96 protein-coding genes and 2 pseudogenes (1 of these 98 running past the window's edge) are annotated in these 113,690 nt (G+C 44.1%); 39 read left to right on the forward strand and 59 right to left on the reverse strand.

Features of this window, described 5'->3' with window-relative positions:
* Positions 1–225 carry the start of an iron-containing alcohol dehydrogenase gene (locus ASG85_RS03505; protein WP_060645357.1) on the reverse strand. It extends 945 nt beyond the left edge of the window, so the window shows 225 of its 1,170 coding nt (coding positions 1–225); the start codon lies at positions 223–225; the stop codon falls past the left edge of the window.
* A gap of 105 nt (positions 226–330) precedes the next feature.
* Here ASG85_RS03505 and ASG85_RS03510 point away from each other — a divergent pair, with 105 nt between their 5' ends.
* On the forward strand, positions 331–669 hold the full coding sequence (locus ASG85_RS03510) for a L,D-transpeptidase (protein ID WP_060645358.1): 339 nt from the start codon (positions 331–333) through the stop codon (positions 667–669).
* Positions 670–724: 55 nt separating this feature from the next.
* Here the strand turns inward: ASG85_RS03510 and ASG85_RS39795 are convergent, their stop codons facing one another.
* The 4 genes and pseudogenes from ASG85_RS39795 to ASG85_RS03525 all read right to left on the reverse strand — a co-directional run bounded on the left by ASG85_RS39795 (position 725) and on the right by ASG85_RS03525 (position 8,116).
* Complete coding sequence (locus ASG85_RS39795) at positions 725–1,177, reverse strand: sensor histidine kinase (protein WP_414858670.1); 453 nt, start codon at positions 1,175–1,177, stop codon at positions 725–727.
* A gap of 54 nt (positions 1,178–1,231) precedes the next feature.
* Positions 1,232–5,920: pseudogene (locus tag ASG85_RS03515) on the reverse strand (AAA family ATPase); the annotation flags it as partial.
* 35 nt (positions 5,921–5,955) lie between these two features.
* Positions 5,956–7,602 (reverse strand): FAD-dependent oxidoreductase, encoded by a 1,647-nt coding sequence (locus ASG85_RS03520; RefSeq protein WP_082587946.1) that lies wholly within the window; start codon positions 7,600–7,602, stop codon positions 5,956–5,958.
* Between the two features lie 106 nt (positions 7,603–7,708).
* Positions 7,709–8,116 (reverse strand): hypothetical protein, encoded by a 408-nt coding sequence (locus ASG85_RS03525; RefSeq protein WP_156396394.1) that lies wholly within the window; start codon positions 8,114–8,116, stop codon positions 7,709–7,711.
* A gap of 251 nt (positions 8,117–8,367) precedes the next feature.
* Here ASG85_RS03525 and ASG85_RS03530 point away from each other — a divergent pair, with 251 nt between their 5' ends.
* On the forward strand, positions 8,368–9,591 hold the full coding sequence (locus ASG85_RS03530) for a PASTA domain-containing protein (protein ID WP_060645361.1): 1,224 nt from the start codon (positions 8,368–8,370) through the stop codon (positions 9,589–9,591).
* Positions 9,592–10,377: 786 nt separating this feature from the next.
* Here the strand turns inward: ASG85_RS03530 and ASG85_RS03535 are convergent.
* The 5 genes from ASG85_RS03535 to ASG85_RS03555 all read right to left on the reverse strand — a co-directional run bounded on the left by ASG85_RS03535 (position 10,378) and on the right by ASG85_RS03555 (position 17,046).
* Positions 10,378–11,220, reverse strand: coding sequence for a carbohydrate ABC transporter permease (locus tag ASG85_RS03535; RefSeq protein ID WP_057305317.1), 843 nt, complete (start codon positions 11,218–11,220; stop codon positions 10,378–10,380).
* 12 nt (positions 11,221–11,232) lie between these two features.
* The gene (locus ASG85_RS03540) at positions 11,233–12,111 is read right to left on the reverse strand and encodes a carbohydrate ABC transporter permease (RefSeq protein WP_060645362.1); all 879 of its coding nucleotides are present in this window, start codon (positions 12,109–12,111) and stop codon (positions 11,233–11,235) included.
* An 83-nt stretch (positions 12,112–12,194) separates the two neighbouring features.
* Complete coding sequence (locus ASG85_RS03545) at positions 12,195–13,529, reverse strand: ABC transporter substrate-binding protein (RefSeq protein WP_057305319.1); 1,335 nt, start codon at positions 13,527–13,529, stop codon at positions 12,195–12,197.
* 121 nt (positions 13,530–13,650) lie between these two features.
* On the reverse strand, positions 13,651–15,240 hold the full coding sequence (locus ASG85_RS03550) for a response regulator (protein WP_060645363.1): 1,590 nt from the start codon (positions 15,238–15,240) through the stop codon (positions 13,651–13,653).
* 3 nt (positions 15,241–15,243) lie between these two features.
* A complete protein-coding gene (locus ASG85_RS03555) occupies positions 15,244–17,046 on the reverse strand; it encodes a sensor histidine kinase (RefSeq protein WP_057305321.1) in 1,803 nt (600 codons plus the stop codon).
* A gap of 474 nt (positions 17,047–17,520) precedes the next feature.
* Here ASG85_RS03555 and ASG85_RS03565 point away from each other — a divergent pair, with 474 nt between their 5' ends.
* On the forward strand, positions 17,521–18,039 hold the full coding sequence (locus ASG85_RS03565; protein WP_268796092.1) for a GNAT family N-acetyltransferase: 519 nt from the start codon (positions 17,521–17,523) through the stop codon (positions 18,037–18,039).
* A 90-nt stretch (positions 18,040–18,129) separates the two neighbouring features.
* On the opposite strand, the gene ASG85_RS03570 is transcribed toward ASG85_RS03565, so the two are convergent.
* The 9 genes from ASG85_RS03570 to ASG85_RS37570 all read right to left on the reverse strand — a co-directional run bounded on the left by ASG85_RS03570 (position 18,130) and on the right by ASG85_RS37570 (position 30,868).
* Positions 18,130–19,143, reverse strand: coding sequence for a LacI family DNA-binding transcriptional regulator (locus tag ASG85_RS03570; protein ID WP_060645366.1), 1,014 nt, complete (start codon positions 19,141–19,143; stop codon positions 18,130–18,132).
* A gap of 74 nt (positions 19,144–19,217) precedes the next feature.
* Positions 19,218–20,825, reverse strand: coding sequence for a DUF3502 domain-containing protein (locus ASG85_RS03575; RefSeq protein ID WP_057305325.1), 1,608 nt, complete (start codon positions 20,823–20,825; stop codon positions 19,218–19,220).
* Positions 20,826–20,867: 42 nt separating this feature from the next.
* The gene (locus ASG85_RS03580; protein ID WP_057305326.1) at positions 20,868–21,776 is read right to left on the reverse strand and encodes a carbohydrate ABC transporter permease; all 909 of its coding nucleotides are present in this window, start codon (positions 21,774–21,776) and stop codon (positions 20,868–20,870) included.
* Between the two features lie 48 nt (positions 21,777–21,824).
* A complete protein-coding gene (locus tag ASG85_RS03585; RefSeq protein WP_414858671.1) occupies positions 21,825–22,694 on the reverse strand; it encodes an ABC transporter permease in 870 nt (289 codons plus the stop codon).
* Between the two features lie 123 nt (positions 22,695–22,817).
* Entirely contained in the window at positions 22,818–25,610 is a 2,793-nt protein-coding gene (locus tag ASG85_RS03590) for a beta-galactosidase (RefSeq protein WP_057305328.1), read from the reverse strand.
* 275 nt (positions 25,611–25,885) lie between these two features.
* Positions 25,886–27,424, reverse strand: coding sequence for a response regulator transcription factor (locus tag ASG85_RS03595; RefSeq protein WP_060645367.1), 1,539 nt, complete (start codon positions 27,422–27,424; stop codon positions 25,886–25,888).
* On the reverse strand, positions 27,402–29,237 hold the full coding sequence (locus ASG85_RS03600) for a sensor histidine kinase (protein WP_060645368.1): 1,836 nt from the start codon (positions 29,235–29,237) through the stop codon (positions 27,402–27,404). Before ASG85_RS03600 ends, ASG85_RS03595 begins: the two co-directional genes overlap by 23 nt.
* 18 nt (positions 29,238–29,255) lie before the next feature.
* Positions 29,256–30,551: an ABC transporter substrate-binding protein gene (locus ASG85_RS03605; protein ID WP_057305331.1), complete on the reverse strand. Its 1,296-nt coding sequence runs from the start codon at positions 30,549–30,551 to the stop codon at positions 29,256–29,258.
* A 146-nt stretch (positions 30,552–30,697) separates the two neighbouring features.
* The gene (locus ASG85_RS37570) at positions 30,698–30,868 is read right to left on the reverse strand and encodes a hypothetical protein (protein WP_156390150.1); all 171 of its coding nucleotides are present in this window, start codon (positions 30,866–30,868) and stop codon (positions 30,698–30,700) included.
* Between the two features lie 281 nt (positions 30,869–31,149).
* Here ASG85_RS37570 and ASG85_RS03610 point away from each other — a divergent pair, with 281 nt between their 5' ends.
* Entirely contained in the window at positions 31,150–31,800 is a 651-nt protein-coding gene (locus ASG85_RS03610) for a response regulator transcription factor (protein ID WP_057305332.1), read from the forward strand.
* A 78-nt stretch (positions 31,801–31,878) separates the two neighbouring features.
* Here ASG85_RS03610 and ASG85_RS03615 read toward each other — a convergent pair whose 3' ends face one another.
* Both ASG85_RS03615 and ASG85_RS03620 read right to left on the reverse strand, forming a co-directional pair.
* Complete coding sequence (locus ASG85_RS03615; RefSeq protein ID WP_060645369.1) at positions 31,879–32,160, reverse strand: late competence development ComFB family protein; 282 nt, start codon at positions 32,158–32,160, stop codon at positions 31,879–31,881.
* A gap of 382 nt (positions 32,161–32,542) precedes the next feature.
* Positions 32,543–35,218 carry a family 78 glycoside hydrolase catalytic domain gene (locus ASG85_RS03620; RefSeq protein ID WP_060645370.1) on the reverse strand — a complete coding sequence of 892 codons (2,676 nt, stop codon included), beginning with the start codon at positions 35,216–35,218 and terminating at the stop codon, positions 32,543–32,545.
* A 230-nt stretch (positions 35,219–35,448) separates the two neighbouring features.
* On the opposite strand from ASG85_RS03620, the gene ASG85_RS03625 reads away from it, so the two are divergent.
* Complete coding sequence (locus ASG85_RS03625; RefSeq protein WP_057305335.1) at positions 35,449–35,973, forward strand: metal-dependent hydrolase; 525 nt, start codon at positions 35,449–35,451, stop codon at positions 35,971–35,973.
* Here ASG85_RS03625 and ASG85_RS03630 read toward each other — a convergent pair.
* Positions 35,970–36,455: a hypothetical protein gene (locus ASG85_RS03630; protein WP_060645371.1), complete on the reverse strand. Its 486-nt coding sequence runs from the start codon at positions 36,453–36,455 to the stop codon at positions 35,970–35,972. The genes ASG85_RS03625 and ASG85_RS03630 overlap by 4 nt on opposite strands.
* Positions 36,456–37,078: 623 nt before the next feature.
* On the reverse strand, positions 37,079–38,824 hold the full coding sequence (locus ASG85_RS03640; RefSeq protein WP_057305338.1) for a sensor histidine kinase: 1,746 nt from the start codon (positions 38,822–38,824) through the stop codon (positions 37,079–37,081).
* A gap of 206 nt (positions 38,825–39,030) precedes the next feature.
* Here ASG85_RS03640 and ASG85_RS03645 point away from each other — a divergent pair, with 206 nt between their 5' ends.
* Both ASG85_RS03645 and ASG85_RS03650 read left to right on the forward strand, forming a co-directional pair.
* Entirely contained in the window at positions 39,031–39,807 is a 777-nt protein-coding gene (locus tag ASG85_RS03645) for an SDR family NAD(P)-dependent oxidoreductase (RefSeq protein WP_057305339.1), read from the forward strand.
* 145 nt (positions 39,808–39,952) lie between these two features.
* Positions 39,953–43,210, forward strand: coding sequence for a DEAD/DEAH box helicase (locus tag ASG85_RS03650; protein ID WP_057305340.1), 3,258 nt, complete (start codon positions 39,953–39,955; stop codon positions 43,208–43,210).
* Between the two features lie 88 nt (positions 43,211–43,298).
* Here the strand turns inward: ASG85_RS03650 and ASG85_RS03655 are convergent, their stop codons facing one another.
* Positions 43,299–45,287, reverse strand: a complete 1,989-nt coding sequence (locus tag ASG85_RS03655; RefSeq protein WP_060645372.1) for a hypothetical protein — start codon at positions 45,285–45,287, stop codon at positions 43,299–43,301.
* A 205-nt stretch (positions 45,288–45,492) separates the two neighbouring features.
* Here ASG85_RS03655 and greA point away from each other — a divergent pair, with 205 nt between their 5' ends.
* On the forward strand, positions 45,493–45,963 hold the full coding sequence (greA, locus tag ASG85_RS03660) for a transcription elongation factor GreA (protein WP_057305342.1): 471 nt from the start codon (positions 45,493–45,495) through the stop codon (positions 45,961–45,963).
* A 183-nt stretch (positions 45,964–46,146) separates the two neighbouring features.
* Here greA and murI read toward each other — a convergent pair whose 3' ends face one another.
* The 8 genes from murI to ASG85_RS03700 form a co-directional block, all read right to left on the reverse strand.
* A complete protein-coding gene (gene murI, locus ASG85_RS03665; protein ID WP_057305343.1) occupies positions 46,147–46,923 on the reverse strand; it encodes a glutamate racemase in 777 nt (258 codons plus the stop codon).
* A 30-nt stretch (positions 46,924–46,953) separates the two neighbouring features.
* Positions 46,954–47,733, reverse strand: a complete 780-nt coding sequence (locus ASG85_RS03670; protein ID WP_082562473.1) for a Cof-type HAD-IIB family hydrolase — start codon at positions 47,731–47,733, stop codon at positions 46,954–46,956.
* Positions 47,734–47,850: 117 nt separating this feature from the next.
* Positions 47,851–48,381, reverse strand: coding sequence for an ATP-dependent Clp protease proteolytic subunit (locus tag ASG85_RS03675; protein WP_057305345.1), 531 nt, complete (start codon positions 48,379–48,381; stop codon positions 47,851–47,853).
* Between the two features lie 172 nt (positions 48,382–48,553).
* The gene (locus ASG85_RS03680; RefSeq protein ID WP_057305346.1) at positions 48,554–50,581 is read right to left on the reverse strand and encodes a methyl-accepting chemotaxis protein; all 2,028 of its coding nucleotides are present in this window, start codon (positions 50,579–50,581) and stop codon (positions 48,554–48,556) included.
* Between the two features lie 169 nt (positions 50,582–50,750).
* Positions 50,751–52,796, reverse strand: coding sequence for an ATP-binding protein (locus ASG85_RS03685; protein WP_060645373.1), 2,046 nt, complete (start codon positions 52,794–52,796; stop codon positions 50,751–50,753).
* Positions 52,797–52,869: 73 nt separating this feature from the next.
* Complete coding sequence (locus ASG85_RS03690; protein WP_060645374.1) at positions 52,870–53,187, reverse strand: MGMT family protein; 318 nt, start codon at positions 53,185–53,187, stop codon at positions 52,870–52,872.
* Complete coding sequence (locus ASG85_RS03695) at positions 53,184–54,263, reverse strand: lactonase family protein (RefSeq protein WP_060645375.1); 1,080 nt, start codon at positions 54,261–54,263, stop codon at positions 53,184–53,186. The genes ASG85_RS03690 and ASG85_RS03695 overlap by 4 nt, the downstream gene beginning before the upstream one ends.
* Before the next feature lie 79 nt (positions 54,264–54,342).
* Positions 54,343–54,954 carry a TetR/AcrR family transcriptional regulator gene (locus ASG85_RS03700; protein ID WP_060645376.1) on the reverse strand — a complete coding sequence of 204 codons (612 nt, stop codon included), beginning with the start codon at positions 54,952–54,954 and terminating at the stop codon, positions 54,343–54,345.
* Positions 54,955–55,101: 147 nt separating this feature from the next.
* On the opposite strand from ASG85_RS03700, the gene ASG85_RS03705 reads away from it, so the two are divergent.
* The 3 genes from ASG85_RS03705 to ASG85_RS03715 all read left to right on the forward strand — a co-directional run bounded on the left by ASG85_RS03705 (position 55,102) and on the right by ASG85_RS03715 (position 57,705).
* A complete protein-coding gene (locus ASG85_RS03705; protein WP_057305350.1) occupies positions 55,102–55,992 on the forward strand; it encodes an ATP-binding cassette domain-containing protein in 891 nt (296 codons plus the stop codon).
* Positions 55,989–56,801 carry an ABC transporter permease subunit gene (locus ASG85_RS03710; RefSeq protein ID WP_057305351.1) on the forward strand — a complete coding sequence of 271 codons (813 nt, stop codon included), beginning with the start codon at positions 55,989–55,991 and terminating at the stop codon, positions 56,799–56,801. The genes ASG85_RS03705 and ASG85_RS03710 overlap by 4 nt, the downstream gene beginning before the upstream one ends.
* Positions 56,802–57,060: 259 nt before the next feature.
* Positions 57,061–57,705, forward strand: a complete 645-nt coding sequence (locus ASG85_RS03715) for a hypothetical protein (protein WP_060645377.1) — start codon at positions 57,061–57,063, stop codon at positions 57,703–57,705.
* A gap of 425 nt (positions 57,706–58,130) precedes the next feature.
* Here the strand turns inward: ASG85_RS03715 and pruA are convergent, their stop codons facing one another.
* Positions 58,131–59,699, reverse strand: coding sequence for an L-glutamate gamma-semialdehyde dehydrogenase (gene pruA / locus ASG85_RS03720; protein ID WP_060645378.1), 1,569 nt, complete (start codon positions 59,697–59,699; stop codon positions 58,131–58,133).
* A gap of 34 nt (positions 59,700–59,733) precedes the next feature.
* Entirely contained in the window at positions 59,734–60,648 is a 915-nt protein-coding gene (locus ASG85_RS03725; protein WP_060645379.1) for a proline dehydrogenase family protein, read from the reverse strand.
* Positions 60,649–60,877: 229 nt separating this feature from the next.
* Between ASG85_RS03725 and ASG85_RS03730 the strand changes: the two genes are divergently transcribed.
* Together ASG85_RS03730 and chrA are read left to right on the forward strand one after the other, a co-directional pair.
* Complete coding sequence (locus ASG85_RS03730; protein WP_060645380.1) at positions 60,878–62,599, forward strand: sigma-54 interaction domain-containing protein; 1,722 nt, start codon at positions 60,878–60,880, stop codon at positions 62,597–62,599.
* A 173-nt stretch (positions 62,600–62,772) separates the two neighbouring features.
* Complete coding sequence (gene chrA, locus ASG85_RS03735; protein WP_057305356.1) at positions 62,773–64,005, forward strand: chromate efflux transporter; 1,233 nt, start codon at positions 62,773–62,775, stop codon at positions 64,003–64,005.
* A 9-nt stretch (positions 64,006–64,014) separates the two neighbouring features.
* On the opposite strand, the gene ASG85_RS03740 is transcribed toward chrA, so the two are convergent.
* Both ASG85_RS03740 and ASG85_RS03745 read right to left on the reverse strand, forming a co-directional pair.
* Positions 64,015–64,821, reverse strand: a complete 807-nt coding sequence (locus tag ASG85_RS03740) for an MBL fold metallo-hydrolase (protein ID WP_060645381.1) — start codon at positions 64,819–64,821, stop codon at positions 64,015–64,017.
* Between the two features lie 5 nt (positions 64,822–64,826).
* Positions 64,827–65,729, reverse strand: coding sequence for an SMP-30/gluconolactonase/LRE family protein (locus ASG85_RS03745; RefSeq protein ID WP_060645382.1), 903 nt, complete (start codon positions 65,727–65,729; stop codon positions 64,827–64,829).
* A 171-nt stretch (positions 65,730–65,900) separates the two neighbouring features.
* Here ASG85_RS03745 and ASG85_RS03750 point away from each other — a divergent pair, with 171 nt between their 5' ends.
* The gene (locus tag ASG85_RS03750; RefSeq protein WP_060645383.1) at positions 65,901–67,052 is read left to right on the forward strand and encodes an MFS transporter; all 1,152 of its coding nucleotides are present in this window, start codon (positions 65,901–65,903) and stop codon (positions 67,050–67,052) included.
* 48 nt (positions 67,053–67,100) lie between these two features.
* Positions 67,101–67,880 carry a 3'-5' exonuclease gene (locus ASG85_RS03755; RefSeq protein ID WP_060645384.1) on the forward strand — a complete coding sequence of 260 codons (780 nt, stop codon included), beginning with the start codon at positions 67,101–67,103 and terminating at the stop codon, positions 67,878–67,880.
* 84 nt (positions 67,881–67,964) lie between these two features.
* Here the strand turns inward: ASG85_RS03755 and ASG85_RS03760 are convergent, their stop codons facing one another.
* The 6 genes from ASG85_RS03760 to ASG85_RS03785 all read right to left on the reverse strand — a co-directional run bounded on the left by ASG85_RS03760 (position 67,965) and on the right by ASG85_RS03785 (position 73,703).
* A complete protein-coding gene (locus ASG85_RS03760) occupies positions 67,965–68,336 on the reverse strand; it encodes an IDEAL domain-containing protein (protein WP_063860124.1) in 372 nt (123 codons plus the stop codon).
* Between the two features lie 453 nt (positions 68,337–68,789).
* Entirely contained in the window at positions 68,790–68,987 is a 198-nt protein-coding gene (locus ASG85_RS03765; protein ID WP_057305361.1) for a hypothetical protein, read from the reverse strand.
* 42 nt (positions 68,988–69,029) lie between these two features.
* The gene (locus tag ASG85_RS03770) at positions 69,030–69,815 is read right to left on the reverse strand and encodes an SDR family oxidoreductase (protein WP_060645428.1); all 786 of its coding nucleotides are present in this window, start codon (positions 69,813–69,815) and stop codon (positions 69,030–69,032) included.
* Positions 69,816–70,404: 589 nt separating this feature from the next.
* Complete coding sequence (locus ASG85_RS03775; RefSeq protein ID WP_060645385.1) at positions 70,405–72,054, reverse strand: immunoglobulin-like domain-containing protein; 1,650 nt, start codon at positions 72,052–72,054, stop codon at positions 70,405–70,407.
* A gap of 255 nt (positions 72,055–72,309) precedes the next feature.
* Positions 72,310–72,855 (reverse strand): ubiquinol-cytochrome c reductase iron-sulfur subunit, encoded by a 546-nt coding sequence (locus ASG85_RS03780; RefSeq protein ID WP_060645386.1) that lies wholly within the window; start codon positions 72,853–72,855, stop codon positions 72,310–72,312.
* A gap of 29 nt (positions 72,856–72,884) precedes the next feature.
* Positions 72,885–73,703, reverse strand: a complete 819-nt coding sequence (locus tag ASG85_RS03785) for an MBL fold metallo-hydrolase (RefSeq protein ID WP_057305364.1) — start codon at positions 73,701–73,703, stop codon at positions 72,885–72,887.
* A 159-nt stretch (positions 73,704–73,862) separates the two neighbouring features.
* Between ASG85_RS03785 and ASG85_RS03790 the strand changes: the two genes are divergently transcribed.
* The 7 genes from ASG85_RS03790 to ASG85_RS03820 all read left to right on the forward strand — a co-directional run bounded on the left by ASG85_RS03790 (position 73,863) and on the right by ASG85_RS03820 (position 81,908).
* Positions 73,863–74,732: an SDR family oxidoreductase gene (locus ASG85_RS03790; RefSeq protein ID WP_060645387.1), complete on the forward strand. Its 870-nt coding sequence runs from the start codon at positions 73,863–73,865 to the stop codon at positions 74,730–74,732.
* A gap of 186 nt (positions 74,733–74,918) precedes the next feature.
* The gene (locus ASG85_RS03795; protein WP_057305366.1) at positions 74,919–76,058 is read left to right on the forward strand and encodes a PQQ-dependent sugar dehydrogenase; all 1,140 of its coding nucleotides are present in this window, start codon (positions 74,919–74,921) and stop codon (positions 76,056–76,058) included.
* Positions 76,059–76,641: 583 nt separating this feature from the next.
* Positions 76,642–78,201, forward strand: coding sequence for a spore germination protein (locus ASG85_RS03800; RefSeq protein WP_082562373.1), 1,560 nt, complete (start codon positions 76,642–76,644; stop codon positions 78,199–78,201).
* Positions 78,202–78,220: 19 nt separating this feature from the next.
* Positions 78,221–79,414: a Ger(x)C family spore germination protein gene (locus ASG85_RS03805; protein WP_060645388.1), complete on the forward strand. Its 1,194-nt coding sequence runs from the start codon at positions 78,221–78,223 to the stop codon at positions 79,412–79,414.
* A 5-nt stretch (positions 79,415–79,419) separates the two neighbouring features.
* Entirely contained in the window at positions 79,420–79,662 is a 243-nt protein-coding gene (locus tag ASG85_RS03810) for a hypothetical protein (RefSeq protein WP_057305368.1), read from the forward strand.
* A gap of 28 nt (positions 79,663–79,690) precedes the next feature.
* Complete coding sequence (locus tag ASG85_RS03815; RefSeq protein ID WP_057305369.1) at positions 79,691–80,788, forward strand: GerAB/ArcD/ProY family transporter; 1,098 nt, start codon at positions 79,691–79,693, stop codon at positions 80,786–80,788.
* A 22-nt stretch (positions 80,789–80,810) separates the two neighbouring features.
* Entirely contained in the window at positions 80,811–81,908 is a 1,098-nt protein-coding gene (locus ASG85_RS03820; RefSeq protein ID WP_057305370.1) for a GerAB/ArcD/ProY family transporter, read from the forward strand.
* A 9-nt stretch (positions 81,909–81,917) separates the two neighbouring features.
* Here ASG85_RS03820 and ASG85_RS03825 read toward each other — a convergent pair whose 3' ends face one another.
* The gene (locus ASG85_RS03825) at positions 81,918–82,307 is read right to left on the reverse strand and encodes a DUF2809 domain-containing protein (RefSeq protein ID WP_057305371.1); all 390 of its coding nucleotides are present in this window, start codon (positions 82,305–82,307) and stop codon (positions 81,918–81,920) included.
* 159 nt (positions 82,308–82,466) lie between these two features.
* On the opposite strand from ASG85_RS03825, the gene ASG85_RS03830 reads away from it, so the two are divergent.
* From ASG85_RS03830 to ASG85_RS03840, 4 genes are all read left to right on the forward strand, one after another.
* Positions 82,467–84,029 carry an SWIM zinc finger family protein gene (locus ASG85_RS03830; RefSeq protein ID WP_060645389.1) on the forward strand — a complete coding sequence of 521 codons (1,563 nt, stop codon included), beginning with the start codon at positions 82,467–82,469 and terminating at the stop codon, positions 84,027–84,029.
* A complete protein-coding gene (locus ASG85_RS03835) occupies positions 84,026–86,956 on the forward strand; it encodes a DEAD/DEAH box helicase (RefSeq protein ID WP_060645390.1) in 2,931 nt (976 codons plus the stop codon). The genes ASG85_RS03830 and ASG85_RS03835 overlap by 4 nt, the downstream gene beginning before the upstream one ends.
* A 146-nt stretch (positions 86,957–87,102) precedes the next feature.
* Complete coding sequence (locus ASG85_RS39695; protein WP_321166558.1) at positions 87,103–87,495, forward strand: CBO0543 family protein; 393 nt, start codon at positions 87,103–87,105, stop codon at positions 87,493–87,495.
* A complete protein-coding gene (locus tag ASG85_RS03840; protein WP_057305374.1) occupies positions 87,482–87,964 on the forward strand; it encodes a CBO0543 family protein in 483 nt (160 codons plus the stop codon). Before ASG85_RS39695 ends, ASG85_RS03840 begins: the two co-directional genes overlap by 14 nt.
* A gap of 91 nt (positions 87,965–88,055) precedes the next feature.
* On the opposite strand, the gene ASG85_RS03845 is transcribed toward ASG85_RS03840, so the two are convergent.
* The 3 genes from ASG85_RS03845 to ASG85_RS03855 are packed head-to-tail and all read right to left on the reverse strand — an operon-like array spanning position 88,056 to position 89,431.
* Entirely contained in the window at positions 88,056–88,613 is a 558-nt protein-coding gene (locus ASG85_RS03845; RefSeq protein WP_235550059.1) for an SRPBCC family protein, read from the reverse strand.
* Between the two features lie 43 nt (positions 88,614–88,656).
* Positions 88,657–89,118 (reverse strand): SRPBCC family protein, encoded by a 462-nt coding sequence (locus ASG85_RS03850; protein WP_060645391.1) that lies wholly within the window; start codon positions 89,116–89,118, stop codon positions 88,657–88,659.
* Entirely contained in the window at positions 89,096–89,431 is a 336-nt protein-coding gene (locus ASG85_RS03855; protein ID WP_063860126.1) for an ArsR/SmtB family transcription factor, read from the reverse strand. The genes ASG85_RS03850 and ASG85_RS03855 overlap by 23 nt, the downstream gene beginning before the upstream one ends.
* Before the next feature lie 173 nt (positions 89,432–89,604).
* Between ASG85_RS03855 and ASG85_RS03860 the strand changes: the two genes are divergently transcribed.
* Positions 89,605–89,991, forward strand: coding sequence for a TfoX/Sxy family protein (locus ASG85_RS03860; RefSeq protein ID WP_060645392.1), 387 nt, complete (start codon positions 89,605–89,607; stop codon positions 89,989–89,991).
* Between the two features lie 95 nt (positions 89,992–90,086).
* Here the strand turns inward: ASG85_RS03860 and ASG85_RS03865 are convergent, their stop codons facing one another.
* Both ASG85_RS03865 and ASG85_RS03870 read right to left on the reverse strand, forming a co-directional pair.
* On the reverse strand, positions 90,087–91,094 hold the full coding sequence (locus ASG85_RS03865; RefSeq protein WP_057305377.1) for a DUF3231 family protein: 1,008 nt from the start codon (positions 91,092–91,094) through the stop codon (positions 90,087–90,089).
* Between the two features lie 131 nt (positions 91,095–91,225).
* The gene (locus tag ASG85_RS03870) at positions 91,226–92,725 is read right to left on the reverse strand and encodes an MDR family MFS transporter (protein ID WP_060645393.1); all 1,500 of its coding nucleotides are present in this window, start codon (positions 92,723–92,725) and stop codon (positions 91,226–91,228) included.
* Between the two features lie 139 nt (positions 92,726–92,864).
* Here ASG85_RS03870 and ASG85_RS03875 point away from each other — a divergent pair, with 139 nt between their 5' ends.
* Positions 92,865–93,518 carry a TetR/AcrR family transcriptional regulator gene (locus tag ASG85_RS03875; RefSeq protein WP_060645394.1) on the forward strand — a complete coding sequence of 218 codons (654 nt, stop codon included), beginning with the start codon at positions 92,865–92,867 and terminating at the stop codon, positions 93,516–93,518.
* A 4-nt stretch (positions 93,519–93,522) separates the two neighbouring features.
* Positions 93,523–94,383 (forward strand): AraC family transcriptional regulator, encoded by an 861-nt coding sequence (locus tag ASG85_RS03880; protein ID WP_060645395.1) that lies wholly within the window; start codon positions 93,523–93,525, stop codon positions 94,381–94,383.
* A 72-nt stretch (positions 94,384–94,455) separates the two neighbouring features.
* Here the strand turns inward: ASG85_RS03880 and ASG85_RS03885 are convergent, their stop codons facing one another.
* A complete protein-coding gene (locus ASG85_RS03885; RefSeq protein ID WP_060645396.1) occupies positions 94,456–95,865 on the reverse strand; it encodes a HEAT repeat domain-containing protein in 1,410 nt (469 codons plus the stop codon).
* Positions 95,866–95,995: 130 nt separating this feature from the next.
* Complete coding sequence (locus ASG85_RS03890; protein ID WP_060645397.1) at positions 95,996–96,883, reverse strand: sugar phosphate isomerase/epimerase family protein; 888 nt, start codon at positions 96,881–96,883, stop codon at positions 95,996–95,998.
* Between the two features lie 132 nt (positions 96,884–97,015).
* On the opposite strand from ASG85_RS03890, the gene ASG85_RS03895 reads away from it, so the two are divergent.
* Both ASG85_RS03895 and ASG85_RS03900 read left to right on the forward strand, forming a co-directional pair.
* Positions 97,016–97,900 (forward strand): helix-turn-helix transcriptional regulator, encoded by an 885-nt coding sequence (locus ASG85_RS03895; RefSeq protein ID WP_060645398.1) that lies wholly within the window; start codon positions 97,016–97,018, stop codon positions 97,898–97,900.
* A gap of 207 nt (positions 97,901–98,107) precedes the next feature.
* Positions 98,108–98,481: pseudogene (locus ASG85_RS03900) on the forward strand (altronate dehydratase); the annotation flags it as partial.
* A 53-nt stretch (positions 98,482–98,534) separates the two neighbouring features.
* Here ASG85_RS03900 and trhA read toward each other — a convergent pair.
* The 4 genes from trhA to ASG85_RS03920 all read right to left on the reverse strand — a co-directional run bounded on the left by trhA (position 98,535) and on the right by ASG85_RS03920 (position 101,645).
* The gene (gene trhA / locus ASG85_RS03905) at positions 98,535–99,179 is read right to left on the reverse strand and encodes a PAQR family membrane homeostasis protein TrhA (protein ID WP_057305385.1); all 645 of its coding nucleotides are present in this window, start codon (positions 99,177–99,179) and stop codon (positions 98,535–98,537) included.
* Positions 99,180–99,395: 216 nt separating this feature from the next.
* Positions 99,396–99,995, reverse strand: a complete 600-nt coding sequence (locus tag ASG85_RS03910) for a glycerol-3-phosphate acyltransferase (protein WP_057305386.1) — start codon at positions 99,993–99,995, stop codon at positions 99,396–99,398.
* The gene (locus ASG85_RS03915; RefSeq protein WP_057305387.1) at positions 99,992–101,086 is read right to left on the reverse strand and encodes a glycosyltransferase family 2 protein; all 1,095 of its coding nucleotides are present in this window, start codon (positions 101,084–101,086) and stop codon (positions 99,992–99,994) included. The genes ASG85_RS03910 and ASG85_RS03915 overlap by 4 nt, the downstream gene beginning before the upstream one ends.
* A 235-nt stretch (positions 101,087–101,321) precedes the next feature.
* On the reverse strand, positions 101,322–101,645 hold the full coding sequence (locus ASG85_RS03920) for a hypothetical protein (RefSeq protein WP_057305388.1): 324 nt from the start codon (positions 101,643–101,645) through the stop codon (positions 101,322–101,324).
* A 222-nt stretch (positions 101,646–101,867) separates the two neighbouring features.
* On the opposite strand from ASG85_RS03920, the gene ASG85_RS38705 reads away from it, so the two are divergent.
* On the forward strand, positions 101,868–102,041 hold the full coding sequence (locus tag ASG85_RS38705) for a hypothetical protein (protein WP_164484144.1): 174 nt from the start codon (positions 101,868–101,870) through the stop codon (positions 102,039–102,041).
* A gap of 46 nt (positions 102,042–102,087) precedes the next feature.
* Positions 102,088–102,840: a hypothetical protein gene (locus tag ASG85_RS03925; protein ID WP_060645400.1), complete on the forward strand. Its 753-nt coding sequence runs from the start codon at positions 102,088–102,090 to the stop codon at positions 102,838–102,840.
* Between the two features lie 847 nt (positions 102,841–103,687).
* Here ASG85_RS03925 and ASG85_RS03935 read toward each other — a convergent pair.
* Entirely contained in the window at positions 103,688–104,563 is an 876-nt protein-coding gene (locus ASG85_RS03935) for an SDR family NAD(P)-dependent oxidoreductase (RefSeq protein ID WP_060645402.1), read from the reverse strand.
* Between the two features lie 126 nt (positions 104,564–104,689).
* Between ASG85_RS03935 and ASG85_RS03940 the strand changes: the two genes are divergently transcribed.
* The 4 genes from ASG85_RS03940 to cydS all read left to right on the forward strand — a co-directional run bounded on the left by ASG85_RS03940 (position 104,690) and on the right by cydS (position 108,312).
* Positions 104,690–105,160 (forward strand): MarR family winged helix-turn-helix transcriptional regulator, encoded by a 471-nt coding sequence (locus ASG85_RS03940; protein ID WP_057305392.1) that lies wholly within the window; start codon positions 104,690–104,692, stop codon positions 105,158–105,160.
* A 671-nt stretch (positions 105,161–105,831) separates the two neighbouring features.
* A complete protein-coding gene (locus ASG85_RS03945; RefSeq protein WP_057305393.1) occupies positions 105,832–107,181 on the forward strand; it encodes a cytochrome ubiquinol oxidase subunit I in 1,350 nt (449 codons plus the stop codon).
* On the forward strand, positions 107,178–108,206 hold the full coding sequence (locus ASG85_RS03950) for a cytochrome d ubiquinol oxidase subunit II (protein WP_057305394.1): 1,029 nt from the start codon (positions 107,178–107,180) through the stop codon (positions 108,204–108,206). The genes ASG85_RS03945 and ASG85_RS03950 overlap by 4 nt, the downstream gene beginning before the upstream one ends.
* 4 nt (positions 108,207–108,210) lie before the next feature.
* A complete protein-coding gene (gene cydS, locus ASG85_RS39800) occupies positions 108,211–108,312 on the forward strand; it encodes a cytochrome bd oxidase small subunit CydS (protein WP_414858666.1) in 102 nt (33 codons plus the stop codon).
* Between the two features lie 47 nt (positions 108,313–108,359).
* Here the strand turns inward: cydS and ASG85_RS03955 are convergent, their stop codons facing one another.
* The 4 genes from ASG85_RS03955 to ASG85_RS03970 all read right to left on the reverse strand — a co-directional run bounded on the left by ASG85_RS03955 (position 108,360) and on the right by ASG85_RS03970 (position 111,804).
* Positions 108,360–109,169 (reverse strand): transporter substrate-binding domain-containing protein, encoded by an 810-nt coding sequence (locus tag ASG85_RS03955; RefSeq protein ID WP_060645403.1) that lies wholly within the window; start codon positions 109,167–109,169, stop codon positions 108,360–108,362.
* 157 nt (positions 109,170–109,326) lie between these two features.
* Positions 109,327–109,506: a twin-arginine translocase TatA/TatE family subunit gene (locus ASG85_RS03960; protein ID WP_057305396.1), complete on the reverse strand. Its 180-nt coding sequence runs from the start codon at positions 109,504–109,506 to the stop codon at positions 109,327–109,329.
* 33 nt (positions 109,507–109,539) lie between these two features.
* On the reverse strand, positions 109,540–110,748 hold the full coding sequence (locus ASG85_RS03965) for a ZIP family metal transporter (protein WP_060645404.1): 1,209 nt from the start codon (positions 110,746–110,748) through the stop codon (positions 109,540–109,542).
* Between the two features lie 21 nt (positions 110,749–110,769).
* Positions 110,770–111,804 (reverse strand): multicopper oxidase domain-containing protein, encoded by a 1,035-nt coding sequence (locus ASG85_RS03970; RefSeq protein WP_060645405.1) that lies wholly within the window; start codon positions 111,802–111,804, stop codon positions 110,770–110,772.
* A gap of 560 nt (positions 111,805–112,364) precedes the next feature.
* On the opposite strand from ASG85_RS03970, the gene ASG85_RS03975 reads away from it, so the two are divergent.
* Entirely contained in the window at positions 112,365–112,685 is a 321-nt protein-coding gene (locus ASG85_RS03975; protein ID WP_060645406.1) for a transposase, read from the forward strand.
* A gap of 35 nt (positions 112,686–112,720) precedes the next feature.
* Positions 112,721–113,614 (forward strand): IS3 family transposase, encoded by an 894-nt coding sequence (locus ASG85_RS03980; protein WP_235550061.1) that lies wholly within the window; start codon positions 112,721–112,723, stop codon positions 113,612–113,614.
* The last annotated feature ends 76 nt before the right edge of the window (positions 113,615–113,690 follow it).

Raw genomic sequence — 113,690 nt, forward strand, 5'->3', positions numbered from 1 at the left:
GGTAAGCCGTGGATTAGGCTCTACATCGGACAATTCAAACACTTCTGCTTGCATATGTATAAGCTGTTCCATAACAGCATCGTATACGCCATTTTTCTTAATGCTTCCGCCGCCGTACACGAGCAATACTCGCTTGCCAAGCGTACTAAGTTCCTGTTGCAGCTGCTCAATTTGACCTTGTCCAAACCATAATTTCGTTGGATTAAACTGTAGAAATGATTGCATGTCTGTTTCTCCTTCGGTGACTGATATCTACAGCAGTATATCACATGTAAGTTTCAATATCTAAATCGTTCCATTTTACATAGTATAGATCGAGGTGACAATCCTATGCCCAATTACCGAATTATTGTTGATCTTTCTGACTTTCAATTATATCTTTTGGATGTAAACATTGTTGTACGTGGATTCCCAGTTGGTATTGGTAAAATGCTAACCAATACACCCACGGGTGAATTTTTCATTATCAATAAGCAGCCGCGTCCCGGCGGTCCTTTCGGCATCTTCTGGATGGGTTTAAGCAAACCTCATTATGGTATCCACGGCACGAATGATCCTTCTTCCGTAGGAAAGAGAACATCACACGGCTGTATCCGCATGTACAACGAAGATGTGCTTGAATTAGCCGCACTTGTGCCCATTCACACCAGAGTTACCATTCGACCTTAACCCAAAAAACCGTATACCGCACACTGAATCATGTGATGTATACGGTTCTCGGGGCTTAAATTCGATGCACTGGTAACGAGAATGAGATGCTGCATCCTTTTCCAAGGCGGCTTTCCGCCCAAATCTGGCCACCGTGATACTGTACAATCTCCTTAGCAATCGCAAGTCCTAGACCACTGCCGCCAGACGTGCTGCGTGATTTAGAGACTTTGTAGAACCGCTCAAAAATATGCGGAAGATCCTCTTCGCTAATCCCCACGCCGGTGTCGGTAACCCGGATCACTAACTCGCTCGGCTCATCCTTGATTGCCACGTGAACATCAATGAATCCGCCTCTAGTGGAAAATTTAATTGCATTGTACAAAATATTTGCATACACCTGTTCAATACGATCTGTATCTACCGTTAAAAGCAGTTCTTCGCCTTCCGAATGTGCCATGTCTAACGTATAGGTAATTCCAGCATTCGCTGCATCCAGCTCATACTTTGCAAAAAGCTGACGAACCATCGTTCCGCATGAGGTTGGGGCTAGCTGAAAATGGAACTGTTTCGTCTCAAGTCGACTTAACTGATACAGATCCGTAATGAGCCGCTGAATGCCGACAATCCGCATATGAACGACCGAAAGGTACTTTCTCTGTTCCTCAGGCTCTTGAATAACCCCATCCAGAATAGCCTCTACATAACCCTGAATGGACGTGAGTGGCGTGCCCAGATCATGGGAAATATTGGACAGCAAGTCTCGGCGGGACGTCTCCATCAAGATCAATTCGTTCGTCCGTTCTTTAACTTTGGCCTCCAAATCATTATAGAGTCTTGCATTCTCGATCGATATTGCCGCCTGTGCAGACAATAGCTTGATAATATCAAGACGGTCTGATGTAAAGGCATTGCGAATCAAATTATTTTCAAGATAAAAGACGCCGACTAGATTGCCCTGATGCAGGATCGGCTCGCAGAATATCGATTTACTCTCCGTTGCACGAATATACGGATCATGTGTAAAGAATCCCTTATTTTCGGCATCATCGAGAACTACGCCTTCCTTGGTTCTTGCAACGAATTGAATCACAGCCGTCGGGAGATCTTCTCTTGTTTCTAGCAGAACAGAGCTTACGGTACAAGAATCCTTGCCGTCGATGGCTAGCATCTCAGCCTCCACGAATAAGCTGTCACGTTCCTTTAAGACAAGGATGCTTCTCTCCGCGCCAGACGAATAAGTTACAATTTCCATTAACCGTTTAATCAATTGCTCCAAGTTAACTTCACTCGACAACGACCTAGACGTATTCATAATCGTCATAAAATCAAGCGCCTGCAGGGAATAGTCACTTATTTTGGTTGTGCCCCAATCCTTCGACTCCTTAAGTGATGTTAAATAGCCCGGATAACGCAGCATTAACTCCTCGGCCTTTGCCTTGGCACCCCAGCTTAGATAACCGTAATACGCATCGACGAAAAAGGTTTTGGCAATCTTTTCACGTCCCGCTTCCTTGTACATCTTCCCTGCTAGCTCACAGGCAATCGCCTCATGCTGGATAAACCCCTGCTCTCTTGCTTGCCGGATTGACGTTTCGTATTCTTGCTCCGCTTTCTGGAAATGGCCCGTAACACGGTTCCACTCTGCATGCATTAAAAGACTAATATGTAAAAAGTTTTCCGGACAATGGGCAGCCCATTTATCCATCTTGCGAAGCATCTTTCTCATCTGTTTGGCGAGCATCTTCTGCTCTAAGATCGCAGCATCTTTATATTTTGCAGCTATAGATAAAGCAAAGTAGAAATAGTTCTCAGGAATATGAAACAGACCGAACGAAACAGACTGCATAGGTTCCGCATCTTTACCAAACTTTAAAGCTTCGTCATATTGACCAAACAAATAATACAGCATCATTTTCTTTACCGTATACTCATGAATAATAACTTGGTTCGGGTGGACCTCCAGTTTACGGACAAATTGATTTTCTTCTTCCTCATCCTTGCCGATAATCAGGGGATTCTCAGACTTCCCTTCCAAATTATGAATGACCATACGGAGCATTTCTAACATGAGTAGGGTGTCATGATGATTGGTCTGTTCCAATATCCGATAGTTTTTAGCTAGATCTTCTTGCACTTCCGAAAGGACAACACCTTGAAAATCCTTTACTAAAACCTGATACGTTAGGGCATAACCTGCGAAAACCAAGTCGCCGTCTTCGATCCCGCTTCGGAACGATTCCTTCAAATGCTCTAAACACACCTGCAAAGGCTTTACCCAAGGCGTCACGAACAAACCAAATGAGAAATGGCTTTTGCTGCGGAATTGATGAGATTGAAATCTGGCATTCATGCGGTCGCCAAGCTGCCCATATTGGTAGCCCAGCTGATAATCCCCGAAGCCCGAACCCAGAATCAAGCCATAGGATCCATATACATAGGCCATCATAGGGGTATTGCCATACTTCAAGGCATGCTTCGTCATGATGAACATGAACAAAACGAATAAATTCGTATTCACGAAATAGGCGGAGATGGCAATACTCATCATTAAGTTCATTAATTTGGTTCTATATTCATTTTCCATAATCGGTAAATCGTACAGCTGAAGTGTATTCTTCCGCCCAATCATTACTTTCAGCTTCATATATTCGAAAAAAATGTTCACGCCCGTAGGTTCTTTAGATACACGGATGCCTTGTTCAGCTAATGCTTTCAATCCGACTTCCACACTTTTATGCTGCTTACCGACGTTCGTGTAAAGAATCACTTGTAAGTTATAAACTTCCAACTTAAGTTCGTTCGTACGGGCATCTACAAGCAGCTCTTCATATGATATCTCGGCTTCATCCGCCTGACCATTCAGATAAAGCACTTCTGACTTCTCCAGTCGAATGGAAAAGCTAAGGTCATTTAATTCCACACTCTCTACCAACTTCAGCAAAGCTAATGCTTTATTGTAGTACTGCAGTGCTGAACGATAAGCATTCGAGGATTTAGCCTTGCGGCCTGCACTGAAATTAAATTCTAGAAGCTGGATAAGTTCCTTCCGCTCCGTTAATAAGTTAGAGCCGATATTCATATGGTTGACGATATCGAACAACCGGGGCTCGGCCTGATCTTCAGTTAAATGCTCCAGCAGCTGATGCGCGATGTTCAAGTGCATTTCTGGCAGCATGGATTCCTCAATGGATCCATAGACGGCTTCTTGAATGGAATCATGCACGAACATAAAACGTATGTCCCGTGCAGTTGAGTTCCCTTGGATCTCGATAAAAAACTTATAATCTGTACCAACTGGTATCATCAATCCGTTTTGGATAGCAATTTCCAACTCATGCAGTATATCTGTAAAGGACATCTTAGCAATAATACCAAGCGCTTCCAGGTCAAAAGAGGCCCCCAAACAAGCCGCAAGTCGCAATAAGTATTGCGTTCTAGGTGGCATTCGCTGCAGCTTTTCAGCTAGGAGGAACATAAGATTATCGGTAATTCTAAGCTTCTGAATTTCACCAATATCCCATATCCAACGATTAATTTCATAATTAAAGGTGAGTAAATTTTGCTCGTGTAAAGCCGTTAAAAATTGTTTGACGAAAAAAGGATTCCCTCCGGTTTTTTGCAGAACGAGCTGAGCCAGCTCAACTACCTGCTGCTGTTCGGTTTTCAACGACTCCGCAATCAACTGCCCGACATCCGCAATTTCCAGTGGCTGCAAAATAATCCGTTCTGTAACAAGTCGCTCTGGGAGTTTGTCCAGCAATTGAACACGGGTTGATGATAACCAATTAGTGTCGTACTCACTTCGATAGGAACCTATGAAAAGGAAATACTTCATTTGTGAATCGTTCAAAAGCAGATCAAGAAACTGTAAGGATGCCGCATCTGCCCACTGCAAATCATCTAGAAACAACACGATGGGCCGGTCTTTCACACAGAAGATTAGCAGAAATTGCTGCAATAAGAAATGCAATCGATTCTGTGCTTCTTGCGGAGGTAACTGCTTCGCAACGGGCTGCTTACCGATTAGGAGCTCAAGGTCCGGAACGAGATCCGTCAGTACTTTCCCACTCGTTCCCAGTACCTTCAGCAATCGTCCGCGATACTCTTCGATTTGATGATCTTTCTCCGTCAGAAGCTGACGGACTAACTGACGCAGTGCCTTAGACAACGCATGATACGAGACATGCTGTTTGTTCGGTTCGAATCTGCCGGATAAGAACCAGCCATTGTCCTTCATGATCGTCTTCATCGTCTCGGCGATGAGAAACGATTTGCCGTACCCAGATTCCCCGGTTACCCAAACGGCCTCCAGCGATCCATGCACCGCACGTCCGTAAACATGCAGCAGATTTTCGATTTCCTGAGCTCGTCCGTACAACCCTTGAGGTATCTGGAACATGTCCGTCATGTCATAGAGCCCAACCGTAAATTCCGTCATTTCTTCTCCGGAATCGCTCAGCATCAAGATGTGCTCGAGATCCTGAATAATGCCGTAGGCGCTCTGATATCGATCTTCCGCATTTTTAGCAAGAAGCTTCATGACAATATCGGAAAGCGGCTTCGGTATACCCATCCGCAAGCTTTCGGGAGGAGTCGGAGTCACGGCAAAATGGCAATGAATCAGCTCCACCGGATCTTCCGTTTGAAACGGAAGACGTCCGGTGAGCATTTCATAGAACGTGACCCCTAAGGAATAGTAGTCCGTTCGGTAATCGATAATACGATTCATACGACCAGTCTGCTCAGGTGACATATAGCTTAGCGTTCCTTCTAGCATCAACGGGTCTAGCATTTCTTGACGCTCTCTCGTAAAAGAGGAAATGCTGAAATCAGCCAGCTTCATGATCTGCTTATCGGGATTAATAATAATATTGCTAGGCTTAATATCCTTATGTATAACGTAACGCTGATGAATATCCCCAACTATTTTAACCAATTGAATAGCTGCTATGAGAAAAGCTTGTATGGACTGACGAAACATTGGGAAATAAGCCGATAAGGTCTCACCGTCAAAGTCTTCCAATATGAGAGCTAGGCTGTTTTGATGCTTGGGCAGCGCCAATGGCTTAACAATGCCGGGAAAGTCCAACATTTTACCTATTTCATACTCACGTTTCAATCTAGCGATATCTGCGGAAACAGGAAAGTCTGAACGCAAGGTCTTGATAACTACTTTTTCCATAGTCGGCTTATGAACTGCGCGATAGAGTACAGTCCGTTCGCCTTGATAAATTTGTCTGATTAACTCGTATTCCGGCAAAATTAGCATAAAATCCTCCTAGTAAAACTAGCTGCTAGGTATTCCTAAAAAAGCTCTCCATCCCAAGGAAGCCCCTTCTCAAACCGTCGCTTATCATGATGATGATATGGTTTCAATAAATCGATATGCATAAACTCAAATGTGTACATTTCCCATATTTCACAAGGCTCTTCTGCCGACCCATCTTGTTTCAGTATGGCATTAACTGCACGTCGTGCCGCTTCATTAGCGCCTTCCATCGTCGCAAGGTTCGTATTCGTACGCACATAATCAGCAGCCAGGAACAGATTCGGAATTGCGGTATAAGCTTCTGGACGGTCATCCCAAGTACCCACGCGATTAATGAGCAGCGGCTCCATATTCGTACATGCCTGATCAGGATTCTCAAATTGAATATCCGTATCCAAGAACCAAGAATGCAGAACATCGTCTTCTAGGATAACAGCACCATCCACATTCAAGCTTAACTTCATCTGTGCCCATACTTCGGCTTTAATTTCTTCAGCTGTGCAAAGTGTAGCCGATTTACCAAATAATACCCCCGGTGTGTCCCAATCCGAAATATCGACGGATAAAACGCCCTTCACTGTGCCATCACCATATTGACTTAGGTCGACATCCGGCCAAAATTGTTTCTGGGATACCGAAGTCAGCGACCAAGGTGCATCTAAGTATATAACATGTCCATGTGTGATAGGCAGCTCTTCCTTCAAATAATACTGAATGCCATTCATCCATGCGACGGAATCAACAAGCTTCTGCACACCTACAAGAGTAGGGTCGGCTTGCACCATAGCGTCGGTAATGAATTTACCCATCACTTCGACCGGGAATGCAGCTATGTAATAATCAGCTTCGACCTCGAAGGTCTTACCGTTCTCTGTCACCTTCGCACTGCGAATAACGCCATCCACGCAGTCGATGCTTTCAACTTTTGCCTCCAAATGGTAATCAACTCCCTGATCTCGTAAAAAAATTAGCCAAGGGTTCACCCATTTGTCATTCGTTGGACCGTTCAAGAGACGAACGAAGCTCGTGCCTGGTGTGGTGATATCTAGTGTCATTTGAACAGCAACAGGGCCGACAGTTTGTGTGTTTGCAATTTTGGATTGACAAGCAACGAGGGTTTTGGTGAATCCAGCGAATATTTTTTGAAAGGCAGGGGATTGTTGATCCGCCTCAATGAAATTCCACCAATCGATGAGGTTATATTCCTCGCGAATGCGTTCATCACAGCTCGTCATGACTTGCCATAGCTTACGTCCGTATTGCTCTAGATCATCCATACTTAGACCTAAGCCATTATCGAATAAATCTCTGATGACCACCATAAAATTGTCTAAACTAAATTCAATCTTGGCCAGCAGCGGCAATAGCGGTGCTGTGTAGGTGGCAATATCTAACCGCGTCACTTCTGTTAAGTTATCATATACGGTTCCATTCTCATAGGGAATTCGTTTCAATGTATCAATGACATGTCTGTAAAAGCGAGGAAATAACCGGAAACCATGCTCTCCTGGAAGATCTTTCCTCCCGTCAGTTCCACTGCCTACAAAAGGCATACTTCTCGCTTTCCCGCCTGGAATACTTTTAAACTCGTAGACAGACACCTCATAGCCTCTGACGATCAATTCATGCGCGGCACTCATCCCGGCAACACCGCCGCCCAAAATAACGACTTTTTTCAACACAGTTCCCCCTCATATTGGATCAAATTGTAAAAAAATCTGTAAAACTATCATATCATCTAGGTCATTTGAATCATAGACTTTTAGCTCTGCGAAGTTAGAAAAAAGCCTAAATCAGCTGAATCTTGTCAGCTAGAAATGACTTCATAGAAAATCCGGGTTCTTTATATTGGCGCTCAGCAGCTTCTATACCTTTCAACTCATTTTTCTCAAGCTTATTCCAAAACTGAGAAAAAAAGTGTACAGTAAAATAAATGAAATAATTGCTATCTGCCTCAGGATCCAGACTCAACTTTGATATTCCCTCGACTTCTTCAATAAGCTTTACAACAAGCAGTTCCAATTGCTCATGTTGAAGCTCATAATACGCATGACTCAAATCTTTTCCACTTGATGAATTGACGCTAAAACCCGATCTATTTGATCTTGATTTTGCTTGATGTCCTCCCCTTGAGGAGCTTGAATGCCTTCCAAAGCATGTAGACTCCGAATATATTAATCCAAAAAAACCATCCATTCACCCAGATCTTGCTGATTCCACCTCGATTGGCGTCAGTTTATCTAACAATATAAAGCATTTATTCAATAACTTTGCTATGAATTCCACCTTCAGACTCTTGTTTATACCCATTTTGATAAAATCCAACAAAAAATTCGACTATTTATGTTATTTTTCATAACAAAATACCTAAATTCCTATATCCCGCCGAATCATATATAATAAAGGCAACTCCCAATGATGCCATCAAGAGAGAGGATGGATATTCCATGCATAAAAAAATGGGTACGCGCTATGTGCCAGATTCACAGATCGTCGCTTTACCTCATGGTACTTTGCATTATGGTGATGATTTATTTCTAACTCGAAAAGTTCTCCTTTATCAAATAGAGCTTCAACCTGGGCAGGTCGGTGAAGATTACATTCGAACCCTTCATCATAAAGCAGCTTTCATACATGAGGGGTTTCAACATATCTTGGATACAGCTGTAGAGGAAGATTCGGTTACAATCATTCTGCAAGCCAAGCCAGGCTCACTATTCTCCAACCATGTTAACAAGAAAGAAATGTCCTTCCATACCATCATTGCAATGATTGCTGATCTAGGGGTTTCCTTGCTTGACGCAATGGAAGAACGTATTACAGGATTTACAGTAGGCGCTGAAAACTTATGGTTAGATGATCACGGCAAACTTTCCGTCATTAATTATTGGGACAAAGGCGATCCTCAGGCACAAGGGGCCATCGGGCTTTGTCGGTTGATGATTCAGCTATTTACTGGCGCGGAGACGATTAGTGGTGCTTTTGAAGTGATGCATACGCATCTGGAGCGTACGCCGATCCCATCTGCGACATATGAGCAAAAATTGGCTTTAATTAAGCTGATTAAGCTCGTCTGCCATGGTCACGCATCACTTTCTTCGTTGATATTTGGATTGCGGAGTTTACCATCTTCCGGTCAAAAGCAGGACGCGGGGCCTATCCAGACGCAAAATCATTATCAATACCCGAGTAAAATTCAAAAGCACGTGGTGGATGAAGTTGATGAGGTGGACGAGGCTGCACCCGCTGCTGATAAGCGATCACAATCATTGAGCGCTCTAAGTAAGGCAGGGATAGGAGCAATTGCTATTTTAGTCGTCGTTTTGGTCACAGTTTGGGCGCTTTGGCCATCTCCCAAAACGGAGTCTGTTGTCGTGGTACCTATCCCCACCGCCACACCTACCACGTCGACAAATACGCCTGTCCCATCAACAACGAAGCCCCTCGGAGATTCGAACAAACAAGCCGAGGAAGTGGCCATACCTAACCTGGTAGGTCTATCTCAAGCTGATGCCGAAGCGCAAGCCTTGGCTGCCGGTCTGCATTACAATTTTTTGATTGAAGCAAACGATCAGCCTAAGGGAACCGTCATTAAACAAGACCCAAAGTCAGGTGCCAAAGGCTTGCAGGGGGACAATGTTACGTTTTGGGTTAGTAAAGGGAGTCAGTGATGCTTAGAAGCGTTGACAGCTAAAACAGTGACTCCTATGAGCGGAACCCCTAAGAGTGGAACACCTAAAAGCAAAGAAAAGCAGTACACCTGAAGAGTAGAACACCTAATAAACAGAGCACTTAAAGAGCAGAATTCCTAAAGAACAGAACTCCTAAGAGGGGAACTGCTAGTAGCATAATACCTAATATCGTAATACCTAATAGCAGAACACCTAATAAGCAAAACACCTAATAAGCAGAACACATAGAGGCAAGTTGTACTTTGTACAACTTTTGTCGAGTAAACCAACCATTTCCCATCTATTGTTGCAAAACATACAACAATTTCACTTGAAAATGCCCTAAAAGGAATAATAACGTCCAAATTGTTGTACGAAATGCAACAAATTCCATTTTCACGATAAAAATCAAGGAAATTGTTGTACGCAGTACAACTTGCGGGAAACGAAACCACCCATATCTTCCCAACGCGTTCGAATCCCAGGCGCTCGTCGTAGCGCAGCCTCATGACGTTGGGCAAAACCAACTCCTTCTGGTTGGCAAAATCATAGTTCCCAAAGTAATTACCGCCACATTGAAATTCACTCACTTACCACTTGGATAAATGTGAGAAACTAATCGCCTTTAAACTGAAGGATCCCCTGCAGAGCTTGCGATTCCGTATTTCATTCGCAATTAAGCCGTTCCTAAATGCAAAAAGACCTCCCATTTTCATGAAATGGCAGGTCTTTTCTATTTTCACCTTTTACAAAATAATCCAACAACTCTGCAAATACGCAGCCGTCTTATCCTTTCACAGCAGATCCTACGGTTAGCGCCTTCTCCACTTGCTCACTAAAGAGCACATACACAAGCACAGTCGGCAAGCTCGCGATCGTCATCGCCGCGCCCATTGCTCCCCAATTGGTGGTGAACTGACCTTGGAAGAAGAGCAGTCCGAGCGGCAAGGTTTTCAAGGATTCTTTGGTAATCAAAATTAATGCCATCGTAAATTCATTCCATGCCGACAAGAAGACGAAGATCACCATCGTTGCAATCGCTGGTTTAATAATCGGCAATATGATGGTATAGAAGGTCCGGTAAATGCTGGCACCATCCATACAAGCTGATTCTTCCAACTCAACCGGAATACTGCGAAAAAAACCATAGAAAACCATACTGGAGAATGAAATATTGAAGGCAATATAAGGAACGATCAGCGCCCAATACGTGTTCGCCAGATGGAACTCACGTACGAGAATCGCCAGCGGAATCATGATCACTTGCACGGGAATGAACATCCCAATCACGACATAAATACGAGCGGCTTCCTTCCAGCGCCATTGCATTCTGGCAACGGCATAGGAAAACGTAACCGAAAGTACAATCGTACCCACAACGGTCGCCGCAGCTACCAACAAGCTGTTACTGAAGTAGACGGGTACATTGAACCTTGACCAAGCATCCACATAGTTCTCGAATCGTAGATGAGTCGGAAAGCCGAATGGATTCGTCACGAAGATTTCATTGTTATTTTTAAGCGAATAAAAGACCATCCACAGCAGTGGATACACTGACAACCCCGCATATACCCATAATAAGATGCCCAGGAGCGGATTCTTTTTACGCAATTTGAGTATTCCGTTCATCTGTCATCCCCCTTAAAATGTAATCCGTTCTCTTGCGATCAGTCGGTTAATAGCCAAAGTCACAATCAAGCATTCGATGACCAGGAAAGCAGCCGCGGCGCTTCCATAACCGAATTCACCAACACGGAACGCAGAGCGGTACATCAAATAGGTCAATGTGTACGTAGAATTCCCTGGGCCCCCGCCGGTCATAATGAACATATTAGCGAAAGCATTCAATCCGCCTGTAATCGCTAGGACCAAACAAAACTTATATGTTTCAGCTAGCATGGGTATCGTTATCGCCATGTGCGCTTTGAATTTGGAGGCTCCATCAATACGTGCCGCTTCTAAGTATTGCTCTGGAACGGACTTTACAGCCGCCAACAGCAATGCGAACTGGTAACCCATATACTGCCAAGCATTCACGAACGCAATGGCGAAAATCGCTGTTTTGTTGTTCGTCAACCAATCCTGGCGATACGAGATGCCGAGCGCTTCAAAAATTTTATTAATCAAGCCGTACTCACTGTTATACATCGCCAGCCACAGCTGACATACTACCGTAATAGAAAGAACCACAGGAATGAAGTAGCTAATTCTTAGAAACTTGCTTCCTCTGAACCCTTCTGCGACGGCAAAAGCAAGCACGCTGCCGATTCCGATTTGAACGACAGCCAAAATACCGGCAAAAACGAAACCGTTATATAGCGATGTGTAGAAAATACTATCTTGAAACAATCGAATATAGTTATCTAGAAAAATAAAAGTGCCTTCGCTTAATCCATCCCATTCGAATGTACTGCGATAGAAAGTTTGCAAAATCGGATAAAACACAATCACTGTATACAAAAGGAGTGCCGGCAGTGTGAAAAGCATAATAGCCGCCTTATTTCCCATGAATTTGCGCATGTCATCACTTCCCTTTTTTAGTAGAAAACTCACACCGGCGCATAGCGGTCCAGTGTGAGTCTCCTTTTCCATAGAAACTTCGGTTATTTCGCTGTTACTGCCGCTTTATTCAAGTCTTTCGCGAATTGATCCGCTGTATAGTTACCTGTCAACAGGTTTTGTGTGGCATCTTCAAGCGCTGCTTTGAACTTAGGATTAGACAATCCCCATGAGAACGCTGTTGTGCTTGTGATTTTCGGAATATCTTTGGATAGTTGTTCCATCATAGGAGGGAACTGTTTCACAATCGGCTTGTCTACTTTGGTAGCTACGATTGGATTGCTGCGGTTTGTGAACTTGTACTCCGCATATTTCAAGGAAATAAAGGATGCCACTTTTGCTGCAAGTTCTTTATCCTTGGTGTTGGCTGATACGGCATATCCACCAGGACCGCCGCTGCCGCTGAATGCTGTTTTACCTTTTTCATAAGCTGCTGCATCAGCAGCTGGAATGTACATGTAGCCTGCTTTGTCACCGAGCGCTTTCGTAGCCGCTTCGATTTCCCACTGACCGTTAATAAACATCGCTGCTTTACCTTCATGGAAGAGCGCTGCTGCTTGATCGTAATTTAAGTTCGTTGCGCCTTTTGGCAGCATGCCTGCTTTAACCAGCTCGATGATTTTCTCTGCAGCTGTTTTGTAAGCAGCATCATCTGCTTTGGCAAGGCCTTTATCAAGCTTCGTCACACCAGCTGGTTCAGCGCGTGAAACGAACATGTCATAAAGGGCTACGCAAGGCCATTTTTCTTTAGCGAAAATGGAAAGTGGCGTAATGCCTTTCGCATTGAACGCTTTAACTGCCGTCATCATTTCATCATAGGTAGTCGGCACTTTCACACCATTTTGTTGGAACAAATCTTTGTTGTAGTAAAGCAGTGCTACTTCATTACCCGCATAAGGGAATGCGTAAGTGTGGCCGTCATCGGTTACAAGTGTATTCAATGCGCTTGGTTGCATTTTGTCTTTGAAGCCAAATTTAGTTACGTACTCATCCAGAACTAGAATATTATTGGATTTCTTAAACGTATCGATAATGTCTAATCCTGCTCCGAAAATGTCTGGCAGATTGCCTGTAGCTGCATAAGTCTTCAGCTTCTGGCCATCATCTTGCGCTTGAATATCGAGCTCTAGCTCAACATTCGGCATTTCCTTCTTCAATTCCGCAACGGCATAATCATAAGGTGTTTTCGTATCTTCATCTGCGTATTGGGCATAAATTCTAAGTTTGACCGGCTTTGCATCCGACTTCACGGGTGCTGCTGTTGCTGCAGCCGTTGGCGCGCTAGTTGCACCAGCATCTTTTGTTGTGTTTGTAGTTCCGCAAGCTGCAAGGCTAGTAGCCGCGAGCAAGCTTACAAGAGTAACTCCCATTTTTTTCATTCGTTGGACCTCCCAGGCATCATGTGCTTTCTCTTCTTTACAACCTGAGTATAAAAGGAAAAACCCCTTATGATAATGGAATAATCGAGGGGTTCTTGTAAAATCCGCACATTCAGGAAATTTATAAGCGGTTATTCTCATACTCACTAGGGGAATATCCAAAAAATTTCTTAAAGCTTTTACTGAAGTAGCTAGGATCGTTAAAGCCGATTTTTTCGGCAATATCCGCAAGGCGTATGTTCCCTTTACCGAGTAAATCCTTCGCTTTATGCATACGAACATGCGTGACATAATCTGTGACCGTCATGCCGATTTCTTTCTTGAAAACAGCCCGGAGATAGCTGGGATTGATGTACACCTGCTGGGCAATTTGATCCAATTGCAGCTCGGGATCTCCGTGATGAAGCTCGATATATTCTTTGGCGGATTGAGCAATTTTCGACGATCGGGTCTTTCGGTACTTCCCCGTATAAAGAATAGCTTGATTAAACAATTCCTTGATCCATACAGATGTGGCGTCAATGGATTCCAACCGTTTAATTTCACTATAGGGAAAAAAGGCTTCTCCGAAGCAATCTTCAATCGGATGTCCAGTTTCAGTAACATAAGACAAACAAACAGAAATAAGTCCCATGCTAATGACATAGGTGTAGTCTAAGGATAGCCGCTGATCACGAATCGTTTGGAAAATTTCTTCCAACTTAGCATCTACCTTATCCCCATTTTGCATGCGTAATTGTACGAGCAGCTCTTCATTCACTTCCGTGGGATAGAAGGCTTGAGTCCCTGACTCCAAAGCTTCTGATCCGTATGCGATAACACGATCATTCCCCAATACAAACTTATTCTGCAAGGCTTCAAGCGCCTCCAAATAGGAAGTACGAATCCCCTGATAGCCGGACTGACTCCGACCTACACCGACTGTGATTGTAAATTTCAAATATTTCTTGATCAGGAAACATAATTTCTCGTAACCGCCTAACGCAGGAGTTTCCAGCTCACCATCCCCTTGGTGCTCCACCAAGCAAATAATGCGCCCCTCAGGTCCATTGAAAATCAAGTGATTCTCCGTTTCCTCGAGCGCCTCGTTCAGAATGTTCGTTACCGCATATTTCCAAAGTAAACGTTCACTCACTTTGTTCCACTTGAGATCCATGTTATCAATCTCAATACACGCGACCACAAAACATAGGGACTCGAAGGATTCTCCGAACTGTTGAAGTCTTAAACTGGTCTCCTCATAGGAATGGTTGTAATCACCGCTTAACAAATGATTAAGGAAGCTCTCCTTCATCAACTGCTGATTTTCCTTCAGTGTGGACTTCTCTTCTTGAGCCCTCTGATGCTCCTTCTGAAGCTTAAGCAATGTCAGCACCAATTCATCCTTCGAAAAAGGCTTAAGAATGTAATCTTCAACCCCAAGCTTAAGCGCCTTTCGAGCATAATCAAATTCGTTATGGCCCGTAATCAGCACCACGCTTGTCGCTGGATATCGCTCCTTCAATTGCTCCGTCAGCGTGAGTCCATCCATAAACGGCATGGTAATATCCACAAGGGCAATATCAGGACGATGCACGTCAACTTGTTCTAACGCCTCGACCCCATTTTTGGCTTCTGCGCATATTTCAAATCCATAAGCTTCCCAATCTAATGCCGTTCGCAAGTATTCCCGGAAAATGGATTCATCATCCACAATTAGTATTTTCTGCATATTTTAACCTTCCTCACTTTGAAAAGGGAGCCATAATGTAACTTCTGTGCCCTGCCCTAGTTGACTTTCAATTTGTAGGCCATAATCATCGCCAAAATAAAGCTGTATACGGTCATTCACGTTCCTTAACCCATAGCCAACTGCTTGCTCTGGAGATTCCGGTTTCTTCACAAGAGCCTCAAGCCGCTCCGGCAGCATGCCAACCCCGTCATCGCTGACGATAATCTTGATTTTACCCTCCACAATTTCACCTGTTACCCTTAGAAGCCCCAGGCTGCCCTTCGTTTTAAGACCATGATAGATCGCATTCTCTACGAGCGGCTGAATGGTTAATTTCGGGATAAGACCACCGAGCACTTCACCCCGGATATCAAATTCAAAGGTAAACACATCGGAATAACGGATACGCTGGATGGATAAATAATCCTTCACATTGCGGACTTCCTCCTCGATCGTTATCGTCTCTCTTCCTTTACTCAGAGCAACGCGATAGAAATCGGCCAACGCTTTGGTTGTTCGCTGTACATCCCGTGCTCGTCCCATTTCTGACAAGGTGTAAATAACATCTAACGTGTTATACAGAAAATGCGGTTTAATTTGCGCCTGAATAAGCGCCAGCTCATATTCACGCTTCTTCTTTTGCTCAAAATTAATGTTCGTCAGCAGCTCTTGAACTCGCCTGATCATGGCATTGAAGCCCGAAGCCAATAAACCAATCTCATCCTCTGAATTCACCTGGAATTCAATGTTCAGACTGCCTTCTTTGACCTTCTTCATATGTTTGGTTAGCCCCATGATCGGTTTGGCAATCAATTGCGAAAGCATACCCGCACCAAGTAAAGCAAAAAATAAACAGATCAACCCAATACATACAATAAGGACAGTGATTTTACGCGTATCTGCGGTTAGAGATTCAAGCGGAGCCATCGAGATGAGCTTCCACCCAAAGCTAGGAACATCGGAGCTTACGACAAGCGTTTTCTCATGTTGAAAAGAGGTTAGATCCGACGTATCCTTACTGGAAGTAATCCAGTTTTTCATCGTTGGATCGGCAACTTCTTGAAGTAAATCCTCAGGGTGCTGTGATGAAATAACGACGCCTTCCTCATTCACGATAAAATAGCTGCCATCCTGGATGGAGCCGATTTTCTGATAAATCGCAGATAAGGTGCTTTCTTTGATATTCAGTACGAGCATACCGAGCTGTTGTCCCGTATAAATATTTACAATCCGCTTACCTAGCGTCATGACAATTTCTTGCGAATCAGGGGTCAAGTAATTACGCTGCTGCATGGGAAACCAAATATTTTTATTGCCAATGGAGGCGTCAACCTGTTTAAGCATTTCACTGCTCGCGATCAACTCCCGATTCCGTTCCATAAGGAGATTAGATCCAAAAACTCGACCATTCGCATCTATAAACGCAGCCGATTGGACATCGGGAAATACAAGCAGGGCAAAGCTCAACTGATTCGTAATCTGCGTGTACATCTGTAAGCTCGTTTCCGCTGTCCCCTGAGATTGCGGGTCTTCTACGATTAATTTGTTGAGATTGATCGTCAGCATATTGGCGCAGCTTTCTACATTCGTTAACATGCCTGTGATGCGCGTAATAATGAGGGACGAGTTATCCGAAACATTTTTAATCGTCTTTTTGACAATCGCATTCGTGTACACCTGATTCGAAACAAAACCTAGTACAAATAAAGGCACGAAGATTAGAGGAAAATAAATCATGATAATTTTATAGCGAATACGTTGATTACGAAACCAAGGCATGGTTATATATTTTTGTAGAAACTGCATGGTTTGCCCCCTACTTATCAAAAACTAAAAAAACCTATACAATCCACCGTCAGGCAATACCTGTCGGTTATATTGTATAGGATTCGTCTACTCATTGAAACTAGCCAAATCTATATTCATATTTACACATTAATTCGTTGAATAGATAATCGCATTTCATCCGTTAATCCGCTCAAAGCCGTTGCTGAGTCAGCTATTTCTTGGGCAATCTTAAGTTGATCCTGTGTCAGCTTGTGAATGTTCTGCGTTCCGTCGGATGAAGCTTTTGCAATATTCGCTATATCTACAACAGATGCTTTGCGTACGGTATTGGTCTAGTTCCTGCCTGATATTCCAATACAGCTCGTTCTCCTTCGGATCTTTTAAAAATTGTTCCCATCTACTTGCATCGATCCCTTGCACATAGCTTTCTGCCAATCGAATGCCATAGCTGGATATGGCTTCCATACTCGCTTTCTTGGCAACCGTTTATGTTTGCGTCAAATGAACACTGAGGATGCTGAGGATCTTTATCTCTTCTATTCCGACTCCAAGGTCACCCAATATCTAGACTGGAATGGCCCTGCCTCTGTCCAAGATTCCATAGACTTAATTCACTCATGGAATCAATATTTTCAAGATAAACGGCTATTCCCTTGGGGGATATCTTTGAAGACCGATCCCACCTTAATTGGCACCGTCATGTTCATGCCGATTCGAGATACGTTTGAAAAGAAGCCTCTTCTTCCTCTCAACGTTGGTTTCGAATTAAACCGTCATTATTGGAATAAGGGCATCATGTCCGAAGCACTTGAAGCTGTTCTTGCCTTTAGTCGGGAACATATTGGCGCACATCGTATTCAAGCAGAAGTATTTCCTGAAAATAAAGCTTCTTTGAAGGTATTGGAGAAGCTGGGCTTTAAGCAAGAAGGACTGATGCATCAATATCTGATGCATGAAGTCACGCGGACATTTCTGGATGTGATCATGCTTGCTTTTATTAATAATACATAAAGTCCGAGAGTCGTAACCGCTCGGACTTCTCTTCTATCCTATTGTTTAACCAACTGCCACTTCTTGCTGAGTCAGCACACTTCTTTCTCATTATGTACTCTGTCTAACAATGAGCTTAGGCTCCAGAACCGTCAGTTTCTTCACTTTTTCCTTCTGAATCAATCTCGATAATAATGCCATCGCTTGACTCCCAAGCTCTTCACTATGCTGCGAAACAGTTGTCAGTTCGGGATTCATCGCAGAAGCTAATTGGGTGTCATCAAACCCTGCAATCGCGATGTCTTCGGGAATCCGCAGCCCGCGTGAAATAGCCGCTTTCATAGCACCAATGGCTACGTAATCGTTAATACAAAGAAAGGCCGTTGGACAATTTGGCAGCGTAAGGAACTGATCCATCAACTTGCGGCCGCATTCCATAGAGAAGTCTCCCAAGCGTACGATTTGTTTGCGAAAAGGGAGATCATTCGCTCCCAGCGTACTTTTGTAGGCTTGCAGCTTTTCCATGGTTGTTGTCGTTTCAGCGCTTCCCCCTATGAAGCCGATGCTTCGATGCCCGCGATTAATAAGGTGCTGCATAATGAGCTGGGTCCCCACATACTCGTCCGTTTTCACCCGATGACAGGGATGCCCCGGAAGACTGCCATTAATTAAGACAATTGGAATTCTCTTCTGGATATCCACGACTTCCTGTACGAGCAACTCCGGGCAATGGCGTGAATTAATTCGTCCCCCCATGAAAATGAGCCCTTCCACCTGCCTTTCACAAAGCAGATTTAAATATTCAGATTCTCTGCTGAAGTTGCTAAATGTATTACATAGAAAGAGTGTGAATCCCAGCTTCATCGCAGCTCTCTCTGCCCCTCCGAACACCTCAGGGAAAAACATGTTACTGCTATCTGGGAATAAAACGCCAATCATGCCCGTTTTCTTATTCACCAGACTGCGTGCCAACGCATTGGGCTGAAACTTATGCTTTTCAATAATCGCCATAATCCTCTGCCTAGTCGAGGTTCGAACGGGTGCGGTATCATTGAGAACACGGGAAACTGTCGCGACGGAGACGTTCGCTTCTCGGGCAATATCATAGACGGTTATAGATTCCAAGAATACACTCTCCGTTACGTCAAAATGTAAAGATCGAAGGCCTGTTCAGAGACAGACCTTCGATATCTTTATCCTTATTTGCTGCTTTCTACAGTGGTTTTGAAGGCATCCAATTGTTTTTGGACTTCAGCCATCAGCTTATCAAAACCAGCTGTTTTCAGCTTCGCGCGGAAATCATCAACTGCTTTGACTGGGTCTCCCGCTTTGCCATAAAGAATCGCAGGTCCCATTTGTCCAACAACTTGAGTAACCGCAGTCAGCTCGTTTGACACAGGTCCCTTATCGAAAACGAATCGGCCATATGGGAATGGCTTTTTGATTTTGTCATAGGATGCATAAATCGCGCCTTTTCCTGAATACTCATTGCCATCTGGAATTTCATTCTTATCGATACGTCCACCCCAGAAGTTGGAATAGAATTCGTCTCTTTGTACATCATAACCATCTGGACGGAAACGTTTGCCATCTTTGACGACGTACTGCACGCCTTCCAAGCCGTAATTCATCAAACGATACACTTCCGGGTCTTGACGAATCAGCTCGTAGACCATCAGAGCGCGCTCCGGATGCTTGCTTTTCGCACCAATGGAAGTCCCTCCGTGCGTGATCGACATGGATACGAGATTGTTGCGTGTAGCCGAGAATGGAAAGAACTGGAGATCCGATCCTGGCTGCAGCTTATCCATTTTGATACGTTCACCAAGGAAGGTTTGCGTATGATGCTGATCAACGCTTGTCTTACCAGCCTCAAGCTCTGAACGGTTATCGCCTTTATAGTTCAGCACGTCATCTCGCCAGAAGCCTTTGTCGCCCCAATCCTTCATGAGTTTGGCAAAATTCACGAAGGTATCATCAAGAATAGGACTGTAGGCTTTATACTTCTCATCATAGGATTTGCCGTAGATTAGACCGAAGAGACCTGTACTAACCGGAAGTTCAATCGCATCTGTGTAGGAATTGATGTAGCCACCAATATTACCTGCGGCGGTACCATTCGCATCCCAAGGAACAACGCCTGGCTTCTTATCCTTCACACCTTGGAAATAGGTCTCCAGCTGCTTCCAATCTGTAATCGGCGTCGTGATCCCAAACTCTTTGGCCCAATCGCCCCGATACAAGAAACCGTGATTAACCCACTGCGTATAATGATCTTCAGGAATCAGCATGATCTGATTCTTGTACTTCGTTTCAGCCCAGTTCTCTGGCGGTACTTCCTTCCAAGTTAACGGCGCATACACAGGAAGCAGCTTATCCAGCGGCTGGAAAGCACCTTTTTGGGCATTCTGCCACGTATCCAACCAATCTGTTGCAACCGTAATCAAATCAACTGGTTCTCCTGAAGCAAGCAAAAGATTATATTTGGTTTGCCAATCGGCCCATTCAACCCATTTAATTTCCAGTTTTGCATTTGCTTTTTGTTTCAAAATGGCGTTGACCTTCTCCATCACCTTTTCAAATTGACCATTCTTCGGTTTATCCCCCAACATCACGTAGGAAATCGTTTGGAACTCGGAGGTGTCAATTTTGCCGGATGGTGCTGCTGTCCCTGTTGCCGTAGCAGTCGCTGTCCCTTTATCCGTGGAGCTAGTTCCTGTACTGCTAGGTGTGGTGCACGCCGTCAAGCTTACAGCAAGCGTCGCTGCCAGAGCTACACTAAGCGCTTTCTTTTTTCTCTTGAACATACGGATTTGCCTCCCCATAATCATTTTGGTATATGCTTTGCGTTAGCCTTTAACAGCACCAACGGTAATACCTTGGATAAAATATTTCTGCACCATCGGATAAAAGAGAATGACCGGTCCCGTTGCAACTACGGCGGTAGCCATTTTCATGGACTCTAGCGGCATATCCCTTGGCTGTACATTGGAGGAAACCGATGAGTTTTTGATAAAATCGGCACTTGTTACGACGTTGTACAGGAACAATTGAAGCGGCCTATACTTCAAATCGGGCGATAGGAACAGCATCGCATTGTACCATTCATTCCAATAACCCAAAGCAATAAACAATCCAATTGTCGCCAGTGCCGGTGTTGTCATAGGCAGGATGAGCTTGGTGAAAATCTTGAAATCACCCGCCCCGTCCATTTTGGCCGATTCTGTAATCGCATGCGGAATGGATCTAACGAAGCTTTTCATCATAATAATGAGAAAAGGGCTCATCAGTCCGGGCAGCAGGACAGCCAAATAGTTATCCTTCAGATGCAGCCACTGCGTCATAATTAAGTAAAAGGGGACAACCCCGCCTTGAAACAACGTTGTAAAGTAAATGAAGAAGGAGATCCGATTGCGATAAGGAAAATCAGGACGCTGCAAGGAATAACCCGTCATGGCTACGATAAATAGTCCAATGGTTGTTCCAATCAGCGTAATGCCGAGCGTGACCCCATAAGAGCCGATGATGACGCCAGGGTTCTCGAAGACAATTTTATAAGCAAACGTACTAAACTCTCTAGGCCACAAATTATAGCCGTGTAACGTGATTGATTTCTCTGCTGTGAACGACGTCCCAAGGACGAGAAGAAAAGGTGCTAAACAGAAGATTGCAAATAGACCAATAAAGAAGTAGCCGAATAGCCGAATGGCCACCGATGAGAAATCAGTTCCCCTTTGACGTGCGATGACTTGTTCCACGTATGTCCCTCCTAACCAATCTAAATTGATGAACACTTACATGTTGAATTAGAACAGCGTGTTTTCAGGCGAAACTTTCTTAACCAGCCAGTTGGCTGTGATGACAATAAAGAAGCCAAACACGGACTGATAAAGACTGACAGCGCTTCCTAGAGAAAAGTTAAAGTTGTTCATCAAAGAGCGGAACACGAACGTTTCAATAATATCTGTCGCATCAAAAAGGGCTGTATTGTTGGCACCGACCAAGTTATAGAACAATCCAAAGTTACCACGGAGAATACCGCCTAATGAAAAAAGCAACAAAATAATGAACGTCGGCTTTAGCCAAGGAAGCACGATATAACGAATTCGCTGCAGGGCATTCGCCCCATCAATTTCTGCGGCTTCTACGATCTCTGAGTCCAATCCCATTATCGCAGCGAAATAGACGATGGAGCCGTACCCTGTCGACTGCCAAAGAAACGTAATGACGATGATAAAAGGCCAAATCGTTGGATTCGAGTAGGTCTTAAGCGGCTCCCAACCGATCGATTTGAGAATCCCATTGAGCAGTCCAAAGTCATAACTGAGAATGTTATAAGCAATAAGGCCCACAAGGACAAAGGATATGAAAAATGGCAGGAACATCAGTGATTGTGAAAGCTTTTTAAACCACTTTTTACGAAGCTCGTTCAGCAAAATGGCAATACCAATCTGCAATATATTTCCAAAAACAATAAAAGCTAAATTGTAAGCAATCGTATTAAACGTTAATTTCCAAAGTGCCCCAGAGGTCACTAGAAATTTGAAATTGTCAAACCCAACGAACTGACTGCCGAAGATTCCCGCAGAATAGTTATAATTAATGAATGCGAGATAAAGCCCTGGCATTGGAAGGTACGACATGACTAAGAAAAATAAAATCGCAGGAACACACATGAGGACTAATGTTCGATACGACCAAAATCTGCGCAGTGGGGTTATACGCTTTTTGACAGAAATAGGCGCCGCTTCTAATGAGCTTGCTGATATGGCAGTTTTCATGCGTACTCTCCTTTCAATTTAAACTGCGGCTACGGGTACGAAGCGAAGAGGCTCTAGCAAGGCATCTTCAGAGGCCGATACCGCCTCCAGTAAGATGGCTATTTCATTTCCAGATTCGCCACCCTTAAACCACGGTCCCGGTAAATAAAAGGATTCATCGCTGCCGCCACGGAATATAGGTCTGTTGGCACCGCCTTGCGTCCACAAACGGCCAACTAGGTGTCCGTTGAAGAATACGGTCAGCTTCATATTGCTGCCATTGACATAAACCCTCCAGCCTAATCCTTGGTTATCATCACGAAGGTCACCGTACAGCCATGACAGGGTACCCGGTATCAAGGAGATAGCTCCTTCTACGGGGAGAGCCTTAAGCGCCGACGCTTTGGCATGCTGCAGTAAGCCATTCTCCTGACAGGAGGATAATGTCCACTGTTTAGCAGCTGTTCCTTCGTAGAGACTTATATTTCCGCTAAGAGAACCATACGTTTTATCCAGAAATAGCGTTAATGTTGCCGTATCTCCCGCCCTTACATAAGGCGTAACATCAAGATAAGGATTGAGCGGATTCAATTGACCGAGTGCGTGCCCGTTCACGTAAGCATAGGCGTGCGAGAAATTACCAGGCGTGTGGAGAATCCACGTATCCGCTTCTTTCGACAGCTTTACTTGTTTGCGGTAGCATTGATGGGCGGGCTGTTCTGCGGAGAGCCACCCTCCAACACTCACAATCGGCCATTGTCGATCGTCATAGTCTGATGCTGCGTAATCGTCCTTGTGCTCTCCGAATTGCATAAGCTTGAATCGCCAGTTTTGGTTTATTTCCCTAACCGACGTTACTCCAGCTATGCCCGTTAGCCCTTTCAGAGCATTTAAGTGCAGACCCGGCAAATTCGTATCATGGAAATTGGTATGTCCCCATATCTCGACACGAGCAACCAGATCTGGCTCTACGCGAGAGCCGGTAGGAATCGGAAGGAACTGACTTCCTCCACCCGGTGTTGCAGTACCAAGGTACGTTTCACCGGAATAGACAGAAACGACATCACTTGCCTGCTGAACGATAATGCCTAAACAGCTTTTCTCAAGCGATAGTGATAATTGACAGGTGTACCAGGCGAAACCTCGATAAACACCATGCTTCTCCAGATAATCGGCAGTGTCACCGATCGATAAGCTTTCATCCGCAAGGGTATTCAAGGGATTCACTAAGCTTTGAGACCAGCTAAGTTCAACATCGCGGCTTTCGGAGACTCGTTCTACCCATTTGCCAACATGCAGCTCGCCTTCATCTTCCATATTTTCTAACATCAAAGCACGTGAACGACTCATCCCTATCAATTCGATAACGTGACCGCTTACTAAGTGAATCCGAGCAAATCTCTCTTGCTCGCCCGATTGAAAGGATACCGTTACCTGATCTCCTGTCGCAGCTTCGTGTAACGTCATCGTGCCAGCCTCTGTCTGCACATCCGTATTAAAGCAGAGACGAATTTCGCCTTCGCCCTCCGTATGAAATACGAACAACGTGCGCTGCTCAAGCTGCTTCACCAGCAGCAGTTCTGCAGTTGCGTAGGCCAGTGTCCCTTCAGCGATTCCCCAAGTCAGCAAAGGCACCTGCACGGGAAGGATCGGACAGCGGCTAGCTTTTGCGACGAGTGTGGTATAACGGGGTATGGCATCTTCTCCCACATGAAAGTAAGCGGTTTCATCTTGCTCATTGACTTGGCATAGGAAGAGCAGCTCGCCGCCTTGCTTTAACGCTAACCGATAAGGGGCTGAGTCACTGCTTGTGAGCTCAGGCTTAGCCTCTGCCAAGGAAGCGCCATACGTTTGAATCACACGATGCAGCATTCTTCCTTCATAAGCTTCCTCTCGTATGTGTCCTTCGGGCGTTATCATCCCATGGAAATCATAATCCGAGGTAAGAAAAGAAAGAGGATTCCCCCAATTATTGGCTGCATTGGTAAAGCCAAAATTCGTCCCTGAAGCCTGCAAGTAGGGTCCGAGCAGCTTCGCTCCTGCCGATAACAATCTGCGAAGCAAGAAGTGCGAACGATTCGTCTCTGTGACGAGTAAGGGCAGCCCCCGACGAGCCAATTCCTCTCTGTAGAAGAGCACCTTTTCTTCGAAAGCAGGGTCTTGGTCATTTGGATAGAAGTTACATGTTGGCACAACGCCTTCAGCAAAACCTGAAGCCTCATACAAGCCGCCTTGTCCGGCGCAAGCAATGAGCGGCACGGTTATCCCATGCTGCAAAGCTAGATCTCTTAGCGCCGAGATGTACCCTTTGGGATCAGAGCAAGGATAGAAATCAAGCTCGTTGTCTAATTGGACAGCAATGATGGTGCCATCTTGACCCGTTTCATACTTCTTCAGGATGGGAAGAATCTGTTCATACCACCTGGCCACATGCCGCAAGAAGGCAGGATCGCTATCCCTTAAGCGAAGATTTTCTTTGACGAAAAGATAAGCTGGAAGTGCTCCCCCATCCCATTCCGAGCAAATATACGGCCCTGGTCGTGCAATCACCCACAGTCCAACATCTGCAGCATCCTGAAGAAACTGAGCCGCATCCTTCTCTCCGGTAAAATCCCAAACTCCTTCCACTGTCTCATGATGATTCCAAGGAAAGTACACATCAATAGCGTTATATCCAAAGGCCTTAACTTTATGTAGTCTCTCTTTCCATAAACCGCGTGGTAATCGAAAATAAAATAAGGAGGCACAAAGTATAATTTCTGATTTTCCATCTATACGCAGTGCTTCTGACGATAATTGAATCACTGCTTCCTCACTTTTTGCTAAATACAATGGCTAACCCCCTTGATCTACCCTCATTCATTTATGAAACCCGTTTCATCCGCTTGGGATGCCTAGCTTGCTGTTCTTTATGAAGTTAGTATAAGCTATTTTAAAAGCGCTTACATTGAAAGAAACATCAAGTTATATAACAAAACTACGAAGATATAGCCCCACGCAAAATAAAAAAAGCTCCGAATTTTAACCAAATTCGCAGCCTCTTGCATTCTATATAACACTGATTTCTTATATAATTCACAGAATTTATCATCATTCATCTTGAACCATCAACCATTGCGCCTAAATTCCTTGACCGTTTTCCCTTCTAGCTCTTTAAATACTTTGCAAAAGTAAGAAGTTTCTTGAAATCCTGTTCTCTCAGCAACTTCATATACTTTCCATGCAGGGTCTTGAAGCAGCTGTTTCGCTTTCTGAATCCGGCATCGATTCATATATTCAACAATCCGCATCCCCGTCTCGCTTTTAAACAGATTGGATAAGTAATTCGCGCTCAAATGGAGAACTTCTGCGAGTCTTGCCACCGTGATGTCTTCAGCATAGTGCTCTTCCATATAGGCGATTGCTCCTTGGATTTCCTTCCGCATCATTGTGTGCTCAGCCTTATTCCCAGCAATTTGTTTATTTAAATTTAGAAATAACGGCTTCACTTGCTGCAGAGGCTGTAAGGCTTCTATCGTCTGGCTAACCTGTTTATGCTCATGTTCAAACTGATCAGAGGACCTGTTCCTCTCTATAGCCAATGTTTTCAGCTGTATCATTAACTCTGACAGCAGGCTGCGCAGCTCAGCTATAGGCGGCTTCCTTTGAATGAGGCCTTGAAACAAAAGCTCAGTTTGCGTTTCAATAGCAGTGAACAAACCGTTTTTCATCGCTGCAACCAGAGGCTGAATCGTGATTCCGGCCAGCGTTTCAACCTTGTCATTGATCTGAAGGGACGTGTAGGCATAGAGTTGGCCCGTTCCTTCATAAACGTATTGATTTAAGGCAGTTTCAGCTTGCTTATATAGCACCGCCCAATCCTTCAATCCATAGCCGATCGAGCTAATTCCCATTGTTACAGAGCCCATCTTCTTCATCCGGGCATATAGCTGCGATGCTTGCCGGAGTGTCTCCTCCATACATTTGTGTTCACTCTTCTCCTGCGGAAAATATGTAATGACCGCAGTTCTCCGCTCCGAAATCGGTATAACCATATTTTTGTACGCTGACTGTTCTTCCTTAGAATCATCCGCAAGGACTTTAAAGCTAGCATCGATCACAACGACTGCCGTAGGACCTCCATGAATTGGAAAATGAACAGCGTTCGCTTGATCTTCGATGTCCTCCGCCCGCTTCAACTCGTCTAAGAGAAGCTTTCGCCCCAATAGGCAACGCACCTCTTGAAAGCTGGCATCACGGATACTCGCTTGTTTTCTTCGTTTATGATCTTCCATAATCTTGCCGCTCATTTGTTCTAATAGCTGCTGTAAAGCGGCAGGTTCGAGGTCATGCTTTAACAAATAATCCTCTGCTCCAAGCTTGAGGGCTTCCTTCACGAATCGGAAATCATCGAAGGAGCTGAGTGCCACAATTTTGATGGATTCATCCTTTTGCTTTACTTGTTGGATCAGATCAATGCCGTTCATTTCAGGCATCGAAATGTCCGTCACAATAAGATCCACGTGCTGATGCTGCAGAATATCGAGTGCATGAACGCCATTAAGTGCTTCGCTCACAATTTGGAACCCATAATCCTCCCAACGAATGATCGTTTTAATTGCATACCGATATATCGCATTATCTTCAACGATCATGGCGTTCAACATGCTCATTCCTCCTTTGACGATGCGTTCTATGCGGAATTCGAACAATAGCTTTCGTACCTAATCCTGGTGCACTTTCGTAGCTAAGGCCATATTTCTCCCCATAATACAGCTGAATGCGCTCATTCACATTGTGAATGCCGATACTCGTCACTCCAGGAACCGATTCTTTACGTGTTGCTGTGTTCAATAGATTAAGCGCCTGTTCAGCTTCCATACCAATTCCGTTATCTTCGACAATGAGTAGGAGCTGCTTCTCTTCTATGCGCGCATAAAGTACAATACGTCCACTCCCCTTGGACATTTCGATGCCGTGAAGAATCGCATTTTCGACAAGCGGCTGGAGAATGAAATAAGGCACCTCGCTTTCCAACAACCGTTCATCCACTTCATAGTCCATGTGAAAGGCATCGCCATAACCAATTTTTTGAATATAAATATAGTTTTTTAATTGGTTAATCTCTTGCTCCAAGCTGTGAAATTCACCGACACGCCGTACTGAGGATTTCAACAATTCAATAACTGAGGTGACCATTTGCTCAATCTCGGCTTGATGGTTCATACGAGCATACCATTTCACAGTACCTAGTGTGTTATAAAGGAAATGAGGATTAATCTGACTCATAAGGACGGTAAATTCAGCCTGTTGTTTGGCAATTTGCTCTTTATACACCGTGTTTATTAACTCGTTAATCCGAGACAGCATAAAATTGAACCGTATCGATAAACTCCCAATCTCATCTCGCCCAAGCGGGATAATGCGGACATCGAAATTGCCATCTTCGACCCGGCGCATCGTTTGTTCCAAGATTTTGATATTTCGCGTCGTAGAATTTGAAAGTAATACGGCAATTCCGGTAGATATCAGAACGGCAAGCAGCGAAACGAGAGCAATCACAAAAACTAACACGCGTGTATTGGACAGAAGCTCTGACATCGGAATAAAACAAAGCACCCGCCAGCCCAGCGTTGCTGTTCGTTCTTGGACGAATAAATAACTCCCCGCCCCAGCATTATCGACATTTGCCATAGAGATATCATTTTCCTTAAGCGGATGACTTAGGCTCCTCGAGATAAGATTGTCCATACCAGGGGTCCCGCCACCCGCTAGCAGTTCATTCAAAGGATTGAGAATTGCAACATTATTTTGCTTAATAATTGAGCTATTACTCCCCAGGGATAAGAAATAATCCGAATCGATACTGATTACTATCGTGCCAAGACTTTGATCTATTTGACTCAGATCAACGAAATCTCTGATAAGGAACACTTCTTTTTGCTTTCTCAGAGAAGGCGACCAGCTGATGCTTAGGTCATGATTTTTCAAATAATCAGAAGATTTGCTCGTCATCGCGGTTACTTCTTCATGATTTAGTGTATGATCCAAGCCTTTTTTATTTTCCCACCAGTACACCTGTCCCTTTCGTGTTTGAATCATTATAGCATTCATGTATGGATTTCCATTCCCGTACTGTGCCAGCAAGAACTCCATACGGCTGCGGAAAGCTGGATAGTTGTCACCTGTAACTTGCTCACCTTGTTCAGCAGCAATTTGCCGAATATTACTGTCACTAAGGACGTATACGGAGGAAGTGAATGCTTCCTTCGCCCTAATTTCAATATTGTCGGAAACTTGATGAATGACCTGCATCGAAAGGTCTCTTGTATTCGATTCAATGAATTTCGTAGAGGCATAGATGGCAACTCCGCCAATCGCCGATGAAATGAACAAGATAAGAATCATATTAGATAGAAATATTTTCGTTCGGATGCGAAAGTCCTTGACCCGATCTAAGTTCCACGTGGTGGCTGTCATACGCAGATCTCCTTGCCGTCATTTAGTTGGTTTACGAATCCGATCGAATGCTTGATCCAACTCTTGAATACAAAGATCCACATTGTGGCTTCGATCAATAACGAATTTCGTGAGAGCATTGACAAACACCTTTTGCAGATCCTGATTCACAAAATCTGTCGGCAAACTCGACCAGTCATACGTTTTGCCTGTTTGGATATACGTTTCATCCAGCTCCACATAAGTCGGATCAAAGTCATTCGGCAAGCCTTTAATCACAGACAAAGCCTTCTTATTCGTCTGAAAAATGGTCCCCATTTCCTTCGAGGCGAACAGTTCCAGCATTTGAAGCGCCGCTTCCTTATGAGGTGATTTGGGATTGATCACAATTCCTCCTGTTGATTTTAGTCCAAACTTGGCATCTTGGGGATTATTCGAATATGGGAAAGCGAACAGTCCCAGATTACTCGCAGGATTCTTGGATTTAACACCGTCAACCGTCCACGTGCCATTAATTATCATGCCGGCTTTCCCCTCAGCAAGGAGCCCTTGGGCTTGATTCCAATCGGTTTCGAACGGCTTGATGTTCACATAACGCAAGCGTTCTCCATATCGTTTCAAAATGTCTTTGAAGTGAATTTGATCCTCAGCGAACGAAGTTCGACCTGCTTCAATCTCAGCAATCCAGTTGTGGCCGGCAGCGTACTGATTAGCCAAAAGATCCGCTGCTATGTCCCAAGTTAGGGTCCAACTATCCTTGTAGCCTGCTGCAATAGGAATAATTCCTGCCTTCTGCAGCGCCTCACACGCAGCTAAGAATTGCGGCCACGTTGTTGGTGGACTTAGAATGCCAGCGTGGGCGAAAGCTTCTTTATTGTAAATGACACCCGCTCCATTCACGTCTATCGGGAGCGCCCATATTTTCCCATCGGCTGTCTTCACACCATTCAGGAACCTATCGTCGATTTGCGATAAAAAGGGTTGACCCGTTAAGTCCATCGCATATCCTTTATGAATGAGATCCTGAGCGGATTCCATATTATCCAGCATATAGATATCAGGCATGTTATTCGAAATCACACGCGTGCGAAGCAAGCTCATATAATTGCCGCCATCCACGCCTGTCAACGTAAACGCATAAGACGGATGTTGTTTAGTAAATAGCTGTGTCCCCGCCTCCAGCCATTTCCGCGCCCCCTCCTCATCAAAGTGATGTATCCACGCAAGCGTCTGCTCCTGGGGCTGCTGTTTAGGAACGACTGTTACTGTTTGGGTTTGACAAGCGGTAAGTATCAGAGTTACAGTCATGCCTAGAGCTAACAATCGAGTCTTCATTCATCCCCCTCATTCCATGATAACGTTTACAAACAGTATAACGGACATGGCCGATTAAAAAAACAGCCTATTTCCTCTTCAGAGAAAATAGACTGTTGTATGTTGTATATACAAGCGAATCATCGCTTATTGAATTCTAGTTATTCCTATCTTTCATTCACTGAATTCCAACCATCATTGGCTTCAATGATATTCATCATTTTCTTCATCGAAAGTTGGATTTGTTCAGCGGAGGGCAAGGGTAAGTTGCAGTACGTTTGCTTCACAACATCCGTTAACACAGAATCGAACATGCCATCAATTTGCTCGTTTTTCAATATGAATTCCCTCCTTATTTACTTAATTTTGGAAGATTACCTATACTTATCATATATAGAAACGCCTTCGATAACAGCGCAATATTTTCTTTCGCAAATCCACATTTTTTTCCATAAATGCGCAGTTTTTTTTGCGTATAACGAAAAAAGACGCAAAATCAGATCAATAAAATCTAATTTGCAATCTTTTTGTGAAATTTGGTAAAATTAAGGAAAGACTTGAACAGCGACGTTGAATTCACCATTCGGATCCCCTTACCAACTCAGGAAGGAAGTATCATATGATTAAGAAATCGAAGATTCTGATCGTAGATGATCATCCCTTAATGGCGGAAGCGACATCGAATACACTGCAGCAAATCGAGGGCATACAGATTATAGGGATAGCCGGTACGGGCAAACGATGCTTGGAACTCGTAGATTTGCATGTACCGAATATTGTTTTTTTGGATTATAATCTTCCGGATCAATACGGCGATGAGGTTGCCAAAATCATTAAAGCGAAATATCCCGCCATCCACCTTGTCATTTTTTCGGGCATAGAATTATCCCATCTTTACAATTATTTGATCGGACTTGAGGTTAGTGCTGTTATATCTAAGGAATCTAGCGGTACGCTTATTAAAAGCTTAGTTACCCTTTTGTTAGAGAATTTCACGGTAATACCCGTCCCTGTTTTTCATAAAATGAGAGTGGACAGCGGCAATTTGCATCAGACCGATTCATTGGACGACGATGAAGTACATATGATGACCATGATTGTCCAAGGCCTAACCAACGAGCAAATGGCCGAGGAAGTCCATATGAGTAAGCGAACCGTTGATAATTATATACGCAAAATTTATGACAAATTAGGCGTCAAATCAAGGGCACAAGCCGTAGATAAATTTAATCAATTCAAGCATATTTATGAAGTTAACCGCAGGCCATAGATGGTTGATGCGATGAATAATGCAAAAAAGACTGGCCTCTTCGTGATGAAGAGACCAGTCTTTTTAATTGCTATTCTCTTATGGTTGGGATTCTTCTCGATGATGTTGATGATGCTCCACAATATTCGCCGCTTCCATTAATTCTCGCATGACATCGGACTGCAGCTGTGGATTGATATAAAGACCTTTTACAAATAACTGTCCCTTTTCACTAGAGGTATATCGCGGAGGAATTTTATTTAAAACCAAAGCAAGCACGTCTTCTTTGCAAGTAGTGCAATCGCATTTCATTTCATAGTTTTTTTGAAACTCATCAAACAAATTCATCACTATCGTTTCCATTGCATTGAAGACTGCCATTGTGGGTACCCCTTCTTAATTCAACTATATCTCTATTATAACTCATATCCTCCCATTCAAAAAGTTATCAAAAAGTAGAGGGGCTTTCCCATAAATGATAAAAGGGAAAATATCACTTTGGGGCACAGAAAACAAAAAAAATGAGGTCGTAAGGCAATAGCTACCTGACCTCAGATTAGCGGAACGACGATTCGTTATAATGGGAAATATCCACTAGAAATCGATTAAGAGGAACGTGAGTGCGCTAGTTGATCTAAATGAACGATCCGAAGGTAAAAACAGCGAAATAACGAATCGTCGTTCCTCTTCCTCATGTGTTTGGGTGTTTTTCAACCAAATAACGCATCGACGTTCCCCCTCAGCATATTCTGGTTACCATTTCTCAACAAATAATGATGTAAGTGCCCGATCCCAGCTCTAACCGCAGCTCTCCTTCACTTTCCGCTGCTGATAGCACTCCTGATGCTATCTGGGCTGCTTGACCATTAACGGTAGCCATAGCTAATGCCGCTCCTTTCAAGGTTGCAAGGCCTGTCGTATTCGGAGGTAGTTGGAACTCATAGACTACTTTGCCATCGGCCTCTTTCTTCCATTCACTGCGTATCTTGCCGTAGCTAGATTCGAGCGATGCTTTCGCATATTCAAGGCCGGAGTCTGGTCTTGGACGGAAATGAATCCGTTTGTATCCAGGCTGCTGATCATCGGAATCGAGACCTGCCACTACGCGGTACAGCCAATCCCCAATGGATCCATATGCATAATGGTTATAGGAGTTCATATCATCACTCCAGAACGATCCATCCGGTTTGATGCCATCCCAGTGCTCCCAGATAGTGGTTGCTCCCTTGTGAATCGAGTACAGCCATGATGGATAATCTTCCTGCTGAACCAACTTAACAGCCAGATCATGGTAGCCATTCTCAGATAATACATGGCACAGATATGGCGTACCTACGAAACCGGTCGTCAGGTGATTCTTCTGCTCTTCGACATATTCGGCTAACGTCTTTGCTAATCGATCACGCGTACTTCCTTTCACGAGTCCAAACATTAGCGGGAGCACATGTGCTGTCTGTGTATGCGCAGCCAAACGCCCGCTTGGTGTAAGGAATTCTTGTTCGAAAGCTTCAACAATGCGCTCATAAAGCTCACTATACTTAGCCGCATCCTCGCTGCGTTCCAACACTTCCGCAGCTTTCACGAAAAGTGAAGTCGAATAGGCATAGAAGCATGTCGCGATTAAGTCTCTAGGGGTCGCTCCTACGTAGCTGCCTTCTTTGGCATCAAGCCCAAGCCAATCACCAAAGTGAAAGCCTGTATTCCACAGATACTCATTCTCTCCTTGGCTTCGCATGTACGAAATCCACGCTTTCATGCTGTCATACTGCTCCTCCAGAACACGCTTATCGCCATATACTTGGTACATCGTCCAGGGGCAAATGACTGCTGCATCCCCCCATGCAGAGGAAGAGTGGTCATTCGGACCAAGTACGTCTGGAATGACGAATGGAACACCGCCATTATCATGTTGATCCGCTTTTAAATCACGCAGCCATTTGGTGAAAAATAGAGCCACATCATAATTAAAAGCTGCCGTGCGAATAAATACTTGCGCATCCCCTGTCCAACCCAGTCGCTCATCCCGCTGCGGGCAGTCGGTCGGTACATCCAGGAAGTTGCCTCTTTGTCCCCATACAATATTCTGCTGAAGTTTATTCAATAAGGGATGGGAACATTCAAAAGTGCCGCTAGCTGCCATGTCCGTATGAATGACATGACCCGTGAAACGCTCTACATCGAATGCTGCATCCTTGGGCCAGCCCACCACTTTGACATATCGAAAGCCCTGGAACGAGAAATGGGGTTCATATTGTTCCTCCCCGCCACCTTTGCATACATAAGTAACCGTCTGCTTCGCATGACGCAAATTCCCAATATAGAAGTTCCCTTCAAGATCCAGCACCTCTGCGTGCAGCAGCTGAAGACGAGTTCCAGCAGGAAGCTCCAATCGCATGTGCACTTTTCCGACCATATTTTGCCCAAAATCAAGAACGGTTTCACCAGAAGGTGTTTCAATAACGGTTATCGGCTTCAAACGCTGGGTAATGCGGGATGGCTCATTCTCTTGCATGACTAGGATGTCTTTGGAATGATCAAGAACCGTTACCGGGCACCAATTTTCGTCCTGATACGTCGACAGGCTCCACCCGCTAAGCTCCAAGTTAGCATCATAGGTTTCTCCATGGTACAGCTCAGACATCCGAACTGGTCCTAGAGAAGCACGCCAGGAATCATCACTAACGGTTATTTCCGAAGTTCCGTCTATGTATTCGATATGCAATTCGAGGAAGAGAGCTCTAACGTCCCCAAAAATATTTCGTTGATTCTTCCAAGCTAAATTACCTTTATACCAACCGTTTGCCAGCATGGCGCCAAGGGTATTTTTTTCACCTTGCTGCAGCAGGCTCGTTACCTCATACGTCTGTACCTGCAGACGGTGTCGGTAGCTGGTCCAGCCGGGTGTGAACTCCCAATCCCCGACACGAGCTCCGTTGAGTTCAAGCTCATAAATGCCTAGACTCGTTGCATAAATAGTCGCTTTACGAATTCCCTTACGTGCTGTGAATGTCTTCCTCATATAGAAAGCTTCTTCTGCGTCGGGATCCATGGAAGCTGCATCAGGTGTAATCCACTTGGCTGACCAGTCTGATGGACTTAGCTGTCCCATTTCCCAGAAAGCGATTTCACTCCATGGTGATTGCAGACCAGACTGATCCCATACTTTGACACGATAAAAGTAACGATTTCGCGCCAGCATCTCTTGACCTTCATAAACAACAAGCACCGATTGTTCCGATTGTATGTGACCGGAATCCCAAACCAAACGACTCGGTTCGAAAGAATTTTCAACCCTACTAACCTGGATGTGATAAGCTGATTGGATGGTATGTTTGATGTCCGATTCTAGTTGCCAAGTAAAGCGAGGCTGGGTCGTATCCAACCCAATCGGGTTGACGCGGTATTCGCATGTCAAATTAACAATATTGAGTGTCGCCATTTAAAAACTCCTCCTACTTTTATCAGAAATGTCTTATGCCCTATTCATAAAGTAAGCATCAATATGTCCTATTGTAGAGCATCATATGAGGCAATATGAAGGTGGATTCAGACAATCTTATAGGTAGAATACGACACGGATTATTTATTTTTTCGGCTTCCCCTCAATTTAGGAATCGCATGCGAATAGTATACAGTTATCGTAAAATCACGTAGGGGTAGGAGCTTAAGATGTTACAAAAAACACACAGTATTGCCGGATTCATTTCCGCGGAAATCGTTCTCACTTATCAAGATATTAGTTTCTTCACATGGGATGCCGCTGGGGCTCTTTTACTTGGATGTTTGGCAGGTACACTAGCGGATGTCGATAAGCCAGGTTCTACAATGGCGAAGGTTCTTTTTCCTTTATCTGCCCTGCTGCGGCTGCTGAAGGTAAAGCATAGAACCGTCACGCATTCCTTACTTTTTCTACTACTCTTAGTTGTCATTGCAATGCCCTTATCACCTTTATATTTCTGGGTATTCATCCTCTCTTACGCGTCACACTCGTTTATCGATTTATTCAATGATAGAGGGGTTCAGCTCTTCTGGCCTATTCCCTTCAAGATTCGTCTACTCCCAAAATGGATAGCTATTGACACGGGTTCAGTGAGCGAGACTGTTTTCCGTTGGCTACTTCTGGCCATGAGTCTAATCATCCCTTTTTGGACTTATGTACTTCCTCAAATCTTGAGTCATAGCTCTATGTTTTAATTCGTTGCAACAATGTAATCCCCATTGGCATTGAGTAGAAACTGCGCATGATACGCTCCTTGAGCATCAGGCTCAGCTAAGCTCTGCACGATCTCGCCAACAGCAGGAACACCTAAGAAGTCGTTCAATCCCTTCTTCATCTTCGATTGGAAAAGGATCTCGACTTCTTTCCCCCGATTTCTCGGAGAAATAACAGGGTCGCTCAAATGAATCGGATTATTCTCATCCAATAATTCAGAGTGGTGCAGCAGATCGCTCGGAACTTCCAAATTGTCAGGAACGGAGATCAATAGAACCGTCTCCGACTCATTGGTTTTTACTTGCATGACCGTTCCTGCCACATAGGTTGGACCCGGTTGGATTTCTTCCATCGACATCAACCTTTTTTCAGGTGAAATGAAAGCACACAGCACAAACAGAGGAAATAAATGAATGAGACTTATCTTGAACTCTTCCTTGTAGCGGCATTTTGACTTCTTCATTCTTTGCTCCTCCCTTGCGATTCAATTAAATTTCACGATTCATTTCATTCGTTAGTTATCCTTACCCCGTTCATAAGGATTTGAATCGATGCGTTATTCGCGATTTTCACCTCCAAATCGTTCCCATTGATCAAATAACGATTCGACGTTCCGCTAACTTGAGTCAGCTAACTTTCCTTTGCCATCGAAAAAAAACCTAACAGTATGGAGATGTGGGACAGATCCAATTGTTTAAAAATCGTGAATATTTGAATGAAAAAGGAGCTAAGCGACTTGTATGTGCTTAGCTCCTTTGTTTTTGTCGGTTTCTTTTTGCTTTTAATAATTGAAGGCTGCCCCTCAGTCATTTATGACTTGGGACAGCCCCTTGATTGTCGCACTGAATATCTCACAGTCCTCTTCGGCGACTTTTTGCATCCATTGAATTGACGGTCCATATTGCATGTCCAGCAGAAAAGTTAAAAGACCTAGCCCTTGCAAAAAGGGTCAGTGTATACAGCTCTCAACTGGCAGAATTAATGCCCAACAACAAAAAGCCCAAGATTTACTTGGGCTTTGGCGGAATAACCATGAAGAATATGGAGCGCGGGATTCAATTATTAAAAGAAGCTTGGATACGATGATTATTGCATCGGAACCGATATTTGGAAACAGATGCAGCCGTCTGCCACAGACACTTCGATGGTTCCTTTGTAATACTCGATTCGTTCCTTCACAACCGATAGACCAAGACCCTGGTGATCACCTTCACCTTTGGTGCTGTAGCCAATCGTGAACATTTTGTTATAATCATCCAGTTGGAATTCAGGATCAACAGGGTTTGTTACGGATATGGTTAAATGGTTTGACTCCGACCATCCGTTAACCATAACTTCACGTTCGTCTGGCGGGAATTTATTGACCTCATCAAACGCATTATCAATCAAGTTCCCAATAATTTTCACGATATCAACAGATTTCACACCTAATGACAAGCCTTCTAGGCCGGTAAAATGGTAATTGAAATCGATTTTGGTTCTCATGGCAAGCGCAATCTTTGCTTGGATAAGAGCTGCAATAGCCGGATGCCCGATTCGAATGATATCGTTCACTTCATTGATTTCTTCAATTAATTCTTTCATGTATTTCATTTGGTCTTCTTTTTTTCCTTTAGACAGCAGAGCATACATGGTTTGTACATGGTTTAGAAAATCATGCCTTTGACTGCGTATCGTTGCAAACATGTGATCCACGTTTTGAATGTACATTTCTTGTGTGGACTGAACAGCTGTTTCACGGCTTTTCGTAATAAATCGGAATACCAAATAGATAAGCACACAGCTAAAAATCGTAAATAAAACAATGAGAACTGTAAGCTGAACGAGCTGCTTGTTTAAAGTACGTTGAATCGTTTGATAATCCGAGACGATGGTAATCACATAAGGAATTTCCCTTTGAACTTCGGTCAATTTCTCCTTAACAGGAACATACATGAACGTTTTCAGAATAGGCTTCCCATTCCAATTTTCCACTACGCTAACTGGTTTATTTTCTAGTATAGACGCCTTGTAATTATCCAAATCTTTCGTACTCGTTATGTTATATGTACCAAATAAAACCGGGCGGTCATAGACCGATATAAATGGAACCCCACTACTGTCTTTATACTCAATCGGCTTTGTACCAAAAGTTACCCCGTTCAGTCCCGATATTTCCATAATATCTGGATTCGAAGCGAGCGTTTTCTTCACGATCGTATCCGCGCCTACGATTTGCTTGAATTTCTGAATTTTATCCGCATTGACAAACACACATATTAAATAATTCGTGCTTCCATCATAAAAGTACCCAAACTTACTTACATTGCTCGAACCTGATGCCGGAACTTCATAGATGCCCGACCAGAAATTAGGCAGCTTTTGCCCCTCAGCAATCGTAACTTGATGATTATCCAGAAGCTGGGTAAAAGCCGTAAACCAATAACCGAATGATTTGGTACTTGTAATCTGAAGCTCCTTGGGCTCGGATGACTTAGCTATCATAATATCATCACCATTTCGCTTCATCAGCGAGAAGCCATCAACACCCGCTTGCCTGGCAAGCTCAATTAATTGTTCATTCGAAACTTTTTCAATATCCGGATCCAGCTGACTCTTGGCGAAAAGCGCGACTGAACGAAGATTCTCACCAATCAAATCTTCTACAAAAAATGAACCTTCTTCTGATTGCTCAATGGATGTACGAATTTGACTCGCAGTCGATTCCATACGTTCAGATAACGCTTGCGTTAGGAGAGATTTCGTGAACCAATAGTAAGAGGTGTTATTCGTTACAAGCAATAAAATAACAATAGCAAAGGTAACATAAATGACTTTGGTGTTGATTCTCATGAAGTTTCACACTTTCTTTTTTTATGTAAACTGAATATTACAACGTTGACATGAAATAATTTTCGACACAAATCGAGGAATTACCCTTCTTTCAGTAGTATAATTGGATACGAAAGCGTTGTCTATCTATTAATATACACACATCAAAACGTTTGGTAATATAGGGAAGAAATCAATAGAATTCAGATCATGGGGGGACGCAATATATGACAAAAACGGCATTAATTACCGGAGCCTCTTCTGGCATTGGCGAAGTTTTCGCGAGGCGATTTGCCGAGAAAGGAAACCATCTCATTCTAGTCGCACGCTCCAAAAATAAATTGGATCAACTAGCTATAGAGCTTTCCACTGTGTATGCTGTTAAAGTCCAGGTTATTGCGATCGATTTGAGCGTAGAGAATGCTGCATCCGAGGTCTTTAAGCAAACTGAGCAGCTAGGCACGCACGTCGATATTTTGGTCAACAATGCCGGATTTGGCTTGAGTGGCGAGTTTTTAAATCATTCACCCGAGATCTACCGGCAGCAGATGATGCTGAATATAGCTTCGGTCGTGGAAATGACTCATTACTATTTACCGAAAATGGTGGCTAAAGGTGATGGGACGATCATTAATCTGGCATCCTTGTTATCCTTCTTCCCTTTTCCGTATTGTTCTGTTTATAGTGCAACGAAAGCTTTCGTTCTGTCTTTCACTGAGTCTCTATGGGAAGAATATCGCCATAAAGGAATTAAATTGTTGGCTCTGTGCCCTGGCCCGACGGATACCAAATTTTTCGATACAGCCAAAGATGTTGAAACCAACAATAAACGGACACCCGAACAAGTTGTAGCTACAGCTATGAAGGCACTTGGACGTAATAAAACCTACGTCATTGACGGCAGCGTAAATAAGTTCAATGCTTTTCTGGGACGCGTCCTCCCTAGGAAGACCATTGTCAAATTGTTCGGATCTGCCATTCGGAAATCCATGACAGCCAAGTAACACATGCAGTCCATTCTCCATTTGGAATTGGGCTGCTTTTTTTTGATCAGAGCTTGTTTTTCACGAGAACGAATGTTTGCTATAATGAAATCAACCAATAGCAATTCCGGAACATAACTATTTTTCAAAAGAAAGGATTCAGGTAATGAGCTTTCAGCTGACAGATGGGGTCATTAAGTTGTTGTGCGGCCGGTTTTCTTATGAAAAAGGAGAAGTCTACTACCATGAAAGACGAGTGACTTTCCTACATGAAGATCCTGAAACACCGCTCTATGAAGCCACGGTCGAAGGATATAACGGCACCTGCCAAGTGACCGTTGAAGAGGATACAAACGGGGATGTTATTGCCCATTGCACCTGTCCTGCGTATGATCCGGACGATAAATACTGCGAGCATATCGCTGCCGTGCTGCTGAATATTCATGCTATTCAGCAAGTATCTCGAGTTGGCGGTACAACAGCCCGGACTTTTGGACATTCAGAGGGAGATCGTAGATTGACGAGCCATATATTGGATTTGTTCGGGAATAAACCTCAGCGTCCAAGTCGTTCGCAACCTCTTTTCGATACAAGAGCGGTACTAGAACTGGAGTTTACCTGCAAACCCTTCCAATACGGCTATCGGAAGTTCATGTTCGGGATTGAGATGAAGGTCGGTCCTAAAAAACGTTATATCGTCCAAAGGTTAAGAGAATTTCTTGATCATATTGAGCGGAGAGAAGCCTATGTATTCTCAAAGCATTTCACATACGACCCTAAGCTCCATAGTTTTCAAAAAGAAGATGATGCGGTCATTAGGAAGCTCATCGAAATCTCTCGCAATGAGCAGATGTACCTTGAAACATCAACTACGTACTCCGTTCGTACGAATCATTTGAGCGGCGATCGGATGCTGCTGGTTCCTCCTTTCTCATGGACAACCTTGCTTCCCGCGCTTACCGAGGCTTCGTCCGTAAAACTTGAGCAGGATAACCGCACATTCGATGGAATCCGTGTATCCGATGAACCCATCCCGCTCCACTTTGAATTCGACCAAACAGAGGCCGAAGGCTTCCAATTGGATGTCCAAGGTTTGGAAAAGATTACGGTAATGGAATCGTATGGGGTTGTCCTTTCTGAAGGAAAGCTGATGCAAATGCAAGCCGAACCGTGTAGGCGTCTTTCTGAGCTTAAGCAAATGCTCGAAAACTCCAGCAAGCACCAAATTCAGATTCCGCCCGCGCAAATGGAACCTTTTATGGAAAAAGTGATTCCTGGCCTGATGAAGCTAGGCAGCGTCCATATCGCTGGGGCCATTTCCGACCGCATTATGCGAACGCCGTTAAAGGCTAAGTTATATTTGGATCGGGTGAAAGATCGACTGCTTGCCGGTCTGGAGTTTCAATACGGCGATATTGTCATTAACCCGCTAGAAGGCAATGAACAGAGGCGCGCAACCGACCGCATTCTCATGCGAGACGGAGATCAGGAGCGACGAATTCTGGAGCTTATGGAGCAAAGTACCTTCGCTAAGATGGAGGAAGGATATTTCATGGATGGCGAAGACGAGGAATACGAATTTCTATACCACGTCGTTCCGCAGTTGGAGAAGCTGGTGACTGTTTATGCCACCTCTGCCGTGAAAATAAGACTTCTAACCGGACATGCCCCGCCGATAGTCAAGGTTGATGTGGACGAACGAACGGATTGGCTGGCATTCAAGTTCGATATGGAAGGTATTCCTGAATCGGAAGTCCGCAATCTGTTGAAATCCCTTGGGGAGAAACGCAAATACCACCGGCTGCCGGATGGGGCGTTACTGCCGCTCGAAAGCGCGGAGTTTCAGGAAATTGTCCGCGTCATGAACGAAATGGGCATTACCAAGGAGGACGTGAAAGCAGCTGAGATCCGCCTCCCCTTAGTCCGCGGGCTCTATTTGATGGACGCCGAGAGACAAGGAAATACCGTTAAGCTGGGCAGAACATTCCGCCAGTTACTGGAAAACATGCGGAATCCGGATAATCTGGATTTCACGGTGCCGGCTAGTCTGGAACTTGTTCTTCGGGATTACCAGAAGTATGGATTCCAATGGCTTAAGACGCTAGCCCAGTACAATTTCGGCGGCATCTTGGCAGACGATATGGGCCTTGGTAAAACCATACAAAGCATCGCTTTTATTGTTTCTGTGCTGCCCGAGATCAGAAAGCAGGCGCTGCCGGCGATCATTGTTGCTCCCGCTTCTCTCGTCTACAATTGGCTCAACGAGCTGAAGAAATTCGCGCCAGAGATTCGGTCTGTTATCGCAGATGGGAGCAGAGAAGAGCGCAGCAAGGTTCTGAAACATGCGTCCCAAGCCGATGTTCTCATTACCTCATACCCGCTTTTGCGAAGAGATATCGACCTGTATGCGAAACAATCGTTCCATACGCTTATTTTGGATGAGGCTCAGATGTTCAAGAACCACACCACGCAGACCGCACAGGCGGTGAAGGCGATTCAGGCCCAATACCGTTTTGCCCTCACTGGAACTCCAGTGGAGAACAGGCTTGAAGAACTTTGGTCCATCTTTGACGCGGTGTTCCCTCAGTTGTTCCCCGGGAGAAAGGCATTTAATGACTTATCCCGTGAAAGTGTAGCCAAGCGGGTCCGACCGTTTCTGCTGCGCAGGTTGAAGACCGACGTTCTGAAGGAACTGCCGGAGAAGATCGAGTCGTTGCAAGCTTCCGAGCTGCTGCCGGAACAGAAGAAGCTGTATGTCGCCTATTTGGCCGAACTGCAACAGGAAACACTGAAGCATCTGAACAAAGACAGCTTTAATAAACATCGGATCAAAATATTGGCCGGCTTGACCCGACTTCGCCAGCTGTGCTGCCACCCGTCTCTGTTCGTCGATGATTATACCGGAAGCTCAGCCAAATTCGAGCAGCTTATGCAGATTATCGAAGAATGCAGAAGCGCCGGCAAGCGGGTGCTGATATTCTCGCAATTTACAGCGATGCTGGGGATGATCGGACGAGACCTAGGTTATCAAGGAGTGCCGTATTTCTACTTAGATGGTAAAACCCCTACGGCCGAACGTGTAGAGCTGTGCAATAAATTTAATGATGGCGAGCGAGACCTGTTCCTCATCTCATTAAAAGCCGGCGGTACTGGGCTAAATCTTACCGGAGCCGACACCGTTATCCTCTACGACCTATGGTGGAACCCTGCTGTGGAACAGCAAGCTGCCGACCGTGCACATCGTATCGGACAGAAGAAGGTTGTGCAAGTGATCCGACTTGTTGCGCAAGGCACCGTAGAAGATAAAATGTACGAGCTCCAACAGAAAAAGAAGAACCTGATTGATGATGTGATCCAGCCGGGACATGAAGCATTGTCCGCTTTGACGGAGCAAGAGATTCGGGAGATTTTGATGATAGGATGATGAAAAGGCAAAAAAGAAGGGCGATCCCAAGGTCATTGTAAAATGATTGTGGAAGCCCTTCTTTTTGTCAATTATGAATGTGGTAGGTTTACTTAGCTACTATTTCAACGCTCATCTTCCAAATGATTCTTTCGCCGATACGTACAACAACATTCACTTGGTGAGTTCCTGGTGTCAGCGGACGAGATGCTTTCAAGCTAAACAAAGCAACTGACGAATCACTAGCATCTGGCTTGTTAGCGATCCCTTCCGTTTTGGAAACAAGTGCTTCTCCTCCTTGATCTCCATTCTCCTCCAAGTACATCTGAAGGGGCATCTGACCGGACTTATAATCTTCCTGACTGGTCCAATCATAAACAAATGCTTGCATTTCTAAATGTCCCTTCTCCGCGCGGGTCGGGAATTCTCCTGACTTCACGTTATAATTCTTCTCAAACAAACTGTATTCTTTGCCCGCAAATACCTGCGTTAATCCAAAAAGAGCTTGAACGTCTTTCAAATTAAGATACCAGCTATCGCGGGAATGACGCGGCAGCTCTGCCAATTGAACACTTTTATCCTTAGTACCGTGCCAATAAATCAACGCATTCTTAGCCCCAGCTTTAAGCTCAAAAGAGTAGTCATTCTTGCTCAAAGTGACGGCGTCCGTGCCTTGCACCTTTTCAACTTTGTATTGAAAATGTTCAGCAAGCTGGAGGACATCCAAATAAGATTGATTATTTTCCGTATACCCAATCCGCTGACCATTGTAAAGCTGTAATCCATCTTTTGCGGCAGGGGCAATTCCTAGACTATTCGTATTTACTTTTGATATATGAGCTACCGTTTGTGTATCTTCATCCCATATTGTATCTTGCAAGCTGTCCCAGTACGGAATCCATCCGGTTCTCCCATCGACATGAGCTTTCAGCCATATGGGCCCGCTGTAGGGTGAATTCCAAACCTCGGTAACCTCCACTGTCTGATCACGCAGCAGTAATGTCGATGAGCTGAACGGAGTTTCCGGATAGCGCTGCAGCTCCTTTGGATCTTTAACCAAGACTTTCCAATGAACAGGTATGGCAGCTTCAGGCTCGCCAACATTTTTGTTTATCCATCCTGTGCCTTTGGATGAACGTACATGGTACCAAGTACTGTTGTACCAAATCGGATAAGGGCCTCTCCCTGTATAGAGTCGCTCTTCTATTTTCTCGAAAGCAGTTACCGTTTCACCTGATATAACGGCATCTTCCTTCTTCAGTCCATCCCATACATCATGAATTAGCGGCTTTTCACGCACGATATCCATGGTTTCATTCGTACTCAGGATCGAGACTCCCTTTTCGCGTGTCCATGTGGCCCCTTGATCCGTTTGAACTTCGAATGCACGATCATAGATGGTTGTGAACTCCCTTGCGATCGTGTAATCGCCTGCCTTGGAGTTTGACCAATCTAGCTTCTGCTCGCCAATCCCCATAGCCGTTCCAAGATCAGTATTGGACGGCAGCCCATAATAATGCGCTTTTCGCTGCACCTTTTGTACAGTACCTATTTGATTGACGGGTATATGCGCCCAGAGATCACCTAACCAAGTGGTGTGCACCTTCATCCATGCTTTATTGGTGGGGTCGTTCGTATAGAACCACTGTTTTTCGGCCGCAACTACCTCAACCTCTTGTTCGGATAAGGAGGCTGCAGGTCCGCCTTTGGTGCTTTGATTGCGATATAGCGGAGTTTCTTCCAAAAGTGTAATTCGCTTAGGCGGCTCCATGTCTATTTCCCATGGGTTTGGCCTGATCCACCTCGGCCCGAACATCGTTTCAATCTTCCAGGTGGATAAACCAGTCGACCACGAACTTTCTACAGTGAGCACATTTACCTCCTGAGGGGCAAAAGTACCTTCCGGCTCATCATCAGGCTGATTAATGGCTGCATAATAGGGCGTCTCGGCCAAAAGCTCAATCGTGGCAGGGAATCTAATTCCTTCTGGCGCATAGGATCCTCCATAAATGGGTTCAGCTTCTGTCTGATGCGCCAAACTGCCCAATCCTAGTCCTACAGCGAGGATCGCGATAGTGAAGATTTTCATTTTACTCATATGGAACAATCACAACCTCACTTGAATAAATTAGGGAAAACTTACCATTTATTAGACGCCTGTCATCGTCACAAAGTTGCTTACATCCAGCCCAGCTTTTGAAAAATGCACAAGTTAGACAGTTCTCCTTGTCTTACTTACTTTACTTGCCTCAGTTACTTTAGTAGTATATCTAGTATCGAATACATGAGGAGCTGCAAAATATATGTCAAATGATGAAATTATTCTAACTCCAGAAGGATTACGCAGTTTAGAATTAGAGCTTGAAGATCTCAAAACCGTCAAACGCAAAGAACTAGCCAGCCGTATTAAGACAGCGATTAGCTATGGCGATCTCAAGGAAAACAGTGAATATCATTCCGCCAAAAATGACCAATCTTTTATGGAAACCAGAATATTGACGATTGAAAGAATGCTGAAGAAAGCTAAAGTGGTTACGAATATCGGCACATCCAAAGTTCAAGTTGGCTCTACTGTTATTCTCAATGATGTGGAATTTGCTGAGAAAATTGAGTATAAAATCGTCGGTACTCAGGAAGCCGATGTGAATGAAAATAAAATTTCCTACGAAAGTCCACTTGGCGTTTCCCTCATGGGCAAATCGGTTGGTGATGTAATTAGTGTGAATGCACCGATGGGTGTCATTAGCTATGAGCTGCTTGAAATCAGAGTGTAACTCTGACGCAATCCTTTTACCAAGGATAAACGACTCCGTCGTCCTTCTGGGACGAGCGCGTTTGTCAAGACTGATGACGCGAAGTGTAATAAAACTTATACTTTCTTATCTACTTAACAAAATAAAGGCATTGTCATGCAGCGGCGGCTGCACGGCAATGCCTTTTTGATTTGTCCACAAACCTTACTTACCAATAGCTTGAATGATTTCCAAAGCCTTTTCCATTTTCTGGATATAGGCTGTCTCATGGCTGGAACACATAAATTTGATGTTGGATTGTCCATCGCCAAGTAATTGGTCTCGGTCACTGAGCAGCTGTATCAATCGGTTCACAGTACCCGAGCTTCCATCAACAATTTGGATGTGACTTGGCAGTATCTTTCTTAGAACGCCCCTATAAAAGGGGTAATGTGTGCATCCTAGAACAACAGTCCCATACATCCTCAGGTCGAAGGGCTCCAGCTTGGTATGAAAATAATCAGTGATTTGTTGGCTTTCCACATTTAATTGTTCACAGAATTCAACCAATTCCGGCAGCGGCACCGAATCCACCATTCCCAGATCATCTATACGAGAAACTAGCTCTCTATATTTCGATTGCTTGAGGGTTAGAGGCGTAGCAAAAACGAGCACTCTTTTCCCTGATGAACGATTCATTTCGAGGGCAGGCTTTACCGCGGGTTCCATCCCGATGATCGGTATCTCATAGGTTTTTCTTAGTTCTGCAATGGCTATACTGGTTGCTGTGTTGCAAGCAATGACGAGGGCTTTAACCTCTTCTTTGATGATCATGTCTACGGATTTTTTGACAAAAGCAAGAACCTCGTCCTTCGGTTTCGTCCCGTAGGGAACATGAAGGGTATCCGCAAAATATAGAAAATCTTCATGAGGCAGTTGCTTCATGGCTTCGTGTAAGACGGTAATACCGCCTATCCCTGAATCAAAAAAAGCTATTCTCATTATCTTCACCCTATATGTATTGTTTCTTTTCTATAGTAATCCTGCCGTAATAAGTCCGTTTCGAATGCCATCATCATCCACATGTGTCGTTACATGATCGGCATAAGGAAGTAAGTCTTTGTGGGAATTCCCCATCGCGATACCAAATCCGACATACGAAAGCATCTCCATATCATTTAATCCGTCACCAAAAGCAACAGCATCTTCGGGCTTCAATCCAACAAGTTCCAAAAGCGCGGCAATCCCTTGGGCTTTCGAACCACCTGCTGGTAATACGTCTATCGCATGCGGGTGCCACCGAATCAGCTTAAATTCCGATTGCAGCTCCTCGTACAAATGCTCATCCGTGTCTTCAATATGCAAGAAGATTTGATAAATATCATTTGTTTTCCAGAAATCCGGGTCATACGCCGGCAAATCAACCTTCAATGAGGAAACCGATCCAACTACAAAGGGATGGTCCTCTGTATCCGTGAAGAAGTTATGCTCTCCTTCAAATACGAGGGAATGCTTATGCTTAGCTGCCAATTTGACCAGTGCTTCTATGCTGCTCTTGGCGATAATCCGTCTGTAGAGCGGTTCACCACGGTAAACCGCATAGCCCCCGTTCAAGCACACATAGGAATCAATCCCAAGCTGTTCAGCCAAGGGCTTGATGAAGTAGGGTGCTCGTCCTGTTGCAATGACCGGTTCAATCCCTTGCTGCTTTAATTGTTGAATAGCAATGATCGTACTGGCAGGAACTTGTTTTTCCTCGTTAACTAAAGTGCCGTCAATATCAAAAAATACTATTTTATACACGGTATGAATCTCCTTTTCGTTAGGGGGCAGCACGGCTGCTCCTCTTCTCTCTATCTTTCAATTAAACACCAAAAGCAGAGAAAAAACAAAGAAAAAGAGAATCCCTTCGGTTTCTCTCCGCCATGTTTATACAATTTCATCAATAATCCCAAAAGATAAGGCCTCATCAGGACTCAGATACCAATTACGTTGATTCTCCTGAACACGATGCAGCTCGTCTGAATGCAGCTTCGTTTTCGATAAGATATATTCATCATAAATGTTTTGCAGCCTTTGTGTTTCATCCACACGATTCTTTAAGTGTTCCAAATGACCGTCGATATGCGTTGATACAGAGTGATACATGAATGTACTAAGTCGGCCTGCATATCTCTTGTGACCGCTAACGGCGATTAGTAAGCTCATGCTAGCAGCAAGTCCATACACGTATGTATGCACCGGCGTCTTACTGTTTTCAATCACATTGATCAATCCTAGACCATCATAGACACTTCCCCCATTACTATTAATAATGAAGTCGATGGGCATACGCTTGAAGTCTTTTTCTTTCTTATCTTTGTCATCATCATATTGATTAATTCTCATGATTTGCTCGACTATGGTTTTCACAGAGCTTTTATTAATGCCATCGAATAGATATAAGGTCCTGTCACTCATAGCATGCCTCCTGTCCTTATGGCCTACTGATACGTTAGTCTATTCTCATTTTATAGACTTTGTAACTCTTTTCTCTTTCTTTTCATAATTTTTGGGCAAAATAAAAAGGCCAACCAGTTTCTGGTTGACCTCTAAATCCCCTTTGACATGCTTGTATATCATGTTTGAAATATTAACGAGTTTTGAATTTAGCAAGTGATTCTTGCAGTTCCTGCGCCATATTGCTTAAATCTTCTGCTGAGGCAGATATTTCCTCCATAGTCGCGTGCTGCTTCTTCGACCCTTCAGAAATGCCTTGTCCGTGGTCATAAGACGCTTTGGTCATGTGGACAATTTCGCTCATGGACGCCGTTACTTCCTCGGTTCCTGCCGACATTTCCTGAGAGGCTGCTGATACTTCTTGAATTTGGTCAGATATTTCTTGGAACGTCGAGGTAACACGGTTAAAGACCTGCCCTGCCGCATCTATAAGCTCAGAACCTTTCTCAACGTCCAGTACACCTTTATTCATTGCTTGTACAGCTCTTGATGTCGACGACTGCACTTCCCGAATCAAACTCGAAATATCTGCTGCAGAGGATGACGACTGTTCCGCCAGCTTCTTGACTTCGTTCGCCACCACAGCAAACCCGCGTCCTTGTTCGCCAGCGCGTGCAGCCTCAATCGAAGCATTGAGGGATAGCAGCTGAGTTTGGCTTGTAATTTCTGTAATGACCGACACAATTTCACCGATTTTTTGTGAGTACGATTCAAGTGCTCTTATATCATCCGCCGATTTCCCGACGGATTCATTAATGAACTTCATCTGTTCGACAGCCTGATTGATCGCAATGCGGCCTTGCTGAACTTCCTGAAGTGAAGCATGTGATGCTTCTGTCACGACCGACGAAGATTCTGCAATTCTTTGTACGCCAATAGCCATTTCCCCCATCGCGGTCGATGTCTGCTCCGCTCCTTGTAACTGGCCTTTACTCGCATTGAACACTTCTTGAATCGATTGGGCGATCGTAGTGGCAATATCGACCGATTCCGCAGAGCAAGCCGTAAGCTCCTCCGACGAAGCGCCTAACTGTTCCGCGGTATATCTAGCTTTTCCAACAATGTCTGAGAAAGAATCGAGCATTTGATTCATGTTATCGGCAAGCTGTCCGAGCTCGTCACTTCGCTTGATAGCAAGACGTGGTGTTAAGTCCCCTTCAGCCATCTTCTTCACGGCTTCCGTAATAGCAATAACTGGTTTCGTTGTTTTCGTCGAGACAATCAGTGCGAAAGCCGCTACTACGATTGTCGTAATCACTGTCAGCCAGATCGATACTTGATTGGCTGTTTTTACCGAGCTGTATACTTCTGCATTCACTAAATTCGTAACCAAGCGCCAGCCTGTTGACGGGATTGTATCAAAGCTAATTTCAGAAGCGACCCCATCCTCACCGGTAAATTGAAACGTTCCTTTCTCTTCTTTCAAAACAGTCTCTTTAAACTTAGCTGCTTCCGAAGGCGTGAATACATCCTCCATTTTTTTGCCCACTTTACCTGCGTCAGGATGGGTTAAGAGCAATCCGGAAGGAGACATTAAATATCCGTAGCCTGTCTGGCCAATTTTTATCGTCTTCGTGTAGATGGTTAGATTATCCGTTGTTAATGGACAGAATAATCCACCGATATAGTTTTGCTTATCATCAAGCAGCGGGACAAAGACAATGATAACATTTTTACCCGAAGCTTTACTGACGAGCAGATCACTACTCACAGGCAGCTTCGTCTGCTTGGCTTGCTTAACGTAATCGCGTTCGCCAATAGGAATCTTTTGACCTGCTGAAGTAAGCGCAATATCGTCTTTATTTGCATAAACATACTGTTCAACTTCTTTGTTGGCTTGTTCAAATTTCTTAAGCGTCTTCATAATTTCTTGTTCATTGCCACTCTTGATCTCGTCAAACTTTTGCATTTCTTTCAAAATCGCTATGTGCCGCTGGATAGAATAATCAATGGCTGTTACATTGGCTTTAACGACACTCTCTTCCTTGGAGTGAACTTCACCAGTCACCACATTCTTCAAATAGTATGAAGAAAAAATAATACTAAAAAGCATCGGTACTAACGCGATAACAAGAAACATGGCCGTCATTCTTGCTTTAAACGACTTCAATGAAACCTTTCTTACCCATCCTTTTACATTCGTTGTTCTCTGTGGCTTCATTCCTTCTGACTCCTCCATTTGATCGTTCATCTTTCATGTGAATTCGTTATATTTTGACAAATTCCTCTAAATTTCGACATAAGATAAAAGCAGCAAGTACTACTAAAACGAAAAAAAGCATGTCAATCCGCGAGGTTTTCACGGTTTGAACATGCTCTTTCATACCCGACTAATCTGCATCTATTTCAACTAACTGCACAATAAAGATTGAGCCTTTGCCGAGCTCCGTATCAACAACCACTTTCCCATGATGGGCTTCAATGATCTCCTTGACAATAGATAACCCTAGACCCGTTCCTCCGATTTTCCTGCGATCCGAATTATCGACACGGTAAAACCTCGTAAACAGTTTGTCCAAAGCATCGGCTGGAATGCCAAGGCCATAATCTTGGATCTTAATTAACACTTTACCGTTATCGGTTTCCACATATATATCAATTTTCGTCGCACCCGGCGAATACTTAATCGCATTGGAGATCAAATTATGGAACACTTGCTTTAAACGGTCTTCGTCCCCTTGGACAAAAATACGCTCGGTTGCCGCATGCAGCTCAGTATCATGATTATCTTTTCCCTGCCACTGCTCAACAATTTCACGGAGTAATAGAACTGCATCCAAGGATTGGAAATGAAACTCTTGCCGACCCGAATCCAACCGCTGCAAATCAAGAAAATCGTTAATCAAATTCGATAGCCGTAAGGATTCCTTATGAATCGTCTCGATATATTTGGCCCGCTTCTCTTCCGTCACTGCACGTGTTGCCAGGATTTCGATAAAACCTACAATCGAGGATAGCGGTGTCCGAATCTCATGAGAAATTATGCTGACAAACTCATTTTTCAACTCATCGATTCGCTCTTCTTCCGTACGATCTCTAAATCCGACTAGATGTCCCCTGAGCGTACCTTCCATTTCACCTGAAATAGGATTAACATAACATTCATAGTGCCTTGTTTCGCCTTTCAGCGTCAATCTAGATATTCGCTTTCGAAAAGGCGGGATGGATTGTTCGAAATAAGCGTCGATGACCTCGTCAAAAGCAGCGTCTGAGGTTTTCATTCCTAAGCAATAGCTAGACATTAGTTCTCCGCTTTCGAGTGGACGTTCAAAGAAATGTTCCGCGCGGCGATTTGTAAAGATGACCCGTCCTTCTCTATCACACATGATAATGGCCTCATGGCTGGATTCAAGCATCCGCTCAATAATATCGTTTTGTTCTGAAATCTTTCTCTCAGCCTGTTGGCTTTCACCAAGCAGCACCTTATATTTTTCTTTACTATCCTTCACCTGCTGGAAGAGCTCTGTCATTCTCAGATACATTTTGGTAAACTCATAAATCATTCCCGCAAGTACAATATTTGCACATACAAAGGTGTTCCACCTAGCCACATACCATCCCACACTAAAGCGCCCGCCGCCACAAAGAATAATCGCCACATCCAGCATTGAAGCCAGTACGGCTACACATAGCCAGGTCGAAGTAACTGTACTCGCTTTCGTTCTTTTGTAGAAGACAATTAATGTAATCAAAGTAATGAGGACAATAGGCAGCCCAAGACCATATATAAATAAGGGTGTTAGCTTACCTTGAGACAGCACAATTGGCAGTTGATTTTTGAAATGCGTGGTAATAAAAGTAAAGCCTGTGATTAGTAAAACGACACCTAGCAGTGTGTAAAGGCCTAATTTCTTAGCCTTACGGGCACTATAACGAACATTCGCATATTTCGATTCAATTATCATATAGAGGGCAATCGCTAGAGGAAAACCTGCGTGCAAGATCACATATAGCCAAGCCGAAGTTTGTGTTCCTGCATGGAATAAACCATTTTCAGCGAAAATACGAGGGAACGTAAGGATATAGACCAAACTCATACCACCGGAGAACAGATACAATGCAAACAGGACGAGTACCGCCGGTGATCGATTGATTTTGAATTGACTATAAATCACGTAAGCAGTAATGAATTCGAAACAAATAACCGTGGAAAAAATGGCTGGCTGATAGGCCTGCAGCTCTACCAACTGTATCCTTACAAACGGGACAGAAAGCAGAGAAATCATAGCCACGATAGCCCCAATAATAAAAGCAAACCGCCGCTGCGAAGGATTGGACTCCAACGTTATTAAGTTATATATCATTGCTGGTGATGCTTGCTCTTGAGTCATAACAACCTCCGCGAATTGATCATCCATTTTCACAAGATTCGACAAAGTTTGGCTCACTTCCTTCTTGCAAAAAGCCTCACTTCTTCCAGTTGCAAGAAGTGAGGCTGCCTATGTAAACTCATGCTTCTTCTTTCATTTGATACTGATAGTTTTCAAGGGAGACATACCGTTTATCCGTAACTATGACACCTTCAGCTTGCAGCAGAAAACTTTGCATATGAGATCCTTCATCATCCATGATGGCAATCTCTCCCTTTGCGTTAATGACTCTATGCCAAGGAAGGCGATGCTTCTTGCTCATGGTATGCAAAATTCGTACGACTTGCCGAGCCGCCCTTGGGCTTCCAGCAAGCCCGGCGATCTGACCGTAGGTCATGACTTTGCCCTCGGGGATTGACCGAATGATGTGAATAACCCGCTCCGTAAAAGGTGTCATTCTGCACTAGCGAACTTGATGCATACCGGTTTAGACACATTTAGCACCTTTCCGTTTGGAACGAGCTTCCCAGATTGAGAGTCACGTGTGAACGATACAATATGATCCGAATCTTTGTTAGCTACCAGCAGAAATTGTCCATCCGGCGATATCGCAAAATTACGTGGATGCTTCCCTAACGTAGGCGCGTACTCCACCACCGTTAACTTACCCGTAATTGCATCAACGGCATACACGACAATACTATCATGCCCGCGGTTAGATCCATATAGGAACTTTCCATCTGGTGAAACATGAATGTCAGCGCAGGCATTTTCCCCATCATAAGACTCTGGGACTGTGGAAATCGTTTGGATTTCAGTCAGTTCTCCTCGTTCTTCATCATAACGGAAGGCCGTGACAGTGGAGCCAAGTTCGTTAATCACATAGCCAAAAGCATAGGACGTATGGAAAGCAAAATGCCGCGGACCTGAACCGGGGGCTATATGCACTTCATTATGAGGAATAAGCCGTTTGGCAGGGATATCGAGCTTGTACATGATAATCTTATCCAAGCCTAGATCACAGACTCCCGCATAACGGTTTGCCCGATCCAAGAAAACAGAATGAGCACGCGGTCTATCCTGCACCGATAGGACGCTTGCTCCATGGTGCTGCTGGATATCAGCCGTTTTGCCTAAACGTCCGTCCGCTAACACAGGAGACAAGCCTACCATACCCCCGTGATAACTGGATACCATCACCACTTGGTTCGTATGGTCTAATGTAATGTGGCACGTTGTTGCAGGCAGTGTGATCTCGTTGTTCAGAAACGTTAATTCACCTGTAGCTGAATCAATATCATAAGAAGATGCCGCCCCGCAGCGCTGTTGATTCTCGTCAACACCTTCTGATAAAGCATATAGTTTCCAATTTCTCGCGTCCACAGTCAAGAACGTCGGGTTTTGCAAACCATTTACTTGATGGGTGACTTCAAAGCTCCCATTCACTTCATCGTATTGGCAGGAGTATACCCCAGGATTATTCGAATCCGCATATGAACCTATAAAAGCTAACGTTTTTTTCTTCTTTTCCAAAAATGCCACACTCCCATTCTTCTGTTATTGATACCAGCATTATCTCAAATCAACTTCTAAGGAGCAACAAAACTTAAACTTATGTATGAATGATCGGTTGAGGCGTGCTGCCGATCCCATAGAAAAACAAATGCACCATTTCCTCGATCAACGTGTCCATATTCCCATGTATACCGGCATATTCCAGCATAGTGTCCGCCTGGCTCGTCAACATTTGCATATACATCATGATAGTGGATGTAGAAAGCGCATCGGTGATTTCCCCATTTTTCTTGCCGTCTTCAATCAGCTGAATGACAAGTGGAATACCCTTGGCCATATATTCTTCTTTGAGGAAATTCCCCATTTCCGGATCGTCGTGCCATATCTGCTTCATGACCTCAAGACTGAACGTTCTGGACGATTTCTTCTTCTGGAAAACTATGTATTCGATCTTCTCCTTAAGAGAGTGATCGCCGGAGAGAAACTCCCCAAATTCTTTCAATGCCGTCCTTGCATAATCTTTGAACACTTCCCGAACCAAGGCTTCCTTGCTGCCGAAGTAATTATAGATGGTTACCTGCGATACGCCAGCCGCTTCGGCGATATCGGCGATCCTCAGTTTTCTGGGATCGGACGTATTCAGCATATTCAAGGTTGCGCGCATGATTTTTTCTTTTTTTTGCTGGGCTCTTTTTTCGTAGCCGTTCATTCGGATCACCCGTTTTTTTGGAATAATGAAATTATAGCATAAATATATTTCAAAAGTATTGACGGTACTAACATTCAGGAGTAACATAAGTTTTGAAATTATTCTTAAATAATATTTCATAACTTTCATATTTGGAGGTGGCCGCGCATGTTGACTGTTCAGCAGCTGACCAAAACATTCCCGAACGGAAAAGGGATTTTTGACGTATCGTTTTCGGTCAAAAAAGGTGAGGTGTTTGGATTTCTAGGTCCGAACGGGGCCGGCAAATCCACGACGATCCGGCATATCATGGGATTCATGAAACCGGATAAAGGCTCAGTGAAGGTTGGCGGACTGGATACCTGGGCTAAACAGGGAACCGTCCAGCGGTATATTGGTTATTTGCCAGGAGAGATCGCGTTTATCGAGGGCATGACCGGGCGAACATTTTTGGATTTTATGGCGGAAATGCAAGGGTCGAAGCATTCGGCGCGGCGGGAGGAGCTGATCGACCGCTTCCAGTTCGACGTCCGGACCCCCATCCGCAAAATGTCCAAAGGAATGAAGCAGAAGGTTGGCATCGTCGCCGCTTTCATGCATCAGCCGGAGGTGATCATCCTGGATGAACCGACATCGGGGCTGGACCCGCTTATGCAGAAGGTGTTTATCGACCTCGTACTGGAGGAGAAAGCCCGGGGCACAACGTTCTTGATGTCGTCGCACAGCTTCCCGGAGATTGAGCGGACATGCGACCGTGCAGCCATTATTAAGGACGGTGTCATCCTTACCGTCAAAGATATCCACGAGCTGCAGTCGATGCAGCGGAAATTGTTCGAATTGACGTTCGAACGTACAGAGGATGCGGAAGTATTCGGGCGGACTTCCGGCATAACTGTCGAATCGCGTGAAGGCAATCGCGTTCGGGTGGCTGTACAAGGAGAATATGCTCAATTCCTCTTAGAGACGTCTAAGTACCCTATCCGAAACCTGGACGTATTCACGCAAAGCCTCGAAGACGTGTTCATGAACTATTACGATCGGAAGGGGACATTACAATGAATTCCGCTCTCTATAAACACATGATGAAGATTCACATAAAAGGGATGATGAACTATGCGTTCGGATCAGCTTTCTATATCCTGCTCATGTTCTGGCTGTTCCCTAGCTTCGCAGGAAATAATGCAGCCCTAGACGAGTTGATAAAGTCCTTGCCGCCCGGCATGACCAATGCGTTCAACTTGGGCAGTGGTTTCGGCACAGTGGAGGGTTTCATCTCAGGCGAATATTACGGACTGCTGCTCGTACTGATCGTTTCTATTTTTTGCATTATGTTCAGCACGCAGCTGATGGCGAAGCTGGTTGACCAGGGATCGATGGCGTATTTGTTGGCTACGCCTACCACCCGCGGGAAAGTGGCGATGACGCAGGCAGCCGTTTTTATGACTGGGCTTTTGTCCATCATGGCGGTTACGACATTATGCGGGTTTGCTGGATATTCCCTGTTTATAGGGGACTTGAGCGATTTTCACGGAGCGGCATACTTGCGTATGAACCTGGCAGCGTTATTGCTGTTCTTCGCGGTCGGCGGAATCGCCTTTCTCGTCTCTTCATTAGCCAACGACGAAAAGAACGCGCTCGGGATCTCAGCCGTGCTTACCTTCGGGTTTTTCAGTCTAGATTTTATCGGCAAACTGAGCGAAAAGATCAATTGGCTGCGCAACCTGACATACTTCTCATTGTATGATCCGAGCGGCATTATCGGCGGTCAGACGGAAACCGCGCTTGCATGGTCGGTATTGATTGTGATTGGTCTTGTGACCTTTGCGGCGGGAATCGCGCTGTTCCGCAAACGTGATTTGCCTTTGTAAGATGAGCAAACTCACTTCCGCGATCTTCTTCCATGTCGATGATAACGACTACACAAAAATGTTAATTCGAGAATTCTTCCCTCTCCAAGATGGGGTGGCACAACATGTTCATTCTCCGCTATACTAGAGTTATTCATTAAAGCTGGTCGTGAAGCACACGCCGCTTTCATCTATGTTCGTAAGGAGTCAGCTCCTCGTGAATATAGATGAGAGCGGCGTTTTGTTTTAGCCAAAAATCGCTGAGAAAGTAGGAATTACGATGAAATTTGAGCAAGCATTCGAAACTTTCATGACTTCGCAGATTGCAGCAGAGACGAACGGACGCAGACGGGAACGGTTAGAGCAGGGGCTCGGACATGGAGAAATGGAATTTCTGCGCTGCGTGTGGTATCCGGCAGTAGGACAGTTCGACCATCTCTACCCAGAATGGGAAGTGCGTGACTTCGCGAACGGCTACCGCTATTTGGACTTCGCTTATAGGCCAGGAGATGCTAAGGGAGTGATTGAAATCCAAGGCTACAGCTCCCATGCCCGCGATCTTGATCTTTGGAGATTCAAAGACCTCTGTCTCCGGCATTGCCATCTTACTTTGGATGGATGGCTGGTTATGCCTATCGCCTACCCATCCATTGTTGAGTCCCCGAAACAGTGTCAGCAGCTTATTCTTTCATTGGTAGGCAAGTTCATCTCATCCAATGTACCAGAGTCACTCTCTTGGCTGGAAAGCGAAACAGTCCGGTTCGCGCGAAGACTATTGCGCCCATTCTCCCCTTCGGACCTTTCCGCTCATCTACAAGTAAGCACGAGACACGCCAGAACTGTCTTGCACCACTTATGCGAAAAGCAGCTATTAGTCGTATCGCGCGGACAAGAGCGGGCTCGCATGTACCGTCTTAATCTGTAAAGAATACGAAAACTGGATCGTGTTGACGTTTTCTGAGGAAATCCTCTTCAGCATTAGGTACGCAATTCAATCGGAAGGCTGAAATCACCTTGCATGTCGGAACGAGTACGTCATCGATCCTACTGAAAGGGAACGTGGGTGCGCTATTTGTGCTAAATTAGCCTGTTTACCTGCTTTAGCGGAACTACAATCTCTTATTTTCCCTTTTTGAACAATATTTCAGCAAAAATGGCAAAATAGCGGATCGACGTTCCCTCTACTCTCTAAACAGTCAGCTATTTTGATAAATAGCAGATCGTAGTTCCCTTCGCTGCTCGGCGACGGATCCTTGAGGCGAACTTAGTCCCCTAGCGTTTCCGCACCTCGGCTGCCGATCCTATAAAAAAAGAAGGCCAGACTCATCGTCTGCCCTCTTCTTCTATGCATTATACTTTACGTGAAGTCAACTTCGCTTGTGTAAGGAGCATGAGGTAGTCGTAACCGCCTGCTTTGGAATCTGTACCCGACATATTGAAGCCGCCGAAAGGATGCACACCCACCAATGCGCCTGTGCATTTGCGATTAATGTACAAGTTGCCGCAGTGAACAGTGTCTAATGCCTCAGAAATCCGCTCCTCATTCGTGGAGTAGTAGGAACCTGTCAAACCAAATTCCGTATCATTGTACATCGCGATGGCTTCTTTCCAATCCTTCGCTTTAGCAATGGCCAAGACAGGTCCGAAAATCTCCTCCTGCATAACGCGCGCTTTGCCGCTTACATCGCCGAACACAGTTGGCTGAATGTAATAGCCGTTTCCTTCAGCCTTATCACCACCAGCAAGCAGCGTTCCTTCGGTTTTCCCAATTTCAATGTAATCTAAAATTTTATCATAGGAACCTTTATCAATAACTGGACCCGCTGCGAAATTGTGCTCAGGCAAGCCGCTTTGAAGCTGGTTCGTCAGAGCAACTACTTTGTCTACAACTACGTCGTAAACAGATTCTACAATGATTGCACGTGAACCGGCCGAGCATTTCTGCCCTTGGAAGCCGAAAGCAGAAGCCACGATCGCAGCGGCAGCCGCATTGAGATCTGCTGTTTCGTCCACAACAATACCGTCTTTGCCGCCCATTTCCGCAATCACACGCTTAATCCAAATTTGACCAGGCGCCACGTCCGCGGCCAACTTGTTGATGCGCAAACCGATCTCCTTGGAGCCGGTAAAGCTAATGAATCGAGTCTTCGGGTGTGTCGTTAAGTAGTCTCCCACTTCCGCACCGCTTCCTGGGATGAAGTTAATTACCCCAGCAGGCAGACCAACTTCCTCCATAAGAGCCACGAATTTGTGAGCAATAACAGGCGTGGTTGAAGCTGGCTTCAGCAAAACGGTGTTACCAGAAACAACCGCCGCAATGGTCATACCCACACAAATCGCTAGCGGGAAATTCCATGGCGGGATAATAACGCCGACGCCTAATGGGATATAACTAATTTGGTTTTTTTCACCAGGAATTTTGGCTAATGGCTGCGTCTCGTTGATTTGGCTCAAACGAATCATTTCACGCGCGTAGAACTCAATGAAATCGATCGCTTCTGCAGTATCTACATCCGCTTCAACGTAGTTTTTGCCTGACTCCAGAATCATCAACGCTGAGAACTCATGCTTGCGATCACGCATTAGCGCAGCAGCTTTAAATAAATACTCCGCACGCTCTCTAGCGGGAACCTTTTTCCAAGTTTCGAATGTTTCGAGGGCAACGTTCATCGCTTTTTCAGCAAGTTTCTGATCCGCTTTGCTTACATATCCAATGATTTCGTCTACATTCCCCGGGTTAATCGAAGTGATCTTAGCCTCAGTTACAATTTTCTCAGTACCGATATAAAGCGGGTATTCGCGCCCTAGCTCACTTTTCACTTTGGCAATGGCGGCTTGCATCGCATTCACATTTTCCTCTAGACCAAAATTAGTAAATGGCTCATTTGCATACGGACTAACCTTCGTAAATGTATTCATATTATTGCTCCTCTCCAAATGGGAAACTTGGGTGTTATTTAAACATATTTTTTAGAACAAACCAGACATTCGCTGGGCGCTCTGCTAGCCTTCTCATGAAATATCCGAACCAATCTACACCGTAAGGGACATAGACACGAACCCGATATCCTTCTTTCACTAATTGCTTTTGCAAATCTTCACAAATCCCATAAAGCATCTGGAATTCAAACTGTTCGATAGAGATAAGATTTGACCTTACAAATTCTTTCGTAAAATGAATGATCGCCTCGTCGTGGCTCGCAATAGCTGTATAATGACCGTTCAAAAGATGCTTTTGAATGATTTTTTTATAATTTTCATCAACCGCGCTTTTTTCTGGAAAAGCAACTTCCGGAGATTCCTTATAAGCACCTTTCACAAGTCGCAGATTGGCTCCGAGTGCATGTAAATCATCGATATCCTGCATGGTGCGGAACAAATAAGCTTGAATGACGATGCCAACGTTGTCATATTCTTGTCGAAGCTCTCTGTAGATATCGAGGGAGATTTGACAATGCGCATAATCCTCCATATCAATTCGCACGAAATTTCCATGCTGACGAGCACAATCAAGAATTCTTTTCATGTTGTTTACACAGAGCTCTCTACTGATATCTAACCCAAGAGAAGTCATTTTAAGCGAAAGATTGGATTTGACGCCTGAACTAGCAATCGCCTCTAGCGTTTGAATACACATGGCCGCTGATTCCAATGCTTCTTCTTCACTAAAGACGAACTCTCCCAAATGGTCCAGTGTCGCAATTCGGCCATCTTGATTAAGCCCATGCACAGCTTCGATGGATTGCTGGATGGTCTCTCCTGCTACAAAACGCGCTGCACCAAAGCGTAAACCATACTTTTTGGCTATTCGATTGGCAGTTCTGCTTTTGCCTAAAGATTGAAACATATTTTTCATGATCGTTTCCATCTGTTATTCCCCCAAAAGGAATTATACAATACTGTTAAATTTATAATTTTATTATACACTCTAATCTAAAATTTGAACACTATTTTGTTTATGTGAAAATATTTCTTAGATATTGAACAGGTTTTGTTTCTTTACCTTTATCATACTCACCTTCTCGGCTTCTTGTGTTGAATCTCCCTTGCTTTCATGGTAAATTTAAACCAAATAAATGGTACAAATGAGGTCAATTATGTTCATTAATGAACACTTTCCGTTGAACAACCCTATGATCACACTCCCTGTTGAAACAACGCTTGAAGAGCTTTCTTCCTATTTAAGCAATGGGACGGCAGTTATTGTCCATTCGCATGACGAAATATGTTTATTTGCACCGGAAGATGCTGGCCTTATGACGGCCTTTTCCGCTAAAAACATCCAAGAACTGGTAGAAAGCAACAATTACTTTGTATCTGCGAGTATTACTGTGGACGATAATACCCCTTTGCCGCTTGTACCTCAACGAACAAATCGGCCGGTACTTTTCAAAGATAAGGATGGAACCATCAAGGGATACTCCGATTTATCCACGTATCTCAATTTCGTCCTATCCGAGCTGCAAAAGTGGTCTGCCTATTTCACCGCACTTGCAGATACCGTCACCGATGCTGTCACGGTCGTTGATCGAGCCGGCGCTGTGATTTGCTGGAATTCCGTCGCTGAGGATCTTTATCATCTTCCGGCAGTAGATATTTTGGGCAAACGCATTGGCGAACACTTTGATATCGAAACACTGATGGTCCTGAAAATTTTGGACGAAGGCCGGATGATTCGTAATACCTACCACCGTCCTCGGCCGGACACTCACGTCCTTATTAATGCGTCACCGATCAGAGATGCTCAGGGGCATATCATTGGAGGCATTGCAACCGAGCAGGATATCACACAATTGGTACGATTGAACGAACAATTAACAACAGTCGATTCCTTCGGACTACCACATAAAGATCAGGCAGAAGATCTCTTTACCTTAATCAAAGGAAAAGGACCTGCTATCGGCAAAGTCATCCAATGGGCCAAAAAGGTGGCAGCAACAGAAACACCCGTCCTCCTGATTGGAGAATCGGGTGTTGGCAAAGAACAGCTCGCTCATATTATCCATCAGTCGAGTTCAAGATCCGAGCAGCCTTTCTTGACAATTAATTGCGGCATCGTTCCCGCAGGTTTATTGGAAGCCGAATTATTTGGCTATCAAGGGGGCGCCTTTACGGGAAGTGAAAGTGGACAAGCCGGCAAATTGGAGCTAGCCAAAGACGGCACGTTGTTTATTAATGAAATCGAGAAGCTTCCATTAGAGCTTCAAGCTAAGCTTTATCATTACATTACACAGCAAACGATCGTTCGCTCTGGAGGAAGTCAACCTATCAGTGTGCGTACGCGAATCATTATCGCAACTACACAAGATTTAGCTAGCAAGCTGGTCAATCAAGAATTCCGCTCGGATTTGTACTATGCGCTCAATGTGATTTCCATTCGGATTCCGCCTCTAAGGGATAGAACCGAAGACATTCCTGCCATGGTCCAAATGTATCTCAAGCAGTTTTCACCGCAATACCAGAAGCCTGTTCCAACACTTTCGCCAGAGGTCATCTTGGCTTTCACCAACTATTCATGGCCAGGAAACATCCAAGAATTGAAAAATGTCATCGAGCGATGCATCATTCTTAATGATGAAGACCTGATCACCTTGGAACATTTGCCAGTCACTTTACAGGAGCAGCAACCAAGTCTTACTTCTTCAGAAGGAGATTCTGCGACGACTTCATTAAAAGCGAAGGTGTCTGATGTGGAAGAAATCCATCTGATTGAAGAAGCACTAGCCAAAACGGCAGGCAATAAAAGCGCAGCAGCCAAACTACTAGGCATCTCCCGCGGCACCCTTTACAACAAGATGAAGGAATATCAGCTGGAGTAATAGGATGAACACCCGCGTATTTTGCGGACGCTGAAAAAGGACCATGAATTCTACCCAGTAGATTTCATGATCCTTTTTATGTGTAGGGAGTAATCGGATGGTCCTCATTGTTGTATTATTTGTGCTAAATGGTAGAATCGCGATGCAATTTCCGATACACTACAATTACTTAGATGTTCATCAATCGTCATTGGGGAGGAAATAGGTTGGACACCGCTGCAAAACCACAGCAAAGCAAACGAAGAGCATTGCTTGAAGTATTTCTCGTATCAACAAAATTAGGATTGACGTCATTCGGTGGACCCATTGCCCATCTGGGCTACTTTCACAACGAATATATTCAGAAACGTAAATGGATGGATGAGAAAAGTTATGCCGATCTCGTTGCTTTATGCCAGTTTCTCCCTGGACCAGCCAGCAGTCAAGTAGGTGTTGGAATCGGTACCATTCGGGCTGGATTGTTGGGAGGCGCAGCTGCTTGGCTTGGGTTTACTTTACCTTCTATTATTCTCCTACTACTCTTTTCCCTGCTGATGAAAGCCATGGATGTTAGCAGCACTGGCTGGATTCACGGTCTCAAAATCGTCGCCGTTGCCATCGTCGCACAAGCTGTTCTCAGCATGGGAAAAAAGTTAGCATCAGATAAAAGCACGGCCTCCATAGCTATCGCGGCAGCTTCAGTAACCTTGTTATGGCAGACGGTCTATAGCCAAGTTGTTATTATTTTACTCGCCGGACTCATCGGACTATTTGCCTTTAAAACCGTTTCGAACCAAGATAACAGTACCATTCAAGTGCGCGTTCATCGCTCTGTTGCGATCCTTTGCTTGATCATGTATGCGCTGCTGCTGCTGCTTCTACCAATTTTCAGCAGTCTATGGCATTCACAGCTCTTATCCCTTTTCGATTCATTTTATCGGGTCGGTTCCTTGGTCTTCGGCGGCGGCCATGTCATTCTCCCCCTTTTGGAACGCGAAGTTGTCCCGCAAGGTTGGGTTAGTAAAGAAGTCTTCCTGGCTGGATATGGGGCTACGCAGGCAGTTCCGGGTCCGCTTTTTACATTTGGCACGTATTTGGGCGCCATGTTTGACGGATTCAGAGGGGCTATCGTGGGAACCTTGGCCATTTTCCTGCCTGCCTATCTCTTGATAATAGGGGCTTTGCCTTTTTGGAATTCATTACGAACAAATGTCAAAATTCAAAGTGCTTTCGTAGGCATTAATGCGGCCGTTGTCGGTATCCTGCTGGCGGCACTTTATAACCCGCTTTGGACAACCGCCATTATTCGTCCTTATGATTTCGCACTGGTTATCGTATTGTTTGGCCTTTTGGTATTTTGGAAATTACCGCCTTGGTGCATCGTCCTCTTAGGAGCTATTACGGGTCAAGCTTTGTATTATTTATAAAATGAATCACTACTTCGCATATACCAGTGTCTCACCCGGTTGGAAAATATGAAATTTCTGCCCCGGATGCTTCTGATACAAACGGTCAACGAAGGGTGCGATCCCTTCACTATTGTTTGCATACATATCGAAGTGCACAGGCACAACGATATCGAACTTCTGGTGAGCTGCTAAGTCAGCCGCTTCCAGAGCGTTCATGTTGCCGACGACACCGAGGCGGTTGCGGAAAATGTCCCTTCCGTTAATCGGCAGAAAACCTACATCAATAGCGAAGCCGGTCAGCGCCTCGACTAACCCCTCTGTCAGAAGCGTATCCCCTGCATGATAAATGCACAGTCCGTCCCATTGTAAGACGTAGCCTAAGTAGTGATCCCAGCCTTCACCATCTCGCACACGTTCCTCGTGCCAAGCCGGAATGGGGTGAATGATCAGATCAGCGCCGTATTGAAATGCCTCATGGGTCCCAAGCGCATGCAGCCGCTCTGCTGAAATGCCGATCGCCTCCAGAGCAGGCAAACACGACTTCGGAGCACCAAACTGACATTGGGGAGATGCCACCGCGATTGCTCGCAGCGTATCTGGATCCATGTGGTCCATATGCTCATGCGTACAAAGCACAAGATCCAAATCCGTTAGTGTCTCCGGCTTCACAGGAGGAGCATATCTCCGCTGCCAAAAACCCTCCGGAAAACCAGGAAGATCATCAACAGAATCCGTCAAATACGGGTCGATCGCTATAGCGAGATCTTTTTTACGCAGAATAACACCGACCTGGCCGATATATTGAATCTTTAAATGTCTATTCTCATTTGTCATAGAACCTACCCTTTCCGTTCCTCATGCTGTACTCCGAATGAATGCGTCTTCGTACCTCTCACACCTGGCTTTACCGCAAAAATCCCTCCAGCATGTGGTTGATCCCCCGCCTGATCCTCCTGAAGACCCTTTCGGGCGGTCGTAATGTACAAGGTGTCTAGCTCGTCTCCACCGAAAATACAGGAGGTTACTTTAGCTGCAGGAATGGCAATGCTGTCTATCTTTTGAGCTGTTTTTGGATTCCAACGGGACACCTGCCAACCATCCCAATGGGCGATCCACAGCATCCCTTCTTCATCGATCGTCATCCCGTCAGGGAACCCTATTTCACTCCGAAAATCGATCCGTATTCTCGGATTGCTAATTTCACCTTTATCCGGCTCATACTCAAATGCGAGCACTAGCTTTTTCATAGAATCGATATAGTACATTTCTTTCTCATCTAAGCTCCAAGCGATCCCGTTGGAAACGCCCACTCCCTCGTAAACCTTGCGATAACTGTGATCCGTTTCTAGCACGTAGAGTGCACCTGTTGCCTCTTTTTCTATAATCTCCATAGTGCCCGCCCAGAATCGCCCGTTAGCATCACATTTCCCATCGTTAAACCGATTTTCCGGTAAATGTGATTCTGGATCAACAAGAGGCGTAAGCTTTCGCTGCTGCATCTGGTACTTTTGGAATCCAGATTGTGTCGCTAACACAACCTCATTTTGGCCGGCACAGACAACCGCGCCGACATATTCTCCAATGAGAAAGTCTTCGTTTAACCCTGTTTCAGGATCAAACCTTCCAAATTTTTTTCCTATAATATCAACCCAATACAGCAAACGCTGTTCCGTATTCCAGCACGGACCTTCAGCTAATGTGGCTTTGGCATCAAGTACCAGTCGCACGATTGGTGATCCCATTATGCATCAACTCCTCTCTCTAATTGTAAACCGTCCTCATAGAGATTGGAAGATGCAGGAATACGTCTCTGAAAGAATCGCTTTAATTTACTTTGGATTCTTACCATGACATGTTAGAATGTAGTTTTACAACAGCATTGTTCTAATTTATCTAGGAAGGTTAAGGTCATCATGAATTCTTCAAATTTATTGCGTTCGTTTAACTTTTTGTATTTTGCACTACTGGCTATGTTTGTTTCATTTCTTCCCGTCTATTTAGATGCGCAAGGACTTCCAGCAACGAAGATTGGTCTCATTATAGGAACGGGAGGCTTCATTGCCATCTTCTCGCAACCATTATGGGGCATGATCAGTGATCGAACGAAGACCATTAAGAAGGTTATGTTACTCCTATTAGGATGTTCAACCATTGTGGGGTACTTCTTATACGCCTCATCCAGCTTTATTGTGCTTCTTCTTTTTACAATGCTTATGTATTTTTTCTTAATGCCTCTCGATCCCCTGACAGAAAGTCTAAATTTCCAAACAGCGGAGGCTAACGGGGTAAGCTACGGTTCCATTCGAACCTTCGGAGCTGTCGGTTATGCGGTCATGTCCTTGGCCGTTGGTTATACCACACAATTTTTTGGAATCAATAGTTTGGCGTTCTTGTTCGCAGGAATAGGCATCATTAGCATTCTAATCTGCTTGCCCTTGCCTGATGCGCCTGTAACTGGGAAACCGATTTCACTAAAAAGTCTACGCAAATTCTTAGGAAATAAAGAAACCATTTGGTTTATGTTACTTATCTTTATTGTTGCCGTGCCACAGCGGATCAACGATACTTTTCTTGGTGTCTATATTCGAAAATTAGGCGGCACCCCCGACATGGTCGGTTTGGCCTGGTTTCTAGCAGCTGGAAGCGAAATTCTCGTATTCGCTCTAAGCTTTTGGTGGCTTCGCAAAGGGAAAGAGTTAGCGATTATTTCTTTCGCTGCTGTGTTTTATTTCATTCGCTTTTTTCTATCCGCGTGGGTAACAGTTCCTCATATTCTCGTGTATCTTCAGCTGCTGCAGACCTTTACATTTCCGATATTTTATTCAGCTGCTATCCAATATTTATATCGTATTGTTCCTGAAGAATGGCGTGCAACGGGACAGACTGTGCTTGCGATCCTTTTCTTTGGCGTATCGGGTATCGTCGCCTCCTATTTGGGTGGCTGGTTCTACGAAAGCTTTGGAGGGAAACAATTATATCTATGGATTTCAGGAATGTCCTTTGCAGGTCTACTGTTTAGTTTCGTTCTAAATGCGGTCTATGGAAAACGTAAGCTGGTATCCTAGGCATTTTCTGATAGAATGGAAGCACAGAGAAAGAACGGGGGCTACATCATGGACTACATTATTTTGGACATTGAATTCAACGGTCGCAAGTTTGCGAGCGATTTACCTATGGAAGTTATTGAAATTGGAGCAGTTCGCTTAGACTCTTCCTTACAGGCTATTGATGAGTTTTCATCTTTAGTCAAACCCGTTTATTTCTCCAAATTGAATGGGTTTATCAAGAAAAAAACAGGCATCCCCCAAGAAGATATCGATCAAGCCGACGGCTTTCGTAAAGTCATTACGGATTTCATGGAATGGCTAAATAAAAGTGAAGCTTTCCTGCTAGTCACCTGGGGTGGCGAAGATTTGAAACGCATCGTGTTTGATACGCGGATGCATAAGTTGGATGATGCATACTGGATGGCCGCCAGCTATTTTGATCTACTGAAAGGGTTTATCCGTTATAAAAATGTGACGAATGATGTCAGTGTCGAGGCTGCTTTGCTCGATCTTAACATTGCTGCTGAAGGCTCCGCTCACAGAGCATTGGACGACGCGCGTATGACAGCTGAGGTATTTCGAGCTATTTTTACGGAGTTAGATTTCGAGCGCAAACAGCAATACATCGACGTGTACGCTAATGCCAAGGAACGAAGGCTGGTTAAGACCGCTATTCGAGCCATGATGGCTCAAAAGGTAACTCCTACATGGGAGTTGCTGGTTGAACACTATTTCACCGACAAAGTGACACTTACCGACCCCAGAAAAATCACAGAACTTCAGACTCTTTTTGCCGCGGAAGTCACAAAAGAGAAACAAGTCTCAACCAAGGCACCTATACAGTAAGCGGGAAAATATAACTAAAAAGCCAATCCATTAGACGACATGCAGGACATGTCTCTTGGATTGGCTTTTCTTTGATTCGCCCCATTAAAACTGATCAACACCTAAGCGGTTATGATAGTAGGACGGAAATATATCACGCTCGCCGCGTTTCGTGCCATTTTGTTGAATAGCGAATAATTTCGCTGACAATTCATTGAACCATTGCTCGTCTCTCGTTGTTAGCGCCACATCAATCAAGCTCTTTACTTGATCTTCTATATCAAACTCGCTTATCGGTAATTTCTTTACGTCTTGACTGCTTACTTCCATTATTTTTCCGATGGCAGTTTCACGATCAGATGCAATAACGTGCACCCGAGCAACGCCTAACAGCACATCAATAGACTCAATATAACCATGCAGCAATTCATCTTCATTTGTAGTTGCCACAACCCAATCACTGATTACAAAGTTCATGATTATCACCGCCATTAACTTATTTTTTGTAAGGACTCGATACTGTAATTATAAATATTACAGTATGGTTTGTCAAGACCTACAAATTCCTCTTTGAATAATCAATGGCAGTGATGGCTAAAGCGAATACGGCCCCGTCAATTATGTATGCCAACGAATAAATCGTCTATAAACGAAGCATATTACCCTATACCATTGAAAGGGTGAGAAGCATAGATTACTTAACCAATAACAGAGACACGAACTTTGAATCTACGGTTGATGCTGAAGGTAACTCGGATGATTCCAACGAAAACGGGCCTGATGATACGGTTATCAGAAGCTCCGAGCACACTAGTCCTGAAACATGTCGAGCAGGTTTTGACGATTAGTTGTTAGAGAAATTAAATAAGCGTATGTTGGTTACGGGATAGTCCCGTGAGTCAACATACGCTTTTCAATTTTTATAAGTGACTATTCATCATTTTTCTTGTTATCTTTCTCTACATCTTCAATTGTATATTTCATGCCTCCAGTACGAGCATGATCCAAGACGACATTGACCTCCTTGGATTGTCCGCTTTTCGGATCGTATGAAGTGACAGTTTCTTTTTGCTCATCCATGGTTTCTTTCACCTCCGAATATAGACTGCTCATTCCTTGGAAATTCATCCGTATCCCTCACCCACCAACAAGTGGGCTTGCAGGCTATCGTTAAAGCAGCGATTCAGCGCCGTCAATAAACAGCTCCGTGCCGGTAATGTGGCTCGAAGCTTCCGAGGCTAGGAAGGCTACCAGATTAGCTACTTGCTCCGGCTGACCCGGTGCGTGTTCCAACGGCTGGCTTCCTTGCGGATATTTGACTGGAATTTTGATTTTCTCGAGCTCCGGCGTCGGCTGCGTATTTTCGCCAATGTTGGTCTTGATTGACCCTGGACAGATGGCATTGACGCGTATTTTGTAGCGGGCCAGTTCTAATGCGGCCATTTTGGCGAATGCCACTTGTCCCGCCTTTGAAGCGCTATAGGCTGTCATCCCAAATCCAGAGAAGGCGCGGCTGCCGTTAATGGAGCTTGTGATGACTATGCTGCCGCCGTTCTCTTTCATATGCGGAATCGCTTGTTTGACGCACAGGAAAGTCCCCTTCAGATTGACGGACAGCGTACGATCCCAATCCTCAGATTTCATATCTTCGATCGGCGCCAAAACCCCGTTGATGCCAGCATTAGCAAAGACGACGTCTAGCCGTCCCCAGGTTTTTACCGTTTGCTCGAACGCTTGGGCAACACGGTCCGGATCAGAGACATCGACATCAACGGTGATCGCATGACCGCCTGCAGCCACAATATCCTGTTTCGTCTGCTCTACTCGGTCATCTTTCAAATCCACTAGACATACTTTCATCCCTTGCTGTGCCAGCATCTCAGCCGCTGCCTTGCCGATTCCGGACCCCGCTCCGGTGATCAATGCGACCTTATCCTTTAAATCCGGCAGTCCCATGCGCGGTTTTTGTATCGTTTGCACGCTAATGATCTATTCACCCCTAACCCAAATAAGTAGTGGATTGAAAAAGAATCCATACTTGGTTTGCCCGATAGGGATGAAAAATATGTGATTAGTCTTAAAGGAGTCACCTCCAATAGGGAGACTTAAAAGAAATGTTGCACATCGTACAACAATCGGAAAGCTTTCCAGCGATTTCCCTGCGATTGTTGTAAAAAATACAACACTTTCTCGCAAAAAGAGTCCAATTGGGTAAAATAAGGTTAAATTGTTGTACAACATACAACATCTTCAGCTTGATGAGAAAAAAGTCCTATTTTTGTTGTACGTAGTACAACATTCCCACAATACTATTTCATCGGTTAACATTATGTTACTTTAAAAACCAGTCCGGGTGGTCATCCTTCGTTAGGACGGCATCCAATGGAAATATCATGTCGATAAACTCACCTGTATATGCATTAATATCAATGCCAACACCATCAATTCAAGTCAACAAAATGTCGCTCAAATAAAAGAATCCCCACCTTAGAAAGATGGGGACTCATTGTGACTGTATTTTCTTTTATGAGTTTAAAAAATAGTATTACGGAAGCTGCTTCACCGTCAAAACAAATGCTTTTGTTTCGGCATATCCGCCGCTCGTAATAACAGCCGTCATGATAACAGCGGTATCTCCGCTGGCAGCTGTTGGTCGAGTGACGACACCGCTATTAGAGATAACTGCCGTATTGCTCGAAACCCAAATGACATTGGAACCATTCGGCCCACTTACAGGCAGGGCAATATTGTTCTTTACGCTGGATGCAGAATCGGAAGTTCCGAAAGTGATGGCCAGTGCCGCTTTATCTGCAGTTACGCGCTGCGCATCCGTCAATTGCTGTTTTACCGTTACTGTAAAGACCTTAGTGTCGGAATAGCCCCCGGCTGAAATGATTGCACTAACAACTACCGTTATATCCCCTTGTCCGGCAGCTGGACGATTTACCGTTTTGCCGTCGTTCGAAATAACGTATGGATTGCCCGAATACCAGATGACGGATGATCCGTTGACGCCCACAGTGGGCAGTGTTAACGCTTGAGTGACACTGGATAACGTATCTGTCCCTCCATAAACGATGGCCAAGGCCGCTTTATCTGCAGCAACTCGCTGCACGTCCGTCAATTGCTGTTTTACCGTCAACGTAAAGGTTTTGACATCCGATGAGCTGCCCTTCGTTATGATCGCCGTTAGTACCACCGATGCATCGCCACTGCCAGCGGAAGGTCGCTGCACGGTTTTACCGTCATTTGAAATGACGGATGCATTGCTAGATACCCAAGTGATCGTGGAACCGTTAGTCCCGCTAAGCGGCAATGTCAACGGTTGTGTTACACTGGTTGTTGTATCTGTTCCGCCGAATGTGATGGTAAGCAGCGCTTTATCAGCAGCTACTTTCTGAGCATCGGTCAACACCGACTTAACTGTCAACGAGAAAGATTTTTTTTCCGAGACTGCACCATAGGTTATGGTAGCTGTCAAAGTAACTGCGGCATCCCCTTGCGCTGCTGTTGGACGGTTTACCGTTTTGCCGTCATTCGAAATTATCGCAGCATTGCTGGATACCCAAGTAATCGTAGAACCGTTTGTTCCGTTAAGCGGCAAGGATAACGGTTGAGTAACAGCGCTAGCCGTATCCGTCCCACCGAAAGTAATCGCCAACGCCGCTTTATCTGCAGCAACTCTTTGGGTTTCCGAGTTCTGCTGCTTAACTATTAGGGTAAATGTTTTGGTTTTTGATACTTCACCGTAATTGACAGTGGCTGTAAGCGTTACCTCAACATCCCCTTGCCCTGCGGAAGGTCGAATTACGGTTTGTCCGTCATTGGAAATAACCGAAGGCGTACTCGATTCCCAACTGATAGTGGAACCATGAGTTCCTGCAAGCGGTAGCGCCATAGCCTGAGTGACTTGATTTTTCGAGTCAGTACCACCGAATGTAATCTCCAATTCTTTGAAGTCCGCCGCAACTCGCTGCTCTATCGTCCAGTTATTCTGATCGTGCTTTCCTTGCTTCCGCTCCATTGCTCTGCGTATAGCTTCACGGGCTGTTTCATTCTTGTTCCCTCGTTCAAGAGCATTTTCTAAGCCAGTTTTCTTCTCCGCATGTTTGTTCGGATGCTCATCATTAGCGAATGCGGCTCCCGTTACCATCAGGCTTAGGATCGCTGTGCAAAATAAGACTTTTGACTTCATTCAGTTGCTCCTCCTCACATTCTTTCTTCCCCTAATATACTTTCGAGAAATTTACAATTTTTAGGGGGTGCTGGCCTACTTCAGAAATAAAGAATAGTTAAGGATTTTAGATGGCCCTGCCAGCTGTTATAGCAGCTTGTTTGTCATGCAATTTATTTTGTTCCTTGATTAGCGCTCTTCAGCTGCTAAAAAGGAACCGCGGCTACATTGCGCCCGGTTCCTTTTTCATTACGTTTTCCTATTATGCTCGCTCTTTCATATTCCTTTTATAGGCGACATAATATCAATATAGACACTGCCTCTTGCGATAATAGGCTTATAGGTATCCAACCCTTTTAACACCACCCTGACCGCGTTTCCCTGTTTATCGAATTCGGCGCCATGGCATGGACATAAGAAGAAAAGATCCTTTTTCCTACTTCGTTGCTCTATCGTTGCCGGCAGCACATCACAACCCAAATGCGTACAAACAGACGAAATAATGAGTAGATTCCCCTCCGGCCCCTTTGTGATATAGACAAATCCTTTGTTGGATTTCTCTACCCATCCATCCTTGATCGTTACCTCATAGTCCACCTTTTCAACGCTAGTAATCGCGTTTAACCGGTCGAACTCGCCGAGCTTCACGATATGCCCAGGTATCTCGATAGCAGACTTCTTACTTTCTTTTTCCTGCTGAACAGCTCCGTAATAAAATAAAGCCGTGTTCCCTGCTAGAATCCCTGTCGTCCCTATAACCCATTTACTTGCTGTGTTCAAGAATTTTCTTCTAGTAATCTTTCTAGGTAATCGTCCCTGCATGACGTACACCTCCTGAGAAGATGAATGACTTAGCTAGAATATTCTTGCGCAATGATTCTACTATTTTCTTCGTGACATTCTTCTGTAAAAGAGGATTTATAAGCATGCTCATCACCAAGCGCGGCGATAGCATGTTCATCTTTTGCAATGACCGCCTTAATAAGCCGTTCCAAATGATCCGAAGACATGTCCAAACGCCTTTTCATCTCCGCCATATCGGTAGTAACTTGGCCATGCCCCGGAACTAACAGTTCGATGGTGTGTTGATCTAAAATCTGACTTGCCGTATTCAACGTTTCCTTATAGGCTTTGGCACTATGATAAATAAACGGTAATTCGAAATCAGATAAATAGTCGCCCGTAATCCATATACCCAACGGCTCAATGACAGTAAATAATCCATCCGGCGTGTGTCCTGGGGATTTATAGAAGGTCAATAACGTATCCCCTATCCTTAGTTCCTCGGCATCTTCCGAGATGATGATATCAAGGACTGGAAATTCGACGGGATAATTTCGATTAATATAATGTTTCCTATCGAATTCTAGAATCAATGCAATCTTATGGTCTTTCTTCGGGTGACAGCTTAGTGCATAACTCCCGATGGTTTTAGCGCCGGGAAACGCTTTATAACCAATAATGTGATCAAAATCGCCATGTGTAAATAACAGGTATAGGTCCCGATCAGCTTTGACCGAATCAACATAGTTCCGAATTTCATCAACTTCATTTGGAAGCCAGTTCGGATCCACAATTAATACCATTTCCTTCGTCAGCACAACGGTTGATGTCGTTTGATATAATGCGCTTTGAAAAACGGTTATGTGTTCATTTTGATATGTAATCATGAGTATTAACTCCTTATATAAAACTTTTCTTTGTTTCTTATACTACCACGTGTATTTGAGTTACGGTATCTTCCGATTCGCATTGTGGGTTACAAGAAATGGTTCAGCGTATTGAAATCAGGTTAATAAATTAGGAATTCAAACAAAGGAGTGATCATGATGAGTTCGCAAACTGAACACATTCAAACGTTACCCCCGCAGCATCAGAATCGTAGGCCCGGTCTGGAAAGAGATATGACACCCCGTCCAATTTCGGTTGACCGGAAGTACAAGGGCAGTGAAAAGCTGCTTGGCCGAACAGCCATTATTACAGGCGGTGATAGCGGAATTGGAAGAGCCGTAGCAGTCTGCTATGCGGCTGAAGGCGCAGATGTGGTTATTGTTTATTTGGATGAGCATGAAGACGCAAAGGAAACCAAACGCTTAGTTGAAGCCGAAGGTCGAGAGTGCGTGCTAATTGCCGGAGATATCGGTGAGGAAGAATTTTGTATGGATGTCGTTAAACAAACCGTGAATAACTTTGGTAAACTAGATATTCTCGTTAACAATGCGGCTGAGCAGCACCCTCAGGACAGGATAGAGGATATTACGAAAGAGCAGCTTAAGAAGACGTTTCGTACGAATATCTTCTCGTTCTTCTATTTGACTAAGGCGGCTATGCCGCATTTAAAAGAAGGTGCTGTCATCATTAATTCAACCTCGATTACAGCTTATCAGGGAAATGCAGGGCTGCTTGATTACTCCGCTACCAAAGGAGCTATCGTATCGTTCACCCGCTCACTGGCCTTGAACGTTATTGACAAAGAGATCCGTGTTAACGCAGTTGCACCCGGTCCAATCTGGACGCCGCTCATCCCTTCAACTTTCGATGAGGAAAAGGTATCCAAATTCGGATCCAACAGTCCGATGAAGCGACCCGGGCAACCTGAGGAACTTGGACCGTCCTACGTGTTCCTTGCCTCGGATGATTCTTCCTACATGTCAGGGCAAGTGCTGCACGTGAATGGTGGACAAGTAGTAAATGGCTAATCAACTAGGATAATTTGACAAGGTCAGCGCCTTTTGTTGAAGGCATTGACCTTTTTTGCCTATTTCCCTTCATATTCAAAATTTGATAATCCATGCAGTTTCTCGTTCCCTTCCACATAATGGTATAATAAATCTTACATACCACAGGCTAGGCATGTTCATCTAATCATTGAGGGGGGAAAGGTTATGAGAACTATCCTTGTTATTCTAATAGCTTTATCATTTGGGATAACCTCTGGCTGTACGCCGAATAAGGAAGTTAATGAGCCATCTCCAGATCAGACTTCAATTATACAAGTGGATATACCCTATACAATGGAAACAGTCGCCGAAGGTCTTAATGTCCCTTGGGAGATGGATATCGCGAAGGATGGACGGATTTTTTTCACAGAAAGACCTGGTATGTTGCGTGTGATTGAGAAGGGTCTTCTGAACCCTGAGCCGCTAATCTCTTTCGAGGCCCCCTTCATCAGCGAAGGTGAGGGAGGATTGTTAGGGCTTGCGCTTGATCCCTCTTTTATGGAAAACCATTATATCTATGTCTATCACACCTATCGAGTGAAGGATCAAGTCAACAATCGTGTGCTGAGACTTATCGAAAAAAATAACAATGCGCAGCTGGATAAAGTATTAATTTCCGGATTACCAGGGGCGGAAAACCATAACGGCGGAAGGATTAAAATTGGTGTCGATAAGCTGCTTTATATCACCTCTGGCGATCGGTATGATCCCCCTTTAGCTCAAGACCCAACTAGCACGGGAGGCAAAATATTACGAATTGCCCTAGACGGTTCTATACCTGCCTCTAATCCTTTTAAGAATTCACCCATCTACAGCATGGGACACCGTAACCCTCAAGGGCTCGCTTGGCATCCTGAAACAGGGAAATTGTACAGTTCCGAACATGGACAATCCTCACATGATGAGATTAACCTTATTGAACCTGGGGGCAATTATGGTTGGCCATTAATTGAAGGTGAAATATCCTCGAGTCCAGAGAAAGCTAATCTAAAAACGCCAATCCTCCAAAGCGGAAAAGAAACGTGGGCACCATCAGGCGCAGCATTCGTTAGCAAAGGGCCTTGGAAAGGCAGCCTCTTGGTAGCAGGATTGCGGGGAGAACGGCTTCTAAAAGTAAACCTAAAAGGTCCAAAATACGAAACTGTTACCAACGTGGAACATTTATTCCAAGGGAAATTCGGCAGGCTTCGCAATGTCTATGAAGGACCCGATGGATCACTATATCTCATGACGAACAACCGTGACGGTCGCGGCAAGCCAAATAAAGGCGATGATAAGATCATTCGACTGAAGCCAAACTTTTGACTGCATAACTTAGTTGAATATAACGTTGATTTAGTTTCTGCCCTTGCGCTTCCAAAAGATGCGTTTAGGGCATTATTTGTATATTTAAAGGGATGTCTTGGTTACCAATGTTGTAGTTATACAACAATTCACACCTCTAGAGGCTGTTTTGCAAGATGAAGTTGCAAACTGTACAACATTTCGAACCCACTTGTTGCGAAATGGCCTATATGGGGTCCAAGTGTTGTACTTTATGCAACATTGAAGGTAATTTAGCGGGAGCTAGGCGGTATTGTTGTACTCCGTACAACATTCGCCTGAGAATATGGATTCACCCCCTCCTTTCACCAGTCCATCCATCCATCCATTCATCCCCAACTCCAGTGAGCCTATATGACGATGAATTCCGACTGAAAACACTCCAATGTAGAACCATTTTGGATAAATCAATTAACGGTCTCTTCATATTAACATCTGATGTCGTTTTTTCTTGAAAGTCATTTGCTTTTGGGAACGCAACAAAAGAACTTCGGACGCATACCTCAAGAAAGTTCAGGAAATGATGTTTATATAACAACATCCTAGAACTTGGAGAAAATACCACATGCTCGCTCATTGGCTGCGCTCCAAAAAGAAGCCTATCCCTCCTTCGCAGAACACAATCGTAGAACCTAGGGCATCCATGCCTTTATTCTCAACCATTCAAGAAAATGTTGATTACGTTCGACAAAGTCTCGGGAACAGCACAGACATTGTTATTCGAGAATTTACCTATAATGCCATTACTGAAGGGTTAGCCCTCTTGTATACAGATGGTCTAGTTGATGCGAAAGTCGTCAATGATTTCATGATGAGATCTTTGATGGCTGATTCCACGGAAATTGATCCAGAGCAAGACCCATTTGATGTATTAACGATGCATACACTGACGATTGGTGAAATTCAGAAGGTATCGGATATGAAAGGAATGCTACATCATATCCTATCGGGCGATTCGGTCATATTGATGAACGGGTATACTACCGGGCTGGCAGCCGCCACCAAAGGGTGGAAAGATCGAGGCGTTACAGAGACGAATGTAGAAACCGTCGTGCGCGGGCCGCGGGAAGCTTTCTCCGAATCCATTCGAACGAATACCGCCTTGATTCGAAGAAAGATCAAAGATCCTAATTTATGGATGGAAACCTTCCAGGTAGGCCAGGTTACCCAAACTGACGTTGTCCTTATGTATGTCAAAGGGATTGCTCTAGATTCTCTAATTCTCGAGGCCCGCAATCGTTTGACTCAGATTCACATTGACGGAATCTTCGAGAGCAGTAATATTGAGGAACTCATTCAGGATGAAGTGATCACTCCTTTTCCAACCGTATATAACTCAGAACGTCCAGACGTCGTCGCACTTGAATTGATTCACGGCAAAATTGCCATTCTCGTAGATGGGACCCCCTTCGTGCTGATTGCTCCTGCTTTATTTGAAACTTTCCTCAAAGCATCCGAGGACTATTATCATCGTGTTGATATTAGCACATTAATAAGGATACTTCGTTATGCTGGATTTCTCATTGCCTTATTAGCCCCATCTTTTTATGTGGCAATAACAACGTTCCATCAAGAAATGCTGCCGACTCAACTGCTCATTAGCCTCGCTGCACAAAGAGAGGGTATTCCATTTCCAGCATTCATCGAAGCCTTATTGATGGAGATTACATTTGAAGTTTTACGGGAAGCAGCCTTACGCATGCCGCGAAGCATAGGTTCTGCCTTATCGTTTGTTGGAACGCTAGTCATTGGACAAGCAGCAGTCGAAGCCGGAATTGTTTCGGCAGCTATGGTTATCGTTGTTTCCATTACGGCGATTTCCAGCTTTGTTTCCCCTTCTTACGACTTATCAAATGCCATTCGCATCCTACGATTTCCTCTGATGGCTCTGGCTGCTTCATTTGGATTTTTCGGCATACTGGCAGGTTTACTAGGACTTATTCTGCATTTGAATAGTTTGCAATCGTTCGGTGTGCCCTATTTAAGCCCTTTTGCTCCACTTGAATTGAACAAACAAAAGGATGCCTTGTTTCGATTTCCTTTTCAATCGTTATTTTCACGAGCTCGTATCGTTAATGCGAGTAACGTAGTCAAGAAAGCGAATAGAAAGCCCTTCAAACCTTAGAAGGAGGAAAGAGGCAGATGTGAAATCATTTATTCGACTAACAGCTTGCTTACTTACCATAGTCTTACTGTTAAGCGGCTGTTGGAGCCGCAAGGAGCTTAATGATATTGCCATAGCAGAGGGAGTTGGCATTGATATTTCCGGTGAACAGTTTGAGTTAACCGTTCAAATTGTTAATCCGGGCAGTGTAACGAAGGCAAAGGGAGAGCATGAAATTCCCGTTATCGTGTATTCTTCCAAAGGCGATACACTAAGTGAAGCTGTGAAACGATTGACTTCATCGATTTCGAGAAAGATCTATTTCGCTCATATCCGCATTCTTGTGATTTCCGAGGAATTAGCCAAGAAAGGGATTGTCAATTCGATGGATTATTTAATGAGAGGGAACGAATTTCGATCTGATTTCAACGTGGTCGTAGCGAGAGAAGGCACAGCTAAGGAATTATTAAGTGTGATGACACCTTTGGAAAAAGTTCCAGCCAATTACATCTTTAACTCCCTCGAAGCAGCTAAGAAAGAATGGACAGCTTCAGTAACGATTCAAATAGATCAATTATCGAATGCTATAGTAACCCCAGGGAAGAGTACGGTCATATCAGGAATTCAGATTATTGGAGATCAAAAGGTAGGCAAAAGCAAAAAAAACATTGATTACTCAGGGCCTCCTGTACGATTAAAATACTCTGGTAATGCGATTATCAAGAGAGATAAACTTGTTGGTTGGCTTAACGAATATGAATCTCGTGCTTATTCCGTTATTACCAATCAATCAAAGCGGTCTGCCATACATCTGAATTGTCCCGAAGGAGGAAACATCGGTATTGATGTAGCTCGTATCAAAAGCAAGATTCACGCAGTTGTAAAAAACGATAAACCAGAGATATTTATTGAAACTAGAGCAGAGGGAAATGTTTCCGATGTGGAATGTAAAATCGATCTATTCAAAGTCGAAACGATCGATTACTTAGATAAACAATTTGTTAAATTTGCATTGGCTAATATGGAAAATACAATTAAGAAGACACAAAAACTAGGTGCGGATATATTTGGTTTTGGTGAGGCAGTTCATCGCGCTAACCCGAAATATTGGAACAAAGTGAAGAACAATTGGGAAGAACATTTCAAGCAATTGGAACCCCATCTGAATATCGATGCCAAAATTAGAGGTACCGGTACACTGGGTGATTCTGTGGTTAACGATATGAAGGAGTAATAGTTATGTTAATCGGCTTATGTGTACTTGCGTTATCTATTCTCATTGCGTGCTATGAAATTCCGCGTTTATGGAAACAAGGATGTAGGAAGGAGGTTTGGATCTACTGCATACTCATGTTGCTTGGTAATGTGTTGGCGACTCTGAAAGGAATGGCCAAACAAATACCTAATCCGGCCGACTGGATTACGTTTCTAATGATGCCATTAACCAAAATTTTACTGCAACTCGGTTTGATAAAATTGTAAGCATTTATCCTGCTTAGGGAGGCATGTCATGAATAACGAGAACATATTATCTGCTCGTCAACTCATGATCCTGATTATTTTATTTTCGGTGGGAACGACCATTCTTGTAGTCCCGTCGATGTTGGCCGCAGAAACTAAGCAGGATGCCTGGATCTCAGGTGTAATGGGCGTAGGCATTGGTTTGCTTTTCTTATGGATGTATGTGAAGTTAGCGAAGATGTATCCCGATTGTACGTTATTCGAAATGAATGACATTGTATTAGGGAAATGGTTAGGCAAAGCTGTAACACTATTTGTAGTCTTTATCGCAGTTGTGCTCAGCGCACAGGTCCTATATTATATTGGCACCTTCATGACTACTCAAATTATGCCAACGACACCTATACAAGCCATAAATATTCTTATGATTACTTTTGTTATTATAGGCGCAAAGCTAGGCGTAGTTGTATTGGGGAGAACCGCGGAAATTTTTTTCCCGTGGATTCTTCTGTTATTTTTTCTATTGGTGATCTTTGTAACGCCGCAGTCTCAAATTAAGAACCTTTTGCCCATAGGTGAAGCAAGTATAATGTCTATTTCACGGGCATCCATATTTATGCTCGTTTATTCTTATTTTCCTATCATTTTTACGCTTTGCTTGATAGCAAGCGATGTAAAATTCCCTAAGAGTTTAACTAAATCATTCCTCTATGGGGGGATAACGAGCGGATTTATTATGATTATTGTAGCTTTTCTTAGCATCCTGGTCATGGGACCCGACCAGTCGTCAAGACAAGTATATGCCACCTATGCATTAGCAAAGAAAATAAGTGTAGGGAATTTTTTGCAGCGTATCGAGGTCACTGTTGCATTCTTGTGGTTTATTTCCATTTATTTCAAATTAACACTATATTTTCACGTAGCGATTAAAGGAATTGCCTCATTCTTTCAGATCCAGAATTACAAATCTCTTTCGACACCAATTGGGTTTATCGTCACAGTGCTTTCGTTAGTGGTATATCCAAATGCGGCTTATACACACCAATGGGATATATTGACATGGGTTCCACTCACGTTTTGTTTTGGATTCGTGTATCCACTCTTATTGATCGGTCTTAGCTACATACGAAGAAAAAAGGATAAATGAGGTAAATAAGGGACGTGTATATATGCGTACAGATCAAATTTCCCCGCGACAATTCATGATTATCGTCATCCTATATGCCTTTGGAACAGCTATCTTGGTTATTCCGGCATCTGTTGCGGCAGATATGAAGCAGGATGCATGGATGCCACAATGGCTAAGCATTGCTATGGGTGTCGTTCTCGTTTGGCTTTATGTATTTATTTCCAAGAAGTTCCCGCAGTGTTCTATTTTCGAAATTAATGATAAAGTTTTTGGCAAGTGGTTGGGGAAGTTCATAACGTTAAGTCTTGCACTAGTAGCGCTCATTCTGAGTTCACAAGTTGTTTTTTATGTAGGTCATTTTATGATTACTCAAATCATGCCGGAAACGCCAATTCAATCTATACACATCATATTCATGCTAACTGTCATATTTGGAGCAAAGCTAGGGATGGTTGTCATGCTAAGAACAGCAGAGATCTTCTTCCCTTGGATCGTGCTATTATTTATCTTGTTCATGGTCACTAGTATTCCTAATATGGAACTTAACAATCTATTACCGATTGGGGAAACAAACACCCTTCCAGTCATTCGATCTGCCATAAGAATCACCAGTTATTCTTATATGTCTTTGTTTATTACGATTGGTACCATCATTCATCAAGTTACTAGTATACAAAAGGCTAAGAAAGCTTATTTAATAGGCATAATCATAAGTGGGATTATACTTCTTCTAATCATTGTCTCAAGTATTCTTGTATTAGGAGCAGGTAATACCGCTATGCAAGTGTATCCTAGTTACGCCCTGGCGCAAAGAATAAATATCGGGAATTTTTTACAACGAATAGAAGTAATCGTGGCATTTTTATGGCTTGTTTCGATTTATTTCAAACTATCTATGTTTTTTTACACAACGATAAAAGGCATTGCGCATGTGTTCCATTTTCGTGATTACAAAATACTTTGTTTTCCATTTGGACTGATTATTACGGTCTTATCTCTTGTTGTTTATCCAAATACAGCCTATGGAGATAAATGGGATACTTTAACGTTTATTCCCCTCGCTCTCCTTATAGGTGTTGTTTATCCTCTCTTGATTGTACTGATAAGTTGGATGCGAAAATCGTCCATTCGTGTGTAAATGGCATGGCTAAATACACTTTTCGCGCTCCAGCCAACACTTGTCTATCCAAAAAGCAATTGTAATACCGATGACATATCTAAACAAATCAACTGTTAAATATCCTCTTCCAAGTACGAGGGATCCAATGACCGTATTTCTTATTTCGATTATCCATTCTGCTTGATATAACTGACTACATTCAATAGCAAAGCTAAATAAGACACTGATTATAACTGCCCATTTTAAACTTCTCTGTATAAAAAGAAATCGAAATCCAAAATAGACCATACTTGCCCAAAGCACGTCTCCAGCATGTTTAACAATAAAATGAGGGATTAGGCCGGAGAACGTTCTTGAACTTAAGCCTAGAATGACGGAAGTTATTATGGCTACAAAATACTTTATCCGAGTTTTCAAATAGAATCATTCCTCCTATTAAATAGACTCACTGACTGGTGTATCCTTCTCATTTGTTATATGATTTGAACATATTTCTTCAAATTTACATGATCAGCTTCACTATTTATACTAAAAGATGATTTTGATTATTGAAAGTGGAAAAAAAGGAGTTATTCGATGAGTTCTCCCATTATAAACGATGACCAATGGTTGGAGCTGCTGGAGCACGTAGCCGAAACTTATAATGACGTTACCCTAAGTCGAGGGTTTACTTACTTTAAACAACAGCGAGTAGCTTCCTTGATCATATCTGAGACTCGAGTCGCTCAGGCACGGGTGGAAGAGGAAGAATCCGGAAACTACCGCGTCACTTTGAATTTAGACAAGCCCCGCTCCAGTCAATGTAGTTGCCCAGTACCAGCTGCTTGCAAGCATATGGCAGCCGTTTGGATGGAGCTTGGGGATCGTCTGGGTTACCCCGCTTCCCAAATTATGAATGCCAAAATGCATCTCAAGCGGGCTACTTCAATAACCTCACTGGAGTCTACGCTCACCCAATTGCCCAAAATGGATGTATCCGGCTGGCAGAAGTTTCTGAACCATTACACGTCTCTCATTAAGGCGACATATGATTTGGGCAATTATGTGGATATGCTGCGGCAGCAATTGCAAAACATCGAGAAGATCACTATTCCTTTTTCTGATATTGATCAGATTTTTTTTGAGATGCATCAGGAATTATTTATCCTAAGAAAAATAAAAGAGCAGAACGCACAAGGTGGTGTAAGTTACTATACTTCTTCCACCCTTTACCGGGTTTATGATGAGGCTCATACTTGGCTGAAGCAACATTCTCCCCTTCTCGACTTCTCGGTTTCCGGAGAGCGCCTTGAGCAGACGTTAAATTATATCAGACAGCAGATGTCCGAAGAATCGGGTCATAATTATCAAGATTATGGCGTCTATAGCGCGCTTTGGAAACATTGGATTGCCCCGAGTCCCGAGGCAAGTCAATATGTAACTAAGGAGATAGAAGCTCTTGAGACGATGACAATGGATAGTCCCTCTCCTTCTCTCTCAGCCGCAAAGGCTTTCTTGTACTTGCAGCAATCCAAGAGTAAAGAAGCCTGGGAGGCTTTGGAAACGAATGGTATTTTCAAAGAGGCCCCTGCCAAACTATTTATTCCTTTCCTAGACTATCTATATGACGTCCAGAACTGGGAAGAGCTTGTGAATTGGTTGAGAAGATCAGTCTCTTTTTTCAATCGGAAACGGACCAAAGAACTTGAGGTTTATGCCGGTTTTTGGACAAAGGCCATCGTTCATCTTCCTCAAGCGGAAGAACACATGTGGAGCGCTCTAGAAGAGCTTTTGCCTTATTCTTTCCGGATTATTGAGGAAATGCTGTACGAACAAAGAAAATGGAAGCCATGGTTGGAAATGCAGATCCTTCAGGGGCATGACCCTCTTTATCATCGCGTCAATGTCCTGCAGCCGATTGAGAAGGATACACCAAAACTCCTTCTACCCTATTACCATCAAGCCGTAGATTACTATGTCAGTTTGAAAAATCGGCATGATTACAAATTAGCTGTCAGGCTCCTCAAGCGGCTCGATAAAGTGTACAAGAAAATGAAACAAACTGAGCGATGGGAACATTTCTTTTCTAGTTTCGTAGAACGACACAGCAGGCTGAGGGCGCTGCAAGAGGAACTTAGGAAAGGAAAGCTACTCGGATGAGCACAAAATTGCATGATATGACATTGAACGTGACCTTAACGGACAGTGGAGATGCCTTACTCTGGGGGCTGCAGGACGGACGCGACGTGCCTGGGGATAAATTTCGAAAGCTGCTGTTCGCATGGCACGAGCCATCTTACTATGGGACCATTCTGGACCAACAGCTAGCGGGAGAGTTGACACTAACGATCCTGCCCGTGGAGATGGTGCTCCCCTTCTTCGCAGAACCCTACTTCATGGATGTTCTCCGGTGGGAAGGGGGAAACGAAACCACGAAGGGACTGCTAGAAGTGGCGCCGGTTCTATACCGAGAAGCTAGAGCAGGTCATTACATACCCAGTTACAGTGCATTCCGAAATGGGAAATTGGCTTGGACTTGGGATGTCGAAACGGAGTCACTGAAACAACTTGATTGGAATGCACTAAAAAGCATAAATGGCTTAGGTGAGGGAATGTCTGGCTTACGTGCTGCCTTCTCCGCTGTGGTTTCGGCTGAGCACTACCCCAATGAAGCTGCCTTATCCGATCTTCGGCGTGATTATCCAGCCCTGTTCCGAGCACAGAAGTCTGCGCCTACCTCGGCTGATGCGTTCACCGACGAAGAATGGCTTGCTTCCCTCGGCTGGAAACCGGACACTGCTCCCTTCCGCCCTGCTCTGCAGCTGCTGGAACCGGACGAAAATGATGATACTTGGCGTCTCCGCTTGGTACTGCAAGATAAAAGTGAAGGATCGGTTATAACGCCAATTCGCCTTAATGCTGACGGACGCGCTTCAGGCACGTGGGCTAGCGATTGGAGCCCGTATATCCTAGAGCGTTCTCTTGGCTGGGCTACTAGGCTAACAGAAGCTTTGCCTGGGCAGAATAGCGGCGGCGAGCTATTAGCAGAACCATTAAGCGACGGAGCGGCTTGGTCGTTTCTGACAACAGACAGCCGTCTTTTGTTGGAAGATGGCTGGAATGTCATGCTCCCCGGTTGGTGGGAGGCCGCCTCGAAACGGAAGCCTCGGTTGCGCGCAAAGGTTTCCTCAGAAGCTGGCGGCAAAGGCGAGTCGCTATTCGGGCTGAACTCGCTAGTAAACTTCGATTGGCGGATTGCCATTGGCGATTCCGACCTGAGCGAAGCTGAATTTGCTGGGCTGCTTAGCCGCAATGAAAAGCTTATCCGCTTCCGTGGACAATGGGTGATCTTGGATCCTTCTTTATTGGGGCAAATTCGAAGGCTCATGGAAAGCGTGAATCCCGAAGAAGGTTTGTCCCTGCAGGATATCTTTCAGCTTCACCTGCTAAGTGAGTCGGAAAAGGAAAGAACCCAAAAGGAAAGTCTTACAGCGGAGGAAGAAGCGGAAAATGAAGAACGGCTGAAGCTCGAAGTCGAGCTGAATGCTCACCTCTTGGCGCTGCTGCGTCAGCTTGGGCAACCTTCGGAATTAAAGGAAATTGCTGTACCTGAAGGGTTGCGCGCTGAGCTTCGCAAGTATCAACACGAGGGCTTCACTTGGCTGAGCTTCCTTAGGAAGTTCGGACTGGGTGCCTGCTTAGCCGATGATATGGGACTCGGAAAAACGGTTCAATTCATCACGTATTTACTGCATCATAGAGCAGAGTCGGAACACCCTGCCCTACTCATCTGTCCCACCTCTGTGCTTGGCAACTGGCAGAAAGAGCTAGTTCGCTTTGCTCCGGAGTTAAAGGTTTATCTTCATTACGGGAAGGGACGTTTAAGCGGCGAAGCTCTTTCTCAGGTTTTGAAAGACACCGATATTGTCCTTACCTCCTATACGACAGCTTTGATGGATCAAGAGACTCTGCAAGAAACCACGTGGAGTTCCCTTTGCTTAGATGAGGCCCAGAATATCAAGAATGCCCACAATAAACAATCCGCAGCGATCCGTACGCTCAAAGCTCGGCACCGCATTGCATTGACAGGAACACCTATTGAGAATCGATTGTCCGAGCTGTGGTCGATCTACGACTTTCTTAATCCGGGATATCTCGGGAACCAACGCGGGTTTCAGCATCGTTTTGCGAATCCGATAGAGAAGCACCACGACGAGGAGCGAACGGCACAGCTGCAGAAACTCGTCAAACCTTTCATGCTGCGCCGCAAAAAGAAAGATCCGGCGATCCAGCTCGATTTGCCCGATAAGCTTGAAATGAAAGTCTATATCAATCTAACAGCCGAGCAAGGCGCACTCTATGAACGATCCGTCAAGGATCTCATGGAACGCATGCAAAAGCTGGAAGGCATGGAACGCAAAGGAGCGATCCTAGCAGCCTTAACGCAGCTAAAGCAGCTATGCGACCACCCTAATCTGCTAACGAAGGAAGCTAATCTATCGGAGGAAACTCTGCTTGCTGAAGAGAACCGCGAAGCCTTCGTCATGCGATCCGCGAAGCTTGAACGGCTGGTTGCCATGGTCGATGAACTTCGGGACGAGGGCGACTCCTGCCTGATCTTCACCCAGTATGTAGGGATGGGGCGAATATTGGCTGACGTGCTTCGGGCACATCGCAACGAACCGGTATTGTATCTGAACGGAAGCACGCCAAAGTCAGAGCGCGATAAGATGATTGATACGTTCCAAGCCGCAGATGGAACAGGGCCGGGTATCTTCGTTCTGTCGCTGAAAGCCGGCGGAGTCGGACTCAATTTGACCGCAGCGAACCATGTTTTCCACTTCGACCGTTGGTGGAATCCTGCCGTTGAAAACCAGGCCACGGATCGCGCCTATCGGATGGGACAAACGCGCAATGTACAAGTACATAAGTTCATTTCCCTGGGCACATTGGAGGAACGAATCGACGAGATGCTTGAGAGCAAGATGAGTCTAAGCGAGAACGTGATCTCTACCTCCGAAGGCTGGATTACGGAACTCTCAAACGACGAATTGAGAGATTTGTTTGCACTTCGCAAGGAGTGGTGATTGAAGAACGATAGCCTCCTCAAGCATGAGGAGGTTTTTTCATTTCATTGCCTTATTCCTTTAATCACTCATATCGTGCGCTCCATTTGAGATCATATCCATTTATTTACATGATATCTGGCAAATAATACGCCACTTCCCAGACTATCGTTTGGTTTTCAGTAATTCTGCAAGTCAAGCTGAGGATCATTTCTTTCCCTGTTCGTGAGTTCCCGAGAGCGACAGATATCGGATTTACGATCACGTATTTACTGTATCCAATATTAATTAGTATCTACATTCTCCTTGAGCCGCGGCGCTCGCGGGCGATAAGAACCCTCTATCTGCTGTTATGGTGCGCTGCTCTTGCCTGGTTAAATGATATGATAAATCAGTACACACAATTGTTAGAATATAAGTTCCTCGACTGGTTCATGGGCAGTATGTTCTTTATTTTCTTACTGGCATTAACGAAAGTGATCGTTCGCTGGTTTTATCGATATGGAGAACAAGAAGCATATGAAGCTGAAATGGAGGAAGTTAAGCATGAGCAAGGATAGATGGGTGCTAACTGCTGTGTGGGTTCTATCGTTTGGGCTCATCTTCACCATCCCACGTCGTAAAATCCGGCTAGCGGTCATGTCCTTCCTATTCAAGCTGATGCTTACTTGTCCGATTGGCCTGATAGTTGTAGAGTATAATTTAGTGGCTTATCCTGTGGTAGAGCTGCCTGATGTGAGCCGAACCAGCATGACTTACGAGTACTTTGCTTATCCGATCATCTGCATGGTGTTTAACTGCTATTATCCCAGCGGCCGGAGCCGCTGTGTGCAGTTTAGTTATTACATCATTTTCTGCATGCCACTCACGATTACGGAAGTCATCCTAGAACATTATACGAATCTCGTCCGTTATGTTCACTGGAGCTGGTTCTGTACAATGCTCTCTCTAATGATTACATTCTTATTAAGCCGAATGTTTTGTGTGTGGTTCTTCAATAGGAAGAGGGCGCCTGCATCTAACATGTAATTCTCGTTCATACGCATGTCCTTTGGAAGCGATGAGAACAAATAAAAGGGGCTGTCCCAAAAGTAGATCTTGAGGATAGCCCCTTATTATGTTAGGCTAGGTACTTCTTGAGAGGTTCCCAATAATTTGTATGCCAACCAGGAGCCAGGTGAGCTTCTTGTCCTTCAGGAAAGCCTGTATGGCTAAAGATTAGGCGGGTTTCCTCGCCTTGCCCTTCCAATTCAAACTTCACTAGGGAATATACGCCTTCCTCCCAATTCGCGACACGCCATGCTTGAACGATTCGCTTGTTTGGCTCCAGTTCAATATTTTTCCCTACGATCATCCCCCCGAAGCAGGAGAAGGAACCGCCAGCCTCCGGAGTTATTTCTGTAGGTGCTCCACCTGAGACTTTGCTAAACTGGGCGGCATCAGTCAGCGCTTCATAGATGCGTTTCGGATTTGCTGCGAAAACAACCTCCTGATGAATAGCTGTAGAATCGCCTAATTGCTTGTCTTTTCCCATTAACCATTGTGTAAGCTGCTCTACAGACATGCTTTTCAACATATCAGTATGATCGTGAATCGCATGATGCCACATCTTCGCTTCAACTTCGTATCGGTTTTCCTCTTCTACCTTGAACCCACAATCGCAAGATAATGTCGTCATTCTCTTCCATCTCCCCATAAGCTTTTTTTATGATACGTATTATTTAATGCATGGCCTTAACCGACCAAGGATCTACCCCAGGATCTCCACCCTCAGCCAACGTTTGGAGTCTAGTTGTATAATGCATCCAGCCTTCTGTGTGGCCGGCGACTTCTTCGACTGGCAAGTCGTAGTGAGTTAATAGCAGAACAGTACCTTTGTCTTTAGCTGTGAAATTAAATTCGAGCGTGCTTGATCCAGGTGGAACCACCTTGGATTTCTCCCAGCCCCACGACATAATGATTTTCTCGTTAGGAATAATTTCTTTATACTCCCCCATCGCAATATCCGATCCATTCACATCGATCCGATATTTCCCTCCGATGCTTGGCTCCAACAGAATATGTCTGCCCATCCAACGAACCATCTTCTCAGGGTCGGTAAAAAAGGAGAATAAGATCTCCGGACGGCAATCGATGAACATCTCTTTCCTAATCGTATCATTAGTCTGATTCGTTTGATTCACGGTTACGCTGTCTCCTCTCTTCTTCTTCTGCGGCTTCCTTCAATAGCAGTAGACTATCATCCCAGAAACGGTCAATGTACGCTTTCAGATCAGCAAAACCTTCCCTCCTCATACGATAATACCGCTTGGTTCCCTCTCTCCGAACCACAAGTAGTCCGGATTCCTCAAGAACCTTAAGATGTTGTGATACTGCTGGCGCCGAAATGTCAAAATGGGACGCGATGGAGCTAGATGTAAGCTCTCCATCACGTACGAGATATAAGATATCTCTGCGTCTTGGCTCTACTATGGCTTGGATCACTTTTTCGATCATGACGTTACTTTAGCACACACTTAATTAAGTGTCAACTTAAATAATGAAACTATTTAAGTTGACACTTACATAAGTGATTGCTAAAATACGGCAGAAGAAGCATTCAAGGAGACTTGAAACGGCTTAAGTCGATTATGGAAATAAAAATACCACATTGAAAGGAAGTTTTCTTTATGTCCATGCCTCGTCCTGATGAGGAGATGAAACAATTTTTCGCTGACGTTATGCCCGGTGATCCTCATATTCATATTCGTCCCATGTTCGGTAATCTGGCCGGTTTTATTAATGGCAACATGTTCGTTGGACTTTACGGACAGCAAATTTTTATCCGCCTGCCGGAAGACGCACGTGCTCGTCTCGTCGAGCAAGAAGGAGCATCATTGTGTTCCCCCATGCCAGGCAAACCGATGAAGGAATATGTCACCTTACCGGAACAGTGGCGGGAAACGCCTGATACAATTACGGCGTGGATCGAGCAATCCTTACAATGGGTCGCAGCAATGCCAGAGAAGATTCCTGCGAAGAAAAAAACGAGCACCAAGAAGAGTAAAAACGTATAGCCGTACTTTCCTGACAAACCAAAGACCATCCAGTACGCACAGGATGGTTTTTTATTGAAGTAAAATAGAGCTGCGTAACACGAATACGATTCCCTTCACGTAGATAGTAGAGCGTTACGTTCGATCGCTCCAGGCATTTTTTCCATCCAATCATTCTTTATCATCAGTTCTGCGCCATCGTCTGCATAGGTTCCAATTTCACCGGTAAGCCGAAGATATGCAGTTGTCAAATCCCTCCTCATACTTGCTGCAAGAGAAGCTCCATAGTTTCCCATTCCTACGGCTGAAAGAAAGACCGTATGGTAGAGCATTAGCTTATCGGAAAATGGGGACTCCTTAGAATTTGAAATTTCTGTTTCCCAAGTCGTTGGTGCCGGCAACTGGTCATCGCGCAATAAATCGCTGAATACTTCGACATGCTTCGAGGAGATATCTCTGCCGCGCACGATATAAGCAATGACTTCTTTAGCTTGAGCAACTTGAGAAAAACCTAACATCAATGCTTGACCCATGCTATTTTTCATAATATTCAAATAAAGATTCGCGATTTCCGCTGCATTTAAAGGTCTACGATCGCCTAGCAGTCCATTTAACCAGCTTTCTTTGTGCACGTATTCAACGGAATTGGGATACGGTAAATAAGGACTCCTAGTGAGAATTCCTTTAGATTGCAATATAGCCGTAGATTTCTCCAGCAGTTCAGCCGTAGTTTTCAGATTATGTAGAAAGAATGCACGAATATCCTGTCTTGAACTGCTTGCTAATGCCATTCCATAAGTAACAGTGCCAGCAATGCCCATATGTCTAAGATAGAGCAGCATAAAACCATCTGAAAATAGTCTTGGCGCTTTTAGGTTGACATCCTTCTCTGTAAAGGCGTGAGGGATAGGAAACTGTTCGTCTTTAAATAACTTATTAGCAAATTCCATATGTTCTGTTATCAATCCAAGAGCAAATTCAATGATTGGTTTTATTTCACCATCCTCAACAGTATGCAAGAAATGCTTAAGAACACAATTGACCATACTGTCACTTAAATATCCTCCCCATAAAGGCGCGATATCACCAGAAGCTAGTTGAATATGATGCTCATCTTGACTCATTGTATTGCCCCCTAATATGATGTTTTACGCTATTGGTTAGAATTCCATAAATACACAACTTCTATGTAGAATCGTAATAACAAAAAAAGCCTACCGAATATTCGGTAAGCTTCCAATAAGATTGTTCTTATTTAGTGAAGCCCTTCTAACGCGACTTCTTGTTTCACAGCCTCATTAGGCTGTGTCTTATCACGGCGAAGGAACAAACCTAAGAATATCCCACAGATCGCAATAATGAGCATCACGTGGAAAGTCTGGCCGAAAGCTTCGGGCGCTACAGCAAACATAGCCTTTTGCATATCAGCAGGACTGTTTATTGGAATGTTTTTTGCAGCTATGGATGAGTTCACGCGCGAGGAGAGAATAGTCACCAGAGTAGCAACTGCAAAAGAATTGATAACTTGCTGCATGGCACTAGTTAAAGAAGTAACTCGACTTACCAAATCATGAGGAGCTTTCTTAATTAGATGTGAATTAAGAGGCATCATCATGAGTCCCATACCTGAACCAGCCATAATAAGCGGTAAAATTAAGTCATGTCCTTCTGTCGTTAGATTGACATGCGAATATTGAAAGATCGCACCGGAAACAAGACTGAGCCCAGCGACAACTAACCAGCGAACACCGATTTTATCAAACAAGTATCCGCCAATCGGCATCATAACGGCCGAAGCTAACGCTTGTGGGAATAACGTCATCCCCGTATCGAACGCACCGTACCCGCGGGCTTGCTGAAGAAATTGCGGAAGCAGGAAAATGGCCCCGAACAAGCAGAATTGCAGTACCCACTGTACGAAAATACTGAAGGAAAAATCCACTGATCGGAACACTCTTAACTCGAGCAGAGGGAGCTTGGATTTAAGTTCAACTATGATAAAGGCGATCAATGCGACAGCTCCAATGATGATGCCCCACAATGTTTTATCGGAAGTCCAGCTTTCAGCACCTTGTGTGATCCCATATGATAAGGATGCAAAGGCAATAGGCCCTAGAATCATACCTGGTAAATCAAAACCAGCTACCTTCTTACGTGCGACAGCCGGCAGCTTCCACAGTCCAAAGATAAAGCTGAAAATACCGACGGGAAGATTAATTAAGAAAATCCAGTGCCAGGAATGGTACTCAACCAGCCATCCGGATAAGATTGGCCCAATCGCAGGCGCTAGCAGAATGGGTACACCCAACATCCCCATCACTTGACCAATTTTGTTCGGAGGACTCAGCCGGAATACATAAGCCATTGCAACAGGCATAACGAATCCGCCGCCTAAACCTTGAAGGATACGGAAAACAATCAACCACTCCGCGTTGTTCGGTGTAGCACATAAGACCGATGCAACGGTGAAAAGAACGACAGAGGTGAGGAATACATTCTTCGCCCCAAATCGGTCTGATAACCATCCCGCTAATGGAATGACTGCCGCTGTCGCCAGCATATAGCCTGTTACGGTCCACTGTATGGTTGGTAAATCTGTTTTAAAATCGATGACCAGCTTCGACAATGCCACATTCATCGCAGTCGTATCGAGGATAACCATAAAAATACCCGATATGATAGCGATGAGCGGTACCAGAATACTCGTAATCTTAAACTCCGGCTCCGCTTCACCAGATGTTATTGGTTTACTCATGTTGTGTTCCTCCTTCACAATATCTACTCCATCGTGCTACAATAGTTACGGACAATTGTCCGCAACATCATGATACGGACAATTGTCCGGAATGTCAATTATTTCTTTTGTTAAGATTGTTCTTATAGGAGGAGCACGTGTGAAACATCCAGATACCAATGAGAATTCATTATATAGCCAAGATATGAAAGCCATTCCACCTTGCGGTCGACGCGAAGAACGTGATTCAGAGTATCGACGGCGTATTCTTACGTCTGCCAAAAGCCTATTCGAAACCAATCAAATTGAATCCGTTACCATGCACCAGATTGCCAAAGAGTCGGGCGTGGGTCAAGGTATTCTTTATCGCCGTTACGCCCACATTGGCGAGGTTTGCAGCGATCTGCTACGTTCAACAACATCCCAATTTATTGCTTCTCTGGAAGCTAGTATTGCTGATCCCGGTCCCGAGGTAACAGCTATGAACCAATTGTCGGACACGATCGTTCGAATTATTGATTTTGTGGACGGTAAAGCTTCTTTACTGTCCGTCATCAACACCATATATACGGACAAACATAGCTTCTATTTACACAAAAAGCCCATTTATGTTCGACTCCACAACCTTCTCGCTCCTTTGATAACTCGTGCCGTTCAACAAGAGGAGATTGGACCGATCGATGTCACTTTGACTGTTAACACCATACTTGCCTCGGTAACACCAGAACAGTACTTGTATCATCGAGAAATTCTGGGCTATACCAAACAACAATTTATTGATGGCATTTGCCGACTCTTCGTGAAAGGAATATAAGCGCATGAGAATTGATATGAATCCTAGCCAGCTCACCTTCTGGAAGAAATATATTGCTAAAGCGAAGCTTGATTTATCCTATGCTGCTTACACCAAGGTACTGAGATCCTGGAACGATGAGAACGCTGCTTGTCCGTTTAATCGCTTGTATTTTATTATCGAAGGAGAAGGCTTTGTAAAAGTTGGGGATCAGACCTATTATCCGAAACCAGGCGAACTTTATCTGCTTCCGGCGGGGAGTAATCAAGCTTATGGAACTATAAGCGATCATACTTTCGGAAAATACTGGTGTCATTTCACGGCCAAAATCGGGGATTTGGATCTGTTTCAGATTTTGCAAACATCCGCTTTCATTACGATCAAAGATCCAGAAGCTTTACAAAATAAATTCGAACAATTGATAGCCTATATTAAAAGTGAAGAATTAACTTCCGCCTTTAGAGTCAATGCGATTTTAAGTGAATTCATTGCCGAATTCATTGAACAAAGTGAAACCGTCAAGCTGAATCTGGCTTCTACCCCTACTTTCGAGAAAATGAATAGTGTGCTGCACTATATGGAACAGCATATTGCTGATAACGTATCCGTAGATACATTATCCCAAATTGCGCATTATCACCCTAACTACTTTATTAATGCCTTTAAACAATTTACGGGTTATTCACCGATTCAATATATGAACCATTTACGCTCAGAAAAAGCCAAGGATTTACTCATGATGACGGAATTAAATGTTTCACAAATCGCTGATTCGTTGGGAATGGAATTATCGTATTTTTCCCGGATGTTCCGAGAACAAACGGGTTTTACACCAACTTCTTTCCGTGATTTGAAACCGAAAATGCTCGATTACAACGAACTATGATTCAATGAAAATGGAAACAACACAAAGAGGGCAAAAGTTAATTTGCCCTCTTTGTCTATCTATTTTGCGCGTTTACGGGTAGAACGCATTAGTCTTAGTCGTTGTCGGGCACCAGCGGGAATTAAGCAGAAACTTAATGAGCGTATTCTTAGCCCGTTCCGTGCCGATATAATGCAGAGATTCGGCAGCATGAGCACGAACATATCTGTTCTCATCATCCAATGCGATTTCCAACTGCGGCACAGCTGCTTCCGCTTGAGATCCTAATCGGGACAAGGATAAACTTGCCATGAAGCGAACTTGCGCGTTCTCATCTTGTAAGCTTCTACCTAAGCTTGACACGATATCTTTCACTGGTGAGTCCATGAATCCAAGGGCATCTACTACGGCACAGCGAACAAGTTCAGCAGGATGTTCGAGCAGCTTTATGAAGGTAGGAACAGCTTCTGCCGCTAACCCTCTTAATTCACCAAGCGCAAATATTGCATGTGTAACGATGTTAATATTCTCATGATGCAAAGCTGCAATTAGCCCGTTAACTGCCTCGCTTCCTGAAACTGATAATCCATAAGCGGAAATTCGCGATACTTGGTTATTCTCGCTATTTAAGCCTTCGAGTAAAGCGTCCACTCCCTGCTGCCCTCTTCTTGCCAGATCATAGGCCGCATTGATCGCTAGCGGTTCAAAGCCATCCAACTTAGCGGCTAATTCCTTAATTTGATCCGGATCAGATTCAGCTGTTCCTGCCAGACTGCCTATTTTTCCAGATAGCCAGTTCCAAGTTTCTTCCCACATCAAATCATGCTCAGCGATTGGCAAATGTAAGTTAGCCGGCTTCCTCCATGCTGCCTCTTGATTATTCCAGCTAGGTGCTTTCGGCAGCTCTGTACGCATGAATTCAAACTTCAGCATATAGCGCGGCTGACCTAAGACATTAGGCGTGGAACGATGCCAAATATCATAATGGATTAGTGCAAAAGTACCCGCCTCGCCGCTTGCTAAGACTTCCCCTTCTTGTTCATTGGATTCAAAAGTCCGAGTCTGGTAATTTTGCGTGCCCGGCATAACACCTGTTGGTCCTAATTCTACTGGTGTATCCTGCGGGAAATACATAATCATTGCCCAATTCGGGTGATGATTGCGCATTCTGTCATAGCCCCAATAGCTATCCTTATGCCAGCCTCCAGCCGTTGCTGAAGCATTGAAATGCCCATGTCTATGTGCGTGCATCATATAGTTCTGCCCTAATACACTTGTTAAAGCACCTGTCACAACTGGGTGATCGAATACTTTTTGCAGCTCACGAATGCGGGGTAGTAAATTATTGCCGGGGTTCCCCTCTTCCGTATAAACCGTGTTTAATTGTTCTACAAGATTGCTGTGAAACTCGCTCGAAAAATCGGTTTTGAGGATTAAACATCCGTTTGTAATAAACTCTCTCATTTGCTCATCTGTCAATAATAAAGGTGTGTTTTCCTGCATGGCTGTTAGCCTCCTTGGCTTTGAATGAATGCGGTAACAATGACCTTATTATAAGAAAGATGTCTCTGACTAAAAATAGACGATCTTAATCAGAGCTAGCACAAAACTAAGATGGACTGAAAGTGACTCATTAAACAGGGTTTGGAATGTAATCTCCACCACGGCAGCGTTTTAAATAGTTCAATGCATGCACTTGACCCGTCATCTCGAGCTCATCACGGTAGACGGGATCATGCCATCCTTCAATGTCGATTGTACCTTGGTAGCCTGCCTGACGCAGAATCGTAATAATATCGGACCAATTCGTATCCCCAAAGCCAGGTGTACGGTGCCAAACGAACTCTTGGCTCCCATGAATCCCATATTCCCGCACAATATCCCACGCAATTGTTGCATCTTTGCCGTGTACGTGGAACACTTTATCGACCCATTTACGTAACTGCGGAATCGGATCGATCAGACTGACCATCTGATGACAGGGCTCCCACTCCAGACCAAGGTTATCCGCCGGTACGGCATTAAACATCAGATTCCAGGCAGTTGGGTTATGGGCAATGTTCCAATCCCCTGTCTTCCACGTTCCGCCCATATCACAATTCTCGAAAGCAAGTCGCACACCGCGATCAGCGGCTCTCCTAGAAAGTTCACCAAACACTTCCTTGAACTTCGGTATTGACTCATCAATTGGACGATCTGGGATACGGCCAGTGAAACCGTTTACGATATCGGTACCAAAGAGATGTGCATGATCAATAAGCCGCTCCCAGCTTGCGAGTGTATCCTTATTATCTCCTGTTCCCGTGAGTGGATTTCCGAATACACCAATCGTAGATATGACGGCGTCGTGCTCTGCCACAATGTCGGCTACCCGCTTTGCCGTTTCTTTGAGATCGATATTCCCGGTTGTTTGCCAAAAGGATAAACTGTAGGATTCAAATCCGTGCTTGGCAATTTGGGGGATGACGCGAACGGCATCTCCGCCACCAATTAAAGTACCCACTCTAAGCTTCTTATTCATAATTGAATATCACTCCTATATTGGTATAAGATAAATGAATATGATCATTATAACTACGAATATCGGCAAATTCTCTACCCTATCTTGCTCCAAATAGGTCTTATCTTGATACATAGGAAAGTGAGGCAGCTCATGACATACCCTCAAGATTTAATGGAAAAGACACCACCCTGGGATAGCAGCTATCCCATCCGCTTTTACCGAAACCGACCGCAAACGACTGCTAAAGACGATAACATACTCTATCTTCACTGGCATGAACATTTTGAGATCATTGATATGCAGGTAGGCAAAGCGATATTTCACATTGATAGTCGGCCTTATGAGGCCCGCGCTGGCGACCTGCTATTCGTACCTGCCGGAGCTTTGCATGTTGGCTATAACGCAGCAGATGAGGCAATGGAGTATGTTGCTGTCGTGTTCAATGCCTCCTTGCTGCGAGTGATGCATCCGGATCCCGTGCACGAACGATTCATCCTCCCGTTTCTGGACGGGCGAGTTCCAATGCCTGCCAAATTACTTGCCGAGGATGAACTTGCTGCCCCTTATCGTCGACTTATTCGTGAATCTACGGCTGAATTCGAGAATAAAAATGCCGCTTATGAACTCGTCATCAAACATAATTTCCAGCTGCTTTTCGCACTGCTATCTCGTCAATTTTTGCCGGAGAAATTCATAGATAAAGCTGCTCCTGCCCGTCATTCGGAGTCTTTCAAGCCGTTAATCCAGCATATTGAAACCCATATTGCCGAGCCATTGTCGGTTGATCAGGCTGCGAGGATGGTCAATTTGAACCCGTACCATTTTTGTAAAACGTTCAAAAAGCTTACCGGACGTACCTTCGTCGATTATGTGAACTGGCTGAGAATCAACGAAGCTGATCGTTTACTTCGTGAAACGGAATGGACGGTAACCGAAATCGCCGAGCGAATTGGCTGCGGAAACGCAAACTATTTTACGAAGCTATACAAGAAATATAAGAGTTTCCCGCCTTCTGACGTTCGGCGAAGACGGTAGTCCGCTATCAAGTCAGTCCCCCCATTATCTTAGTCTTGTGCTAAATGCGTGAGAAAAGTCTCTATTCAATTCCATTTAACTCTTAAACTAGAAATGAAACTTGAAGTTTTAAAAAACTCTAAGTGCAAGCATACTCTGAGGAGGGTTCCAATGTCACATGACATCATTCACGGGACAGATAGTCTTGTCATGAACGAAAAGGACGATATGATTGGTTACGCTGAACAAGTTCCAGAGCATGGCTTATACTTTATGGATTCACCGGGAAATGACATCGAATGTGTCTCCGGAATGGCTGCAGGCGGCGTGCACATTGTCTGCTTCACGACGGGTCGCGGAACGCCAACGGGTTCTGCTGTTGTCCCCGTGATCAAAATTACGGCAAACAAATTCACCTACTCCAATATGGAAGACAATATGGATGTGGATGTGAGCAGCATGCTCGCTGGAACCTTAAATTTGGAGCAAACAGGCGAACAAATTTGGCAGGAAATTTGCGAATTGCTGATGGCAAACTGACCAAGGCCGAGATACTGGGCCATCAGGAATTCAGCATTAACCGTATCGGTCCGAGCTTATAGATCCAGGTATTATGCAGATGTCAGCCTGCCGGACACTAGGCCTATTTTCACCCCTACAAAACGGCAGGCATCACATAAGCATATATGGCAATAAAGTGGCAGCTGCTTCCTGCGAGTACAAACAAATGCCAAATAGCATGATGATATCTTAACCTTCGCCAAAGAAAAAATGGCACACCAATGCAGTAAAAAGCGACTCCGAACATTAACCAAGCTAGAGCCATAGAGGGAAGAAGTTCACTTAATGGCCCAATTAATGAAACCATGAAGCCACCCATCAACAAGTACATTAGAAGGCCCCAAGGCATAAACCGCCTAATGATCAAATGAACATAGCGGACGCCTCCCAAAGCTAGAACCCATATCAATAGCAGCAACGTGTACCCAAGTGTTCCTTGCAAGGTAATCAGTAGGAATGGCGTATAGGAACCCGCAATCGCAATAAAGATAGCTGCATGGTCCATGATCTCAAAGCGTTCGCCCCACTTCTTCGAGCGAGAGCAATGCAGCAGGGTCGAAGAGAGATATAGAAGGCAAAAAGATACCCCATAAATCGCATTACTAACGATATAAGCAAGATCTTCGAATAGAACGGAACGTTGTAAAAGTAAAAAAAGACCGAAGGCGCTTAGCGCCGCGCCAAAGCCGTGGCTTAATGCGTTTAACCGTTCTTCCCTCAGAGCTAATCTATCTTCCATGCGTAGGCTCACTCCTTTCTGCTTAGCCCCTAGTTTTTCCTAATGTGAAGCCTAGTATGTAATGACTTTGCCTTGTTTATAGAACAAATAAGCGCGAAAACCGCGCTTAATCTGGAGCGCCCCAACAAATAAGAGGTAAGCAATGCTTACCCCAATCCCTCTCGAACAAAAAAATGGATCCCGGCATCAATGGCCGAGATCCATTTATTTATTTCTTCATCGCCTTTTTAAATAAAAAGCAAGCTCATATCTATGGGTATATGCGAGCACTAGAAAATTCCCTAACCAAACCCAGAGGATCGCAATCGAATAATCCCTCATATACAAATAGATACCTACCAACAAAAAACCGACAACGACCTGCAAGCCATCTGCCTCAGTAGATATTGACTTTCCTCTGTTGATCACCTTGATTGCACTCAGTAAAATGGCCAAAACTACGGCAAAAGCAAGAGAAGCTTCAAAGTTGGATAAAGCACTCCATACCCCGAAGGTCACAGCGATTGCTTTACCTCCTTTCCCCTTAAGGAATGGAGAAAAGGCATGCCCGATAATCGGGGCTAGTGCGATAGAAATAATGAAGTACCCTTGAATATTCTCATAATGCAATATATAAAGGAGGATAAGGTATCCTTTTAAAAAGTCGAGAATAATGCCAACAACACCAAGCTTAAAGCCAGCTGCCTTCCACAGATTTAGTGCCCCTGGATTACCGTCACCGACCGTCTTCAAGTTTTTTTTTGCGATAAGTCCAAGCCAGTAAGAAAACATGAAAGATCCTGATAGAAAGGCACAAACCGTCCAAACGATGGTCATTGCCCCCTCCTGCTTCCTACCTTGACGTGCCGCCCTTTCCATGAAACATGCCCAAGGAATACAACCTGATAAACAGAAAACAGCATGACGCAGATGAAAAATAACGTTGAGAGAACATGCAAAACAGGCATGATGATTCCAAACACTCCAACATGTTTAACCAAATAAAACAGCTGTATCATGTATAAGAGATATCCAATAAAAAGCGGTAGCGCCCACGAAGTGTTGATGAATAGGAAGAAAGTTTCTGAAGCAATCAGCCCGATAACCCAAATCGCAACAAGGAGAATCGTACCCGGACTTAACGTTGATGTGCTTAGGACCGCTCCTTTCCCGAAGCCTTGAACCTCACTTTTGATCCCTTGTGGATACATACGAAAAGAAACCAGGCCTCGCCCGATAAAATTCGTCACTTGAATCCCGGCATGCCGATAGGTAGCCCCAAGGTTCAAATCATCCAACATTTCCGACTTGATGCTTTGATGTCCTTTGATCTTCTCATAATCTTCTCTGGTCGTTAAGATGCAAGAGCCATACAGACCTTTTTTCGGATTTTTCTTTTCAAAAGGGGACGTAAAAGCGAATACACCAAGCACATTAAAGATCAGCGCCAGTCTTTCAACGAACTTCTCCGTATAATGGAAGGGAACGACAGAAACGACGCCTCCCGTTTTATTTCTCGCTTTAACCAATGCCTCCAGCGAACGTGGAGCTAAGCGAATATCCGCATCAAGAAAGGCAATTAAATCACCCGAAGCATGCAAATATCCGTTCCATACAGCCCAGTTTTTCCCTGTCCAGCCTTGTGGAAGACTCGTGTTGCTAATCACAGTAACCCCGTAACTTTCAGCAATTTCCTTCGTGTCGTCCTCCGAAAAATCATCAACAACGATAATTTCAAAGGCTTCCAGCGTTTGGACCTTGAGTGCATGGAGGATATGAGGCAAATTGCATGCTTCATTCCTAGCAGGGATTATGATAGACAGCTTCACATTTTTCGGAACTTGTTCCTGACTGACGGTGATCACATTTTTTCTAAATAACAAGAAACCACATAGACATCCGATGACAAATAATAAGAATATCGCCACCCTCGAACCCCCTCCTTCGATTCCCTCATAACGGATGGATGGAAGTGCTGCCACTACAATATGGAGAACAGGTTGTATTCATCTATATGAACTTGGAGGTGATTTTAAAACATCTTCACAGGCAACTGGATGCAGAAAGTGCAGCAAAACGTTTGTACAAAATTCGGCAAGATTTGAGCAAAAAAAATTGCCATCGACTCACCCAAAGAGGGTGAATCAAAGGCAATCTTTGTGATTATTTAAATAACATAGCAATGGCTATTACGCCTAATAGAAAAGCCCAATATTGCATAGGGATGAAAAATAAAGAGTGCGGTGTACCCATTTTAAATTGTTGATTCGTCTGTTGATCCACGAGAACACGTCCTGCACTTTTATTCAATGCTTTCCCACTAAACCAAATGCCGACAGCAGCGGCAATCAATGTTAACGTATATGGCCAACCATGTAATACGTCTTTGCTTGATCCGTAGATCAAACTTTCAATCAGAATTCCTACGATAAACCCGGCACCTGCCATTAGTACCGCTAAAATGCCCCAACCCTTCCAAATAACCAATTGCTTGTTCCCCCTTGAAAATTATAGAGTTATGTAAATTGCAATTGGTATAATTCGACAGGATCATACATAATCCTATCCAAATTTAATAAAGATTTGATAAAGATTCGTCCTATTGTCCGCAGTTCCTTTGCAATTCCTCCCATTCTCCGCTCATCAAGCGAACATTTCCGCAATTGTGTTATAATGTTCAATATCAAAATACTGGAGGCACAATGGCATATGAAAATATATGTTATCCTCTCCTTCGATGGCGAAGGAATGGAAAATGTTTATGTAGGCGCAGATGAGGAGAAAGCACTTTCTCTGAAGCCGGCTGACTTTGAAAACTGCGAGGCCCTTTTCGTAGAGATTTGGGAAGATGGCGAGAAAACCGACGATTACCGCTTAGAATAACTAACGATACATACTTCCAAACAAATAATAGAAAGGCGGAGATCTCGTGGTCCACGCGTTTACCATCCAGCCCTCTTCGTATAATACTTTCGAAGACGAGACTGAGCAGCTTGAACAATGTAAAGAATGGGGCTTGCTTTCGGAGAAAGCAGCGAAAACAAAGGCATTCTTCTACAAGGGGAATGGCATGAATCTACCATGCGGCATTGTTGGTTTTGTGGATAAAATGACGGCTGTCATTGAATTCGACAACAAGCAGCTGCACTGTATCCACCCCTCTTACCTGAAGGAAATGCAGGCTGCCAATTACAGTCAGAGGGGTGCAGGAACCGCTGACGCCACAGAGGCGGAAGTCTTAGAGCTTGAGACTTTGCAAGAAGATGCTCCAGTTAGCGTCGAAGCAAATGTGGGAGTTAATGCGGATACTAGTGTCGAGGAAGTTAAAAAGGCCCCCAAAGAGCCGAAAAAAGAGAAGGCAAAAAAAGAAAAAGCTCCAAAGCTTCAACTTCCCGAAGAAAAAGTGAAAATGATCGCTACTGTAAAGGAATTTACAACGGTACCGAACAATTTCTCTGATACTGAAGATGAAGTCGTTATCTACGAGGCTGTTTCCCTGACAGAACCAGAAATGGAGATCGGCGAAGCTTGGTCCAGCCACAGTGCCACACTTAAGAAATTGGAACTGGAAATCGGGGACAAGCTCTCATTCGAATGTAAAATTGTAGCGAAGAAGCTCTCGAAACATCCGATACCTTATAAAATCAACAATCCTGCTAAATTACAAAAGGTAACATCCTGACTACTTGGTATCCCGATATCCTGAAAACATGTGAAGCTGTACTTCGTACAACATTACTGCTCCCATTCAGCGTTATCCTTGCCATTGTTGTAATTAATGCAACAATTCCAAGCAATATTGGCCATTTCGAATGAAATATGGCTAATTTGTTGTATGAAATACAATATCTCCAGCCTGACGAGCAAAAATCAAAGAAATTGTTGTACGCCGTACAACAACTCCCGCAACTACGCAGGAGATGTCAGTCAAATTCATATGCCTCGCAATAAATAAGGGTTAGGCTGCAATTAGCCTAACCCTCAAAAATCCAATAAATCCCAACGCCTTCAAGGGGAGTATGTCATTTCATACTCCCCTTTTTATCTGCCTGCTGGCAGTCATTTTCGCGTTATCTGCAGACAAAAAACTTTAAGATCATCACTTTCTGCCCTGTATTATATTGCCCATATGTTCCACGAATTCTAAGTTTGGGCTATTCACGACCGTGAGATGACACAGAGCAGCTTAACTAATGCCTCATCTTTCTTCTTGCTTCTAGCTCCTTCTTCAACGCATGTTCAACGGATTCTGCTAGGATATCGAATTTCTCTGCAACGGTGTAAGTTAGGATCTTCCCACAATGGATGCAGCGCTGCATCTGAAGTTCTGTGAGTTTCGAACAATTGGTGCATTTAATCATCGTATGGAGACCACCCTTTAAAAATATCATACTTCTATTATACACATATACATCAAAAAGCCACCTCTCCCCTCCCGAATGAACCCCCTTTGTGACACCAGACTTACTAGTTATTTACGGTAATCATTACTTATTCGACCGTATTTTAACTCTTTTCACTTCTGCCTTCTACTCGATGAAGCCTTTTCGTTGCAATAATTCTTGCGTATCATTCCACAGTTTTCTTTGAATTTTGGCATCTCCGCCAGGGGATATTGGCGTAATAGAGTCCCCGGTTCCAACGTTGAAGTAACCGCCGGTCACATCCTGGTATTGCGGATCAACAGCCAACCGTGTAATAATTTCAGCTCCTTTGCGTGGATCTCCGACATGCAGAAATTTAAAAATACGTTCAAGTATTGCAGCAAACCAGAGCTCACGTCCGAGACCCGTTACATTGAAGCCCGGATTTAGCGCATTAACAGAGACCCCCGTTCCAGAAAATTGACGTGCCAGTTCTCCAGTAAACATAATATTGAGCAGCTTCGTTTTACCATAATGCGAAGACGAGCCACTAGCAGTAAAAGATGAGGTATCGGTCAAATCCTCGGGAAGCTTGAGCTCACCATGATTGCGCGATGCCTCTGAGGCGACATTTACAACCCTTGCACTTCCTGATTTCATCAATGAATGTTGTAATAAATGGGTGAATAACCACGGAGCCAAATAGTTAACGGCCATCATTTCTGCAAAACCCTCAGATGTAATTCGCTGCTCAAATGCATGCAATCCTGCATTATTTATTAGTACATCAATCTTTGGATATGAAGCTTTGATTTCAGTTCCGACCTTCCTGACATCTTTCATTATCGATAGGTCTCCGAAAAAAAAGTCCACTTTTGTTTTCGGCGCGATGTCCTTTAACAGTTTTACAGTCGTTTCAGCCCGATTTTTGCTTCTGGCTGTTAACACAAGATGAGCCCCGCGTTTTGCCATTTCCATTGCAGCAAGTTGGCCGAGACCGCTAGTAGCGCCAGTAATTACAATAATTTGGTTAGTTGTCATAATAAGTCCTCCCTTGCGGTTTGACACGTAATGGATAAATCAATATACTTGATATATGTCAATCATATGTATTTGTTTGATATATGTCAAGTTGTTTTAGAGATTACTACTCATTTGAGGTGAACTATGAAGGAATTGACTCCAAACCAACTTACTGAGAGAGAGCAGTTGGAACTTAGGCTCGGCGAACAGTTAAACGCACTTATTAGCGCCTCCCATGCGCTCAATGTCAGAGCTGCGGCACGTTTCGATTCATCCCTGCAACCCGCAGCGTTTCTTATTGTCCGATGGCTCTTCTCGTACGGTCCTGCAAGCGCTACTGTTTTAGCGGAATCTACAGCAATGGACCGTAGTTCTGTTAGTCGTCTTGTCAATCAAATCAAGGGATTAGGCTATGTGCAAAGTGAAACGTCCCCTGATGATCGTCGAGGCGTACTGTTATCACTGACTCCGCTTGGACGACAAATGACCGTAGATGCTCTAAAAGAAAAAGAATCCGTCTTTTTTGAAAGCATTGCAAAATGGGAAGATGACCAGCTTGAATCTTTTAGTGAAATGCTCAAACATTTCAACGCTGCTGTCAGCCATTTAAAATAACAAGTTAACCGAATCGAATGGCAAGTAATTTTCTCAAGGAAGCCATTGGAGATTCATAATAAAGAAGGACAGTCGAATCATTCGACTGCCCTTTTTTAATGATGACCGGAAGTTAAGCCGGGTAACACCAGCTGCCAGACGGCCTCCAACCATCTAAGCCATAAACAATGGATGATCGCATTTCATGCATGTATAATCGTACAATTCTCCTTCACTTCACTCTCGTGTAAAAACTGCCGACCACACGGAAAGTGTCCAAAACCATTTGGCCGGATTTCCCGGATCCATTACGCATCGCTTTGCGGATCGAGTCTTCCTGGATCGTCTGAGCCCGCGCCTAGAGCAGTACTTCATTTTGATACGTATCCAGAATACTTTCGTAGGCCCGGATCACGTCGGTCCTGATTACTATTACTCATAACGTTAATAAAGTTGTAATACTTTGTTCAAACCGTATTCACATATCATGTGAAAAAAATCACATACATCGAGTAAGATAGAAACATATAACAAATCAAATTGAAAACAGAAGGTGATACCGCTTGAACCAATCTCGAAAACATGAAAAACGATTGATGTACCTGATGTTCATTGTTGCTTTTGTCATGTTCCTCTCTTTTATCCGCAAGTTTTTTTGAACTTATGAAAGTTAACAAAGGAGATGAGTCCATATGCCTATCTACGATTCCGTATTTTATAGCCGCCTACTCACTGAGACCACACTGGCATTTCATATCATTTTCGCTACCATCGGCGTTGGCGTTCCGGTCATGATTATGTTGGCTGAGTTAGCCAGCATTAAACGTAAAGATCCCTATTATGCATTGTTGGCACGAAGATGGGCTAGGGGATTCGTTATCACCGTTGCTATTGGAGTGGTTACTGGTACTGCCATCGGGCTTCAACTCAGCCTATTGTGGCCGAAGTTCATGGAGATTGCCGGGCAAGCCATTGCGCTTCCATTATTTCTAGAGACTTTTGCCTTTTTCATCGAGGCTATCTTCTTAGGCATTTATTTATATACATGGGAACGATTGAAACCTAAACATCATCTGCTACTACTCGTACCTGTTGTCATTGGCTCCTCTGCTTCAGCGTTTTTTATTACGACAGTGAATGCATTCATGAATACGCCGCAAGGCTTCACTCTAAAAGATGGCTTAATTACGAATGTACAGCCGATTCTAGCAATGTTTAATCCATCAATGCCCACCAAAGTGGCACATGTGCTTTCCTCAGCCTACATGACCAGCGCATTCATCTTGGCTGCTATAGCGGCCTACTCCCTTCTCAGGAAAAAGGGGGACACTTTATACGCCAAAAAAGCATTAAAACTGACCGTTACTGCTGGGCTAGTGTTCGCTATAACTACGGCTATGATCGGAGATCTATCAGCCAAATTTCTAGCTCATAATCAACCTGAAAAGCTTGCCGCAGCCGAGTGGCATTTTGAAACGGCTACGAATGCACCGCTCGTTCTTGGTGGTATTTTGACTCAAAATAATGAGGTTAAATATGCGTTGAAAATTCCGTATGCTCTAAGTATTTTGGCAGGTGGAACTCCAGGAACTGAGGTAAAAGGGCTGAATGATGTTCCTAAAGATCTTCGTCCTCCTCTATACGTGCATTATTTCTTTGACGCCATGGTTGCTATAGGTATGTTTGTGATCGTCGTTGCCATTTGTCATATGTGGTACTCACGTAAGAAATCCCGTAAACCTTATCCGAGATGGCTTCTAGCGATTATCATTGTGTGTGGTCCTCTTTCCATGCTAGGCATCCAATGTGGATGGTTTTACGCGGAGGTTGGCCGCCAACCATGGATATTGCGTGGATATATGAAGGTAGCTGATGCCGCTACAACTTCACAAGACGTGGATACCATGTTACTGCTGTTCTGTTTACTTTATATCGTTTTAGCATTGACCGCAGTAAAAGTGTTATCCAAACTTTTCAGAAAAAACGATGTTGCAGATGAACTGATTGCACTTGGTATTTTCGGAGGGAGGACCAAAGAATGAGCCTAGAACTAATTGGAATAACTGTTTTGTGGATCTTTTTATACGGGTATTTAATTGTGGCATCCATTGATTTTGGTGCTGGTTTCTTCAGTTACTATTCGGTTATTACGATGAAAAAGCATATCATTCATAAGATTATTGAAAGATATCTGTCTCCTGTCTGGGAAGTTACCAATGTATTCTTAGTTTTCTTCTACGTCGGTATGGTTGGATTCTTCCCTGAAACAGCACGTTATTATGGTACTGCGTTACTCGTGCCAGGCAGTGTGGCTATCATATTGTTAGCCATAAGAGGAGCCTACTACGCTTTCAGCAACTATGGTTCCAAGGATAATAAATGGTACATGCTGCTCTATGGAGCTACGGGCTTGCTCATCCCTGCAACCCTTTCTACGGTACTAACCATATCTGAGGGTGGAATCATCGTTGAACAGAACGGCATGATTTTACTAGATTGGAGTAAGTTACTTGGGAGTCCTTATACTTGGTCGGTCATCCTGCTATCGCTGGTCAGCGTCCTTTATATCTCGTCCATGTTCCTTTCCTTCTATGCCTATAGAGCAAAAGACTATCCCGCTTTTAGAATTTTAAGAGGCTATGCTCTCTTTTGGAGCGGACCTACTATTCTTGCAAGTCTGCTTGTCTTTTTCGCCATAAACCAGCAAAACCCAGAACATTTCCGCAACATGCTTAACCTTGGATGGATGTTCGGAGCATCATTTCTCTGCTTTTTAGTTGCCGTCTACTTCCTTTGGAAACAAATTAAGCTAGGTCTAGCGTTCATATTGGTGCTTTTGCAATTTGCTTTTGCTTTCTTTGGTTATGGTAAGGCCCATTTACCGTATCTTTTATTTCCATACATCTCCATTCACGAAAACTTTACGAATCAAGCAATGGGAACTGCGTTAGTCATTGCCTTAATTGCAGGGCTTGTTATTGTAATCCCATCTCTGTTTCTGCTTATGCGTCTATTTCTTTTTGATGCTGATTATGTACAAGGTAAATTTATAAAGAAGGGTGACTAAACCTATGGAAAACATGCTAATCCAATATGCTCCACCGATATTTGTTCTATGTTCACTTGTTTTTATGATTCTGTGGGTTCCAAGGGCATCCGACGTGACAGAATAATCCGTAAGACGAATAAGTCGACTATTTATTAGTCGACTTTTCTTTCCTTATGATTCGTGTTCAATATCCTTTTCCATGTCGTGTTTAAGCTCTTTAGGCATTTTTTCTGGTTTACTTCCGAACCACTTCGTATAGAGAGCTTCATAAGTTCCATCTTTGGAGACTGCTATAATGGCCTTATTGATCTTTCCCATGTACATGTTCCGCTTTTTAGCAACGATTGCGTAGCTATCTTTGTTGAAAACTTCCCCTACTTTTTTAGCTTTTCCTTCTGCTGAGTTTTGCACATAATCTTGAATGCTGTGCTCTTCAAAAACAACTGCATCAACGTTTTTATTTTTCAAATCATCGTAAGCATCGGAGATATTCGCATAGCTCCTTATTTTGATCCCTTGAATTTCACTCGCAACATGATAAGCTGTCGATCCATTCCTAGTTGCCACCACTTTCTTGGCCAAGTCATCTTTGCCTTTAATCCCCTCGTTATCTGATGCGGTGAGTATCGCTTCTCCCGATTGAAAATAAGGATCTGAATAGTCTAATTTGTTTTTGCGAGCATTCGTAACGGTCATTCCGGCGATTGCCAAATCCACATCGCCTGATTTCACACTTTTGTTCAACTCACCGTATTCCATAGCTACCCATTCATATTTTAGTTTCGCCTTTTTAGCAATGGCTTGCCATAATTCCACTTCGAAGCCTTTCTTCTCTTCCCCCTCTGTATACGTAAAGGGACGGTTATTTTTCTCGATACCGACTTTGATCGCTTCATCTTTCGAACATCCTGTGAAAGCTAGCGTTACCAAGAGAACGATCAACAGCATGATCCCCTGCTTGCTTCGAACTCGTATATTCATTGCCTTTTATGCCCTCCTTATCAAGTAAACAACGGTATTATTTGTAAATTGTTAATCGGTTATGCAGATATGGCAGCACATATTGTGTAAGTTTTAATTCAGGAGTATTAAAAATATGAAAAAGACCAATCCGCAAAATTGTGGATTGGTCTACTATTCATTCTACTTTCTGCTTCTCTTTGGAATCCTCTTCCAACAATCCCTTCGTTCCTTGCCTAAACTCCTTAATCGTTGTACCGAATGCGCGGCCTAACTGCGGAAGCTTCGAAGGTCCGAATAAAAGTAACGCAACTGCAAAGATGATGACAAAGCCTGATACGCCAATGCCTGATAGCATGATGTTCACCTACCCCATATTATGGTTTCTGAATTAAAATTTAACCATGAGAGCTGTCACATACATAATAAGAATTCCTGCAGTTAAACCTCCAAAATTCATCCAAGAAACAGGAGAAAGACCTCTTTTCTCGGATTCTTTAAGAATCATTTTGGAAATGACATAGATGACTTGCAGTATAGCACCAGCGCCTATACCGAAGAATAGCGCGGCTAATGTATCGTTAAAAATAAATCCACCTGCCCAAGTTCCAATAATCGCGGGTCCACCGGCGATCAATGCTAAGGTGACAAAAGTCTTCCAGTTCGGACGATCCTTCAGTAAGGGTGCCGCAATCCCCACGCCTTCCGTGATATTGTGAAGAGTAAACCCGATGATTAAGAAGGTTCCCAAAGCAGCTTCTCCGACTGCAAAAGCGGATCCAATGGCAAGCCCTTCGCCAAAATTATGAAGACCAATACCTGTAGCGATTTTGCTCGATACCCTTCTTCCCTCCAAAGAACTGCTGCTTAGCTTGCGATCATTCGACTGATCCACCGCTATTAAGAAGAGACAACTGAGCAGTGCACCAAACCATACCAGTCCGGTACCTTGAAATACACCTGGAGCCTCTGAAGCCATTTCAAATCCTTCTTGAAAGGTGTCGATCACCAGAAAGAACAAAAGCCCTATCGTCAATGCGAGAATAGCATGCATCCCTCTAACCGAAAATCTACGTAAAAATGGATACCACATGAGTCCTAACCCAACAGGAACAACCCCTACGTAAAATCCTATTAATGCATATTGCCAAAAAAGTTTACCATTTGGTACAGGTGTTGCAGCTGCGGCCGCAACTTCACCGGTAAAAATTAATCCATTTGAGGTGATTAATTTAACTTCATGTGGATCTCCTTGCACCCAGGGGTAAGGGATTTTGACTGTTCCACGTTCAAATCTTTGTAAGGTATCACTTGGCGAGAATTCCGCATTCCAAAAGGCTCCGTCCACGACGACTTGGGCGATCGTAATTTCCTCCGGTCCTGAATTAAGCACCTTAAGTTGGATTCCTTCATCATTGAGCGTTATTTTCTCCACATTCAGAACTTCAATAGGAGCAGCCGGCTCATTTTCGACTCCTGTTCCTACTTTTGCAATGGTAGTGATAATCGCAATTAGTAAGATTAGGGGGAGAATTCCCCATAGGATAGCTTTAAATTTGTTTGGAGAAATTTTATTTTCGGTTTGAACATTAGTACTCATCGTACGCTCACTCCTCCTTTCTTATTCAGCTATGAAGAAGCCCATCCAACCGAGCTCAGCGAATTCACTTTGATGAGCATGAAACATGTATCGCCCGGGAGCTGGAAACACAATTTCTAAAATGCCACGTTCTCCCTGACATTGCATAATGGTATCTGTAAAATTGGGACGAGCTTCAGGATCCGCGCCAGTTGCATAATAGTTAAAAAAGTTCGCATGAAGGTGAAAAGAATTAATGGGATCAAATTCAGTAAGATTACTGAGATAAATACGTACGAGTTCCCCAACTTTCACCTTAATTGGTTCTTGCTGATAGGCAAATGCGTATCCATTCACCGTGTAGACTTCATTTTCGCCATCTAGGTCAAGATCATAGCCGTTCATAAGCATATTGATTTCTTTTGCTGCTGCTCTTGGTTTTTTCGGATCGATGATGAAGTTACCATAAAGTCCTTTATGAATATGTCTGGCGAGAGGAGCAACATGACAATGGTAAACATGCATACCAGCAGGCTTTGCTTCAAACTCATATGTGAATGAACCACCTGCATTAACTGCTTCCAGTCCATCCATGTTGGTAGGATGCATACCATGAAAATGAATCGAATGCGGATGGCTGGTTGCATTGGTAAACTTCACTCGAAGGACATCCCCTTCGGTACAACGAATTGTGGGTCCAGGTATCGTGCCATTGAATGTCCACCCGGGAAACTTGATCCCTTTCGCGATCTCAACGTTAGTTTCATATGATGAAATTTCGTATTCCCTTAACGTTCTTCCATCAGGAAGCTTACTAACCTTGCCATAATCAAATGCTGTGAGTGCTTTCTGTGCTGCTTTAAAACCTTCAGTCACTTCTGTACTCGGAACATAACCATGCTTCATACCATCATGCAATTGTTCTTTCATAGCATTATGAACGCTATGCTTATCCGCAGCTAATGTTGTTTTACCAAATGGATTCAGTAAAGCACTGCCAATGACAGCAAAAGCCCCAGCAGTTCCCATTTTCAAAAGATTACGTCTTGATACCTTATCAACCGGTTTACGGAACATCGTCATGCCCTCCTATTTAATATTGCTTGTTTACAATTATTTTGTATTAGGGAAACATTTTAGTCAAAAAAAATTTTATTTCCGATGGGACAAAGAGTTTACCAAGGGAAACACCTTTATTTCACTATAAGCCTATATCCAGAGTTTGTAAACCTATTTTTTCCTAAAAAAAATGCCATCATTTCTATTCTTCTCATAAGAAAGCTTGCGTTCAAAAAACCGGCTTACACCGACCTTTGACGAGACTGTTTGTAAAGTTTGATGCAAAGTTTGTTACACCCTAGACGTAATTGATTCAAACATTCGCTTGATCATTCGTATCTTGTTGCATTTTGTACAACATTACGCAAGCTAATTCAAGTTTTCTGCTTTATTGTTGCAAAAAACTCCTAGGCCCCCTAAATAAACTGGAGTCCTCCTTTCAAATAAATTAAACTTATTTACAAAGGGGATGATCCGGAATGGGAAAAAGATTAGGAGAAGAGCTCCTAGGCCCCCTAAATAAACTGGAGTCCTCCTTTCAAATAAATTAAACTTATTTACAAAGGGGATGATCCGGAATGGGAAAAAGATTAGGAGAAGAAATACGCTTGAAAGCTGTGCGAGAAGCGTTAGCTGGGATTAAGGTGGGGGCATTGGCCCGCATGTATGATGTGCACCCAGAAACGATTCGCGGATGGATTAGAGATCATCGAGATGAGGTGRCTCCGGAAGAGATTCCAATGACAGATGAGCACCTGCAAGAGCTTCAGCGGCTTCAAGAAATTGAAGCGAAGTACGAGAAAGCAATGAAGATACTTGGTGAAAAAGAACTTGAGAATGAGATTCTAAGAGAACTTATAAAAAAGAGGAACCCCGCTTATCCGAAAAGTACGAAGTAGCTGACCAGTTCATTAAGCGGGGAGAAGTAGCAGCGCTGGTTCTGCGCATCACAGGGCTTTCTATGTCCACTTATTACGACCGGAGAAAACGCATTTCAAACACTACAGCGCCTAAGGCAGATAACCAAAAAGGACGCCCTCTGCMTGGCTTTTCTCGAACGGTAACAGGTGAAAAAGTAAGTGACGAACAAATAACAGAGTGGCTGCTAGAGCTTCTTGAAGGTGAAGAACATGTCTATGGATACAAGCTTCTTGCTCAATGTCTCCGTAATGAACGAGGTTTAATATTGAACAAAAAGAAATCCTATCGCCTTTGTAAAGAACAAGGAATTCTTCAGAAACAACGTGAACGTAAGACGAAACATCCACGCAGATTACCGAAAAACCGAATCGTGACGGGGCCYAACGAACTTTGGCAGATGGATATCAAATATGGTTACGTGACGGGATGCAGACGTTTCTTTTTTATGCTTAGTATTATTGATGTGTTTGATCGTGTCGTCGTTCAGCAGTACAGAGGACCGGTTTGTGAAGCCAAGCACGCCGTACAGACGCTATGGCRGGCRTTAGAAAGCCGRGTAAAGCCTGGGGAAGAGCTCCCTGCTATTCGTACAGATAATGGTCCTCAGTTCATCAGCCAACTATTTGGCGACACGTGCGAGAGCCTCAGTATGGTTCATGAACGGATACCGCCGCGCTCACCTAATGCTAATGCCTACATTGAATCTTTCCATAGCCTGCTTGAGCGTGATGTGTTCGGTAGAAGGGATTTCATGACATTCGATGAAGCCTATGAAGCCCTTGATCATTACATGGACTTCTACAATAACCGTAAAATGCACGGTAGTTTAAAAAAGATGGCGCCAATTCAATTCTCCCAATGGGTGATGACACWGGAAGACCGATCGATATTCTATAAAGCAATGTAACTGTTAGCACAAAGAAGCAATCTTACGAAAATTGGCTTTTTTAACGGGAAGACTCCAGAATTCGGGGGCCTAGCCG

The organism is Paenibacillus sp. Soil724D2 (assembly GCF_001427935.1).
Lineage (GTDB): Bacteria > Bacillota > Bacilli > Paenibacillales > NBRC-103111 > Paenibacillus_E.

Excerpts from the sequence above, each read along its gene's own strand:
- ASG85_RS03510 (WP_060645358.1), top strand. The coding sequence starts at position 331 with ATGCCCAATTACCGAATTATTGTTGATCTTTCTGACTTTCAATTATAT.
- ASG85_RS39795 (WP_414858670.1), bottom strand. The coding sequence starts at position 1,177 with ATGGTTCGTCAGCTTTTTGCAAAGTATGAGCTGGATGCAGCGAATGCT.
- ASG85_RS03525 (WP_156396394.1), bottom strand. The coding sequence starts at position 8,116 with ATGGATGGTTTTTTTGGATTAATATATTCGGAGTCTACATGCTTTGGA.
- ASG85_RS03530 (WP_060645361.1), top strand. The coding sequence starts at position 8,368 with ATGCATAAAAAAATGGGTACGCGCTATGTGCCAGATTCACAGATCGTC.
- ASG85_RS03535 (WP_057305317.1), bottom strand. The coding sequence starts at position 11,220 with ATGAACGGAATACTCAAATTGCGTAAAAAGAATCCGCTCCTGGGCATC.
- ASG85_RS03540 (WP_060645362.1), bottom strand. The coding sequence starts at position 12,111 with ATGCGCAAATTCATGGGAAATAAGGCGGCTATTATGCTTTTCACACTG.
- ASG85_RS03545 (WP_057305319.1), bottom strand. The coding sequence starts at position 13,529 with ATGAAAAAAATGGGAGTTACTCTTGTAAGCTTGCTCGCGGCTACTAGC.
- ASG85_RS03550 (WP_060645363.1), bottom strand. The coding sequence starts at position 15,240 with ATGCAGAAAATACTAATTGTGGATGATGAATCCATTTTCCGGGAATAC.
- ASG85_RS03555 (WP_057305321.1), bottom strand. The coding sequence starts at position 17,046 with ATGCAGTTTCTACAAAAATATATAACCATGCCTTGGTTTCGTAATCAA.
- ASG85_RS03575 (WP_057305325.1), bottom strand. The coding sequence starts at position 20,825 with ATGTTCAAGAGAAAAAAGAAAGCGCTTAGTGTAGCTCTGGCAGCGACG.
- ASG85_RS03585 (WP_414858671.1), bottom strand. The coding sequence starts at position 22,694 with ATGTGTGTTCCTGCGATTTTATTTTTCTTAGTCATGTCGTACCTTCCA.
- ASG85_RS03595 (WP_060645367.1), bottom strand. The coding sequence starts at position 27,424 with ATGTTGAACGCCATGATCGTTGAAGATAATGCGATATATCGGTATGCA.
- ASG85_RS03600 (WP_060645368.1), bottom strand. The coding sequence starts at position 29,237 with ATGACAGCCACCACGTGGAACTTAGATCGGGTCAAGGACTTTCGCATC.
- ASG85_RS03605 (WP_057305331.1), bottom strand. The coding sequence starts at position 30,551 with ATGAAGACTCGATTGTTAGCTCTAGGCATGACTGTAACTCTGATACTT.
- ASG85_RS03610 (WP_057305332.1), top strand. The coding sequence starts at position 31,150 with ATGATTAAGAAATCGAAGATTCTGATCGTAGATGATCATCCCTTAATG.
- ASG85_RS03615 (WP_060645369.1), bottom strand. The coding sequence starts at position 32,160 with ATGGCAGTCTTCAATGCAATGGAAACGATAGTGATGAATTTGTTTGAT.
- ASG85_RS03620 (WP_060645370.1), bottom strand. The coding sequence starts at position 35,218 with ATGGCGACACTCAATATTGTTAATTTGACATGCGAATACCGCGTCAAC.
- ASG85_RS03625 (WP_057305335.1), top strand. The coding sequence starts at position 35,449 with ATGTTACAAAAAACACACAGTATTGCCGGATTCATTTCCGCGGAAATC.
- ASG85_RS03630 (WP_060645371.1), bottom strand. The coding sequence starts at position 36,455 with ATGAAGAAGTCAAAATGCCGCTACAAGGAAGAGTTCAAGATAAGTCTC.
- ASG85_RS03640 (WP_057305338.1), bottom strand. The coding sequence starts at position 38,824 with ATGAGAATCAACACCAAAGTCATTTATGTTACCTTTGCTATTGTTATT.
- ASG85_RS03645 (WP_057305339.1), top strand. The coding sequence starts at position 39,031 with ATGACAAAAACGGCATTAATTACCGGAGCCTCTTCTGGCATTGGCGAA.
- ASG85_RS03650 (WP_057305340.1), top strand. The coding sequence starts at position 39,953 with ATGAGCTTTCAGCTGACAGATGGGGTCATTAAGTTGTTGTGCGGCCGG.
- ASG85_RS03655 (WP_060645372.1), bottom strand. The coding sequence starts at position 45,287 with ATGAGTAAAATGAAAATCTTCACTATCGCGATCCTCGCTGTAGGACTA.
- greA (WP_057305342.1), top strand. The coding sequence starts at position 45,493 with ATGTCAAATGATGAAATTATTCTAACTCCAGAAGGATTACGCAGTTTA.
- murI (WP_057305343.1), bottom strand. The coding sequence starts at position 46,923 with ATGAGAATAGCTTTTTTTGATTCAGGGATAGGCGGTATTACCGTCTTA.
- ASG85_RS03675 (WP_057305345.1), bottom strand. The coding sequence starts at position 48,381 with ATGAGTGACAGGACCTTATATCTATTCGATGGCATTAATAAAAGCTCT.
- ASG85_RS03680 (WP_057305346.1), bottom strand. The coding sequence starts at position 50,581 with ATGAAGCCACAGAGAACAACGAATGTAAAAGGATGGGTAAGAAAGGTT.
- ASG85_RS03690 (WP_060645374.1), bottom strand. The coding sequence starts at position 53,187 with ATGACACCTTTTACGGAGCGGGTTATTCACATCATTCGGTCAATCCCC.
- ASG85_RS03700 (WP_060645376.1), bottom strand. The coding sequence starts at position 54,954 with ATGAACGGCTACGAAAAAAGAGCCCAGCAAAAAAAAGAAAAAATCATG.
- ASG85_RS03705 (WP_057305350.1), top strand. The coding sequence starts at position 55,102 with ATGTTGACTGTTCAGCAGCTGACCAAAACATTCCCGAACGGAAAAGGG.
- ASG85_RS03710 (WP_057305351.1), top strand. The coding sequence starts at position 55,989 with ATGAATTCCGCTCTCTATAAACACATGATGAAGATTCACATAAAAGGG.
- ASG85_RS03715 (WP_060645377.1), top strand. The coding sequence starts at position 57,061 with ATGAAATTTGAGCAAGCATTCGAAACTTTCATGACTTCGCAGATTGCA.
- pruA (WP_060645378.1), bottom strand. The coding sequence starts at position 59,699 with ATGAATACATTTACGAAGGTTAGTCCGTATGCAAATGAGCCATTTACT.
- ASG85_RS03725 (WP_060645379.1), bottom strand. The coding sequence starts at position 60,648 with ATGGAAACGATCATGAAAAATATGTTTCAATCTTTAGGCAAAAGCAGA.
- ASG85_RS03730 (WP_060645380.1), top strand. The coding sequence starts at position 60,878 with ATGTTCATTAATGAACACTTTCCGTTGAACAACCCTATGATCACACTC.
- chrA (WP_057305356.1), top strand. The coding sequence starts at position 62,773 with ATGTTCATCAATCGTCATTGGGGAGGAAATAGGTTGGACACCGCTGCA.
- ASG85_RS03740 (WP_060645381.1), bottom strand. The coding sequence starts at position 64,821 with ATGACAAATGAGAATAGACATTTAAAGATTCAATATATCGGCCAGGTC.
- ASG85_RS03745 (WP_060645382.1), bottom strand. The coding sequence starts at position 65,729 with ATGGGATCACCAATCGTGCGACTGGTACTTGATGCCAAAGCCACATTA.
- ASG85_RS03750 (WP_060645383.1), top strand. The coding sequence starts at position 65,901 with ATGAATTCTTCAAATTTATTGCGTTCGTTTAACTTTTTGTATTTTGCA.
- ASG85_RS03755 (WP_060645384.1), top strand. The coding sequence starts at position 67,101 with ATGGACTACATTATTTTGGACATTGAATTCAACGGTCGCAAGTTTGCG.
- ASG85_RS03760 (WP_063860124.1), bottom strand. The coding sequence starts at position 68,336 with ATGAACTTTGTAATCAGTGATTGGGTTGTGGCAACTACAAATGAAGAT.
- ASG85_RS03765 (WP_057305361.1), bottom strand. The coding sequence starts at position 68,987 with ATGAATTTCCAAGGAATGAGCAGTCTATATTCGGAGGTGAAAGAAACC.
- ASG85_RS03770 (WP_060645428.1), bottom strand. The coding sequence starts at position 69,815 with ATGGGACTGCCGGATTTAAAGGATAAGGTCGCATTGATCACCGGAGCG.
- ASG85_RS03775 (WP_060645385.1), bottom strand. The coding sequence starts at position 72,054 with ATGAAGTCAAAAGTCTTATTTTGCACAGCGATCCTAAGCCTGATGGTA.
- ASG85_RS03780 (WP_060645386.1), bottom strand. The coding sequence starts at position 72,855 with ATGCAGGGACGATTACCTAGAAAGATTACTAGAAGAAAATTCTTGAAC.
- ASG85_RS03785 (WP_057305364.1), bottom strand. The coding sequence starts at position 73,703 with ATGATTACATATCAAAATGAACACATAACCGTTTTTCAAAGCGCATTA.
- ASG85_RS03790 (WP_060645387.1), top strand. The coding sequence starts at position 73,863 with ATGAGTTCGCAAACTGAACACATTCAAACGTTACCCCCGCAGCATCAG.
- ASG85_RS03795 (WP_057305366.1), top strand. The coding sequence starts at position 74,919 with ATGAGAACTATCCTTGTTATTCTAATAGCTTTATCATTTGGGATAACC.
- ASG85_RS03800 (WP_082562373.1), top strand. The coding sequence starts at position 76,642 with ATGCTCGCTCATTGGCTGCGCTCCAAAAAGAAGCCTATCCCTCCTTCG.
- ASG85_RS03810 (WP_057305368.1), top strand. The coding sequence starts at position 79,420 with ATGTTAATCGGCTTATGTGTACTTGCGTTATCTATTCTCATTGCGTGC.
- ASG85_RS03815 (WP_057305369.1), top strand. The coding sequence starts at position 79,691 with ATGAATAACGAGAACATATTATCTGCTCGTCAACTCATGATCCTGATT.
- ASG85_RS03820 (WP_057305370.1), top strand. The coding sequence starts at position 80,811 with ATGCGTACAGATCAAATTTCCCCGCGACAATTCATGATTATCGTCATC.
- ASG85_RS03830 (WP_060645389.1), top strand. The coding sequence starts at position 82,467 with ATGAGTTCTCCCATTATAAACGATGACCAATGGTTGGAGCTGCTGGAG.
- ASG85_RS03835 (WP_060645390.1), top strand. The coding sequence starts at position 84,026 with ATGAGCACAAAATTGCATGATATGACATTGAACGTGACCTTAACGGAC.
- ASG85_RS03840 (WP_057305374.1), top strand. The coding sequence starts at position 87,482 with ATGAGCAAGGATAGATGGGTGCTAACTGCTGTGTGGGTTCTATCGTTT.
- ASG85_RS03845 (WP_235550059.1), bottom strand. The coding sequence starts at position 88,613 with ATGACGACATTATCTTGCGATTGTGGGTTCAAGGTAGAAGAGGAAAAC.
- ASG85_RS03855 (WP_063860126.1), bottom strand. The coding sequence starts at position 89,431 with ATGATCGAAAAAGTGATCCAAGCCATAGTAGAGCCAAGACGCAGAGAT.
- ASG85_RS03860 (WP_060645392.1), top strand. The coding sequence starts at position 89,605 with ATGTCCATGCCTCGTCCTGATGAGGAGATGAAACAATTTTTCGCTGAC.
- ASG85_RS03865 (WP_057305377.1), bottom strand. The coding sequence starts at position 91,094 with ATGAGTCAAGATGAGCATCATATTCAACTAGCTTCTGGTGATATCGCG.
- ASG85_RS03870 (WP_060645393.1), bottom strand. The coding sequence starts at position 92,725 with ATGAGTAAACCAATAACATCTGGTGAAGCGGAGCCGGAGTTTAAGATT.
- ASG85_RS03880 (WP_060645395.1), top strand. The coding sequence starts at position 93,523 with ATGAGAATTGATATGAATCCTAGCCAGCTCACCTTCTGGAAGAAATAT.
- ASG85_RS03885 (WP_060645396.1), bottom strand. The coding sequence starts at position 95,865 with ATGCAGGAAAACACACCTTTATTATTGACAGATGAGCAAATGAGAGAG.
- ASG85_RS03890 (WP_060645397.1), bottom strand. The coding sequence starts at position 96,883 with ATGAATAAGAAGCTTAGAGTGGGTACTTTAATTGGTGGCGGAGATGCC.
- ASG85_RS03895 (WP_060645398.1), top strand. The coding sequence starts at position 97,016 with ATGACATACCCTCAAGATTTAATGGAAAAGACACCACCCTGGGATAGC.
- trhA (WP_057305385.1), bottom strand. The coding sequence starts at position 99,179 with ATGGAAGATAGATTAGCTCTGAGGGAAGAACGGTTAAACGCATTAAGC.
- ASG85_RS03910 (WP_057305386.1), bottom strand. The coding sequence starts at position 99,995 with ATGACCATCGTTTGGACGGTTTGTGCCTTTCTATCAGGATCTTTCATG.
- ASG85_RS38705 (WP_164484144.1), top strand. The coding sequence starts at position 101,868 with ATGAAAATATATGTTATCCTCTCCTTCGATGGCGAAGGAATGGAAAAT.
- ASG85_RS03935 (WP_060645402.1), bottom strand. The coding sequence starts at position 104,563 with ATGACAACTAACCAAATTATTGTAATTACTGGCGCTACTAGCGGTCTC.
- ASG85_RS03940 (WP_057305392.1), top strand. The coding sequence starts at position 104,690 with ATGAAGGAATTGACTCCAAACCAACTTACTGAGAGAGAGCAGTTGGAA.
- ASG85_RS03945 (WP_057305393.1), top strand. The coding sequence starts at position 105,832 with ATGCCTATCTACGATTCCGTATTTTATAGCCGCCTACTCACTGAGACC.
- ASG85_RS03950 (WP_057305394.1), top strand. The coding sequence starts at position 107,178 with ATGAGCCTAGAACTAATTGGAATAACTGTTTTGTGGATCTTTTTATAC.
- cydS (WP_414858666.1), top strand. The coding sequence starts at position 108,211 with ATGGAAAACATGCTAATCCAATATGCTCCACCGATATTTGTTCTATGT.
- ASG85_RS03955 (WP_060645403.1), bottom strand. The coding sequence starts at position 109,169 with ATGAATATACGAGTTCGAAGCAAGCAGGGGATCATGCTGTTGATCGTT.
- ASG85_RS03960 (WP_057305396.1), bottom strand. The coding sequence starts at position 109,506 with ATGCTATCAGGCATTGGCGTATCAGGCTTTGTCATCATCTTTGCAGTT.
- ASG85_RS03965 (WP_060645404.1), bottom strand. The coding sequence starts at position 110,748 with ATGAGTACTAATGTTCAAACCGAAAATAAAATTTCTCCAAACAAATTT.
- ASG85_RS03970 (WP_060645405.1), bottom strand. The coding sequence starts at position 111,804 with ATGTTCCGTAAACCGGTTGATAAGGTATCAAGACGTAATCTTTTGAAA.